Genomic DNA, 99,396 nt, shown 5'->3' with positions numbered 1-99,396 from the left:
GTCTCTGTTTATGATGCGATGCCATCTGTAGGCCGAAAATTTTTATTGGCTGGTGTCGGTGGAATGAATATCACCCACGCTGAGCCTGCGGAAGATTTCCGTGCACGTTATTCTGCAAATGCCAATTTTATGAATGCGCTTAAACAATTCGATGCAACAGCGTTGCGCAATTGGGTGCATGGCTTGGGTATTGATACCTTTGTAGGAACTTCTGGTCGCGTATTCCCCGCTGATATGAAAGCGGCTCCATTATTGCGTGCATGGTTGCATCGTTTGCGCGAGCTGGGTGTGAAAATTTATCCTCGCCACCGCTGGTTGGGGTGGGGAGAGAAATTCAAGGAAAATGAAAATAACCCATTAATTTTTTCTACCGCAGAAGATACCAAAACCATTACTAAAACTGTTTCTGCCGATGCGGTATTGCTGGCGCTCGGAGGAGCCAGTTGGCAGCGTTTGGGTTCAGATGGTGCATGGGCACCTTTGTTAAGCGAGCATCATGTGCAAGTAAATGAATTGGTGCCGAGTAATTGCGGATTTGATATTGCCTGGAGTGAACTATTGCGCGAACAATATGCCGGTGAACCTTTGCACGGTGTGGGCTTAAGTTGTGTTGACGCGGAAGGGCGTGTGCGTAGTGTTTTGTCGGAAGCTATTATCAGTGCTTATGGTATTGAAGGCACGGGGGTGTACGCATTATCAAAATATTTGCGGGAGCAATTGGCACAACAAGGTAATGCACTTTTGAATATTGATCTTTTACCGGATTTTCCTGCGGATAAAATTGTGCAGCGTTTGAGAAAGCCGCGCGAAAAAAATTCGCTCAGTAATTTTTTGCGCAAACAATTAAATTTATCGCCAGCTAAATTAGCGTTACTGCGCGAGTTCACCGCCAGGAGTACATTTGAAAACCCTGAACTGCTCGCCCTTGCCATTAAAAAATTGTCACTGACGTTAAGCGCGACTCGCCCTATTGATGAAGCGATTAGCAGCGCAGGCGGTATTGCCGCCAGGGAGCTCGATAATGCGTTTATGCTCACTAAAATTCCCGGTGTTTTTTGCGCCGGTGAAATGCTGGATTGGGATGCTCCTACCGGCGGTTATTTGCTCACTGGTTGTTTTGCTTCCGGGCGCGCGGCTGGGCATGGGCTAGTGAGTTGGCTGAAGAAATCGCGTTAAGCGTTGGTTTTGGTATGAAAAATCGCTAATTTTTTTAAGGCTTGCTGTTTTTGTGCTGCTGGCCTATGATCGGCTTTCACCTTGTTATTTCGAATATTGCCAGCAACTTTGTTGTTGGCATTTTGCTTTTGGGGGAATAAGTATGTTATCTGCAAGTACTAAGATGCTACCTGCAATCACCGTTTCTGCTCTGGACTTTAAGCGCATTGAATCTGTGCTGGATGCATTGCCGCCTGCGTATGATGATATGAGGGACCGTTTGTTTGCCGAGTTGGATCGTGCGGACGTCGTTGAGCCGACGGCAGTGCCGCCAACACTGGTAACAATGAATTCCCGCGTACGTTTTACCGTTCTCGCCACTGGTGCGGACATGGTGAAAACGCTGGTTTATCCCAAAGACCAGGCTGCGAATGAAAATAATATTTCTATCCTGACGCCCTTGGGCAGTGCATTACTGGGGCTTTCAATTGGCCAGGAAATTGAATGGCAAATTGATGCTCAAAAAACCATGCGTGTGCGCATTGATGCAATCGAATACCAGCCAGAGCGCGCAGGTGATTTTCATTTGTGATTCGCACGGTTCTTATTGTCGGCTATGTATGGCCGGAGCCTAAATCTTCTGCGGCTGGCACACGTATGCTGGAATTGGTGCGTCTGTTTTTGCAGATGCGCTGCGAAATTGTATTTGCATCTGCTGCGCTGCTTTCAGAGCATCGTTTTAATTTAACCGGGCTCGGTGTGGTTGAAAAATCAATCGCATTAAATTGCAGTAGCTTTGATGAATTTGTAAAAGGTTTGCAACCGGATCTCGTATTGTTTGATCGCTTCTTTACCGAGGAGCAATTTGGCTGGCGGGTTGCGCACGCTTGCCCGCACGCTTTGCGAGTTTTGGATACGGAAGACTTTCACAGCTTGCGCCATGCGCGGCAACAGCTACTCAAGGCGGCACAGAAAAAATGTGCAACGGAAAAGGAAAGGCAATCGGTTGGACCGGTGGTGGAAAATGCTGCCGGGTTATACCAGCATATGCACAATCAGGATATGACGTTGCGCGAAGTTGCATCTATTTTTCGCTGTGATTTGAGCCTGATGATTTCTGAATTTGAAATGCAACTACTGCAACAATATTTCTCGGTTCCCGCGCAGTTATTATTCTATGCCCCGTTTTTATCTCCTGTGGCATTGCAGGAAAATGTGCTGCCAGACTTTTCTAATCGCCAGCATTTTATTGCGATAGGCAATTTTCGCCATGAACCCAATTGGGACTCTGTGCTGTGGTTAAAGCATCAATTATGGCCTCTCATTCGTGCGCAGCTGCCGCACATAGAATTGCATATCTACGGCGCTTACCCGCCCCCTAAAGCGACCCAATTGCATAATGCAAAAGACGGTTTTTATGTAAAAGGTTGGGCTGATGATGCCAATACTGTAATGCAACAAGCGCGAGTGTGCCTGGCGCCATTGCGCTTTGGGGCGGGGATTAAAGGGAAACTAATGGATGCCATGCGCGCCGGTACTCCCAGCGTGACAACAACCATTGGCGCCGAATCCATGCACGGGAATTTGCAGTGGGGAGGCGCCATTGCGGATGATGCAGAAGTGATTGCCGCTGCTGCCGTGGCTTTGTATAACGATCAACACTTGTGGTGTGATGCGCAACAAGCAGGCTTTGATATTCTGCGAGCACACTTTGCGCACACTGACTTCAACAGGGTATTGCAGCAGCGCCTGGTGTTGCTGGCTGATAATGTTGCCCATGGACGCAGCAATAATTTTATTGGGCAGATGCTTCGTCACCACCATCACAAAAGTACCCAATACATGGGGCAGTGGATTGAAGCGAAAAATAAGTAATCCTTTTCTCTTTTTTTACCCTATTTACCTACCGATAGTCGTACTTCCTGTTCCCACTTTAAAACCATAAAAGTGCTACTCGCCAAATGAACGCTAATTTTTGACAACGTTGTCTGTTGGGCGTAGCCTGCTTTTTCGATAGGGGCAGCGTTATTGCGCAGCTGTTATCGAAAGGGATTCCATCACAAAGGAAATTATTTTCATCGTATCGCTCGACCCTCTGTACTCGTTCAAATAAATCAACTTTTTCCTCACCTAAGGGGAAAACAGGACAGGTGATAATGAAATGAATATCAAAAAACTCTTCGGTGTTGCTGCAACACTTTTGTTGTCGGCACAGGCTTACGCTTATAACTGTAATGGTGTCGCCCAATATGCGGATGGTCGCTCCTACACCAACAATGCGATTGTGCAAAATGCCGGTAGTGCGTTTAGTTGCAAAGTGGCTGGCTGGTGTTCCATTGGCGGCCCCTATGCGCCAGGTACTGGTTGGGCATCAGGTGAAGCCTGGACTAACCTCGGGTCGTGCGGCAGCACAGCGACCAGTTCAACGCCGGTTTCAAGCGCCAGATCCAGCGTCGCTTCAAGCACTACAAATACTGGCGGCAATTGCCCGAATTGGGCTGCGGGTACCAATTACACCGTTGGTGTTGTTGTGAAATACAACAGTTCTTTCTATCGCGCGAAGAATGAAAACCCTGGCTATGATCCGGTGATTAGCACCTGGTATTGGGAGCCGGTTGCATCCTGTCCGGGTGGCACTAATACCTCGAGCAGCTCCGGTAACAACGGTAGTTGTGCAGCCTGGGTTGCCGGAAGAATGTATTACGCAGGTAATACCGTGAGTTATAACGGCGGCACCTACCGCGCCAGGTATGACAACCCCGGTTATGATCCGCTGATCAGTACCTGGTTCTGGGAGCCAACCAGCGGTTGTAATGGCACGGGCACCAGTTCAAGTGTGTCCAATCCAGGAACCGGTTTTGCAGCAGTGGTAAGCGAGGCGCAATTCAACCAAATGTTCCCGGGACGCAACCCTTTCTACACCTACGCCGGCTTGGTTGAAGCTACAGCGACTTACCCCGCATTCGCAGGCACAGGTGATATCCAGCTGAAAAAACGTGAGGCCGCAGCGGCACTTGCCAATTTCTCCCATGAAACCGGTAGTTTTGTACACGTGACCGAGATTGCGCGAGGTTTGTATTGCAGTGATTGGGGGAATTTAGCGACTTGCCCTTGCGAACCAGGCAAACAATATTATGGACGTGGCCCTATCCAATTAAGTCACAACGGCAACTACTGCGCTGCGGGTGCTGCGTTAGGCTTGGATTTGCGTCGTAACCCTGATTTGGTTGAGCAAAGTTCGAAAGTGGCCTGGCAGACAGCACTGTGGTTCTGGATGACCCAAAGTGGTTCAGGTTATCGCCCTGCGCACGACAATATTGTGAACAACTATGGCTTTGGTGAGACCATTCGTACTATCAATGGTGCAATTGAGTGTAACGGTGGTAATCCTGCGCAAGTGCAAAGCCGTATTAATGAATACAACCGTATCCTCCAGATTATCGGTGGAACTGCGGGTAATAATTTAGGTTGTTAATTCATCCATGTTAATTAAGTAGATATAAAAACGCCGCAGCAATGCGGCGTTTTTTTAATAGCGGTTTTATTAATAGCCCTGCAACTTTATTTCGCCCAGCGTCGCCGCATTGTATTTTTTCACACGCAAGTAACGTGTTTGTACGCTGACGCTGTAACTGGTAAATGCCAGATAGCGAGTCAATCCATCTGAAACAATAACACCTTGTGAATGCGCAGGATCTGCGTCAGAAAACTCTACCAGCCCTGTTCCATTTGCATCATAAAGTGTGATTTCAGTAATCGTGTATTCACGTCCCAAATCAATAATGGCGCTCACTGGATAAATGCTGGTTGACCAACCGGCAAACCAATAATTTGTCGGCGCTGTCGATGTTTGCTCGTCCACCAGGGCATCCGGATTGCCTGGCGAGCCAGGCACAATCATCGCTGGCGTTAACAAAATAGTGGCAGGACTCCCGGTTGGTGTGGAACTGGACGATGAGGACTGTGTGCTGGAGTAAGAGCTTGGTGCCGAGCTTGCTACAAGCGAACTGCTGGTGCCAGGCGAACTGCTTGATGATTGGATAGAACTTGTTGTCGCAGAGGAAGAGCTACCGTTTGTTAAATATTGAATGGGGAACAGCGGTTTTCCCTGATCAGAATTTTTTTGTGCCAGTAACCAGTTGTAAATATTTTTTTCGGTAGTAGGTAATGCGTTGTGTGTGCCATTGTAAATTTCTCGCCAGCCGTTATGGCCATTGGCTGGCATAAACGTCGCACGCAAATTGTTCGGACGCGGTGCAGAAAAGCGCGTGCAACTTTTGGTGTTGTATACGCAAGTATAGGCGGGGTTAATGTATTCAATAACAGAATCGGGGCAGTTGCTGGTTCCATTAATAATATTCAGCAGCGTCCCTGCACCCATATTTCCCGACGCGCCGCCGGCAAATCCCCAAAACGAAATAGTGTGTGTGCGCAACCAGCAAGCATCAATTCCACCAGCTGCTTCAATAGGAATAGCGGCTGCAAAATGATTTGGGTTATTAGCCAGATATTGCATCAAGCTGCCACCACCCATACTTAAACCGGTGAGATAAATTCTATCCGCATCCAGTTCAATGCCTTTGCTGGCCATTTGGGTTGCGGTATCGGAAATTACGCGGCGAATAACGTCGGTGGAGAAACCGCCCCGTTGCATGGATTGCGGAATAATTACCACCATATTTTCGGCTGGATTAAAGTTTCCCGCGAGTATTGCCGCACCCGGCCCGCCTGCTTGGTTTTCAACTTTATTCAAGGTGCTGGCAATAGATGCGTAGTAAGTATCGTCGCGCGTGTAACACATATTTAACATAGAGGGGCCTTGCTCACCCATGCCATGTAAAAAAATCAGCGCTGGAAACTTTCCGGTTTTTACTTGCGTATTATTTATTGCGGGAGCGTAGACGTAGAAAGGTACACGCGAAATCAGTTTCGTCGTATTACCTGGAATACACTCAGTACCTTCGTGGGCCATATACTGGAAGCGAAGTATATTGGAATTACTTATAAACGTTGCGGACTCCGGAAAGCGCTCATCAATGGTTGCCAGCGCGGGAATACTTAGCAGTGCTATAAGCGCAATCATTATTTTCTGCATAGCAATCTCCTTGATAAAAGAAACGGTAGTGGTGAGTAGTGCAAGAGGTGCACCGGATGAAAGCCTAGATGGAGGAGTTGTTTTCGCGAGGAAATCCTGCGAGTGAATTTGCGATCTTGCGATAAGTGCCCGTATAAAAATTAAACGCTAACAGCCAAATCATCTAACGCAATTATTGGCGTGCCACGAGTTTTATGGGTGCGTTGTTAATTTTGCTGGCGATAATGTTCGGCTCTGCGGTTAACTGCGAAGATGATTAAGGTGAGAAGTGTTTCTCCCGGATAAATTGATAAAAGCATCCGTCTTTATATTTTTTCATTTTAAAACTTGAGATAACTTTGAAGTTATCCGATTGCCCTCAATCTTTCTAAACTGATTGCTTTGACTAACTCTATCTCCGACTCCGGTAACCAACCGGCAATGGATTTCCGGCTGGAGAGTTAGCCCATTGTTTGTTGCCTCCCTATAAACGATTTGCGGTAGTGTATCGATAGAAATAAAAACGCCCGCTGATGCGGGCGTTTTTATTTACATTTTTTCGCGGTTTTAGAATTTCACACTGCTGGAGTCTTCTCCAAACCAGTGCGGGCTTTCATCGCCACGGGCGTATTCTACGGTGAAGCCGGAATTACCGTAGCCCTGGAAGTAGGATACCTGTACCTGATGCTCCCCTTCAGCTAAATGCACAACGCAAGGTTGCACACTGAACGGTCTATCGCCCAAATGTTCGCACAGTAATTTGCCATCGACTTTTAGCGAGAATCCATCATCGCTACCCACCAGGAAACGATAGGTGTCTGTTTTTTTCACGGTAATTTTATGATCTACATCGACAAAGAAATCTTCTGCATAATCAGCAACATTACCTAACTTGGGGTGGCTAAAGCGGCTTTTATATTCCAGGTTCAATTTGTCAACCCAGACTTCCTTGGTGTTTTCAATGTCGCGTTGTTGATAGATATTGGAAATACTCACGCGGTTTTTACTGATTATCAATTTAACAACAGGGTCAACTGTGATTGGAATAATACGGTAGATAATCAACGCTGACACCAATGCCAGCGCTAATGAAAAAAACCAGTTTTTTGTTAAATAAGATTGGATGTTCATAGTTATCTCACCACCTGCAATTTCCAGAATTCAAACCAATTGCGCATTTCAAATTGGTCTTCAGTTAATCCGAAGCCATAAGTGAAGGGTGAGAAGAATGCAAAAATTGCGATCACCAGTGCGGCAAACAAGGCGGTGTTGATAATGGTGTGTTTATTGTTGGCAATAACTTCGTCGCGATAAATATAGGTATAAATTAGCGCTAGATTAACCGCACCGAAAATCAGAGCGATGAAGTAGTGGTAAAGGTACATGACCCGTTCGATTTGCAAAATGGTAATCATGTAGCAGAGGTATAAACCGGTAAACGCGCAGATCCAGTAGAAGAGCTTTTCATCTTTAACCGGATTATTGTAGACATAACGGCTGATGATCAATCCGGCTGACAAAATAATCCCGCCCAATACAGAAAACCAGACGATAGGGTTGCCGATCAGGTATTTGTATTTAACGATAACTTTTCCGTCTTCTACGTTGCGGTCCCAGCGGTAGCTAATGGTTTTTTTGCTCAGCGGCCAGCCTAATGCGTAACTGCCATTTTCATCTGGTTTGCACACGTCTAGGCGCGGTACACCGTCGGCGTATTCGCTCATGTATTTCCAGTTGTCACGCAAGCCTAATTGAAAAGTTTTTAGTGACCAGGTATCACCTAAGCGAATCTGGTTTAAATATTCAGGCGACGCTTTATAGGTTTTATTGGCCACAATTTTTGTACCCATGCCGATATGGATATAAAAAATGGCACAGATACATAAAACAACCGGGATAACTGCGGAGGGAACTGTAACTGCCAGGCGTTGAAGTAATTCTTGCCATTGCCAGGTTTTAATCTGTTGCCACTGCTCAACGATATAAAGTATGGCAAAAAGTAACATTAAAATTGCCGCAGTTACTTTTACCATTATGCCCAACCCGATCCAGACTCCGAGAATAGCGTAGTCTTTTAAGCGCACCGGCTTTTGATGATGGATGAATTGCGTTACTGTCCGTACGAAATAATACAGTGCGCCTAAAACGAAAAATAACTGGATTCCATCCAGATGGGCTGCGCGCGAATGAATAACCAGCGCATTATCAAAAATAACGAAGCTGGTAAATGCGGCTGCCAGCCAGGCGCGTTGGGTGATGCAATTGATAATGCCGAAAAAAAACACTGCGGAAAATGCCATCATCACCACGGACGGCCAGCGATAACCTTTGTAGGTCATGGTAGGTGGCGCTGCATCGCCCGTGAGATAGTCAGTTTCCAGCAATGCCTGTTTGTTGACCCCTTCATTCCCGCCAAAAAAAACTTCGCCCACCGCCATTAGCATTTTGCCTAGTGGTGGGTGCGGCTCCATGTACATCATGCCGTCGATATGTTTTTGCGCATTGGGAACGTGGTAGTTTTCGTCCCAGAACATTGCCTGGGGACTACCGTAGTACGGAAAGTAAACGCTGAATGAAACCAGCAAAATCACAGCAGGATAAATAAATCGTGCGTAGGTCTTAAAGAAAGTTTTCATAATCTTGTTATTAATAGTTGGATTGAGTCAGGAATTATTTTTTGCGCAAGCCTTTGCCGGTTGCTGCCCAATAAAGTCCACCATAAATATGTTCCAGAAAAAGCTTATCACTGTAGGTCGCTGGCAAATGGCCCAGTGCGGTATAAAACGCGCGGCCGCCATCGTAATCGTGATACCAGGCAATTGGATGGAATTTGCCCATGCCCTGGCTTTTTTTGCTGCCCCAATCAGCAGCCGGATTAAACGTTTGCTCATCGACCGCAAGGATGTAATTTAAACCTTTGATGCGCTCTGCGCCGAATTCATACCATTCATCAGTCCATAAAAAACGGTCTGGCATGCGTTCAACACCGGGGAATTTACGGCTGATAACTTCCAGCTCGGCGGTTTGTATTTCCGGATGGATGTGGAACGTACGGCCAACCATTTTGGTGTACCAATCCCAATCGTATTCCGTGTCCGATGCGCTGTGGATTCCCACATAGCCTTTGCCCGAGCGGATAAAACGTTCCATGGCTGCCTGTTGCTCATCGTTGAGAATATCGCCCGTGGTGAGCAGGAAGATGACAGCCTGGTATTTTTTTAATTTTTCATCGTTGAAGATACTTGCATCTTCATGCCAGTCCACCGCGAAATGATGGCGCACTGCCAGTTTGCGGACTGCATCAACACCTTCATTGATTGCTTCATGGTGCCAGCCATTGGTTTTGGTAAACAGTAAAACATTGAACTGTTGTGCATGTGCGCCAAGGCTGGACAGAAGGAAACTACAGGCAAGAACAAGGGGTAAGGCGATTTGTTTCAGCATAACTTTACCTCGCGAATGAATTGTTATTGTTGTCCTTGTTGATGTTTTTATTTTTATAAAACCGGCGCCATCATAAGCGATACAGATTTATAGGCAATAAAAAAGGGCACCCGAGGTGCCCTTTTTTATTTTGCTGTTATTGCGGTGTGAACTAGGCAGTGCGGCGACGCGCAATGCTCAGGCCCAGCAAGCTCAATCCCAGCAATAACAAAGCGCTTGGCTCAGGTACTTTCACTGATGGGCGTTCAACGGTTACGCCTTTGAGTTTGTAATAATCATCGCCGCTGGTTTTGTTAATGTTTGGACCGCTGAAGGTGTTACTAAAATTCAGGTTGTAGGCACCTACCAGCCAATATTGGGAGACAACACCGCCTTGATTAACTGCGCCGTTGTTGGGGCCAGTATCGACGTTGTAGTAATTGCCAACCAGTTCCCAGCCGTTGCCGATCAAGTCTTGCCATTTCTTGCCTAAAAGTGAGCTGGGAGTAAAGCTGGTGCCGTTGAAAGCGAGGATAGAAATGTCGCTATCGTTCTGATACCAGCCGATATCCAGGGTGGTCAGCTTTACCAGCTCGTCGAATGACAGGAGGTGCATGTCGTAATCGCCTGCTTCGTTGTCAACTGCGTGATTGGGGGTATCGACTTTCTCTACGCCCAAGCCATCCCATTTACCCACGTAATCTTGCTCGATGGCTTCGTTCAGACTGGTCGTGGTGGTAGTTTTCCACTGGGTACATTCACCTTTGCGATTGGTTTTTTTGCAGCTCTTGGTGGTGGTCGTTTTGATACCGTAAGACCAGCCGGTTACTGCCAGTCCAAGGTCTTCCTTTTCGTAATTGTATTGCATTGCATAAGTGCTATTGATGGCACCGTCGCGGGAATCAGGGGCAGTCAAGTTGAAGCTGATAGGGCTTGCAGCAGCTGCGTTAACGATACCGAATGTTATCGCGAACCCTGCGATGATGAGTTTGAGAGAGCGCATAGGGCAAATCCGGAAGTAAAGGTTGGGATGGTTTTCAATTGTTTGTATCCCAACAGCAATTCTCGCGCCATGTCGCGTAAGTCATTGATTGTTTGTGTGATGGAGTTCGCGTTTGTTTTGGGTGGTGATTAAAACGTAAGCTTTTTCGACGTTTTTTGGGCATAAAAAAGCCCGGATAAGTCCGGGCTAAAGGGTGGGCGAAATAAAATAGAGAGACGAAGTTATTACGCCATCACGTCGATTGGGCGGCGGCAGTTACGGGGGGCGCTTCCTTTTGCTGCTCGCCTACCGCCCCAAGTTCACCGGTTTCACGCGCGCGTTTACCGTAGACGATTTCAAATAAGGGTGATGCCATCAGCGTGGTGACAACGGCCATCAATACCATTATTGAGAACAACGCAGGGCCAATCACACCGGCTTGCAGGCCAATATTGATAATGATCAGTTCCATCAGGCCACGTGCATTCATCAGTGCGCCGATTCCCATTGCGGTACGGTTGTCTGCGCCACACAGGCGAGCCGCACCCCAGCAAGCGACACCTTTAGCCGCAATTGAGCCCACCAGGATTACCGCAGCAATTGCCAGTAATTCGACGTTGTTGACCATTGTTAACTGGGTATTCAGGCCGGAGTAGGTGAAGAAAATGGGAATCAATGCAATGACTACAAATGGCTCCAACTGGCGCTTGATTTCCTGGGTCAGCTTGCCGCGTGGCATAACCGCACCCAACAGGAATCCGCCAAATACGGCGTGCAGGCCAATAGCGTCTGCGGTAAATGCCGACAACATAAATGCCATTAATACGAGGGCAAAAATGGTTGGGCTGAGGGTTTCCTGTTTTTCTGCTGCACGGGCAAGTGGCGCAAGGAGCTTTGGTGCAACCAGAATCATAAAGGTGGCAAATGCTATACCGCCTACGATAGTTTTAATCGCCAATTCAGCGCCAGCGCCAAAGGTTGCCAGAACGACTGCCAGCACGCACCATGCGCCCGCATCATCAATAGCGCCGGCAGATAACGAAAGGGTTCCCAGCTTGGTCTGGCTCAAACCGCGCTCATGGATAATTCGCGCTAGCATCGGGAATGCGGTGATGGCAATACACGCACCCATGAAGAGCGTGGCGCTGAATACGGTCGCTTTTTCGGAGAACAGGCCGGGTACGGTGAGTAACCACGGAGTAATCAAAATGGCGACCAGGAACGGGGCCGCCATACCGGAAATAGATACAGCCGCCGCACTTTTAAAGTTCGATTTAAAGTGGTCGCCACGGAATCCCAATCCCACCAGGAACATGTACATCCCCACACCGAGTTGCGCGCCTACATAAAGCACACCTTTCATTTCAGTGGGGAACAAGGTCTTTTGCAGTTCAGGCAGCAAGAGGCCAAACAATGATGGGCCCAGGATAACCCCGGCAATCATTTCCCCTACTACTTGTGGCTGCTGAAAGTATTTTTGTCCGAGCCAGCCGACCAGGCGGCAAGCGGCGAGGATTACAAACATTTGCAAGAAAAATACCACGGAGAGTTGGGCAATTGGCATGGCGATGTCCGATTTTTTATTAATTGTTGATAGTTGTTATTGGCCCTTGTTTGAGGGCGGCTGTGACCGGGTTATTTAAGGGAGCTTTCCCAAAAAGGGCAATTTGAATGACATAGTTTTTGGCTATAGTATTTGCGGAAGGCTTTTATCCGGATTGGCTTTTGCCATATTCGCAATATCTGGGCACACTGGGGCACGATTTATTTTTGAGTTTATCTGGCTGTTATGACCCTTACCGAACTACGCTACATCGTAATTCTTTCTGAAGAGCAGCACTTCGGGCGCACGGCAGAGCGCTGCCATGTCAGCCAGCCGACCTTGAGTGTCGCCGTCAAAAAGTTGGAGGAAGAGCTGGGTGTGGAGTTATTTGAGCGCACCAAAACATCGGTGAAACCAACCGTAATGGGCGAGCGAATTATCCTTCAGGCCAAAGCGTTGCTCGCGAACACGGAAAGTATCAAGGCCATGGCCGAAGCGGGTAAAGACCAGCTTGGCAGCCCGCTGGCGCTGGGCACTATTTTCACGATGGGGCCATATTTACTGCCGCAACTTATTCCCCATCTCCAAAAACAGGCGCCGGCAATGCCGTTGCTGGTGCAGGAAGACTTCACCGAAAACTTGCGTAAAAAACTCCGCGACGGTGTGCTGGATGTAATTTTGGTGTCTTTGCCATTCAGTGAGTCGGATGTGGTGACCCAGGAGCTATTTGATGAGCCGCTGGTAGTGATCATGCCGAGAAACCATTTGCTGGCCCATAAAGCAGAAATTACGCTCGATGACCTTCAATCCCAATCCCTATTATTGATGGGGCAGGGACATTGTTTGCGTGAGCAAGTGCTGGCGTTATGTCCGGCGTTGCGTAATGAGGCTAATGCCAGTGTGGTTAATATTCCGCGCGCCGAAGGAAATAGTTTGGAAACCCTTCGATATATGGTTGCAGCGGGACTAGGCTTGAGTATATTGCCGCGCTCTGCAGCGGAGGCGAATTTGTGCCAGACGAACCGCTTGGTAGCACGACCTCTGGCAATTCCCGGAAGCCAGCGCCGTTTGGCGTTGGCGTGGCGCGCCAGCTTCCCGCGGCATAAGGCGATTGATGTTTTGCGTAAAGCAATACAAACCTGCAGTGGGGCTTATTGGAATTTCACCACCGAGCCGGATGAAAATGTACAGACTATGTTGTCGGTGCGTTAGCCAATTTTTGATTGCATCAGTTAGCGAATGTGCAATTGCGTTCGAGCCAAATAATCTATGACAGCAAGTATTAATCCCCTGAAAAAAATTGTCATCCTCGGTGGCGGTACCTCCGGCTGGATTGCTGCATCCATGCTGGCCGCACATTTGAGGCCCGGGTTTTGCGAAATTGAATTAGTAGAGTCGGAAGAAATTGGTTCTATCGGTGTGGGCGAATCCACGATCCCTCCTGTTGTCCGGTTGGTTACCAGCCTCGGCATTGATGAAGAAGAATTTATTCGCGAGACCCAGGCCTGCTACAAACTCGGTATTAAATTTGTCGATTGGCGAACCAAAAACCAATCCTATTTCCATCCTTACGGCACTTTGGGAAAGCGCATTGGCTCCCAGGATTTTTATCAGTGCTGGTTGAAAGCGACCAAAGAAGGCGAGGCCTATGATTTGCAGGATTTTTCTCCCTGCGCTGTGATGGCCGCGCAAGAAAAATTTTTCCTGCCGTCCCAGGCGATGAACACGCCGATTGGTGGGGCCGGGTACGCCGTTCATTTGGATGCAAAATTAGTCGCTGCTTATCTGCGCCGCTATGCTGAAGCACGCAACGTAAAGCGCAGTGAAGGCAACTGCGTAAATGTATTGCGTAAAGACAATGGTTTTATCGATGCATTAGAGCTATCGGATGGTCGCAAAATTCACGGTGATTTTTTTATCGATTGTTCCGGGTTCAAAGGGTTATTGATCGAAAAAGCCATGGGGGTGGAATTTGAGGATTGGTCGCACTATTTGCCGTGTGATCGCGCTTATGTGGTAAAAACAGAAAAGGCAGGTTCGCGCATGCCCTATACCACGGCAACTGCGCGCAAATCCGGTTGGGCGTGGCGAATTCCATTGCGCAATGGCACTGGTCACGGCTACGTATATTCCAGTCGTTTTTGCACTGATGCCGAAGCAAAAACCACACTACTGAAAAATCTGGATGCGCCGCGCATTAATGATCCGCGAGTGATTACATTTAATACCGGTCGCCGCAAAGCGTTCTGGAAAGACAATTGCCTTGCGCTGGGTTTGTCTGGCGGTTTTATTGAGCCGCTGGAATCAACCGCGATTCATTTGATTGCGCGAGGAATGGATTTCTTTTTACGCTTTTTTCCTGATGCCGATTGTGAGCCCAGTTTGCAGCGCGAATATAATCGGCGCATGACCGCAGATTATGAAGAAGTGCGCGATTTTATTGTGCTCCACTATTGCACCACCGAGCGCGATGACACGGAATTCTGGCGCTGGTGTAAAACGATGCAATTGCCGGATTCACTGCGCGAGCGAATTGAGTTATTTCGCGGCCATGGAATTTTACGCGAAGACAACGACCAATTATTTCGCGCTGCCAGTTGGCAATCGGTATTTGAAGGGATGGGAATTCGCCCGCAAAAATATAATCCACGTATTGATAACCTTGATTACCAGCAGATTAGTGAAACGTTAAAACTTGCGCGCTCGGCGATTTTTAATATGGTGAAAAGTTTGCCCAGCCATGATGAATACCTGGCCGAGCATTATGGTTTTGATCCTGGATCATCGAAAAATTAATTACTCACCAACGGCCAGGTAATGGCCGTTCAAATAACTCCCTCCCTCAACCTGCGCTACGCTGTGTGAAGGATAAACTTCACTGAGGTGCAAGCGCGTATCACGTTTTACCAGGCGTGTTTCATTGACCTGGTATTCGGTGTTTGAACCTACAACAACAACCTGGTACAGGCTGAGTGTATCCCCCGCATGTAAACCGTTATTGGCGCCACCGTGCAAAACAATTTGCGCTTGTCCCGGTTGTGAATCGATGCTGGCCATAAAGGGTTGGCAATGAACAACCTGTGCGACGTCTTTACTGATTTTTTCAGTGAGTGATTTTATTTGTTTGCCATAGTGTGTTTTATAAAACGCGGGTGAATCAAAACCGATTGGTTCGCGGGTATTCCAGATGCCTGATGTAGAAAATTGTTTATTGAATAACAACTCGCCGGTGAAACCATCGCGCAATTGCACAGAAAGATTCAGTATGCGTGTGCGCTTGTCAAATTTTTTAATGGTGGTGACATCATGAAAAAGATTGGCCGCCTGGCGATAAAGGTTAGGGTTGTAAGTGGCGTTGGGGGCGCTCATGCTCATGTCATCAATAGTGCCGCTCAATACAAATTGGGTGCGTGCCTGCCGTGCAATTTTTTGCGCTTGTTGCTTAAGCTGTGTTTCATTTGATCCTGCATCAGCAAAGCCAAATGCCAATACGTTTGGGCTGATGCTTTGGAAGTTTTCGTTCAGTTGTGTGCGAATTAGTGCGGGAATTTCGCTTTCGGCCGCAAATAAATTTCCTGCATTGGCGCTGTAGGGCGTGGCGCGCAGGAAACGTGTGATCGTCAGTGATTTTTGTAAATTGATGTGGGCGCCGCTATGGTCAGGGCAGAGGTTGTTGCCCATGTATTCTGTGGTTTGCGTTGTTGGTGGCTGGGCCGGTTGCGTCGTGGCTGTTGATGACGAAGGATTTCCAGGCAAGTCGGCTGTGCCAACTATGACATCCCCCATGTTTGTTTCTGCTGGTGCGGTTTTGGGTTTGTAAGCAATGTCATCGGGAACAATAGATGGGCCAGCAGAGCTGTTTACGCAAACGAGCGATGAACTGAATGCCACTAGCAAGGTCAACAGCAGGCGACCGGGGCGTGCTTTGGCAGCCAGGCAGTCAATGGTAGTCTTCAGCGGCAATTTATATGAACCCATGGCAGGCTCCGTTGGCGAGCAGGTATAGTGATTGGGGGATACACTTTTGTCGGCTGTAGTGCGTAATTCTTTAGCTCCCCAATGCGATCAGTCGCTGGTCGGCTTTATTCAAATAATGGAAGAACCTGCATGAAAAAAATCCTTGTGCCGCTATTGGTGGCGATGGCAGTGTTGGTTGGTTGCGGCACTGCGGGGCGAAGCTATGTCGACACTGAAATGGTGGAGACGCTGGAGGTAGAGATCCTGCCCAATGCCAGCAAAATGTTTACCTATCGCTTGCGCTGGCCGGAAGATCATATTCCCAGCCATATCCGTGTGGATCGCGGTGGCGGCGGTGATGCGCGGCGTGAGTTTCAGAAAGGGGGAGTGGATGTTGGTCGCGGCACTTATGAACGACTGGTGGAGAATACCGCTTACGTTGTTGAGCATTCCGGTTACTGTCGCGAAGGGTTTTTCGAGTTGGATCGCAGTATTTCCCGTTATCACCTGTGGGTGCGTGGTGAGTGTAAAGATGGTGCAACATCGGCGGATCAGAATACTTTTGGAGCAAAGCAGACCCTGGGGCCTGAGCGATGGGGGAAAAGCTAGGTCATGAATAACCTGGGGTTGCTTGTTTTTGCAGCCGTTTGACTCTTCAATCAACAACTAACACCCTTCCTCTTATCTTGCTAATGCCCCTTCAAGCGGGTAATATCCTGCGCCCATTTGCCTAGCCTCTGGATACCAGGGGCTTTTTTGTCTGGGATGTGATTTGGCGCAGCTTTCGCATGAGCAAACGTCAACATGCGAAAAACCTCGCCTTACTTGCAGCTCACATCCTGTGATAGTGATTTTTGTTGAGAATCAGCCTATGACCACTGGCCTCTACCAGATAGACGAGTTCAAAGATAACTGCGGTTTTGGTTTGATCGCCCATTTAAAGGGTGCAACCAGCCATCGTCTGCTCAAAACAGCAATTGAAGCCCTGACCTGCATGACCCACCGCGGTGGTATCAATGCGGACGGCAAAACCGGTGACGGTTGTGGCTTGTTGCTGCAAAAGCCGGACAGCTTCTTGCGCGCCGTGGCGAAAGAAGCCCTGGGTGCAGAACTGACCGCTATTTATGGTATAGGTTCGATTATGCTCAGCCGCGACGAAGCGGTTGCTGAGTCTCAACGCGCAATCCTGTCTGAAGAATTGACCAGACAAGGTTTGGTAGTGGCTGGCTGGCGTCATGTCCCTACTGACCCTGAGTGCCTGGGTCCCATCGCCCTGAAATCGCTGCCAACCTTTAACCATGTCTTTGTAAACAACACTGACCTGCCCATTGAGCAGGTTAATGCCAAGCTGTTTGTTGCGCGTCGTAAAGCGGAAATCCGTCTGGCGGGCGATAAAAGCTTTTACGTAGCGAGCCTGAGCACCAGTATCCTTTCTTATAAAGGGTTGATGATGCCGGTAGATCTGCCGCGTTTCTTTGCTGACCTGGCCGATGAACGCCTGGAAACGGCAATCTGCGTATTCCACCAGCGCTTTTCCACCAACACCATGCCGGTATGGCCATTGGCCCAACCGTTCCGCATGCTCGCGCACAACGGTGAAATCAACACCATCGTGGGTAACCGCAACTGGTCGGTGGCGCGTACGCCGAAATTCATCACGCCATTGCTGCCTGAGCTGCAAGAACTCAAGCCGCTGGTTAACCGCACCGGTTCTGACTCATCCAGCCTCGATAACATGCTGGAAATCCTGTCGTTGGGCGGGATGGAATTGCACCGTGCAATCCGTATGCTGGTGCCGCCAGCATGGCAGAACGTGGAGAACATGGACCCGGATCTGCGCGCCTTCTACGAATACAACTCCATGCATATCGAGCCGTGGGATGGCCCCGCTGGTCTGGTAATTACCGATGGTCGTTACGCCGTTTGTACCCTTGACCGCAATGGCCTGCGCCCATCCCGCTGGGTAATCACCAAAGACGATATGATCACCGTGGCGTCGGAAGTGGGCGTGTATGCCTATGATCCGGCTGACGTAGTTGCCAAAGGCCGTCTTGGCCCGGGCCAGATCATGTCGATCGATACCCTGACCGGTACCTTGCATAACACTCAGGATATCGACAACCAGCTCAAGTCGAGCAAGCCCTACAAGCAATGGCTGAAAGAGCGTGCGTTGCGCGTTGAATCGACTCTTAATACCGATGCCAAAGAAAACGGCCTGGAAGGTATTGAGCTGAAAGCCAATATGAAGATGTTTCAGGTCAGCTTTGAAGAGCGCGACCAGCTGTTGCGTCCATTGGCTGAAGGTGGTCAGGAAGCCGTCGGCTCCATGGGTGACGATACCCCAATGGCAGTTTTGTCGCGCCAGCAACGTTCGCTCTACGACTATTTCCGCCAGCAGTTCGCGCAGGTAACCAACCCGCCCATCGACCCGTTGCGCGAAGCGATTGTTATGTCGTTGGAGACTTGCCTTGGTCGCGAATTGTCGGTGTATGAAGAGCACGCTGATCACGCTGACCGCGTAATCCTCAGTTCGCCTGTGCTGTCACCGGAGAAATTCCGTGGCTTGATGGCGCTGGAGCGCCCGGGTTATGAGCAACAAAAATTCTCGCTCTACTACAACCCTGAAACTACCAACCTGAAAGCGGCGCTGGGCAAGTTATGTGATGACGTTGCTGCAACGGTTAAGTCAGGCAAAGTGTTAATGGTGCTGAGCGATGCTGGCTTCACTAAAGGCCAGTTGCCGATTCACGCCTTGTTGGCGGTGGGTGCGGTGCATCAGCATCTGACCAATGTTGGCTTGCGTTGCGATTCCAACCTGATTGTTGAAACCGCCACCGCGCGCGATCCACACCAGGTTGCTGCCTTGATCGCCTACGGTGCGACCGCCGTCTATCCCTACCTGAGCTACCACGTTCTCAATGATTTGATTGAGACCGGCGAACTGCTCAGCGATGTGGATTCCGCCTACAAAAACTACCGCAAAGGCATCGATAAGGGCTTGCTGAAAATCCTGTCGAAGATGGGTATTTCCACTATCACTTCCTATCGCGGTGCACAGCTGTTTGAAGCGATTGGTTTGTCCGAAGAAGTTGTCAATACCTGCTTTGAGAGCACGCCAAGCCGTATCGGCGGGGCGCGTTTTGAAGAGCTGGAAGCGGACCAGAAAATTATTGCCCAGACCGCCTGGCTGGATCGCAAGCCGATTATCCAGGGCGGTTTGCTCAAGTATGTGCACGGTTCTGAATACCACGCCTACAACCCTGACGTGGTACAAACCCTGCAAAAAGCAGTGCAAAGCGGTAACTACGCGTTGTGGCGCAACTATGCGGATATCGTGAACAAGCGTCCGGTCGCCATGTTGCGTGACTTGCTGGCGATTCGCGAAGATGTGTGCACACCGGTGCCGCTGTCAGAAGTGGAGCCTATCGAAAGCGTGATCAAGCGTTTTGACTCGGCGGGGATGTCGCTCGGTGCTTTGTCACCTGAAGCGCATGAAGCCCTGGCTGAAGCGATGAACCGTTTGGGCGGCCGCTCCAACTCCGGTGAAGGTGGTGAAGACCCGGCGCGTTACGGCACTATCAAAAGTTCCAAAATCAAACAGGTTGCGTCTGGCCGTTTCGGTGTAACACCGGCTTATCTGGTGAACGCGGAAGTGCTGCAAATTAAAGTCGCCCAGGGTGCAAAACCCGGTGAAGGCGGGCAGTTGCCCGGCGGTAAAGTGAACGCGTTGATTGCGCGCCTGCGTCACTCGGTTCCCGGTGTGACCCTGATTTCGCCACCGCCGCACCACGATATCTATTCGATTGAAGACCTGGCGCAGCTGATTTATGACTTGAAACAAGTTAACCCTGATGCGCTGGTATCGGTGAAACTGGTATCGCGTCCGGGTGTAGGTACCATCGCTGCCGGTGTGGCTAAAGCCTACGCTGACCTGATCACCATCTCCGGTTACGATGGCGGTACGGCGGCGAGCCCGTTGACCTCGATTAAATATGCCGGTTCGCCATGGGAACTGGGTTTGTCCGAGACTCACCAGACCCTGCGTGCCAACGACCTGCGCGATAAAGTCCGCGTACAAACCGACGGCGGTTTGAAAACCGGTCTGGACGTTGTGAAAGCGGCGATGCTCGGTGCAGAAAGCTTCGGCTTCGGTACTGGCCCGATGGTCGCGCTCGGCTGTAAATACCTGCGTATTTGCCACCTGAACAACTGTGCGACCGGTGTTGCTACCCAGCAGGACAAACTGCGTCAGGACCATTACATCGGCACCGTTGAAATGGCGATGAATTTCTTCAAGTTTGTTGCTGAGGAAACCCGCGAGTGGATGGCGCGTTTGGGCGTGCGCACTCTGGGCGAACTGGTCGGCCGTGTGGATCTGTTAACGATCCTTGAAGGCGAAACCACCAAGCAACAACAGCTCGATTTAAGCCCAATCATCTATACCGATGATTACCTGGCAACCAAGCCGCAACTATGTGCGGTAAGCAAGAATGAGCCGTTCGACAAAGGCGAAACTGCCGAGGCGATGGTCAAAGTATTGCTGCCGGCGATTGATGCGAAAACCGGTGGTGAATTTGAGTTCCATATCACCAACTGTGACCGTTCCATCGGGGCGCGTATCAGTGGTGAAATCGCCAAGCGTTACGGCAACCTGGGCATGAATGACAAGCCGATCAAATTGAAACTCACCGGTATCGCCGGCCAGAGCTTCGGGGTGTGGAACGCTGGCGGTCTGGATATGTACCTGGAAGGTGATGCCAACGATTACGTCGGCAAAGGCATGGCGGGCGGCAAACTGGTGTTGCGTCCACCGCGCACGTCTGAATTCAAGTCCAACAAAACCAGCATCATGGGTAACACCTGTTTGTACGGTGCGACTGGCGGTAAATTGTTCGCGGCGGGTACTGCCGGCGAGCGTTGCGGGGTGCGTAACTCCGGCGCCCATGTGGTAGTAGAAGGCGCGGGCGATCACTGCTGTGAATACATGACTGGCGGCGTGGTAACGGTATTGGGTCAAACCGGCGTTAACTTTGGCGCGGGCATGACCGGCGGTTTTGCTTATGTGCTCGACGAAGCCAATGATTTCGTGGACCGTTACAACCACGAGTTGGTGGACATCCACCGTATCAACACCGAGGCACTGGAAGCCCATCGCAACCACCTGCGCAGTGTGATTGAAGAATTCACGCAGGAAACCGAGAGTGCATGGGGCCAACACTTGTTGGACAACTTCGATGATTACATCGGCAAGTTCTGGCTGGTAAAACCCAAAGCAGCGTCTTTGGGCAGTTTGTTAGTCAGTTTCCGCAAGCGCGGCGAATAAGGCCGGGTGAGGAGAGATCTTATGTCAGCACGTTTAAACAATGACTTCCAATTTCTCGATGTGGGCCGTAAAGACCCCGCCAAGAAAGACATAGAGACCCGCAGACACAAGTTTGTGGAGATCTACCAGCCCTTCGCCAAAGAAGAGGTTGAGGGCCAATCGCATCGCTGTCTTGAGTGCGGTAATCCTTATTGCGAATGGAAATGCCCGGTGCACAACTTCATCCCCAACTGGTTGAAGCTGATTTCCGAAGGCAATATTTTTGAAGCGGCGGAGTTGAGCCATCAAACCAACTCCCTGCCGGAAGTGTGCGGCCGCGTGTGCCCGCAAGATCGCCTGTGTGAAGGTGCTTGTACGCTCAACGACGGTTTCGGCGCAGTGACTATCGGTAACGCCGAGAAATACATCACTGATACCGCTTTCGCCATGGGCTGGAAGCCGGATATGTCCAAAGTGGTCTGGACTAACAAGAAAGTCGCCATCATTGGTGCGGGCCCAGCCGGTATCGGTTGTGCAGACGTATTGGTTCGCAATGGCGTTAAGCCGGTGGTGTTTGACAAGTATCCGGAAATCGGTGGCCTGTTGACCTTCGGCATCCCGGAATTCAAACTCGAAAAGAGTGTGATGACCCGTCGCCGTAAAATCTTCGAGGAAATGGGCATTGAGTTCCGCCTGAATACCGAAGTGGGCAAAGACATTACCATGGAAGATTTGCTGCGCGATTACGATGCGGTATTTATGGGCATGGGTACTTACACCTATATGAAAGGCGGCTTCCCCGGCGAAGACCTGCCCGGTGTTTACGATGCACTGCCATTCCTGATTTCCAACGTAAATCGCAACCTGGGTTTTGAAAAAGATCCGGCGGAATTCATCAATGTTAAAGGTAAGAAAGTGGTTGTACTTGGCGGCGGCGATACCGCGATGGACTGTAACCGCACCTCGATTCGCCAGGGCGCCAGCAGCGTGAGCTGTGCTTATCGCCGTGACGAAGAAAACATGCCGGGCTCCAAACGCGAAGTAGCCAACGCCAAAGAAGAAGGCGTGCAATTCCTGTACAACCGTCAACCGGTAGAAGTCGTTGGTAACGGTAAAGTGGAAGGCGTGAAAGTGGTTACGACCCAACTGGGCGAGCCGGATGCCAAAGGCCGTCGCAGCCCGGTAGTGATTCCCGGTTCCGAGGAAATCCTGCCGGCGGATGTTGTATTGATCGCCTTTGGTTTCCGTACCAGCCCGCAACCCTGGTTTGAAACCAACGGTGTGAAAACCAACGATTGGGGCGGTGTAATCGCACCTGAGCATCAACAATTCAAATTCCAGACCAGCAACCCGAAAGTGTTTGCAGGCGGCGATATGGTGCGCGGTTCAGACCTGGTGGTTACCGCCATCTGGGAAGGCCGCGAAGCGGCGCAAGGCATTCTGGATTACCTGGAAGTTTGATCTGTTTGGCGCATTTTGCGTTGACCATATAGTGGGTATCGCTTAGGCTCCTTTCTATAGGCAATACCCGCTTCGCAAACCCCGCAACTGCGGGGTTTGTCTTATCTGCGTATACAAAATACATTTTATTAGTGATCAGGGCTGCAAGCCTGAGGATAACAACATGACCCAACTCAAAAACGACCGTTTTCTTCGCGCATTACTAAAACAACCGGTAGACGTTACCCCGGTGTGGATGATGCGCCAGGCGGGTCGTTATCTACCTGAATATCGCGCTTCGCGTGCGAAGGCGGGCGATTTTATGGGATTGTGTACAAACCCCGAGCTGGCTTGTGAAGTTACCTTGCAGCCACTGGATCGCTACCCGGGTCTGGATGCTGCCATCCTTTTCTCCGACATCCTGACCATTCCCGATGCGATGGGCCTGGGTCTCTATTTTGAGACGGGTGAAGGTCCAAAATTCCACAAAGCCGTGCGCACCGAAGCTGATGTGAACGCGCTGAAAGTCATCAACCCGGAGCAGGATCTGCCCTACGTTGTTAACGCGGTAAAAACCATTCGCCATGAACTTAATGGCCGGGTACCGTTGATTGGTTTCTCTGGCAGCCCCTGGACCCTGGCGACTTATATGATCGAAGGGGGTTCCAGCCGCGATTTCCGCCGTGCGAAAGAGATGCTCTATAACCAGCCACAAGTGATGCATCGCTTGCTGGATGTATTGGCTGATTCGGTGACGGTTTACCTGAATGCCCAGATCAAAGCGGGTGCCCAGGCGGTGCAAATTTTTGATACCTGGGGCGGCGCGTTGTCCCATGCGGCGTACCGGGAGTTTTCGCTCAACTACATGCAAAAAATTGTGTCTGGCCTGATTCGTGAAAACGAAGGCCGCGCCGTACCGGTAATCCTGTTTACCAAAGGTGGCGGGCAATGGCTTGAGGCGATGGCCGCAACCGGAGCAACTGCGTTGGGGCTTGATTGGACTACGGATATTGGCAATGCCCGTAGCCGTGTTGGCGACAAAGTTGCGTTGCAGGGCAATATGGATCCGGGAATTCTTTATGCATCACCCGAGCGTATTCGCGCTGAAGTTGGCAATATCCTTTCCTCCTATGGCAAAGGCTCTGGCCATATCTTTAACCTTGGGCATGGGATCACACCAGAAGTTGACCCTGAACACGCTGGCGCATTTATAAACGCCGTGCATGAGCTATCGGGCCAGTACCATCGGTAATATTTTTGTCACCATGCAGGCTTATTTAGCTACCTTTAATCTACCTGCTCTGGTGTGGCGCCCATATCTTGATTACACTCGCTGTCATATCCAATGCTTTTTTAGGAAGATTTAGAAGCTTGGTAGGCGACAAGTGCAGGATCTAACCGTGGTCCTGCCCGTTTCTGCCAATATCCCGATGAATAAGGCTAGATAATTAACACCTGAAGGTGATGTGGGGAATAAGGCGTGGCAATCAAACAGGTCAAAGTTGACGTTAATGAACTAACTATCGGCATGTTTGTGTCGGGGTTGGATCGCCCGTGGTCGCAGACTCCTTTTCCCTTACAGGGTTTTTACTTGCGCGACCTGGGTGAAATCAACCAGCTCAAAGCGCTCTGTAATTATGTTTATATCGATATTGAGAAAGGCCGTGGCCCGATAGCGGCCAATCTTAAAACTATTTCTCCCGCTACAAAAAAAGCCACCAATACACGCGAGCGTGTCAGTTCTTTCAATGAGCCGGTAGCCGCGTTGAAAATACAGCGTGGCCTTTATCGTGATATAGAGCCCTTACAGCGCGAAGTTAAAAAAGCCCGCCAGCTTCACCAAAAGGTCTACGGTGCGGTAGTTGAGGTGATGGATCAGCTGGAAAAAAACCAGTTTGATGGGATGTCCCTCGGTGAAACCAAACGCGTCGCCAGTGAAATGGTAGATAGTGTATTGCGCAACCCGGATGCTTTTACCTGGCTTTCGCGAGTTCAGGAAAAAGATGAATATACCTACAGCCATGCCGTCCGTTCATCCGTGTGGGCGATTTTGTTTGGCCGTCACATAGGTTTGCCCAAGCGCGATCTGGATGTACTGGCGATGGGCGTCTTGCTTAAAGATGTAGGTAAAGTGCAACTCGATACCGCTTTGCTATCGAATGCAGAGCGCAGTGCAGAAGACGAACGACTGTACGAAACATTCGTTGAACTAGGCTGCGAAATTCTGCGCAAAACCCCGGGTGTTGAACCGCGGGTTATCAGCGTCGTGAAAACGCATTGCGAACGCCTCAATGGCAGTGGTTTCCCCCAGGGATTATCGGGCGATAAAATTCCCTTGCTCGGTAAAATCGCCGGCATAGTGACTTATTACGATTACGTCACCAATCCGCGTGGATCGCGCCATCCGATCGCCCCCTCCAAAGCCGTTGGCAAATTATATGAATTGCGCAATATCCAGTTCCAGGAGGAGTTGGTGGTTGAGTTTATCCGCGCGATCGGACTGTACCCTACCGGAACTCTGGTGGAATTAAGCACTGGCGAAGTAGCGGTAGTCGTGGAACAAAACTTTGAGCGTCGTTTAAAGCCACGCGTTATTGTGGTGCTGGACGCATACAAACAACCATTGGATGAATATTTACTGCTGGATTTGTCGGAAGATGACAAGCGCAAGCAGGAGTTATTGGATTCGGGCAAGAAATCCCGCTATGAGATTGAAAAAATTGAAATTGCTCGTGATCTTGAGCCCGGTAGTTACGACGTAGATATTTCCGGTATTCGCGATCACTATTTGATGAAAAATGAGAAAAAAGGGCTGATGGCGCTATTAAGTCGCTTTACTACACGTAGTTGATGGTGTGAGTTAGGCTCGCCATCGTAACCTAATCCACATTACCTATTTAAAAAACCGCATGTCGCAATTGCATGCGGTTTTTTTATGGGCGCCATGGTTGGAATGGCAGGAATCTGCCCCAAGCTTTCATTCGATGGCTTTTTTCTACCGTTGTTTTGCGGGCATGCAAAGTTATTGCCTACCGCTGTGGTGGTCAGGGTACAATCGCCGTCCTCCTCCTGGCCCACCATGCCAGGTTGCTTATATGTGCAATGTCCATCACCGGTCCTCCGGTTATGGGAATTGTGTGCTATTAATCAATGAGATTTGAATAATGTTTGAATGGTTATCAAGCCCGGAAGCATGGGTTGCGCTGGCAACGCTGACGGCGTTGGAAATTGTATTAGGGATCGATAATATTATTTTTATATCGATCCTGGTGGGCCGCTTGCCTGCGCATCAACGTAAGTTTGCTCGCAATGTTGGCCTGGGTTTAGCGATGATTACCCGCCTCGCATTGCTCTTCTCTCTCGCATGGATTATGGGATTGGTCGAGCCGTTTTTTACTATCTTTGGCGAAGAAATTTCCGGGCGCGATATTATTTTGATTGGTGGTGGCCTGTTCCTGCTTGCCAAGGCGACGCATGAAATTCACAGCAGCCTTGAAGGTGCTGTCGAGACCGAACGTAATGTCGCAGCTCATGGATTGATGATTGTGCTGGTACAAATTGCGGTGCTGGATATCGTGTTCTCACTCGATTCCGTAATTACTGCTGTGGGCTTGGTTAGCCAGGTTCCGATTATGGCGTTGGCCATTGTTATTGCTGTCGGTGTGATGTTATTTGCAGCCAAGCCGATAGGTGATTTTGTCGATTCCCATCCAACAATTAAAATTCTTGCCCTGTCATTCCTGGTGATTGTTGGCTTCACCTTGTTGGTTGAAGGCTTTGATGTCCATGTGCCAAAAGGTTACATCTATTTCGCCATGGCATTCTCGCTGGGTGTGGAAATGATTAACATCAAGTTGCGCAAAAATATGGATAAACCGGTTGAACTCCGCAAGGATTATCCGGACGAGCAAAAGCCACAGGAATAAGATTTATAAAAAAGCCGATCAAATGATCGGCTTTTTTATAGGCGTCAAATGGTGAATCCCATTTTTTCACCCATTTTGGTGGGGGTTCCGGCGATAAATTTTTCATCCCATTGCATTTTGTTGTTAGCAAATAAAATGATCGCGGTAGAGCCGAGTTTGAAACGGCCCATCTCATCACCTTTATTGAGCTGAATATTTTGATAGGGATAATTGGATACTGCAATTTCGCGGCTGGCGAAAGGGGCGATCTGGCCGTCCCATACAGTTTCAATGCCTGCCACAATCATTGCGCCGACAAGTACCACGGCCATAGGGCCGATTTCGGTATCAAAAATAGCAACGGCACGTTCATTGCGCGCGAACAAACGAGGCACATTTTCGGCAGTGACAGTGTTAACGGAAAATAACTCGCCGGGAACGCTGATCATGCTGCGCAACTTGCCACCGAGAGGCATGTGCACACGATGGTAATCGCGCGGCGATAAATACACCGTCGCGAAATTACCCCCATTAAATTCCGCAGCGAGTGCTTCGTCGCCACCGAGTAATTCGAGTGCTGTGTAATCCTGGCCTTTGGCTTGAAAAATTTTGCCGTCGACAATTTTACCTAGTTGGCTGATAGCCCCGTCAGCGGGGCAAACAATAGAATTGGTTTCGCTATCGATTGTACGGGCGCCTGGCTTTAGCGCGCGCGTAAAAAAATCATTGAAACAGGCATAGGCTACAGGGTTTTCCTCAATAGCCAGGCTCATATCTACCTGGTAGCGTTTAACAAACCATGTGATAAACGTGTTTTTGATAAATGCTGTTTGGGTACTGGCGAGCCAACCTGCTGCACGGGACAGCGCGTGTTGGGGAACCAGATGTTGCAAACCAATAAAGATACGTGGATTCATGCGTTAAAAAATTTCCTATGGCTGCCCCATTCAGGCGACCGTTATTAATTAGAAACTGCAAAGCGGGCCGCAGTGTAACAAACTCTATAGCTCGCGCGTCAAACTTGCGAAATCAATCCTGTTCAAACCGATATATCTTTGCTCGAATATGCTGCGTACAAACACATGGGGTATCTGCAGGATAAAAATAACGGGGAAATACCAATGAAATATTTTTTACGTATCACGATGATTTGTATTTGCAGTTTGTTGGGGTTGGCGGTGTATGGGCATGAAGGCCATGAACATGGTCCTGTATCGATAAAGTCCGCGCTGGAAATTAGTATCAAAACGGCTGGACGCTACGCTGGCAAACTATCGCCTTATGAGGCAGGCAAACTAGCGAATAGCTGGGCAAATCTTTCCCGGGATGATGCAAAAATCCATGAAAACAAATTGGGTTATTACGTGGTCAGCCTCAATAATCCACAGGAAAATAAAATCCTGTACATAAAAATATTGTTGGATGGTTCGATTGCAGGCGCAAATTATTCGGGTAATTTTCAGGCTGTGTCGGCTCCTTCATCATCTTTGCCAGTATCTGGCGGTTAAATCTTTTTTAATGCTTGTTTTTAGTGCGTGAATTCATTTTATCGATCAAGTGTATTGTTTTTAACAATTTGACAGCGCTGTCCATAGGGGGCAAAACTCCCTGAACTCAGTTGTCTACTTGTCCACCGGAATGTGGATGGACATAAAAAAATAACAATAGTTGTGCTTTCTCTCTAATGATTTTGCAGTTCATAAGCACACCAGGACTACTGATGAAGCAAGTCTTCCCGGCAAATCTGTAGCGGTTGTGTCATATCGTGGATAAGCAATTCCGGCTAGCGCCAATTCGGCTTCACAGCGAGTTCACCATCGTTGAATTGCTTGCAGTTTCCCAAGGCAGGTTTTCCGGGGTTTCGATTCCTGTACGGAGTCTTTCTCTATCCGGTTAAGTGAAGGAGTGTGAATAATGAATAAGAATCTCATCCAAAAAAGCGGGCTTGGCGCGATGCTGCTAATGTTTTCCGCTGTAACTTTCAGCCATGGTTTTGTTGATAGCCCGGGTGCGCGCAATTATTTTTGCGGCAAAGTGACCAAGCCTGATGAAGTGGCCAACGGAGTTGCCAAATATCCGGTATGTGGCGATGCTTTTGCCACCGATCCGAATGGCGGATATTCCTACATGAGTGTGCTTACCCACCATCAGGGCCGCAAAGTGTTGGGTCCGGTCGCTAAAAATGTGTGTAGCTTTGATAGCGAAACCTGGGGTGGCGCCAAGACCCCGTGGGATAACTCAATCAACTGGCCCGTCAACAATATCAACTCAGGAAGCCTGACTTTTTCCTGGGATATCAGCAACGGCCCCCATTTTGACGATACGTCGGATTTCCGGTATTGGATTACCAAACCAGGATTTGTGTATCAGGTGGGCAAAGAGCTGACCTGGGCGGATTTTGAGGACCAGCCATTCTGTGATTTGCCCTACAACGATGATAATCCGGGCGCCTACCCGAATGTGCGTGCCGATAAGGGCAATGCCCATATCCACACCACGTGTACTGTGCCATCGCGCAGTGGCCGCCATGTGATTTATGCCGAATGGGGCCGTGAGCCGCCAACCTATGAGCGTTTCCATGGCTGTATCGATGTGCAAATTGGTGGTGGTACCACAAGCTCTACCCCGGCAACATCATCGAGCCGTTCAAGCCTTGCACCGAGTACATCCAGTCGTTCAAGCGCGATAGTGAGTTCATCAAGCCGCACCAGTGTTGCACCGGGCACATCCAGTCGCTCCAGCGCACTGCCAGCTTCCTCCAGTCGTTCGAGTGTTGCGCCGATTGCATCGAGTAGCTCGTCCTCGTCTGCCGGTGGTTCCGGCGCTGCTTATTGCAACTGGTATGGCTGGCAAGTGGCTATCTGTAAAAACCAAACCACAGGCTGGGGTAATGAAAATAACCAGACTTGTGTTGGTCAGGTGACTTGTAACGCCCCACGTTAATGGCAATTGACCTCTGGCGGTGTGCCGCCAGAGGTTTTCTTCATCAATACCAAATGAGGTGGCTCTGTGAATTTGCAGGCTGTTAAGACCCGGTTACCGCTGTGGGGAGGAATTGTATTACTGCCGATTCTGGCTTTGGGCCTTTACCACGATAAGCAACGCCATACACCCACAACCCCGATTCATCCCGTTGCCCCGGCAGTAGCGGCGCCAGTTATTAAACCCCCCTTAATTCGCAATCAACTCCCTCCGGCTGTGTCGCACAATGCCAGTCCTGAGCCAACTAATAGAGTGACCGGGCTGGAACCCGAAGCCGCGCGCGAGGCGGTTTTCCGCAAGGAGAATAATGTCTATGAAAAAGCGACCGGCTTGTTCGAGGCGGAGCCCATTGATGTCGAGTGGGCCAGTGGTTATGAGCAATCCTTGCGCGAGATGTTCGCTTCCCACACGGGATTGACGCGCGTTAGCGTTAACACCATCAGTTGTCGTACCAGCATGTGCCGTATTGAAGTATTTACGCCGCGCGATATTGATGCCGATTATTTCACCGCGATGTTTTACAACGCACTGGATAACTTTCGTGAGGGAACCCTCAAAGCCGAAGCATCGATTGCGCGGCGGATGCAGCAGGGCGTGACCTCAGTGTATATCGCCCGCAAGGGGCACACTCTGGGTTTCTATTAATCGTGCCGGTATAAATCGCCCGGCAAACCTGTGGTATCTTGGCGGCCTTGAAACGCGCGAGGTTCCGCAGTGCTGCACTACCAGATTATCCCTGTCACCCACTACCAACAAAATTGCACCTTGCTGTGGTGCGATGAAACCCGTGATGCAGCGGTCGTTGATCCTGGCGGCGACATAGAGCGAATTCTCTCGGCAGTAAAATCCCTGGGTGTGAAGCTTACGCAAATCCTGCTAACCCATGGACATCTGGACCATGTCGGCGGTACGGCTGCATTGGTAAAACTTTTGGGTTTGCCCGTAATCGGCCCTCATGCCGACGATTTGTTCTGGATTAATTTGCTACCGCAACAGACCCAAATGATGGGGTTTGCTCCTGTTGAAAGTTTCCAGCCTACACAATTATTAAATCATGGCGATACCGTTAATGTCGGCACTGCTCAACTTGAGGTGTTGCATTGCCCGGGGCATACGCCCGGCCATGTGATTTTTTTCCAGCGCGAATTGCGCCTGGCATTGGTTGGCGATGTGCTGTTTAAAGGTTCGATCGGCCGCACGGATTTCCCGCGCGGAAATCACACCGATCTGATCAACGCGATACGCACTCGCGTATTCCCGCTGGGTGATGACGTTCGTTTTATTCCCGGTCATGGCCCCATGTCTACTCTCGGTCAAGAGCGTGCAACCAATCCTTTTGTTGCCGATAAAAACGTTGGCTGATTTGCGCATGGATGAAGTTATCGGCTTGAAAAAAACAACATCACCCGAGACCGACCTGGGTTTCGAGTTTACGATTGCCCGCTCCGCGCGGCGGCGTACTGTCAGCATCGAAATCCGTGCAGCCAACGTAGTGATCCGCGCACCGCTCAATACTGCCAAATCTTTTTTGATGGCTTTCCTGCAACAAAAAGCGGCGTGGGTAAGGGAAAAAATTATCGAACAGCAGGCACTGATCAGTGCGCAACCGGCAGCACCAACCTATGTCCAAGGTTCCGGTATTGCCTTTATGGACGAAACCCTGCACCTGGTGATTGGCCGCGGCCCGCGTGCCGCGATTGCACGGGTAGGGCAAGAGCTGCATCTCATTTTATCAACGCGCGTGCGCGCTACCGAACAGGAACAAATCCGCGCATTGCTGGCGCGATGGTATCAACAGCAGGCGTTGCAACTTCTCACACGTAAAACGACCGAATGCTGCGCGCGTGCAGGATTACGATTTAGCTCGGTAACTGTCAAGGCAACACGCTCCAAATGGGGCCATTGCACCAGCAAGGGCGCAATCCAATATAACTGGCAGATACTGCTGGCCCCGGAAGCTATAGTCGATTATCTTGTCGCCCACGAAGTCAGCCACCTGCGCCACCAGAATCACAGTGCCGATTTCTGGGCGCTTGTTGCCAGTCTCTGCCCCGGCTGTAAAACGGATCGGGCCTGGCTAAAAGCCAACGGCGCCCGGCTGCACCTGTAATTCAAAAGCTAAAGCAAAACTCCAAGGGTAATCAGCATGAATGACACTACTGCAATTGAACCACTGAGCGATGATCCCGCTGAAAATCTCGACCGTTTTATCGTGGAGGCTATGGAGCTGGGCTGCGTGTGGGGCTTGCAAGGGCCGGATGGTTGGGCGCTGAGCGCCTCGGAAGACCATGATGAAGTTGATGTAATGCCATTCTGGTCGCAGGAATCGTTTGCGCGCGGACATTGTGTTGATGATTGGAAAGACTATCACCCGGTGCCTGTGGATCTGGAAGAGTTTCTGGAAGATTGGTTGCCAGGTATGCATGAAGATGTACTGCTGGTGGGTATTAACTGGAATGAAGAGCTGGACGGTGAGGAAATGGAACCGCTGGACTTGCTGGAAGAATTTGAAGCGGAGATGGGCGAATAGTTTTCTCCGGGTGCAATGAGTCTGTTAATAAAAGGACTCATTGTGCAACGCCTGATCGTCGACGTCATCACCAATTAAATGCATGTGCAACAGGTCGATTTCGTAGGTTTTGCAATAATCATTGAGCAGTCCAAGGCTTTCAACACCCGGCGACAGGCTGTACCAGTATTCACTGGTTTCATCGCGCAACGCCAAAACAAATTCCAATGGGCCCGGTACCAGTTTGCGCGATAAATGGCTAAAAATTTTGCGCTGTAACTGCAATACAGAAAAATTAAAATCTGTGCACAAGCGCATTAATTGCGGGTAATGGGATTCGCGCCGATCCTGAAAGCGAATTTCGCGGCTACCCAATAAATCATCCGGGTTTATTAATTGTTTTTGTGGTGAGTTAAACATATTGCGTCAGTCAGAGTCATAACACTGATAAGCTGACCATCACTGGCAAAATTGTGCAGTGCAAATCCGGCAACTGCCCCGTTAATATGGCCAACCCAATTAATTGCAGCGGCCTTAACTTCCCCATTAAAAAATCCGGTGTGAAGTTAAATCATTATTTCAGGGTGTTTGTCTGGCTCGCCCAAAGCTAGATAGCCAGTTAAAAGCGAGCGGATTAGATCACAGAGTTGTTACAGCGGGGGTGCAGCTAATTCACAGTTTCATGTTTCTGTGGTTATCATCAAACCCGAATTTTTCAGGAAGTGCATAAAAATGGTTAAAATTTCTTCGAATTTATCATTAGTATGGAATAAGGTTTTTTTTATAACCGTTTGTTTGCTGCTGGCAAGTTGCTCCAGTTTGCAGCCGAAAATTGAGCAACCCACGGTTAAGGTTGCCGGATTGCAGCTGCTTCCTGCCCAAGGTTTTAACCAGCCCATTGAAGTCAGTTTGCTGATCTCTAATCCAAATGACCGCGATTTATCGCTGCGTGGAATTTCCTACAATATCGGCATTGAAAATTTTGATGTACTTAGTGGTGTGAGTAATGAATTACCTACCTTAACCGCCTATAAAGAAACTCCGGTTAAAGTTGTGGTGAGTGCTAACGTAATACAACTGGTGCGTTTGCTGGAACATTTTAGTCGCACCGGTGTACGTGAAGAGGTGAATTATAATTTTTCGGCCAAGCTGGATTTCAGTGCATGGTTACCCACATTGCGTGTGAACGAAAAAGGCGCGATTCCTTTAGCGCAAAAGCGCAATTAAAAACCAGTTGAAAATATGCACGTGTAACATCACAAAAATTCTTGTTGATTATTTTTTTAAGCTCTGCTGTTCAGGATGTTAAATGAGTGACGATATAACCCTGCCCGAGGCCGACGAGCGTATAGCGCTCAAGGACTACACCGAGAAAGCCTATCTCGATTATTCCATGTATGTAATTCTGGACCGCGCCTTGCCGCATATCGGTGACGGCCTTAAACCGGTTCAACGTCGTATTGTGTATGCGATGAGTGAGCTAGGGTTGAAAGCCAGTGCAAAATATAAAAAATCTGCGCGTACCGTGGGTGACGTAATTGGTAAGTTCCATCCCCATGGTGACTCGGCATCATACGAAGCGATGGTGTTAATGGCGCAACCCTTTTCCTATCGCTACACGTTGGTTGATGGCCAGGGTAACTGGGGTTCCCCTGATGATCCCAAATCTTTTGCTGCGATGCGTTATACCGAGTCGCGCCTCACCAAATACAGCGAAGTTTTGCTGGAAGAATTGGGGCAAGGCACAGTCGATTGGCAACCCAATTTCGATGGTACGCTTGAGGAACCGATGGTGTTGCCGGCGCGCGTTCCCAATGTTTTATTGAATGGCACGACGGGCATTGCGGTCGGTATGGCTACTGATATTCCGCCGCACAATTTGCGCGAAGTGGTCAATGCCTGTGTGCACTTGCTGGATAATCCCAATGCAACCGTAACCGAACTTTGCCAGCATATCCTCGGCCCGGATATGCCCACCGAAGCGGAAATTATTTCCTCGCGCGATGACATCATCAAAATGTACGAAACCGGGCGTGGCAGTATTCGCATGCGTGCGGTATGGCAAAAGGATGAAGAGGGCGGCGATATTATTATCACTGCACTGCCGCATCAGGTGAGCGGTGCAAAAATCCTCGAGCAAATTGCCGCGCAAATGCAGGCGAAGAAATTGCCGATGGTAGCGGATTTGCGCGATGAATCCGATCATGAAAACCCGACGCGCCTGGTTATTGTTCCGCGTTCCAATCGCGTCGACCTTGAACAAATCATGCAGCATTTGTTCGCGACGACCGAGCTTGAACGCACCTATCGTGTCAACATGAATATGATCGGTATTGATGGGCGTCCGGCAGTCAAGCCGCTGAATAAAATTCTTGCCGAATGGTTGAGTTTCCGCACAGTAACAACGCGCCGCCGCCTGCAATACCGTTTGGAAAAAGTGGAAGAGCGTTTGCTGCGCTTGGCAGCATTGATGATTGTATTCCTCAATGTGGATGAAGTTATCCGTATTATCCGCGAGGAAGAAAATCCCAAACCGGTGTTGATGAAGCGTTTTAATTTAATTGAGATGCAAGCGGAATATATTCTTGAAACCAAATTGCGCCAACTGGCGCGTTTGGAAGAAATGAAAATTCGCGAAGAACAAAATGATTTAATGAAAGAGCGCGATGGCCTGCAAAAGATTCTCGACTCTGCCGTGAAATTAAAAAATCTGGTGCGTAAAGAATTGCTACAAGTCGCTGATCAATTTGGCGATGAGCGCCGCTCGCCGATTGTCGAGCGTGCAGAAGCACAAGCATTGAGCGAAACCGAATTGGTTAGCGCCGAAGCCATCACCGTGGTTATTTCAGATAAAGGCTGGATTCGCGCTGCCAAGGGCCATGAAGTGGATGCGGCGGGTTTGAGTTATAAAGCCGGTGACAGCTTCAAATTTGCGGTCCAGGGCAAGAGTAACCAAAGTGTGATATTGCTGGATTCAACCGGACGCAGTTACGCAGTGCCCGCCCATAATTTGCCATCGGCGCGCGGGCAAGGAGAGCCATTAAGTGGCCGGATCAGCCCACCCAGCGGTGCAACATTTGAAGGTGCATTAATGGGCGCTGACAGCCAGCGCGTGCTGATTGCATCCGATGCCGGCTATGGCTTTGTGGCGAAACTGGAAGATCTCGCCAGCAAGAACAAAGCAGGTAAAGCGTTGCTAACACTACCCGAGGGTGCATTTGTCATGCCTCCGCAATTGATTAACAGCCCTGAACAGGCGCTGCTGGCAGCGGTGAGTAATGATGGGCGCTTACTGGTATTCCCGGTGACCGAATTGCCGGAATTGGCCAAAGGTAAGGGCAACAAAATCATGAATATCCCCGGGGCCAAAGTTGTTAGCCGCGAGGAATTTGTGGTCGCCCTGAATGTAATTCATCCCGGCCAGCAATTAACGTTGCATTCGGGGAAGCGACATATCACCCTCAAGGCATCGGATTTGGAGCACTACAAAGGTGAGCGCGGACGTCGTGGTAACAAATTGCCGCGTGGATTCCAGAAAGTGGATAAGGCGGAAGTGAGCGACAAGTGATAATCTGTGCGCATTCTGCCCTGCTTGTTTTGTTTATGCAGACATGGGCTGGGCAGAAGCGACTGGATTTCAATAGTAAAAAAATAACCAGGTTGACACATGTCTAAAGAAAAACGCAGACACATCCGCACCCCTTTTGCTTGCCGCATTAAAATAGTTCACGATAGTATTGGCGAGTTGCTGGTCAAAACCCGCGACATTTCCGATGGTGGAGTATTCGTCGTCCTGGAACCGGAGCAGATCCCTCCAATCGGATCTGTGGTAGCCGGCCAGGTCCAGGGCCTGATGGATGATGCGCCCATATTGCAAATGGAAGTGGTACGCGTGGAGCCTGTTGGTGTCGGCCTGCGGTTTTTGCACAATGATTGATACCATCAACCCCCGACATATAATTTTCCGATAATAACGCTGCAAAGCGCTTCCGTTTGGTGCTTTCAGATCTGCCCGTTGTATAACCTGAATAATATCGGGGCAGCTCACTGAAATCTGCAGGAGTTCTTGTGTACAAACTCACCTATAAGGGCCAATTTGTCGATGGATTCGATGCGGATCAGGTAGTTGGCAACCTGGCCCAGCTATTGAACCTCAAGCCCAAAGCTGTGCGACTGGCATTTTTGTCAGAGCGCCCCAGCGTCATAAAAATACTTGATTCTGCCAGCGAGGTGGAACGATGGTGCGCGGCCTTCCAGGAAGCAGGTGTCTATCTGGATGTGATAGGTGTGGATTCACCGGATGCAGCTAGCATTTCTGACCAGATTGAACTGGAGCTGGAATTGCACCAGCTCGATGCGGAGGATGACGAGCCCGATGAGCGTCTTTACCTTATTCGCAAAACGCCGCAAGAATCTTCAACGCAACCGGAAACCTTTGCCAATGAGCCGCTGGCAACTCGTCCGGTGTCTGCATACCCGATTAACCCGGAGCTCATCAAGCCGAAAGTTGCAGTCAAACCTGCCGTTAATGGTAAAGCCGTCAACGGAGCTGCTGTAAATGGGCACTCAGTGGCGGGTACGCAACCCAATGTCAATCAGGTGAATGGGCATCCAGTCAATGGTTCCCACCCTCATGGTAAAACCAATGGTTCACATGCATCGATTGTTACTGCGCAAGAACCTATTGATATTTCGACCTCAGTGGCACCAACCAAAAAACCATCGGTTGCCAAACCGCAACCGGTAGCAAAAGAAATACCCGAAACAGCGGTGCACGAATTGTCAGTAGCGCAAATCGACGCGCTGGCTGCCCGCCAATTGCTGGATGAGTCGGAAGATGGTTCTACCCAAACTGGAGATGCTGTCGCGGCCCCGGCAGAACCTAAAAATCCGGCACCGGATGCGCCAATCGAAAAGCTCGACCATGTTAAAAAACCGGACGTAAAAAAAGCAGCAGCTGCAACAAAAACGGTTGCTGGTCAATCGCAACCGGAATCGCTGGATGCACGCCAGGATCGATTTAATGAAGAGGATTTCGATGTTCCGTTGCTGGACAACGAGTCGTCATTACGCGAGTGGCCGGACGAGGAATTACTCACCGATGAAGAGCTTTCATCGCGCGAAGCGCAATTAGCGCAAGAGCACGATGAAGAACTGCATGAGGATGTGAATTTCCATAAGTCGCATTTTGTGTGGGGCATGTTGGTTATCCTGCTGGCAATTATCGCCACCGCAGGCACAATCCTCTGGTTAAAGCGTTCTACCTGGACACCGGTTACCGTTGCACCGCAGGAAATAAAAGTCACTGAAGCAATTGCATCATCATCACTATTTGGTTTGCTGCATGCCGATGTGGATCGTTTGCAAATGCTTTCACCCGGCACTGATTTGTTTGCGTACGTCGCCGAACCTAAATCCGGTTTTTGGGATGGCCTCGCTAAAGCGGGCATTAATGTCCAGCAACAAGCTGATGATGTCTGGATGGGGGTGTACGGACAAAACGGGCAGAGTAAGACGCTGTGGGTCCTAAGTGGAAATTTTCCGGCGGATACCTGGCGTGAATGGCTAAAAAAAAACTACATCATTGATAACGAGAGCCCCGACGGCATTATTTTTTCCACGGTAGATGACAATACCTGTGAAAAATCCCCGGTGCTATCGGCCAGTATTAGCAATAACCAAATCGTAGTTGGCGCACCTGAATTGGTGGCCGCCTTTAATGGTCGTTTGCAGGCGGGTGCGGCAGCGGAAAAAAACCTTGAAACATGGGCGAAAGGATACAACACCCAAATGGTGTCCGCCGTGCTGTTTCACCCGGGGCAATTGCCGGAGGGTTCGGCCGCAATGGCGCTGGGAAAGTTGTCGTTACCGGCAGAGCCTATTCAGGGAATATATCTCGGGCTTGAGCCAAAATCGTTTCCGCCTGCGCTGGAATTTAATGCGGTGGTAGCGAGCAATGACCAGCAATTTATCGTTGATGCTGCCAACAAATTAACCGCCGCCGCCGCCTCGGCCAAAACAACCATCGCCACTGATTGGCCAGAAACCCTGCCTTTTTATGAGCGCATGAAAATCAAGCATGATGCGAATCAGGTGCGTGCAACATTAAACCTGGATGAGCAAGCGCCGCAGCAAATTCATTTATGGTTTTCATCACTATTGAGTCGCGCATTTGGTGTAGAGAATGTAGCGCCCGTTGTCGAGGGTGAGCGGCTGGAGTCTAACCCGGCACAGTTCATCACGCTACCATCGGCAGAGTTGCCAGCTTTCGCTACCGTTAAACATTTTAATGAAGCATTTATTGCACAAACCTCTTCCGGCCCATTTGGAATCGGTATTCGCACAGTAGAGCGAACGGAACAGGGCGATGAAATCAATCTGGATGTAAATGCATTTAACTTACCTAATCTGGGCAAGGAAAATGACAGTGTGGTATTGCGTATTACCGATATCGTGGATCACCAGGATAAATCCCTGATTGCTGCTGGCAGTTGTGGCGGTGGTTTAAAACAGCCGGGTAATATCAACCTGGTTTATCAGGGTAATGCCATGGAAAATGGCCAGCCGATTAGCTTCACCGGTTTGCAAGGTACAAAAAAAATTATATTGCCGGTTGGGGTTAGCTTGACCAGTGTTGGTGCAGTAAAAGGTGTCATCACCCAGCAATTACCATTGGATGTTGAACGTGTAAACCTGAATGGCCCGCTGGCTGGAAAAACCCTGGATGTCCAAGGTGTGCAAATTCGTTTTCTCTCGGCTGGACCCAGCCGTTTATATTTTCAGGTGAGCGGCAACACTACTGCGTTATTACAAGTGAATGCATTGAATGAAGATGGCAAACAACTCGCTAGTATCAACACGATGCGCGGCGAGAATTTTTACGATTCCGGTAAAACCATCAGCATCGATTACCAAGGGAAAATTGCTGCTGCTGAAGTGGTTGTGGCCAGTAAGCTGGAACAAAAAAATTATGAGTTCAGTATCGCGCGAATTTTTCCACCGGCAAAACCTTTCCTCACGGAAAAGTTTGAGCCTGCAACGCTGAAAGCCAACGGCTTGCCCGCATTGGAAAAAGACACGCCCCCGAATGATGTTGTTTACCCTTACCAGTCACCAAAGCAGACGATTGCCGCAGGGCCAGCATTAATTGCGCTCAATGAATTAAATGTTAGCGGGCAACAATTATCGCTACTGGCCGATGTGTATACACGCAACACGCATCCGCTAACCGGGCAATTGAGTGCAGTGCGTTTCGTCATTAGCGAAATAGAGGATTCATCGGGAAATTTACACTCAGTCAATTACCAGGTTCCCATTGCGATGGAGCATATGGGAGGCGGTTGGATGAATGGAAAATACGAGCCGGATCCAGGTCGCCCGTGGTTGCGCGGGCAACTGGAAATTCGCGATCGCCCATTAGCGCAAGGTGATGCTGTTGCGCTCTGGGGTAAAATGGTTTTTCTCGCCATGGAAGATCCACTTTCAGTCAAAGCGCCGTTTATGTTTGGTATGGAGTGGAGCAACAATGGCAGCACATTAAAATTGCGTCGCTGGGAAGCGGGCCGTTTGATTTTCGATGTGGAGGGAAATTTGCCCGACTTTATGGCAGTGAAGGCATTGGATGAGTCCGGGGCGGTGATTAGCCAGCCGGCAGAGTTACGCAATAATTTGGGTAAAATCACCATTGAGTTGGATGTTAAACAAATTCCGGAAACTATCGAATTTAATCTTGCGCGCACACAAAAATTGAAAGAGTTTCCATTGGAAATTCGTGTGCTGCAATAATGTTTGGTGATGTGATTGAGTATAAAAATAGTTCGTTGGTATTTGCTGCTGCTAACAATATTTTCTTTTTCTAGCAACGCCGCTGTGGTATTACTCTATCACCATGTGAGCAATACCACGCCTGAATCCACCAGCATTAGTCCGGATGCATTTGAAGCGCAGATGGATTATCTGGAAAAAAATCATTTTAATGTCGTGCCCTTGCCTGAGCTGGTGGAAATCTTGCGCAAGGGCGGCACGCTTCCTGACAAAACCGTCGCCATCAGTTTTGATGATTCCTATGCGAGTGTTTATGACTCTGCCTATCCGCGGCTAAAAAAACGTGGTTGGCCATTTACCTTTTTTGTGAACACCGATTCGGTTGGTACATCCAGATTATTTGTCAGTTGGGACCAATTGCGAGAGATGGCAAAAAACGGCGTTACTATTGCCAACCATTCCAGCACCCATACGCATTTGCCGCGCAAAAATACCGGCGAAAGTGCGAGTGAGTATCGCGAGCGTATCCATAGCGACATTGAAAAAGCCCAGCAAAAAATCAAACATGAAATTGGCGAGGCACACATGATGCTGGCCTATCCATTTGGTGAATACGATATTGAGGTGCAACGGATTGCCAGGAAGTCGGGCTACATCGCGTTTGGCCAACAATCCGGTGCGCTCTATGAAAAAGGTGATTTGCAGGCTGTGCCGCGTTTTCCTTTTGGAGGTGGTTTTACAGGGCTCGACGATTTCATTATGAAAGTTAACACCAGGCCCATGCCTGCCAGTTCGATAAAATTTTATGCGAATAAAAACGATGAACTTGAAAATGTGATTGCGCGTGAGGGCGATAAGCCCTGGCTGGTATTGCAGTTAGCAGATGTCGGGCTGCTAAAAAAAATAAATTGTTTCGCTACCGGACAGGGGCCTATTACGGTGGAAGTTATTGATCAGCAACTATGGGTTCAAGCAAAGCAACCGTTAAAGCCCGGGCGTACCCGCTATAATTGCACCGCCTACGCCGGAGAAAAAGATCGGTTCTATTGGTACACCCAACAATGGTTAATAACCGATAAACACGGTAAATGGACTTATAAAGATTGAGGGCTTAATCAATCATTGACGAAATCAGCTATAACTCTCCAATAAAAAGGGCGACTGCATAGTCGCCCTTTTTATTGGATAGCGATCAATGTATTAATTGGGATTAATCGTGATGTTGATGTCATCCTTCATTTCTGTGCCGCTGGAATTTTTCAGCACATTACCCGAGCTGTCCCGCACTTCTGCAATCACATAAATAACTGCGCTTATGCCCAGGTTCAGATCGCTGGCAACACTCAGAACTCCTGAGGACGTAATAGTAATTTTGCTTTCACTGTCAGCAGGAATATTATTGTTGCGATCATCGATTTTCCAAAAAACGTTGCTGGTGTAATCATCATTGGTGGCATCATCGATATAGGTTGCCCGCACATTCAGGTCAATGTTGCTGCCTTCCGCCACTGTCAAATTTGATGATGCGCCGCCGTTGCTATTTCTGATTTCTATCGATTTCAGTTCACGATCTTTAATGGTCAACTCGTGTATGCCTTCCGCTCCGCCACAGCTTCCTTTGAGGGTAACTTTTGAACCATTGGCGGTGCCATTTTGCGCGGTAATTTTAGTGCCTTCAATTTTTAACAAACTATCGGGCGATGCAGTGAGCGTTGCATTACCGGTAATGTCGACCGGGTTATTTTGGTCTCCATAAATTCCTTGCACAATAACTGTTGCTGTATCGCCATTGCGTAGTTCCGTGGTTCTGCTTGGTGTAACGGTAATGCTGGTTAGTGCTTCGTTGATCGCAAAATTATAGGCCGCAGAAAGAATCTCTTTACCACTATTATCTACACCGCTGGCAACAACTTTAATGGCACCACTGTTAGTGGTATTGAGCGTTCCTTTGGTGGCATCTTTAAAGACAGCGTTGGTGCCGCCTTCAGCAACTTTCCAGGTCAATGGATAAGGCAGGATCCTGCCGTTATCAAATTCGGCTTGTGCAGTGAAAGTAGTGTTTTTACATTCATCCACCGATGCAGCGGTATTTTGCACTGTCACTTTCACCAGGTTTGCATCGGAAACATTAATCTCCTGGGGGAGGGCGACGATGCCTGCATATTCTGCCGTCAGTGTGAAATTTCCGGCGGTGCCCGAAGCAGTGAAATAGCCATCTTTAATTTTGCCCAGTTTGGCGTCGCTAATTTTCCATGTGGCTTTTTTAGTTAAATTAACTTCATTGCCTTGCGCATCACTGCCGATTAGTTCGAACTGGTAAAAACTTTTAAAATGGACATATTGGTCGTTAGCCGCAATAGCCACTTTGGTAACGGTATTTTTTGAGGCATCAACGGTTTGTGCTACTCGCTCGCTATTGTTGTCGCCACCGCCACAACTAACCAGTGATACCGCTCCCAAACTGGCGATAAGCGCCAATGACAAATGAATTCCTTTAGAACGCATAGGTAACTCCCAGGCCGCAGCCATCTACTCGTAAATCATCATCGTTATAGGAGCGCACGCAATCCAGGCTCCAATAAAATGGTTTATTTTCCAAAATAGGATCTTGCAATGAGAAGCCGTAGCTAAAGCCCGAGAAGGTATCTTTGAAGGGCGCGCCCAGGCGTGGTAGATGGGTTTCAAGTTCGGTGGAGGCATAGCCCAGCAGCACGCTGATTTTCAAATCGCCCTCTTGGTATTCGGGGTTGGTGAGAGTGATGTAGGCAGCAGTTTGCTCGGTGATTTCCATGGTCACACCATGCTTGTCATCATTGCTCATGGGAACACCCACAACCCCTTGGAGGCCTATGCCATCAAGCAATCCTTCATCAAATTCCAGGCCACCTTTGAAGAGGAATAGGGTAGGCGAAAATCGTTCACCACCAGCTTTGATCAGGGTGTAAGTAGCTTGGCCGGAGACGTTGAAATCCAGCGGGATTTCCGCCTTCACGCTGATGCTGGCGAAGGCGCCGATGAGCAGCGCGCCGAGCGGTTTAACCAGTTGTTTACACATAAGGTTTCCTTGCTGTGTGATCAATGTTATTAGTCAGAAATTATTGCTGTCCGGTTATCCAAATCAATTCGTTAACACTTGTTATTCAAGATTATTGCCACGAATAACAGTGCGTAATTCGTGGATATAGGCACTCCCGCGCCCTGAATACTTACCTAATTCCGCCACCATGGCAACACCGGTAAACGCTTGCGGTTGGTCGCGTAGCTGGGCGCGTAACTGCCGCCAGGCGCGATAGGCGTTATGGGTATTAATGTTGTTGAAGTATGCCGTAAGTGATTCTTCAACATTGTTAAACTTTTTAACTTCGTGTTTGGCGCGAGCCGAACGCTTGCCCGGCACTATGCCGCAGCCGGGTTTATAACACCAATGGCCAAATAAATTGTGGGCTTCCTCCGCAAAACGCGAGGTCCCCCAACCGGATTCCACGGCGGCTTGTGCTAATACCATTGATGAAGGGATGCTATCGACGCGCAACAATAAAATATCTACAGCCTTATCATCTTCGGGATAAGTTTCATAAGTCACATGAAATTTCTCGCGCAGCTTTTCCAGGTTGCGCTTGTTTACACCACTAATGGTGTGTGAGCGTTCCCATTCGTCTTTGATTTTCAATAAACGTTCACGGGATTTTAAAAGTTTGGTATTTTTTTCATCGACCAGGGGGCGCAACATCGCAAGGAATTGTTCCTTGCGTTCGGGAGTTTGGTTGATCGCTGCAAAATCCGGTAGCAGGGTGCTGCTGGTGAGTTCATCGTCATCCATAAAAATGTGGTGAATCGGAATGCTCATTAACCCTAATACCATCACCAGGGTGGCAATAGGGAAGGCCAGCAGTAAAAGGCCGAGGAACCACTGTGAAGCTTGCTTGTTCATAACACGGTTTACCGAAACGATTAATGATGAAAACGAAAATAAAAAATTAAATATCCAGTTGTTTGCGCAATTCTTCCATGCGTTTTAGATTTTCTTCGCGGCTGAGCGGGGTTTCTATTGTTTGGGGCAGTGCCGGTGCGTTGGGTGCGGGCAATTGCTCGCCATTGATTACACGCTCACATATTTTTAAATAGTGGCGCTCGAAAATTGGAAAAGCGATTTTTTCCGGATTGCTCGCCAGAAAATACCAATCGCTCGCGCAGCCTGCGTGGTACACCGCCGCATGGCTCCAATGGTAAGCCGCTTTCGGGCTGGATGCGCGACAGGCTTCAACATATGCGGCGTGTGCATCAATCAAACCGAATTTTTCCGGCTCGCCCTGGCAGGCGCGAATCATACGGTGCAATGTGGGCAAATACTCTGACTCTTCTATCACTTTGCGAGCGCCGCGCAGAATGGTTTCCGGCGCAAAATGCGCGAGTGAATTCAGCCATAAGCGGCGCGCTTGATTAAGCAGCTCGTTATCTTTAAATGCACTGTAGTACTGGTTGTGATAGTTAATGCGGAACAACGCAAATACCTGATTGATCGCATCTACATGTGCGTCTGTCGGCGCGCTGCGCTGTGCCTGCGCAGAATCAGCTGGCCCAGCTGCGGTCGTTGAGTTGTTCTGCGAGGCTGCTATCTCTTGTGCGACCTGATTGATGAGCGTTTTGCTGTCCTGCATGGTTAACCTGCTGCGAGTTGACGGTGGTTAATGCGTGTTGTTTGGCCCAGTGATATTTCACGTGCTGCAAAAATTTAGTGTTCCAGCTGGCGTAAACCTGATTGCTGTCGCGCCAGAAAAGGACAAATTCCGCAACCTGTTGTTGCGCAAATTTCAAATCGATATTGGCCAGTTTCAAAACGTCGTAGACATCTTTACCGGGTTGCCAATTCTCCGGAATGCGTTTGGGTTCGGTATCGTGTTCCAGCGCCGAACTGTAGCGCAACCACTGGCGTTTTACGTGCTGGATAAATTTGCTGTTCCAGGTGCGGCCTACTTCGCCGCGCTCCTGCCAATACACCACAAATTCCGGGATCGAATCTTCGACAAACGCGAGACTGATACCAGCGTGTTTTACTAATACTTCCAATGCATCGCGGCTTGGGCGCCATTGGCTGTGCATTGCAATTTCCTGGTCGCGCTTTAAAAAATCTGCTTCGCGTTCGCGCACCTGGCGCTCGTTATCTTCGCGCTGCTGGCGAGCATTTAATGTTTCGTGATTACGCCATTTATGCAGCACATCCTTTAAAAATTTCGCGCCCCAGCTATGGCTGGTTTCACCGCGCTCGCGCCAATAAGTCACGAATTCGGGCAGTTGCTGCCACACAAACTCCTGCGGGATATTGTACTGGGCGATTTGCCGCAATAATTCCTGGTCCGGTTGCCAATGCGGCGGAATCAAGTTCGCACCCTGGCTAATGTTCGGAGCCATGGCAGTTGCAACCATTGGAATCGATGGTGTCGCTGGCGTTTGGGACGTAGTGCTATCAAACGATAGGGTCAGGCGACGGCTTTCCACAAACGGCGCGGAAACCAATTGGATGACGCCTTTTTCATGCAGGCTGCGGCTAATGCGCTGGATATCGTAATCGGTCCAGAAGGGCATCATACGTTCAGCCCGGTTACTGTCCACATCCAGCCACTGGCGTCCGTTCGCTGGCGTCAAGGGCAGGAAATTGGCCAGCTCCGCTAAAATTCCCAGCATGCACGCCTCTTCCAGGCCGATGGTGGCGGCAAGAGAGGGCGAAATCAGCAATGGGCGCTCGGGAATCAAGGGTGATGTCATAACGTTTGGACGCTAACAGCCAGTTTAAACAAAGGACGGGAATTGTAGGCTTATGGAGTAATGGATGCCAGTGCAACAGGCTTAACCAGTAGGTTGTAAATTCGGCCCGTTGGTATATGACGATGGTGGATACCAAGTGGTGGCATATCACCAAGGGCGATAGAAACCTTCCGGGTGGTCGCAACCATCCCAATGTCCGTAGGGGCCTTTTCAGGATCAAGGAATAACTGGCAATAACTGCACGGCATTTGCAGTGAATTGTTACAGTCTGATACAGATCCATGCGCCTTGTTACAGCCAAGCCGGGTGTGAGTGAGTAGGCTGCGAGCCCTCACTTTGTCAAAAGGAAACTGCCATGCCCAAGCCTTATGTTCGCTTCCATTCCTTTGGTTCATTACTCCCGTTCTTGCCGCTTTTGTTGGCAGGTACCAATACCCTTGCCCAGCAGGCTACTTCATATCCGGAACGAACCGGCACGGCGGAGTCCGCCGTTGAAGAAGTTGTTGTGCGTGGCCGTCAAAGTGATTACTCGGTGATTACCGAAAATGCGCAAAAAATTGTCGATGTCCCGGGCTCGCTGGGCGATCCGTTGATGGCTGTATTCAGCCTGCCGGGTGTGCTCAGCGAAGGCGATGGCGGTGGTGCTCCGGCGGTGCGCGGCTCATCGCCCAGCGATAACCGTTATTTAGTGGATGGCGCCCCCGCCGGTTATGTATTCCATGCGTTTTCCACGTCGATTTTTAATGAAAATATTATCCAGGATTTCCAATTATTTTCCGCTGGCTTTGGGCCGCAATATAACAACGCCATTGGTGGTATTTTTGATATCAAATTGCGCGACCCCCGCCAGCAGGATTTTGCCACCAAGGTTGATCTTTCTATTTTGCGCGCAGGTGTATTTACCGAAGGGCAGGTCACTGAAAACTCGGCCTTGTATTTATCGGCGCGCGCCAGTTTGTTGCAATATTTTTTTGATAAGGATGAAGCGGATAAGGAAGATGGTATCCGTGTGCAGGACGCACCGGAAGATACGGATTACCAATTCAAATACCAATACCGTTTGGGGGAAAACCACAAATTCACTTTAAGTGCTAATGGTGCAAGCGATTTGGCCGCAGCTGAATTTACCGAGCGCTCGACCGAAGTAATGGAAGAACCGGATTTTGCTGGCAGCGCAAAAATCGAAAACACGTTTAATAACCAAAGTTTGCGCTGGCAATTTGATGGTTTCCTCGGCCAGGCGCTGGATGTACAAATTGGCCACTATGAAAATACCCAGGATACCTTTTGGGGCGGCGATAAATATTTTTTCGACATGACCACGGAAGATAGTTACGCCCTGCTTAATTACTCATTTGTATTGGGTGACAGCCATAACATTTCGGTGGGTGGTGAATATCACGCTACGGATTACAGTTACGATGCGCGCTTTATTAATTATGTGTGTACCGAATTTGATCCGGATTGCGAATTGCGACGCGGTGAGTTAATTGATTCGAAAGATGTGGTGCGCATTAAAGAATCATCTGTTTATCTGAATGATCACTGGGAAGTCGCGGAAAACCTTGCGCTTGATGTGGGCGTGCAAAGCCATTACAACGATTACACTGACGAAACCTTCACGCATCCACGCCTGGCGTTGAGCTGGGAATTTATCGATAAATGGACATTGACTTCATCTGCCGGTTCTTACAATCGTTTGCCGGATATCGACAAAACATTTCCACAAATTGGTAACACGGAACTGGATTCACCAACATCAGATCATTTCACCCTTGGCATCAAACAGGAGTTAGCGAATGAATGGAGCTGGTCGGTCACTACCTATTACAAGACCATGGATAATTTGCCGCTGGCGAGCGATGTTGGCGACACCAGTAAACCTTTGTACACCAACAATGTAGAAGGTGAGGCTTATGGTGTGGATTTATTTATCAGTAAAGAGCGTACTGATCGCTGGTACGGCTGGTTGGCAATTAGCGCTTCACACAGTAATCGCACTAACAAATTAACCGGTGTCGAGCGTGATTATTACCTGGACACCCCCCTGGTTCTTAATTGGGTAATGAATTACCAGTTAAATGACTTGTGGACCATGGGCGCGCGTTTTACTGCACAGTCTGGCCGCGCCTATACACCAATTGTGGGGATACAAAAAAATCCCTGGTTTGAAAACCGGATTTTGCCGGTCTATGGCGAACCTTATTCAGATCGCCTGCCGGTGTATTCGCGCCTGGATTTGCGTTTCCAGCGTGAAATGACATTGTGGGGTTATCCCGGCACTTACAATATTGATATTCTTAACGCCCTTAACCGGCGCAACGTCACCGATCGCAATCTGGATTACAAACGCACCACATCACCGCAAAATTTCAAGCTGGAAGATGAAGTGGGGTTGGGCATAATTCCGGCGGTGGGAATGTCGCTGACTTTTTAATACAGGTTACGGTTTTTATGTGGATTAAGCGCTTGCGTACAGGATTATTACCGGCTTGCCTGGTGCACACAGGGATTTTATTGTGTGGATTATTGATGGGTATTGGCTTGCCTTCATACGCGGGCGACTTGTCGACCGAAGTGCGCAAAGGTACCTCCGGCCCCGACAACCGCAATGGCGGCTATTTTGAGGTCGGTGCTGGTATTGCAACCTCCACTAACCCTATCGTGGGAATCCCGGAAGGCAATGAAAAAGGTGAGGTACACACGGAAGTTTTCCTGGATATCAATGCGCGCTACCAATACGGCTGCCTGTTCGGGGAACTATTTTCCCAAAGCCTCGAACAATTCACCCTGGGCTGCAATTTTTATAACGGTGAAAATTGGTCTCTCGATTGGGTTGGCCTTACGCAACATGATGAGATGAGTGAAGAGGTAAGCGATGATTATCGCGGCCTGAAGCGTCGCCGCGATGATTTTATGTCGGGGCCGCGCGCGACCGCGTATTTTGGTAATTACATCGTACAACTCCATGCACTCACCGACATCAGCGATACCCATCACGGTGAATTATATTCCTTGCGTCTGGCGCGCCATTGGCAATATCGCAACTGGACATTGCACGGCATTGTAGGAGCCACATATCGATCGCAACAAATCATGGATTATTATTTTTCCATTGATGAGTCAGAAGCCTCGGAAAAATATCCGCAAAGCGAAGTGCCCGCCGGCATGGCGTATGTGGTGGAATTAGGGGTTACTTATCCGCTCAGTGAAAAATGGGTGTTTCGCAGTTTTATCCGGCGTATGGATCTTGAATCCTCGGCTATGAGAAGTCCACTTATCATGGACAATCACGGCGAAGCCATCGCGACCTCTGTCAGTTACGTGTTTTAGTGGCGATGATTATGTCCAGGCTTATTCAGGGAATCAGGATTGCGCTTCTGCTGCCAATAGCAACAAGCGTTTTCGCCGCTGATGAGGCTGCCACATCGGCAGTACCGGAACCAGCGAGTTTGTTATTAACCCCATCGCGTTGCGTTGCCTTGCACCAGGGGCAAGTGTGTTATCAGCGTGTGCAAATTTCGTGGAGTAGTTTTGCGGCGGGAAATTATTGCGTATACCAGGAAGCAACGCCACAACCACTACATTGCTGGCAGGAACAAACGCAGGGAACATTTGTGTATGAATTTGCCAGCGATTCATCGCTTTTGTTGCAATTAAAAAATGCGCAGCAACAAGTTGTTGCCGAATCGACTATGGAGGTAGCCTGGGTTTACAAAGCCAACACCCGCCGTAAAACCCATTGGCGATTATTTTAATGACGACAATCAATGAATTTACCGACGCGCTGAATAGTAAATCTTCTGCGGCCAGTATTTTACTGGTAGAAGACGATGCCTCACTCGCCGAATGGATCCAGCAATATTTGCAAGGGCATGAATACCAGCTGCGCCACCTTACGCGCGGCGATCTGGTTATCGCCGAAGTACAACAGCACAAGCCGGATTTAATTATTCTTGATGTGATGTTGCCGGGTAAAAATGGTTTTGATATTTGTCGCGAGCTGCGCGCATTCTACAACGGCCCGATTTTGATGCTGACTGCACTCAACGAAGAAACCGATGAGGTATTGGGTTTGGAACTGGGGGCAAATGATTATTTAAACAAACCGGTGCGGCCGCGCGTATTACTTGCACGTATTAAAGCCCTGCTGCGGCGCGAGCCGCAAGAGCAACAGCAGGAACAGCCGGAAGGGCATTTGCAGTTCGGCCAATTAAAAATACTGCGCGATGCCAAAACAGTTTTTTATCGCGAGCAATTAATTCCGCTCACGGCAAATGAGTTTGATGTGCTCTGGTTACTGGCAAGCAGCGCAGGCCAAGTAATCAGTCGCGATCAATTGGTGATCCAGTTGCGCGGTTTTGAATACGATGGTTTTGATCGTTCGATTGATATTCGCGTGTCGCGCTTGCGTAAAAAATTACTGGATAATGCCGAACAGCCTTATCGTATAAAAACCGTGTGGGCGCGCGGTTATTTATTTTCTCCTGAAGCCTGGGATTAATTCGTGAAGCGTTTGACTCTCTCGCTTCTTATTGTTGTTGTGTCCGCGGTAATTGGTTTGGGCTGGGGTATAGACCAATGGTATAACGACCAGGAACCTTCCACGGAAGATGCGTCGTTGATCGCCTATAAAACTGTGGGACGCGAGCTGGCCATTTTATTGGACCAGCAAGGTGTGCAAATCGAATGGGATAATTGGCTCGCATTTTCCACCATGCATCCGCAGATCATTCCTTATGGCGAATTTCCACTGCCACAAAATCTGCAAAAAAATTTCGAAAAAGGCGAGGCGTTGCTATTGGAATCCGGTGATCAACTCAGCCTGAATTATTACCTCGCCAGCCAGGATCAAGTCCTTTCCCTCACTTTGCCCGATGAGTTGCGCCAGGATTCACCCGGTTGGTTAAATTGGTTATTAACATTTTTATTTTATGGTGGCGTGATTTTAGTTGTGCTTATTTGGCTCTATCCGTTATTGCGCCGTTTATCACTGTTGCGTCGCACCGCCCAGGAATTCGGTGCGGGAAATTTGCAAGCGCGTATCGCCAGCGATAAAAACTCCTATATCAGCAGTATTGAGTTGGAATTTAATCGAATGGCGCAACGCATCGAGCAATTAATTGCCGATAATAAATTGCTGTCACGCGGTCTCTCCCACGATTTACGCACACCATTGGCGCGCTTGCGCTTTGGCCTGGATGTGCTGGGGGAAGCGGAGTTGCCGTCCATGCAACAGCAACAACTCGCGCATTTGAATCGCGATTTGGCGGCGATGGAATCGCTGGTGGAAGCATTGCTTAATTATGCGCGTATGGACCAGGCGCAAATTGCTTTCTCTCCGCGCGAATTAATTCTCAGTGATTTTGTACGGCGATTGCAGCAGGAGTTTTATATTGATCAGGTTGAACTTGGGATCGACGATGTCGCTGAAAAAATATCTGTGAGTGTTGATCCCGATTATCTTGCCATGCTAATCCACAACCTCGTGCAAAATGCGTTGCACTACGGCAAGGGGGTAGTGCGTGTATCAATTGCACTTGCGGTGAATTCGTTGATTCTCAAGGTAGAGGATAATGGCTCCGGTATACCTGAAAGTGAGCGCCAGAAAGTATTGCAGCCGTTTTATCGCAGTAGCCAGCTCCAGAGTACAGAAGACCGCCGGGGTTACGGTTTGGGCCTGGCGGTGGTTGAGCGTATTGTCCAATGGCATTCGGCCCAATTGACACTGGGCCAATCACCTTCGCTCGGCGGGCTTGAGGTTTCCGTTACTTTTCCCGTTCCATCTGCGCGCTAATTTTTCGATAGACAACGTTGTCGGTTGTTTTTACAGTTTTCCTTCCTTTCATTATGCGTGTGTGATGCAAATCACTGTTTTTATTGCATCTTCCCAAAATGGTGCAGAAATTGCTGATTTACGCGCAACCGTAATGACCACAACTTTCTAAAAACTTCTCTTACATACAAATACGATAAATACGGTGTGAGACTAGCCAATCAACCAAGAAGGGTATTTCTGTGATTAAACAATTAATGAAAATGGCAGTAATGGTTTTGGCCATGGCTTCCAGCAGTGCTTTTGCATTGCCTGTGGATTTGGGCAATGCCGGCAATTACACCTTATTGTCGCACGGCACCAATATCTGGCATGGACAACCGCTTTACGGCAACCTTGAGCTGGGTTCCGAAGCGGAAATTTACGGCAATGTCGGTGTACGCAATACACTGAATATGGCACATGGTTCGGTAATTCATGGTGATGCCGATTTTGGTTCTCTGACCCAAAATCCCGGCGCAAGTATTGACGGTGCGGCCACTGTCCAGAACGCTGCATTTTGGGATGCGCTGTATGCCGATCTTAAAGGTGCATCGCAATCTGCAAAAGCATTAACGGGGGTGAACGCCGGTTATATCACTACCACGCAAACATTTAATCGCCAGGGCGATGTATCGGTATTCAATATCCTCGGTTTGAATTTGGGTGCGGGTAAAAGCCTGACATTAAAAGGCAACGCTGATGATGTGTTTATCGTAAATGTCGATTATTTTGGTTTTATGTTGGGCGGTGGTGCTTCCATTGTTCTCGACGGTGTTGCTGCTGAAAACGTATTATTTAATGTATTCGGTGAATTGAACAAAGGGCACGTTAACGTCGCTGCGGGAAGTATGCAGGGCACTTACATCGCACCGGATGGTTACTTCCAGTTGGGTGATGGTTTGAACCTGAACGGCGTACGTTTTTTAGGTGCGGGTATTTCCGGTAATTTACAAACTGTGCATGGCATTACAACGCCACCTGCTGAAGTACCGGAACCTTCTGCATTATTGCTGTTGGGTTTGGGATTGTTGAGCCTGAGCGTGGTTCGTCGTCGCGTTTAATTTGCCCGGCAAATAAATCGTGCATGAAAAAAAGCGAAGCCTGATTTGATCAGGCTTCGCTTTTTTTTCCAATAATTTTTTATTGGATGGTAATTATAATGATTAAATTATTGTTCAACCGGTGTGCCAGGATGATTGCCCCATTCTGCCCAGGAGCCATGGTAACCACGAATATTTAACCCCACAGCTTTGCCCACTAAATACGTGAAGCCGGAGCGATGGTGGCCCTGGCAATGGGTAACAATACGTTTGTTTGCGGTCAAGCCCAATGCCGCTAAATATTCGCGTGCATCACTGCGAATACGCAACGCATTATTCGGATCCATTAAATTCGTCCACTCGCAATTGATTGCTCCGGGGATGTGGCCATTTTTTTGTGCAGTCACCCGTTCGCCGGAATATTCTTGCGGGCTGCGCGCGTCCCATACTACAAAGTCTGCGCGATCCAATTCGCCGATAATATCGGGAATTTCAATAACTACTTTTGGATCAATTTTTACATTAACGGTGCTTGGCGTTACCACTGGAATTTCTTGTGTCAGCGATTGCCCGGACGCGATCCACGCATGCAAGCCGCCATTTAAATATGAATAATGTTTGTGGCCAATCGCATCCAGCGTCCAGATCATTCGTCCGGCCCAGCCACCGCCTTCATCGTCGTACACAACAACGTGCGTATCGGGCGTTAAACCCAAAAATGAAAACACGCGATTTAATTTTTCTACCGGCGCAATTTTGCCCGGCACAGGCTGTTCAGCCATGAGGATTTTGTGTGGCGGTACATGGATTGCACCATCGATATGGCCGCGCAAATAAGTAGGTTCGGCACACATATCAATAATCAATAATTTGCTCGTTGGTTGTGCAAGTAATGCCGCGAGCTGTGTAGGTTCAATCACAAAGGGTAGGGCCATGGGTTGCTCCTTATGAAATTAAAATCGGTGCGCTTTTTTAACTATTTTCATTCAGGGTACGCAAAATATAACGGTAGGAACTCATTCTTGTTTCGCTAATCTCGCCATTTTCAAGTGCTTTTAAAATTGCACAACCGGGCTCGTGGCGATGTGAGCAATCGCGGAATTTACAGTGACCAATAAAGGGTTTGAATTCGATAAAGCCTTCCAGCACTTCATCTTCTTCCATATGCCACAAACCAAATTCACGAATACCGGGTGAATCAATTAAATGGCCTCCTGCCGGAAAATGTAACAGCATGGCGCTGGTAGTCGTGTGCGTGCCTTGCTGGCGCTCGGATAGGTCACCTACGCGCAAATTGGATTCCGGCAACAGTGCATTGATCAGCGATGATTTCCCCACGCCCGACTGGCCGACAAATACGCTGGTGTAATCTTTTAAATATTCGCGCAACTCATCCAGCCCGTGGTCAGTTTTGGTTGAAACCATAAGCACCTTGTAACCCAATTCGCGATAGGTATTTTCCAGGTAAGAAATTTTTTCGCGCGTTGTCTCATCGATGCGGTCGATTTTATTAATCACTAAAACCGGTTCTATTTCAATTGCGTTAGCGGCGACCAAATAGCGATCAATCAAATTGGCGTGGGGTTCAGGATAGGGCGCGACCACAATCATAATGCGATCAATATTTGCCGCTACCGTTTTCATGTCACCGTGCGGGTCAGGGCGTTGCAATGCTGAATCGCGCGGCATTACCGCAACTACAACCCCGGTCGGATTCCCCGCGCGCCAGGCTACCCTATCGCCTGTTACCAATGAGCCCAGGTTGCTGCGAAAGTGGCAACGCTGGTGCTGACCGGCATTTTCGCCTTCGGTGGATTCCACTACGACCTGGGTGCCAAAGTGCGTAATGATCAGCCCGTGCTGCTCAGGGCCCAATTCGGTGTCATTTAAGTGTTCGTCAGCCAATTGATCGCGTTTTGCCGCGCGGGCACTGCGTTCTTCCTGGATTTTGTCGATGCGCCATTGCTGGCGGCGAGTGAGTTTACGTTTGGACATGCGTGGTTTTTCAGGTCTCGATTGGCTAGCGGGCGATTTATGGTTTAGTCTGGCAAACATTGTGCCTGATTTGTGAGGAATAACCTATGACAACCCCTGTCCTGAATGAAAACAACCTGATCTGGATCGACCTGGAAATGACCGGCCTTGATCCCGATACTGACGTAATCATCGAAATCGCCACCATCGTCACTGATGCCGATCTCAATATCCTCGCTGAAGGTCCGGTATTCGCCGTCCACCAGCCTGACAGTATCATGCTCAATATGGACGAATGGAACACCAACCAGCACGGCAAATCCGGCCTCACCCAGCGTGTGCGTGAAAGTAAAATCAGTGTTGAGCAAGCAGAAGCCGAAACCATTAAATTCCTTGAGCAATGGGTTCCCAAAGGCAAATCACCGATCAGTGGAAATTCCATCTGCCAGGATCGCCGCTTTTTAGTGCGCGGCATGCCAAAGCTGGAAGCCTATTTCCACTATCGCAACCTTGATGTCAGCACCGTAAAAGAATTGGCCCGCCGCTGGCGCCCTGATGTTATCGCCGGCGTAAAAAAATCCGGTGCGCATTTAGCGTTGGATGACATTAAGGATTCCATTGCGGAATTGCAGCATTATCGTGCAACGTTTTTTAAGATGGATTAATACTTTCTAGCGTAATGTAAAGGCGACTTTTGAGTCGCCTTTGTTGTTTTATTAATTCGCTATTTCCGGGCACCAATTTCCGGAGCGCTCTTGCAACGTTAAGTGATGGTGCTTTTGCAGGCTGCATATTTTATTTAATATTTCGTAAACGAACTAATTTGTTAGTGAAAGGATTAAGTGGACTTTTCAAATTGTTGCGTTTTATTTGCCAGAATTTTTTCACGGTTTAATTTTTGCTATTGCCACATTCTTCCACCAACAAATCAATAAACGCCCGCGTTTTCGGCGCGAGTATTCTGGTGTGCGGATACAACACTGAAAAACTGCGCGAAGCGCCGCGATAGGGCTTCAATACTTCAACCAAATTACCGTACTGTTTTTGCGCTGCGATAAAATCGTAAGTTTGTACAAGCCCACCGCCGGCAGCGGCGTAGGTGATGCAGCCGAGGACATCGCCGGTAATGTGGATGCTGCTGTGAATATCGAGTGTTACTTCATTGCCATCGCGATGGAACGTCCAGGGCATAGGTTTGCCGGTAGCGGGCATTATGAAATGGATGCAGTCGTGTTGTGGTAAATCGTCCAATGTTTGCGGTGTACCGCGGTGCATTAAATATTCCGGTGCAGCGTAAATACCAAGTTGCGCATCTTCCAGCTTGCGTGCGATTAAGCGTGAGTCTTTCGGTTGGCCTAAGCGAATGGCAAGGTCGTAACCTTCTTCAATGAAATCAATATTGCGATTGGAGATATTTATTTCCAATGCAACCTCCGGATAACGTCGGCGATATTTGTGGATCACTGGCATCACCCGGCAATGCCCATACGTGGTGGGCACGCTGATGCGCAATGTGCCGCGCGGTGTATCCAGGCCGCCGGTCAATAATCTCTCGGCAGCTTCCAGCTGCTGCAGGGCACGAATACATTCGTCGTAATAAAGCTTGCCTTCATCGGTGAGACGGATGTGACGAGTGGAGCGCGCAAATAACCGCACACCCATACGACTTTCAATACGCGCTATTGAACGGCTCACGGCGGCGGGGGTGATACCCAGCGCTACAGCGGCGGCAGAAAAGCTTTCCAGTTCGGCGGATTTGCAGAAAATCTGGATACTGCCCAGATTATTGCTGTAGAACTTTCGATCCATTTATTACACCAGGTTAATAATGAAGTGATCCGCTGAATCTACAACATATAAATCCACATCGCTAGAGTAGCAACCAGAGGCAGTAAATTCAGTGTGTAGTAGGGAATTTCTGGATATGAACTCGGGTAGTGTACCGTTGTCGATTAATTACATCGGGTGACGGAATAACAGGTTTATTTATGTGGAGGTTGTTATGGCAAATTCATGGTTATCAACGATACGGCAATTATTAGCGGCGGCCCTGGTGGTGGTTATAGCGAGCGTTACAGCAGTTAATTCGTTCGCGGCAGAAAGCAAAGGTAAAGTGTTAGTGGTGGTGTCGAGTGTAAGCGAGATTCCATTGCAAGATGGAAAAACTTATTCGACCGGATATTTCCTTAATGAATTGACTGTGCCGGTAAAAGCGTTAATCGCCGCCGGTTACGAGCCGGTATTTGCAAACCCGAAAGGCAATGCCGCGAATTGGGATGTGCATTCGCTGGATGCAAAATTCTTTGGTGGTAATAAACAAACGCTGGAGCAAATGAAAAGTTTTGCACAAAGTTTGCCGGGTTTGAAACAGCCGCTCAGTTTTGCGCAAGTATTGAAGCAAGGTACTGCCGGCTATAGTGGTGTTTTTGTTCCGGGTGGCCACGCGCCGCTTGGCGATTTAACAACGAATGCAGAGCTGGGCAAGTTATTACGTGAATTTCATGTGGCGAATAAGCCAACTGCCCTGATTTGCCATGGCCCGGTTGCATTGCTCTCGGCGCTGCCGGATGCCGCAACGTTCGCTACCGCTGCTGCAAGCGGTGATAGCGCAGGGCTTGAACGCGCCAGCAAAAATTGGCCTTATGCGGGCTATCGCATGACTGTATTCAGCACAGTAGAAGAGCGTATGGCAGAGCAGTCCCAGCTCAACGGAAAAGTGCTTTTCTACCCGGCGGAAGCCTTGGCGGAAGCGGGCGCGATTGTTGAATCCGGAAAAGCCTGGCAGAACCATGTGGTGCAAGATCGCGAGTTGATTACCGGCCGCCAGCCTTTTTCGGATGAAGAGTTTACAGCGGTGTTTATCAAGGCATTGAACGCTGGAAAGGCCCCTTAATTATTCTTTACCCTTTATTTATATAAACGCCGGGCTCGCTGACCCCGGTGTTTTTTCTTTTACATCCTTGTCCGTGAACTGTTCAGGTGCAGGATATTGACCTGTCGCCCCATTCTTTCTTTCGTGCTTTCCGGATTGGTTATATAAAAAACGTATAAACCCCATCTTATGGTCAGATTGACAATACTTAGGTGCCAACATAGCATGCAACATGTACATTAGGTTACTAGTGTACAAGTTGAGCGTAATCCAGTGCGTATCCTGGTATATCAACCGGCTTCCGGTGCGCCTGGCACTGGTCACATCTACAACACCTAATCATAAATTTAAGAAGGGGTTAGTTCATGAGTTATCAAAGCAACAATAAAACTGCGCGACTACACGAGGGAATCCAGTTTAAAAAATCCATGTTGGCATTGTGTGTAATTGCACTGGGCTCGCCATCATTTGCACAAACCGCTACCGAAACAGAAAGCGTTGAGGAGATTGTTGTTAGCGGTATGCGTCAGAGCTTGCAAAATGCCCAGGATGTAAAACGTAATGCATCGACCTTCGTCGATTCTGTTTCTGCATCGGATATCGGCGCATTGCCGGACCGTTCTGTACTTGAAGCTATGCAGCGCATTCCCGGTATTTCAATCGAGCGTTTTGCCGCAGTCGATGATCCGGATCATATGTCGGCAGAAGGTTCAGGTGCGGTAATTCGCGGTATGACCGCAACCCGTTCCGAGTTTAATGGCCGTGATTCATTCACTGCTAACTCCGGCCGTGGTCTGTCATTCCAGGACGTTTCGCCGGAAATGATGGCCGGTGTTGATGTATATAAAAACCAGCAAGCGGACATGGTAGAAGGTGGTATCGGTGGTACCGTCAGTTTGCGTACCCGTAAACCCTTTGACCAAAGCGGTATGATGACCGCCTTCAGTGCAGAAGCCACTTATGGCGATTTGTCAGAAGAAACCAAGCCAACTATTTCCGGTTTATTCAGCAATCGCTGGGAAACTAATGCGGGTGAGTTCGGATTTTTGATCAACGCGGTTAAATCCGAAATGATCACCGAAAACCACAACATCCAATCGGATGCCTACAAACGTTACATTCCTTGCTGGTTGCCGGGCGCAGAAGCCTTTGACAAGCGTGCAAGCGGTGTTGCTTGTCCGGGAATGGCTACTACCGATTACGCTACTTACGGTGAAGTGTGGATGCCATCGGGTGCTAACTTCCTGGTAAAAGAAGATGAGCGTACCCGGGAGGGCATCAATACCTCTTTCCAGTGGAAAGATCTCGATGACAAATTCCTGGTAACCACTGAATATATCCGTTCCAATTCACAACTGGATTGGTGGGAAGACGCCATGAAATACCAGGGCGGCTATAAAGATGGTGACCGCCGTATTCGTCCTGTTACTGGAAGCGAGTTCATATTCGACGACCAGGGCCGTTTCCAGTACGGTCAAATGTCGGATGGCAGCGGTGACTGGCGTGCGAGCGGCCAGGCAGGCCATCAAGTTAATGGTGTATGGGAAGAGCCAGTCAATATTCGCTATCCAAACTCCTGGAGTGGTATCCCGACACCACGCCAGCAATTTGGTCAAAAATTCCAGGTGGATACTCGCGGTGTAACCGGTGAGACCCTGGTTGAAGATTTCAGTGCAAACCTGAAGTGGACTCCGGATGACCTTTGGACTGTCGAGCTGGATGTCCAGCACGTGCAAGCTGAAACCTCTAACGATGATCTGGTGTTGCACCTGGCTGTTGCCGGTTTGCAAGAAGTTGATTTGCGTGGCAGTACGCCGACGATGAAATTAACTGAACCATGGGGCGGTGCGCGCGATGCTAACCGCGACAAATGGTTAGCCGCTTATGCAAACGTCCCCGGCTTTAGTAACGACCCGGCAGGTGATGCTAACTATTTCACTGATCCTACGAGCTACTGGTGGCGTTCTGGTATGAGCCATTATGAGCGTTCCGAAGGTGATGCCGATGCTGTGCGCCTGGATATCACTCGTCAATTTGATGATGCGGGTCCACTCAAGGGGATAAAGGCCGGTGTTCGCTGGGCGGATCGTGAACAAACCGTACGCTCAACCAGTTGGGGGTGGGGCTCAGTTGCGCCGGAATTCTCCGCAGGTGCACTGTATATCGACCACACTCCGGACCAGGCTGATTGGGTACAGGTTAACGACTGGAGCAACTTCCATCGCGGTGGCGTCATTGATATCGCAGGCGGCAATCAAATGCTGGGTATCAAGCGTGAAGTCGTTGCCAATATTCGCGATAACCGCTTGTGTCCGGGCGATGCGGGCTTCCCTGAGCGCTCAGCGTCAGGTAGCTACAATCCTTACCACTGCCTGGCTGGCAACGATGCACAATACGGTTTGTTCCAACCGAGCGATATCGCCATCACTGGTGAAACCAACAAAGCTGCGTACGTGCGGTTTGATTTTGGCTTTGATGACTTGACTTACCCAATCGCCGGTAACCTTGGTTTCCGTTACGTTGAGCTGGATCGTGAATCGCGCGGCTACGTTAAAACGGCTGAAATCGATAAAAACTACGTTCCGGATACTGACGCTCCGCCAGCCGGTTTGAGCACGCCATTGACTGGCGCATCCGTAAAAGCCTACATGGAAGGCAAAATTGCTGACGGTACTTATGCTGATGTCAGGGCTTTCATGGAAGACACAACGAACTCCTGGGTAAGCAAAGGCTACAACTGGCTGAACGAAGCGGATCGCCGCTATGGTGATACTGCTGCCGGTTTTAGTGATGCCGAGTCCAGTTACGACACTTTGTTGCCAAGCCTGAACGTGAAAATGGAGCTGTCGAGCGATTTGTTAGCGCGTTTTGCTTATGCAAAAGCGGTTGCTTATCCTGACATGGGCGATGTGCGTAACAATATCACCATGAGCACTGATCAATACGAAGCAACTTACGACACTTACACAGTTACGGGCAGTGATGGCACACCAACAGCTGTGCGTGTTCCTAACAAAATGTGGGTTGATGAGTGGCGCGGTTCGGGCGGCAATACCAAGTTGATGCCAATGGAATCCGATCAGTATGACGTTTCTCTGGAGTGGTATTTCGCACCGACCGGCTCTTTGACCGGAACCGTGTTCTATAAAGATCTTTCCAACTTCTTTGTGCAAGGTGCAGTGGTTGAAGAAATTGCCAACCCGATTTATCCGGACGAAGTTCGTGAAGTAGAACTGACCACTACGCGTAATGGTGGTGAGGGCAAAATGTACGGATACGAATTGGCTTACCAGCAATTCTTCGACTTCCTTCCCTCTCCATGGGATGGCCTGGGTGTGCAAGGTACTTTCACCAAAATCAAATCTTCCGGTGTTCCACACAACGAAGTAGATTATGAAAATGCTGATTGGGCTAATGGTGGTGAGAATGACACCGGTGCACGTGTAAACCTGAACAACGTACCACTGCAAGGTCAATCAGAAGAAACTGTTAACTTCACCTTGATGTACGAAAAATATGATTGGCAAGTGCGTGCGGCTTACAACTGGCGTTCAAAATATTTGCTGACTACACGTGACGTAATTTCCAAATACCCGCTGTGGTCTGACGATATTGGTATGCTGGATGCGTCGATCATGTACAACATCAACGACAATATCACTGTCGGTCTGCAAGGCACCAACCTGACCAATGAGCAAACCAAAACATTGGCAATCCTCAATGATGATGGTATGACCGCTGGCCGCAGCTGGTTCGTTATGGATCGTCGCTACACTCTGTCATTGCGCGCGAAGTTCTAATCGTTCGTAATGAATCTGAAAAAAGCGCACAGTGAAAACTGTGCGCTTTTTTTATTTGAATTAATGATTGTATAAATACAAAAAATCGGCCTGGTTTGCACAAGGGCGCGCTGATTAAAATAAAAGTCAGTAGATTGCGGCGGCCGCGCAGGCTGAGCTGTGAACTGCAGCATTCGTAATTGCAAATGGCACATTGTTTTGTAAGTGCAAAAAAACCAATTAACGGCGCACGGATTTTGGTTTTTGTAATTGCGGATATATGGTCATGTTGCGGTTCGCAAGCTCACCACAACCTACGAAAAAAAAGCCCGAATAGCAAAAACTATTCGGGCTTTTTTATTTTACGGAAAAACGAATTAATCCAAATATGCATCAATCGTTTGGATGGTGCCGTCATCCAGGTGGGTTAGCTCGGTAACTTTGATGTTGCGCAAATGGGTTTTGCCACCGGAAAGTTGTGAATCGTGGTAAAACAAAAACCATTTGCCTTCGTGTTGTACGATGGAATGGTGATTGGTCCAGCCGAATACGGGGGTCAGCACGATACCTTTATGGGTGAATGGACCGTACGGGGTATCACCAATTGCGTAGGCGATGTAGTGGGTGTCGCCAGTGGAGTAAGACAAATAATATTTGCCGTTGAATTTATGCACCCAGGCACCTTCAAAGAAACGACGATTGGTATCGGTGCCGAGCAAAGGTACGCCGGAACCATCCAGAATTTGTACATCTTTCGGTGCTTCGGCAAATTGCAATAAATCATCACTCAATTTGGCAATTTTCGGGCTGAGTGCGGGTTCATTACTTGCAGGGTATTTATCTTCAGTGACGTAACTGCCGCTGGTCCAGCGTTGCAGTTGCCCGCCCCAAATGCCACCGAAATACATGTAGTAAGCGCCGTCGTCATCTTTAAATACGGCGGGATCAATACTGAAACTGCCTTTGATCGGTTCCGGTTCGGCTTTGAATGGGCCGGTTGGTGAATCACTGGTGGCGACGCCGATCTGGAAAATATTTTCTTTATTTTTTGCCGGGAAGAATAAATAGTATTTTCCATTTTTCTCTGCAGCATCGGGGGCCCAGAGTTGGCGGCTGGCCCAGGGAACATCTTTTAGCGTAAGCGCTTCACCGTGATCGGTGACCGCATTGGTTGCGGTATCCAGCGAGAACACGCGGTAATCCTTCATATCAAACTTATCGCCTTCGCCATCGGTGGTGATGCCGGAATCGATATCGTGTGAAGGATAAATATATAACTTGCCATTAAAAACGTGGGCCGATGGATCAGCGGTGTAAATATCCCTCACCAACGGTTGGTTCAGAAATTTAGCGGGGTCCACGGATGGATCTGCAACTAATGGTGCAGTGGCAGGAGCTGCTGCGGATTCAGTTTTTTCCGGGGCGGATTTGTCTTGACAGCCGATCATAAAAGCGGCGCTGCTGATGATGCTGGCAGCAAGGAGTTTTTTTTGTAATGTCATGCGCTTGCTCTCTCTTGCGGGGTTGTGTGATTGCCGTTGTGTCAGGCGTTGGTTTTTGGTATTGCGGCAGGCACTGGGTCTACCAGTGCCATAGGGTACCATCTTCCAGGCGGTTCACGGGCAAACAAGCGCGTTTGTAGGGATATTTTGCGGCAAGCTTCTCATCGATATCCACACCATGGCCAGGTGCTTCGCCGGGGGTGAAATAACCGTTATCAAATTGATAGGCATGGGGGAATACTTCTTCCATTTGCGCGCTGTGCGCCATATGTTCCTGAATACCGAAGTTAGGTACCCAATAATCAAAATGCAGCGCGGCACCCATGCACACGGGCGATAAATCCGTTGCGCCGTGGAAGCCGGTGCGCACATTGAACAGGCTGGCGAAATCCGCAATACGACGCACGTGGGTGATACCGCCGGCATGCACAATGGTTGAGCGAATGTAATCGATCAGTTGATTCTGGATCAGCTCACGGCAATCGTGGATTGAATTAAATACTTCGCCGACTGCCAAGGGTGTTGTCGTGTGATGGCGAATTAATTTAAAGGCTTCCTGATTTTCAGCAGGTACTGCATCTTCCATCCAGAACAAATGGAATGGCTCCAGTTCTTTACCAAGGCGCGCCGCTTCAATCGGTGTTAAACGGTGGTGCACATCGTGTAATAAATGGATATCGCGACCAAATTCTTTGCGCACTTCAGCAAATACTTCAGGAATAAAATTCAAATATTTTTCGGTGGACCAAACTTCGGTTGAAGGTAAATCGGCATCTGCCGGCTCGTAGTTTTTTTCGCTTTTGGAAACACCGTAGGTTTTTTCGATGCCGGGAATACCGCATTGGATGCGGATTGCCTGATAGCCTTTTTCGCGTGCTTTGCGCACTGCTTCCAGTGTGGAATCCAGATCTTTACCGTTTGCATGGGTGTAAGTCAGGATGCGCTCGCGGCTTTTTCCGCCGAGCAATTGGTACAGCGGCATATTGGCAAGTTTGGCTTTGATATCCCACAGCGCTACATCAATCGCGGCCAGGGCAGTCATGCCAATCGGCCCGCGACGCCAATAGGCGCCGCGGTAAAAAAACTGCCAGATATCTTCAATTTGTTGCGGGTCGCGGCCAATTAATGCGGGAATTAAATAATCCTCAAGATAAGAAACCACGCTTTTTTCGCGGCCATTGAGTGTTGCATCGCCGATGCCATAAATGCCCTGGTCAGTGGTTATTTTGAGCGTTACAAAATTCCTGCCGGGGCAGGTGACAATTACTTTTGCATCAACAATTTTCATTCAACAGCTTCTCTACAACGTCAGGTTTTGGATTGTGTTCACTCTGTTTTTTTATTAATACCGACGGCTTTCTTCCGGACCCAAATAACTGGGTAAAAGGCCGCCGGTATCGATCACTATTTTTTGCAGGGTTACGCCCGGATCGAGGCCGTAAATACGCACTTTATGCGCGCCTGCGGTGTTGATCTTGTGACTGGTTCTCGCCGTGCGCACATCGGTGCGCGCAGTTTCTTCCCAGGTGGCATTGCTCATATCAGCGGTGAGGTCTACCACTTGAGGTAATTCGTTGTCGATCGCAATGGCGTAACGTAAACCGTGTCCGGGAATCACTGGCCAGCTCGGGGCAAAAAATCCTTGCACGTTAAATTCACCACTGCCCAGGGTAAAAATATCGTATTCCACATAAGGCGCATCATCGGCTTTCGTAAAGTGCTGGTCGGTGACGGGATACACCGAAATGGATGAGAGGGTTCGCCCATGCTCCGGAATTTTCTCCCAGCGCAGCTTATTGCCGCTCGCCAGTGCAACAGTGTTTTGCCGTTGGAAATGTTCTGCTTCTATGGCGATAAATCCGTCAGCCTCAACAAAGCCTTTACCTTTTAGCGCAGAGGTTTTAATACCAGGATTAAATGCCTTGACGCCAATGCTTGCTCCGCCCCAGCCGGTACCCGTGATCTGGATGCGACCTGTGTGTTCGCCTTTGGGCACCTTATTCCAGTTAATACTCACCTTGAGTTCAGTTTCGGCGTTAACTTGTATACTAGTATGATTTAGTATAATCCAAGGCACGCTGCTTTGGGCAGTAGCTGTGAAAGATTTTTTGCCTTTATTGAAGATAGTTAACGTTCTTTCCTGTTTGCCGAAGGGGTCAAAACGACCTAATTGATAAGTGCCGGCACCAGGCCAGGCTGATGCAATCCCTTCCACCGCGATGCCCATTTCATCTGCTCCGTGCGGTTCGTAAATCTGGACCACTGGCAGGGTATCTTCGGGCGGATTATTCCAGTTGCTGTAACCAATATGCGGCTGCGACATAAAGTGGTTCCACTTGCCGCCATTTAACTGATGGTATTCCTGTTCGAGCGCTGCATCCGCCGCAAATAACTCGCGCACCTTATTGGCGTAGTCATTGGCAGTTGCGCGCGCTTGTTGTGCATATAAATGGTTTTTGGCTTGTGCATCATAAAGTCCGGTAATAATTGCGCTGGCCTTTGCCGGGAATAACACCAGTTGATAAAACGCATCGCGTTGTTCCACCGGGATTTTTTTATACAAGGCTTCCGCGCGCGCCGCGTACGATTCTATCTCCGCCGTCACGCGATCTGCTTCGGCGTAATTCAATTGGCTATAAATTGTTGCATCTTGCAGTTCCGGTTTGCGCCGCAAATTGTGCCGCGTGTAGCCGGTCATAATCGCGGCAATTTCTTTTGCATGTTCTTTGCCAAATTCGCGTTCCGCCCAGAGTGTTGCAAATTCCGGAATACGCTCTTTGGGCCAGGCTTCCGGATTCCACGCCATATTCAGGAAAAATTCGATGGGGTACTCCATCGGTTTTAAATCGCCCACGTTGACGATCCAGATTTTATTGGCTTCATATTCGTAAGCCAGATTCATCTGTTCCCAGATTTTTGCGATGGATACCGTATTAATCCAGCGATAGGAACGCGGGCCGCCAACGTAATCAAAATGATAATAGACGCCGGCACCACCGACGCGTTTGCGTTCTTCGGGTGTTGGCAAGCGGCGGATGTTGCCCCAGTTGTCATCGCACCACAGCAAAATAACATCGTCCGGTACGCGCATGCCGCGCTCGTAGAATCCCTGGACTTCTTTATAAAGCGCCCACACCTGCGGTACTTCAGTGAGTTTTTCTTTACCGAATTGATCGGTGAGGATTTCGCGCTGGTCATGCACAATTTTTTCCAGCAGTTGGATATTATCGCCTTCACTCATCGGCTCATCTTGCTGGCCGCGCATGCCGAGTGTGTAAATACTTTCGTAAGGTTTATTGCGCTTAACACCGTCCACCCAGAAGTTGTAAAGGTTCTGCGGGTTTTTGGAATATTCCCATGGACCTTTGCCGTGACGATTCCATTCTTTATCGGCGCGCATCATGGGTTCATGGTGGGATGTGCTCATCACTATGCCGTATTCATCGGCCAGGACCATGTTTTGCGGGTCGTCATCCGCGAATGCATTATTCCACATGGCAGGCCACAGGAAGTTGGCTTTCAGGCGCAATAATAATTCAAATACTTTTTCGTAAAATAGGTGATTGTAATTGCCGTATTGTTCGGTGACCCAGCCGGTTAATGCAGGTGCTTCATCATTCAAGAAAATGCCGCGATATTTCACTTTTGGAATTTCTGTGACTTGAATTTTTTTGTTGATAAAAATTGTATTTTTCTTTTTTACCGGGACATCGGCCCACCAATACCAGGGGGAGACACCAATTTGTTCGCTCAAGCTGTAAATGCCGTACGTGGTTCCGCGCTTATCCGCACCGGCGATTACCAATGCCCGTTTTACATTCGGCAATGGCTGCTCGACGACCTGCACCAAAAATCCATCCCATTGGCCGCGAATTTTGCTCACATCCAGTTTTTTATTGGCAATCATTTGTTCGATTAACCGGCTTTTGCCTATAGAACCAATGATGACTAGCTGGTGATTATTTTCATTGATGGTATTAACCAGCGCGGGTTTCTTGCCGGTAACTTTTTCAATATCGCTTTGCAGGTTTTTGGTGGCGCGTTGTACGCCGGGGAAATCATTATCATCAATGATTAAAGCGGTAGCCGATGTTTTATCAACCAGTGTGAATTGGTTGGAGCCTGAATTAGCCAACCATGAACTTTCGCCCAACGCAAATGAGGCTGGTGTAATTATTAATAAAAGCCAGAAAATTAAAATCTGTTTCCCGATACGAAAAAATGATATGCGGTTGATAGGCATGGAAATCCCCTCGGAGTGATTCGCTTTTTTAGGTGGGGTTGTATTAATGTGCTACGAAAATGAGCTCCGGAGGGAATGCCGAAGCTCATTAATATTGTGTTTTCTGATGTTTTAAACGTTATTGTTCAGACCTTGCATGTATGCCAAGAAGCGTCCCCACAAACCCGCCTGCTATTTCAGTGCTAAGAATTTTTGCATCGGCATTTTCCAAAACTACTTTACGTTCACCTTTTTTATTGGTGTAGTAAAAACTGATTTTCCCGGCCTTGCCTTCAATATCCAATTGGATAGGTTTACGTAAATCAGTTACCAACTGTTGATAAATAATTTTTGGTGCGGATTTATTGGCTTGTTCGATAAATAATTCCATTCCTTTTTTCTGCTGGCGAGCACCAAAATAGTAATGTGCTGTTTCGCCCTGAAACGCCACGATACCGGCAGATGTTTTCCTTTTTGGCACTTCAAATTCGACACTGGCACTGAAATGTGTATGTTGTTGGCGACGCCCTAAAAATGCGGGTTGTTCCAGGCTGTCAAGTTTCACGTTCAATGCTTGCAATTCAATCCCGGATTTTGTGAGTCGGTAAAATGGGGAATCACCGGTGCGTAAACTTACCCATTCAAACCCCAGGGGTTTCGTTGAAAAATTATCTGTGCGAATAAAATTTCCCGTCAGTTGATCGGGATTCGCCGTTACTGCTTTAATTGCAGGTTTTTTATGGTGATAAGGAATTTCCTTGCCTTGTTCAAGAATTACCGGCCAGCCATCCTTCCAGGTCACCGGTAATAAAAACGTTTCGCGACCGGTGTTGTAGAGCGTTTTATCGTAAGCGCGTGTGGCGAGAAATACGGCCCACCAATCGCCTTCTTTGGTTTGTACAAAATCGGCATGGCCGGCAGTCGTAATCGGGTTGGCTCGATCTTTATTTAAATCGCGTTGGGTCAGGATCGGGTTTTTTTCATAAGGTACAAAAGGTTCATGCAAATTTTTGCTGCGGAAAATAACTGCTGAGTGATCGTAAGCGGTACCGCCTTCTGCGCACAGCAAATAATACCAGCCGTTAATCTTGTAAATATGTGGACCTTCAATCCAGATAGGTTTTTTGGAAATGTCTGTTCCGCCATTTACGATCACGCGCCCGGAATCTTTCACCACCTTTTTGTTTTTAAGGTCAAATTCCCACAGCCAGATTGCTCGATGTCCGTTATAAAGTGGTTCACCTATCGGACCATCATTGTGGGCAATATACGTTTTACCGTCATCATCAAAGAAAATATCCGGATCTATACCGCCAATTTCCGGCAACAAAATTGGTTCTGACCATGGGCCCGCAGGGTCGTTTGCAGTTACCAGGAAATTTCCGCGCACATCCACCAGCGTGGTGATCATGTAAAAAACACCATTGTGATGGCGAATGGTTGGTGCGTAAATTCCGCGAGAAGTTTGTTGCTGTTGTAACGGTAATTGTGTTGGTGTGGTCAAGACATTCCCGAGGGATTTCCAATTCACTAAATCCTTGCTGTGAAATATGGGCACGCCGGGTGAATACGAGAAGGAGGAATTCACTAAATAGTAATCGTCTCCGGCGCGGGTAATACTGGGATCGGGATAAAAGCCGGCAAGAATGGGATTGCGATATTCATCGGCGTTTAACGGCGTTGTAAAAACAGTATCTTTTCCCTCATACCTGAATTGTTTGAATTCAACACTTGCAGCTTGCGATAAGCCTGCTGTAGTGATTGCTGTGGTAAATAATAAATTGTGAATGACCTTCATTTTTTTTACCCTTCTTAAAAAAACGGGCAGCGATTTGCACGGCTGCCCGAGGGAAGATTTTTAACTGTATAAATTCATTTTACAGGTTGGTACAGGCAACGCCTTGTAATGCATCAGCAAAGCCGCGCAGTGCAGGTTTGTCGTTGTAGTTGCTATCAAACAACAATGGCCAGGAAATTTTTTCATTGTTGAATTCAGTTCTGTATAAATCATTTAACCATGTGTTGGCGTCAGTGGTGCCCCAGACGCTAATACCACCACGCAATGCAGCGGGTACTGTATCTATATAGGCTTTGATAATTTCACAGTAACGTTTTTTCTGCGCTAATGCGATGCTTTGGGTAAAGGTGCTTACTTTATTGGCGGGATAGCTGTCGCAATAGGGTTGGTTGATCGCAACATCCAATTCGGTAATTTTCACTTTCAAACCTTTGTCGACAACACGTTTCATCGCTGCCGCAATTGAACTTGCGCTCGGATAATTCTGGCAAACGTGCATCTGGAAGCCGACACCATCAATGGGAATGTTGCGCGCTTTAAAATCGGTGAGCATCTCTTCCAGTTTGGTCATCTTGGCACCGTTTTGTTCGATGTTGTAATCATTGTAATACAGCGTTGCTTCCGGTGCGGCAGCGCGTGCAGCGAGGAATGCTTTTTCAATATAGATAGCACTGTTGCCGCTTTTTATATAAAACGTTGAATCAACGGCGCGGAAGGTAGATGGATTGCCATCGGTCAGTGCTTCGTTCACAACATCCCAACTATGCAGGTTGCCTTTTGCTTCAAAGTGATCCACCACTGTGGTGATATGTGTTTCCAGCGCGGTAATAAAATCTGCTGCGGACCCTGACCAGCTTTTCATAAAGGCGGGCACCTGGTACTCCGCATGCCAAACCAATGCGTGTCCGTGTACGGTCATGTTTTTACTTTTGGCGTAATCGACAAATGCATCCGCATTGGCAAAGGTGAAATTACCTTGCGTGTTTTGCAGGTAACTCATTTTCATAATATTGCCGGCGGTCATTTGTTCGAAATGTTTTTCCACAAGGGCCTTTTCGGATGCGTTGGTTAAAATGTTGTAAGTTGGCGAATCATTATTGGATACCGCAACACCGATGGTGAAATCTGCAAGCTCGCGCAAACTATTTACGTTGGCGGAGTAAACGCTTCCAGTACTGGAGCTTGAACTTGCGGTTTGTTTGAGTGTGACTTTACCGCTTTTAATGGTAACGGTTCCGGTTGGTGTACCTTTGGCTTGCACGCCGATTTGCACATCGCTATCAAGCTGGTTGAATTTTTTATCGCCTTCACTGATGGTACAGGTAATTGCCGTGTCGGTTCCGGCGGTGAGTAATTCATTGCCTGACCAGCAATTCCATTCGCCCGCCCAATCGCCGCCTTTGATTTGCGCAAATATTTGCAAACTTGTACCGGACGCTTTGAATTCAGGGCTGACATTTACCACCATATCGATAATGGCATCTTCCAGTTGTATGGGTTTGGCCAAGTCGGTTACTGCACCTATTCCGTCCCCGCTTGCAGTAAAGCTCACGCCATCGCTATTCATATTAATACCGGAGTTGCCGGTGCCATTGCCGCGCCAGCCGCTGGTCATGTTCAAGGTAATTATTGTCGTTGCTGCTGCACTGGAGCTACTCGCCGGCACAGATGACGAACTGCTGCTTGGTGCTACTGAACTCACTGCTGATGAGCTTGATGGCACCACACTGGCTTCCGATGAGTTGCTCAATGAGGAAGAGCTAACCAGTGCAACGCTGGAGCTGCTTGAAGTAACTGCGGTACTTGAGCTACTGGCAGGTTTTGACCCGCCGCCACCGCTACCGCCGCAGGCCATCAGGCTAAGGGATAAAAACGTTAAGCATAAAAGCTGGTGATTGGATTTCATTGTTATAGTCTCTTGTCTTATGGTTTATTGTTGTAGTCAATTACACCATAAGAAAAAAGCCTTGTATACCAGTATGGCAGGGGGAACTGTAAGGATTTATTTAGTGGCGGGTTGGTTTGTCAATGGCCAAAAAAAAAGCCACCCGAAGGTGGCTTTTGCAATGCGCGAGCGCATTTTTTTGAAGTGATGATGCAGGGTTTAGCCTTGCATTTGCTCCAGCGTGACACCTTTGGTTTCGCGTACCCACCAGATCACAAAGAATACTGAAAAGAGCGAGCAGAGCATGTAAATGCCGTAAGCACCGGACAAACCGAGAGCCGATCCAAGCAACATCGGGAAGGTCCAGGTGATCAGGAAGTTGGCCAGCCATTGCGCCAGGCCTGCTACCGCCAAACCACTGCCGCGGATCTGGTTGGGGAACATCTCGCCCAGCATGATCCACACAATCGGGCCCCATGACATATTGAAGAAAATTACATAAAGGTTGGCGGCAACAAGGGCCAGTATGGCGAGGTTACCTTCCAGCATCAGTTTGCCGTTTTCATCTACCGGTGCGTCGGCAAACGCATAGGCTACCAATGCCAATGTAATCGTCATACCAACAGAGCCGATCAGCAATAATGGTTTACGGCCCACTTTATCCACCAGGAAGAAGGTAATAAAGCACGCGCCGATAGAAACAACGCCTGACACAATGTTAATCATCAATGAGTCATTTTCAGAGAAGCCGGCCGCTTGCCAGAGTACCGCGCCGTAATAGAAAACTACGTTGATGCCTACGAATTGCTGCAATATTGCCAACCCGATACCAACCCAGATAATCGGGCGGATGCCGCCTTTGGTTTTGTCGATTAAATCCGAAAAACTGGGTTTGTGATCGTGGGCGATAGAGTTGTAAATGTCCGCTACGGTTTGCTTGGCGGTGGTGGCACCATAGAGCTTGGTCAATACCGCCAGTGCCTGTTCGTTTTTACCGCGAGTCACCAAATAACGGGGGCTTTCGGGAATTGCCAGCAATGAGAACAGGAATATTGCAGCTGGAACGACGCCTACCCAGAACATCCAGCGCCAGGCTTCGTATTCCAGCCAGAACGGATGGATAGAACCGCCTGCTGCATGAGCCAGTGCGTAGTTGCTGAGGAATGCAGCGGTTAAACCGGAAATGATCGCAATTTGTTGGATGGAGCTAAGCTTGCCGCGAAACTCGGCGGGAACCAGCTCACTGATGTAGGCGGGACAAATAATACTGGCCGCACCAATCGCCAAACCGCCGATAAGGCGATAAATCACAAATTCGGTAGAAGAGGTGGCGATACCTGCGCCCCATGAGGACAAAATAAACAATACGGCCGCAATAATTAACACACTGCGACGACCATAGCGATCAGATAATGGGCCCGCGAAAAAAGCGCCGGTAGCGCAACCCAATAAAATACTTGCCACATGAAAGCCGGTACCGGCTGCTTCTGAATTAAAGGCTAACTTGAGGCCGTCAAAGGTGCCGTTGACTACACCGCTATCAAACCCGAACAAGAATCCACCGAGGGTGGCGATAATACTAATGATGACGATGGAGGTCATGTTGCGCTCTTCCGCAACGACAGAAACCCCCGCCGATCCAGAATCTATTGGTGCATGGCTCATGTTTGATACCTGTTATTGAATTATCTTTACTGTTGTTTTATGCCGCCAGGACGGCGGGTGGTCGCGGATCTTAACTCATTATAGTTTTTGTGACTATATGTCATTGTCAGGTTATTTTTGGAGCTTTTTTGTTGTTGTTCGAAGCCCCTTGTGGTGAGGGGGCCCGTATATTTCACGTTCTGTATTTCAGGTTTTTTTATATCTCAAATGCAAATCCGGATTCGCTCAGGTGCTTGTATGCATCTGCATCAAACCGGTAAAGGCTGGCGGCGCGATGGGGAACACCCTGCTGCTTTTCGTTGCATGGCGTGAGCAAATTCATCTTCATAATCTTGCGGCGGAAATTGGGTTTATCCAATTTGGTATTCAGGATGGCTTCGTAAAGTGCCTGTAATTGCAGCAAGGTAAATTTCTCTGGCAGCAGGTTGAAGCCAATCGGTTGATGGCAAACCTGGTGGCGCAATACTTTTAAGCCATGGGCGACGATTTCGGCGTGGTCATACACCAGGTCCGGTAAGTTGTTCACGCTTTGCCAATTCACATCCGCCGCGCTCTGGCCGGCGACCAGTGAAAACTTATCGGCACTCACCAGCGCGTAATAGGCAATGGTCACCACACGCTCGGACGGAAAGCGATCGACGCGCCCAAAGGTTTTCAGTTGCTCCAGATAGAGATCGCGTATACCTGTCAATTCTTCCAGTAACCGGTACGCCGCGTCGCGCAAGTTTTCGTCGTAACGAATCCAGCCGCCGGGTAGTGCCCATTTGCCCTCATGCAGCGGATCGGTTTGCTTAACCAGCAGGATTTTCAGTTCATCATTATCCAAACCGAAAATCAGGTTATCGATGGAGAGCGCTTTTATCACATCGCCAGAAAGGTTCAGTGGATTGATGTTGGTCTGGCTACCGGGAATATGGGTATTGGGCACTGCAATCTCCCTGGAGGCTTGCGTTAGTTAATTGTTATGGGCATCTGGTTTTCAGTTGCTTGATAGGTCAGGTCAATGGCGCATTGTATAAGCCGATTTGGTAATGGTCGAGGCCTGTTCAGCGGATTGTCATGCCATCGGTTCTGGCTATTTATAGCTTGTCAGATGTAACCGGTGCCATTTTTTCGTGCAGGTGCAGCCTGCGCCACAAAATTAATCTTTTTTAACAGAGTTTTTGTCATTGCATATCTTGTTGTCAGATAGACAATAAGCTATGCTTGTTAGCAAGCCAAATCCTGCTGCGGCGTTGTTAACGATAAAAATGCAGCGAGCTGATCAAACTTGCCGGTGTTTTGGATCCGGCCAACAGGTTTTGAAAACATTCTTCAACTATTTGTGAGCCTTTATGCTGTTTCTCGGTATTGATGTTGGTAGTTCCTCGGTCAAGTTATCGGTGCTGGATGGCCAAACCGGCAAGAGCCTTGGGGCTTTGTCCCATCCTGATTCCGAATTGGCCATCGACAGCCCGCAACCCGGTTTTGCCGAGCAAAACCCGGATACCTGGTGGGATTGTGTGCGCCAGGGTTTTGCGCGTTTGGTAGCGCGCGGCAGTTTTAACCCACAACAAATTGATGCGATTGGAATCTCTTACCAAATGCATGGTTTGGTGGTGGTCGATAAAAACCAGCAAGTACTGCGCCCTTCTATTATCTGGTGTGATAGCCGTGCCGTTCCTTTCGGCACCAAGGCGTTGACCGATCTCGGACACGATTATTGCTTCGGTCATTTATTAAATTCACCCGGTAATTTCACTGCGGCAAAATTGCGTTGGGTGCAAGAAAACCAACCGGAAATTTTTTCCCGTATTCATAAAATTATGCTGCCCGGTGATTTTATTGCGATGAAATTATCCGGCGTCATTAACACCACCGCTTCAGGTTTGTCTGAAGGCACTTTGTGGGACTTCAAAGAAAATCGCGTTGCCACTGAGTTGCTCGCGCATTGGGGAATTGATGCTGCATTGATTCCGGATATCGCGCCGAGCTTTGGTGTTCAATCGGTTGTAAGCGACTCAATCGCTGCCGAGTTAGGTTTGCGCTCCGGTGTGAAAATTTGTTACCGCGCCGGCGATCAACCGAACAACGCCTTCAGTTTAAATGTATTGGAGCCGGGTGAAGTTGCTGCAACAGCGGGAACCTCCGGGGTGATTTACGGTGTGACTGATCAACCGGCAGCCGATACCGAATCGCGCGTAAATACTTTTTTGCATGTAACCAGCACAGAAGAGAAAAAACGCAATGGCGTCCTTGTGTGTGTGAATGGTTGTGGCCGCTTGTATTCCTGGTTGCGCCAAACCATTAGTGCTGCCGGCGCAACGCCGTCATATCCACAATTAAATGAATTGGCGCAAGCAGTGCCAGTGGGTAGCGAAGGTTTGTTATTCCATCCATTTGGAAATGGTGCAGAGCGAATTTTCCAAAATAAAAATCTGGGCGCGCAGTTGCGTAACCTTGATTTCAATCGCCATGGTTTGGGTCATATGGTGCGCGCCGCACAGGAAGGCATAGTGTTTTCGCTCAACCAGGGTTTCGATGTTTTGAAATCATTGGGGGGCAGTTGCGAGGTAGTTCGTGCCGGTAAAGGCAATATGTTTTTGAGCGATGTGTTTGCACAGACTTTTGCAAACACTACGCAAGCCGCAGTAGAAATGTTTGAAACCGATGGCGCTGAAGGTGCAGCACGCGCAGCGGCATTGGGTAGTGGTTATTACGTTTCCGCAAATGAAGCGTTTACCGGACTGACGCGTTTGAGTGTGGTAGAGCCACAGGCGGCGCAGTTTGCCCGGTATCAGGATGCTTATCAAAATTGGGTTGCATTGTTACCAAAATAATCCGGTTAGCGATAAACAGTTTTTTGAATTGTGTTAGTAAAAATTCCTCAAGGTGAAAATTATGAGTATTGTTCTCGGTAGCAAAGAATACTTCCCCGGTATTGGCAAGATTGGTTACGAAGGTCCGGATTCTGACAATCCATTAGCATTTAAATACTACGATGAAAACCGCGTAGTTGCCGGCAAAACCTTGAAAGAACATTTCAAATTTGCCACCTGCTACTGGCACAGCTTCTGCGGCGCAGGCCACGATCCTTTCGGTCCAGGTACAAAGATTTTTCCATGGGCCGCAACGCAAGATCCAATTGCGCGCGCGCATGAAAAAATGGACGCAGCGTTTGAATTCATCACCAAGCTGGGCACTCCTTACTACTGCTTCCACGATGTGGATCTGGTAGATGAAGGTGCATCGCGCGCAGAAACATCCAAGCGTTTGCAAACCATTGTTGAGTACGCTAAACAAAAACAAGCAGCTTCCGGCGTAAAATTGTTGTGGGGCACTGCAAACCTGTTCTCCAACCCACGCTACATGAACGGCGCATCTACCAACCCGGATTTCAATGTAGTGGCATATGCTGGTGCGCAATTGAAAGACGCACTGGATGCAACCATTGCACTGGGTGGTGAGAACTATGTGTTCTGGGGTGGCCGCGAAGGTTACATGAGCTTGTTAAACACCGACATGAAACGCGAACAAGAGCATCTGGCGCGCTTCCTGACCATCGCTCGCGATTACGCACGTGGACAAGGTTTCAAAGGCTATTTCTTTATTGAGCCAAAACCAATGGAGCCTTCAAAGCACCAATACGATTTCGATGCTGAAACGGTTATTGGTTTCTTGCGTCACCACGGCCTGGATAAAGATTTCAAATTGAATCTGGAAACCAACCACGCCACTCTCGCTGGTCACACCATGTGTCACGATATGCAAGCTGCTGCTAACGCTGGCATGCTGGGTTCACTCGATGCCAACCGTGGCGATTACCAAAACGCATGGGACACAGACCAATTCCCTTACAACATCAATGAAACTGTTGAGATGATGTTGGTGTTCCTGCGCGCGGGTGGTTTGCAAGGTGGCGGTGTGAACTTCGATGCGAAAGTGCGTCGTAACTCTCCGGATCCGGTTGATATGTTCTACGGCCATATTGGTGGTATGGATACATTTGCGCGCTCATTAATTATTGCCGACAGCCTGATCCAGCAATCTCCGCTGGAAAGCCTGCGTAAAGAGCGTTACAGCAGCTTCGATTCAGGTAACGGTGCCGCATACGAACAAGGCAAGCTGACCCTGCAACAACTGGCCGATATCGGTAATAAAGGTGGCGAACTTACTCTGCAAAGCGGACGCCAGGAGTTGTACGAAAACATTATTAATCGTTACATTCGTTAATAGCTGCGTATTGCGCTAACGATTTTTCTAGCAAAGCCTCTGGCCGCTAATTATTGTCCCAGCAATGGGGCAATAATTAGCGGCTTTTTTGTAGGTGTTATTTGTTCCTTTCCCACAAAAAATGCGATAAAAAATGTAAAACCAGGAACGTAAAATTGCACTTGCGCTAGAGTTACGCGCACAGGCGATTTCATTCATCTCAAGAAGTTTTCTCAAAAAAAACAATAATATTGTTAACTCAAAAACACACCGACCCCTGGAGGATAACGGCATGCGGCCCTCATGTTTTCATCGGCTAAAAATATTTTTCGCAAGTGCAATTTTTTTTGCCATTCCTGCGAGCTCAATGGCGGCAGAGCCTATCTATAAAAACCCGGATAAACCTATTGATGCGCGCGTGAAAGATCTGCTCAAGCGCATGACCCTGGAAGAAAAAGTCGCGCAATTGCAAACCGTGTGGGTTGCACGGCAAAAGCTTGAAACAGACAGCGGCGAATTTACAGCGGAACACGCAAAAGAAATTCTGGGTGGCGGTATAGGGCAGGTTGCGCGCCCGGCAGAAAACAAAGCCACGCTCACGCCCAATAAAACCCCGGCGCAAACATTGGCATTTACCAATGCCGTGCAAAAATATTTGCTCGAAAACACTCGCCTGGGAATTCCCGCAATTTTTCATGAAGAAGCGCTACATGGTCACGCTGGCCGTAATGCTACCAGCTTTCCGCAAGCGATAGGTTTGGCGAGCACCTGGGATCCCGCCACTATCGAACAGGTTTACACCATCGCGGCGCAGGAAATGCGTGCGATAGGTACACATCAGGCGCTGGCTCCGGTACTTGATGTTGCGCGCGATCCGCGCTGGGGGCGTATCGAAGAAACCCTCGGTGAGGACCCATATCTGGTTTCGGAATTGGGTGTAGCCAGTGTGAAAGGTTTTCAAGGTGCCGGTGACGGGATTGGTAAGGACAGGGTGATTGCAACACTAAAACACCTCGCCGGTCATGGTGAACCTACCGGTGGGCTAAATACCGCGCCCGCGCCTATTGGTGAACGCAGTTTGCGTGAAAATTTTTTGCCACCATTTGAAGCGGCCGTAAAAATCGCGCATGCACGCAGTGTGATGGCCTCCTACAACGAAATTGATGGTATTCCCTCCCATTCCAATGTGGATTTGCTGCAAAATATTTTGCGCGGTGAATGGAATTTTAATGGCGTCGTGGTAAGCGATTATTTTGCGATTGCGGAATTAATCAGTCGCCATCACCTGGCTGCCGATAAATCAGGAGCTGCTTTAATGGCGATGACTGCAGGTGTTGATGTTGAAACGCCTGATGGTGATGCCTATAAAAATCTTATCCAGTTGGTGAAAGATAAAAAAATCACTATTAAACAAATTGATCAATCAGTTGCACGGGTGCTGCACGAAAAATTTGCACTGGGATTATTTGATAGCCCCTACACTAATACCACGAATGTGGATGACTTTGTCGGTAATGCCAAACACGCCGCGTTCGCACAGCAAGTTGCAGAAAAATCGATAATCCTGTTAAGGAACGAAAAAAATATTTTACCGCTTAATAAATCCACACTTAAATCTATCGCATTAATTGGTCCGCATGTTGATGAAACCTTAATTGGTGGTTACAGCGATGTGCCGAAAAAGACGGTGAGCATTTTGCAGGGCTTGCAAGAATATCTTGGTGGTGGTGTAACAATACACCATGAAAAAGGTACATTACTCACCATTGAAAAATGGCCATCCGATCCTGATTCAGCGTCCGCAAATTCTCGCTCCAAACAGCGCTGGCATACCGATGAAGTGGTATTGGCAACAAAAGCAGATACGAAAGGCATGATCGAAAAAGCCGTTGCAGCAGCCAGGAAAAGTGATGTGGCAATTGTCGTTATCGGTGATAACGAAGCAACGTCCCGTGAAGCCTGGAGTGATAATCACTTGGGGGATCGCACCAGCCTGGAATTATTGGGCGAGCAACAGGAATTGGTCGATGCAGTATTGGCAACGGGTAAACCCGTCGTAGTGTTATTAATTGGCGGTCGTCCGCTGGCGATTAGCAAACTCGCACAAACTGCGCCGGCTATTTTGCAAGGCTGGTATTTGGGGCAGGAAACGGGCCGTGCCGTGGCTCGCGTTTTATTCGGCGATGTAAACCCTGGCGGAAAATTGCCGGTCAGTGTTCCGCGTTCGGTGGGTCACTTGCCGGTTTATTATAATTATAAACCCGCTGCAAAACGTGGCTATGCGTTTGATAAAACAGATGCGCTCTATCCTTTCGGTTACGGTCTGAGTTATACGCAATTCAATTATTCGGAGATGAGCTGGAATAAATCACAACTCAACGCAGGCGAGACGGTAGATATTAGCGTTTCTATTACGAATGCCGGCACGCGCGCAGGCGATGAAGTAGTGCAGCTATATATTAATGATCCGGTAGCCAGTGTAACCCAGCCAGTAAAATTACTGCGTGGCTTCAAGCGTATTCATCTTGAGCCAAAGCAAATTGCGCGTGTGACTTTTACACTGGCTGCCAATCAACTGGGATTTTATGATCGCAATATGAATTTTGTGCTGGAGCCGGGAAAAATTAATTTGATGATTGGTTCCTCATCGGCGGATATTCGTTTGAAAGGTGAGCTTGAGGTTGTTGGTAAAGTGGCCGATATCAGCAAATCCAAGGTATATCTCACTCCGGTTAATGTCGCTTTCCATTAATGGCATTGTGAATAAAAACCGCGATGGCTGTTATAGCTATCGTGGTTTTTCAAAAGGATTTCTTTTATTCTTGTGCTCCCCAACGGCATATCGCTGCGGGTAACAGGATATTTAAGGGAATCTTTTGTGAACGAATCATCGCTTCTGGCCAAACGGGCCAACTATCTTCCTTCCTCTATCAAACCAACATTAAGCTTGCTTTCAGCAGGTGTACTGGCGCTCACTCTTGCTGCTTGTGGTGGTGGCGGAGGTGACAGCAGGTCAATTGGCAATAACCCAACCCCTTCCAGTTCATCGACAAGTTCGACGGCAAATTCCGGTTGGGTTGCCGGGGCTTATAAAAGCGCTTCGACATTCGACAACCTCTGCGCTGTGCCGCGTACCGGTTTCAGTAAATTTACCGGTATTGCTTTTCCCGATAAAAAAGGCACCAGCCTGGATGAGAAAAACTTCCTGCGTTCCTGGAGCCATGAAACTTACTTATGGTTTGAAGAATTGCCCGATTTGAATCCGGGCAATAGCGATACCCCGCAAACCTATTTCAGTAAATTAAAAACCAATAAAACAACCAGCTCCGGAACGGCTAAAGATGCATTCCATTTTTATGAGCCCACCGAGGATGCCGAATCATGGGAGTCAGGTATCACTTACGGTTATGGTATTCACCTGAAGGTGTACTCCACCACTCCGCCGCGCGGCTATTTTGTGGCATATGTGGAGCCCGGTTCGCCGGCTGCCAATGCTGGTATTGCGCGCGGAGCAAAAATTTTAAAAATTGATTCGTATGATTTGGTAAATGAAAACAGTGAAGCAGGATTAAATGCGCTTTCGGAAGGTTTATTTCCCTCCCTGCTTGGGGCGGCACATAATTTTGAAATTCAGGACGCCGGTACAGTTACATCGCGCACCGTGACAATACAATCCGCTGAGGTCAACACTTCGCCAGTATTGCTTACCAAAATATTGGAAACTGCCACGGGTAAAGTAGGGTACGTGGTATTTAATTCGCACGTTGAAAAAGCGGAAGACCAATGGGTAAAAGCCATCCAGCAGTTAAAACAATCTGCGGTGAGTGATGTGATTCTGGATTTGCGTTACAACGGTGGTGGTTTGTTATCGATTGCGAGCGAGGTCAGTTACATGCTGGCAGGTGCTAATGTGCAGGGAAAAGTATTTTATGAGCAAATTCAAAACAGCAAGCAACCAAAATTGGAGCCAATGCCTTTTTGGGATGTCGGGTATTACGGCAACTACAAAAACCTGGATCTGCCGACGTTGGATTTGAAACGTGTTTACATACTGTCTTCCGGTGATACCTGCTCTGCAAGCGAGGCGATCATTAATGGTTTGCGCGGTGCCAATATACCAGTGTATTTAATTGGCGATACGACCTGTGGAAAACCTTACGGATTTTATCCGGAAGAAAATTGCGGTACTACCTATTACACCATCCAATTGAAAGGCGCTAATGCAAAAGGTTTTGGTGAATACAGTGATGGATTTGTACCTTCGTCATTAGCGAACAGTGAAACCCTTGTGCAAGGGTGTCGTGTGCAAGATGATATTGCCCGTCAATTAGGTGATACCAGTGAAGCACTCCTGGCAACTGCGTTAAATTTCCGTGCAAATGGCAGTTGTTCAATTCGTACAAGTGGCAAGCTGCAAAAACAATCAGCAGAATTTGTTGATGGTGAGTTGGTTGGGTCGGAAATAAGAAAGTTATTAATCCTTAAGTAACAGAAATTTAAATACCCCACTGGATGAACTGCACCCCAAAAGTTGGACACCCCGTCCAACTGAGTAAGGTGCAGTTCATCCAGTGGGATATTTTTTCACAAACCGGATTATGTTTTTTTGGGGTCCAGGTGCCTGCCACTGGGCCTCCAGCCGCTGGAAATAACCACACCCGCTAATACGAGCAACATTCCCAGTAGCTGTATGGGATTTGGATAACTTCCTAGTATCACACTAACAATTAACGTCGATACTGGCACCAGGTTAAAAGCGATTGCCGATTTATCCGGCCCTAAAAAATGCACGCCTTTTAACCAAAAAATATACGCGAATACGGTTCCGAATGACGCCATGTAAAACAAGATGCCGTGGGTTTGCCATGATAGCGCCGGAACATCAATCAATGGTTGTTCTTGTAAGAGCGCAACTACTGTCAATGCCACTGCGCCTATGCTGACTGTCCAGCGCGCGAGTTGTAGCGATGGAATATGCCCGGCATATTTTTTTGATCCAACGGTATATAAGCTCCACACAATGCACGCACCAATCATCCATGCATCGCCCGGCGCAATGTGTATCAAGCTAAAATTTCCACCGGTAATGACCAGCGTAACGCCAATAAATGCAATAAGAATTCCTATGCATTGAAACAATTGAATACGCGATTTAAGTAACCACACTGAAAATAATAAAGACAGCATCGGTGATAGCGCCATGATTAATGCCGCGTTTAATGCTGAGGTAGTGTGCAGGGCGGTGAAAAAAGCATAATTAAACCCGAAGACACCGATAATCCCCAATGGAATCAATACCAATCCGTCGCGCCAGTGCAATTGCGATTCTGCTTTGCGTTGTGCTGCGCGCAATAATAAAAACAGAATAACCGCAATCAGAAAGCGTTCAGTTGCAGCGGTAAGTGGTGTAACATCGCCCGCAATCGCGTGGCCTGCATTAAAATTACTGCCCCAAAAAAAGGTGCTGGCTATTACCATCAGCCAAATACATAACGGTGAATTCATAGGCGGGGCTCGCTTCATTTCCCAAAATAACATCTTAGATGCTCTGGCGAAGGGATGTAAGTGACAGGTGTGATAAAAAAACACCGGTACAGATTTTAACAGTTACATGATTATTTTATGGTTAGCTAACAATGGGCGAGGCTATGCAAGCAGAAAATTTTGTATTGGATGATTACCTGAAGCGTATCCGGTATGCCGGAAGTGCTGAGCCAACAATAGAAACACTGACCGGTATCATGCGTGCGCAATTGCAATCAATTCCGTTTGAGAACCTGGATGTGCAAGCCGGCAAGATTGTGTCGATGGTGCCGGAGGATATTGTAAAAAAAATTATTTATTCCGGCCGTGGCGGTTACTGCTATGAGGTTAATGGTTTATTCACTATGGCCCTCGCTGGATTGGGTTTTAGTTTCGATCTGATCGGTGCTCGCCCGATGTTCTATCCTCAGCGACGCCCTAAAACCCACGTAGTGCTCGTCGTCAATATTGATAATCAACGTTGGTTGTGCGATACCGGTTTTGGCAGTTTTGGTTTGCGTGCACCTATTGGCTTGCATCAGCTCGGCCAGGTGATCCGGCAAGATAATGAAACCTTTGCATTGGATAAAAACGAGCGCGATGAGTTTGTGCTTAAAGCGTTGGTAAAAGGTGAATGGGCCAATCAATTTGGTTTTGATTTGCAGCCGATGGAATGGATAGATTTTTCATTGGCCAATTACTATAACTCTACCCACCCTGATGCGATTTTTGTGAAACAGTATTTGGTGATGAAACAACATGCGCAAGGGCGTACGTTATTATCAGGGAGCCAATTGAAGAAATTTACTGGAGACCAGGAAAATATTACGGAAGTATCATCTGAACAATTAGATGATGTGTTGTGGAAAGAATTTTCATTGCGTCGCTAATAAAGGAAGCTCTTGCTTGTTCAGCTATCTAAAACAAGCAAGAGTTTCTGTCCGTTACATTACGTGTTCTTTTTAATTAAACTTATCTATTTTAAAGTTCTTCACAATCAGTTCTGCATATCCATCTGTTGGATTATTGCTAAGCAATGCAAAATTAAATTTTGCCACTTTAGTTAAATCCAATGGAGTAAGGCCACCTTTGAAATCAGCGAATGGCACTTTCACCGTTGTAAATGCTGATGCAGCAGGTAATGTGATTTGGTTGTGAGTTCCGCCGTGAATAGCGTATTGACGCAATTGTAAATTCACACTCTGGTTGGATTTGTAAGTAATTTCAATAAAGCTTGAGCCGCTAAGGTTAATCGTTTCTGCTTCACCGGTTTGATCGAAGCCGGCAATTGGAAATGACATTTCTCCCCAAGGCGAAACCGTCATGCGCACGCGCGCAACAGGGTTGCCATCCAACACTACTAGTGGGTCTGTTCCTGACGCGGGAATCAATTGCTTGCTAGCGCTATCGCCACCAATTTTCCAGCTATGGAAACCATTAATTGTTAGCGGTGCCGGATTTAGCTGGCAACCACCGCCAGTGAAAGTGCCTGATGTTCCTTTGACACTATCACTCCAGGTACCGGTTAAGGTTCCGACTTCAACGTTTAACAAACCTTGCAATTTATTATTTCCAGCAGTGACGTTCAGGTTTGGTCCTTTCACATTACCGCTAAGGGATTGTGTTTCATTGGTAGTGAAGTTGTAAATTGAACCAGTCACTTTATTGGTAGCGTCAATGTTGAGCGCTACCAGGCCAGACTCACTGCCGTTGAAACTAGCACTGAATTGATAGAGCGCGGTGGTGGATCCACCTACACGGCTGGCAGAAAATGTTCCGCTGGTGTTTTCTTTTTTCCAGGTGCCATTGATTGCTGACACAGTAGTGAAACTACCTGCGTAGGAACTCTTGTCACCATTACTACCTGTTTCGAATGAAGCTGCTTGATTGTAAGCAAGCGCTTTTACCCCGCTTAATTCAACTAGCGCACCGCCATTTTCCAGTTGGGAAAATCCGCTTACGTCACCGGTGACAGGATTGGTGATCAGCGCGATTTTGCCTTTATTGTCGCCGGCAATATCACCGTTAAAAACACCCGAGTAATTGCATGAGTGTGTACCTTCGATGTGTTTTTTTGCAAGGTCCGCCGTAGGAAGTTGATGCGCTCCACCATCTGCTGCTGATGCGGCAGACAAAATTGTTGCCAGGTTTTGCGCAAAATCCGCAGCTGTAAAATCAATTTGTGTCCAATTGGCCGAGGCTGCTTGCACCGCACTGGAAATTTGCAGGCCATTGCCGGCATAGCCATCGGCATCAAGCATTAATAAAAAGCGCACCATATTTTGTACTGCAACGCTATCGGTGCTGCCATTTTCTATCAAATGAATAGGCGTGATGAGCGCTTTGCCCAAGGTAGTTCCCAGCGTTATCCCACCAATAGAAAAGGTGATGTTTTTTCCTTCTTCATAACTGAATGTGCCGGTGCTATTGGTATTTCCGGATTGGCCACCGGAAACAAAATGCACGCCGGAGATACTGGTATCTTTAAATTGCCCCTGCAAAACTTTAGCAGCAGCGGAACTGGAGCTTGAACTGCTGCTTGTGCTCAAACTTGAACTCGAAATCGAACTTGAAGCCGGTGAGGATGTGGTATTGGTTATCGGTGGTTTATCACCGCCACCCCCGCCTCCACCACAAGCAACGAGAACGCTGGATAAAAACAGGATAGCTGTAACTTTATTAAACATATTTCCCTCATGGATAATGAGAAAGGCTGAGAAAACGGATTGCCGTATGGGTGTAATCGATTTGGAAAACCGGAGCCAATAGCAAGCCAGCAATTTTTAAGTTGCCTAGAGGGAAATCTGCGTAGGAGGGTAAGCTGAAATGTGTCGTATGAGCCCGTTGAAGGCTTACTTGTTATTGGGGGCGAATCTTGCGCGAGAATGGTCGAGGAGTCAATAAGACCCTAAAACGAATGAGGGGAGGGTGAATCAATTGTACCGGGAATACCGGAGGTTTCAGGCAGAAACCAGGGAGGCTAAAAAGCCACCCCGGTTTTATGGTTAATTAAAAACTCATTTTCAAATTCAGCTTCGCACTGCTTCCTGCTGACGGAAAACCAATATCGGTGTAATAGTTTTCATCGGTCAGGTTTTCCAGTGCCAGACCCAATTGCGTGAGCTTATTGATTTGCCATTGAATGCTCGCATCAAAACGGTCATACGCTGCCAAGGTTTGTTCTGCATCGGCGCCGGTATAACGGCTGACTGCAAAGCGTTCGTTGACGCGCAAATAATTTACATTGAATTGCCATGCATCATTCAATTCATAATGAACGGATGCTCCGTAAGTAACGCCGGGGCGGCCCAGCAAATGATTGTCTGACGACAGCATATCGATATCGGTATAACTGGCATGCGCACGCAGGGTTACATTTTGTTGTGCCTGCCAATTTATTTCCGATTCCACCCCGCTGGTGTCTACACGCGAACGGTTAACATTTTTGAATGTTTCGGAATCAAAATCGATCAGGTTTTTGTAGCGGTGATCAAAGTAACTGATGCGGGCGTTGACCGTGTCTTTGGTAAATTCAAAACCGGCATCGCGTGTGGTGACTGTTTCCGGTTTCAAATCTTCATTGCCAACCAATACATGGCCCAATGCAAAGAAGCTCGGCAATTTAAATCCTTCGCCCCAGTTGGCGAACAACGTCCAATTGTCGTTTACGGTAAATTTGGTTCCTGCCTGGGCACTGTCATTTGCATCGAAACCTTCCGCGTCATCGCGACGAATACTCGCCTGTAATAACCATGCTTCAGTGGCGTAGGTATTCAGGTTGATGAAGGCGCTGTCGATGCGACGTTCCAGCGCAAAATTATTGGGATACACATCCGGCGAAACCAAATAGCCCTGGCTTTCGCCATCTTCATTTTTAGTTTCCACACCGATATTCGCCCATAATTTTTGCTGGTCACCGAGCGTGTTGATCCAGCTGAATTGTGTGCGATTAAAATCGATAATTGAACTGTTCACCGGGACTTCATAGAAGGGCGATATTCCGGGAGACCAATAATCTTCATCCCGTTGATACCAGCTTGCATTCACTTTGCTTTGCCAACCGGCATTCACTTGTGTAATCCAGCTTAATGCCGCACTTTGGTCTTTATAGTCGCTGCGATCCAATTCGCGACCAACCGCAAATTCCGGTCCGCCACTTTGCTCGGGGAAGCTGGTGCGTTCGCCATCCAGGTAGCGGTAATTAAAATTCAGCGCATGATTTTCCTGTTGCCAACTCAAGCGGCTGGTGAATTCTGTATTTTTGGCGGTGCTACCGGGAATCGGTTCGCCCGCATCTTTGGTTTGCACTGCAATGGCATAACCGAGATTATTTATTTTTCCCGCCGTGCTAATACCCGTACTTGCGTAATCATCGCTACCGATGCTTGCGTTCAGCGTTGTTGTCGCCTCACCCGGTGTTTGGGTGATGATGTGGATAACACCGGCGAGCGCATCAGAACCGTATACTGCAGATTGTGCGCCGCGAATAATTTCAATGCGTTCGATGGATTCGATATTAATACTGTTTAAATCAAATGCACCGCCGCGTGTGTTGGTTGGATCATTCAGTTGTACACCGTCGAGTAATACCAATGTGTGGTTGGCTTCTGCGCCACGCAATGCGATGGAAGTAACCCCGCCGGGGCCACCCTGTTCTTCAACCCACAAGCTGGGGATTTGACGCAGTGCATCAACCACGTTGTTGCTGCTTAATTGCAATAGTTGTTCTTTGTTGATCACTGACACCGACGAAGACAATTGTTCGTTGGTGACCGGGTTGTAGCTGCCGGTGACGATTAATTCTTCAGTAGTGGCAAGACCAGGTGTTGCGAGTAACGCGAGGAATAACGGGGTGAATCGAAAATTTTTCATTGCGAGCCTTAAAAATACCAAGTTACCAAATACGATTAAGCTGGGTTCCGGCATTGACTTCGGGACCGTGCGCAGCATGGATGCTGCGCCCGAGCCTACAGGGATGTCTTCACGGCGTGTCCCGAAGTCAATGCCGGAGCGCAGCGCCTCTCTTACGAAGTCAATTAACTATTGTTGTGGAAATTTATAGAGCGTGTAATACGCATCCATTTTTTCCGCTGCATTTTTTTCAAACAACGATTTTGTTTTCAATTGCGCATGATAAACACGCGCCGTCTGTTGTGGATGAACCTGTTTCTGTGCAAGTGATGATAAATCGATGCTCACAGTCTTGCGATCATTGCTGAGCGACACAGACTTGATGGCTTCCCTGGTTAAATCCAATTCATCCGAACCATAATCCGGTGCGTCACGGTACACCCAGGACTCCAATAGCAACAGGGATTTTAGTTCCTCAGTCGATATTTTGTCGCTGATTGCCTGAGTGAATTCGATTGCAAAACCGGTTGGTGTCGCCAGCATTTGGGTGATGGCGGGTGAAACGGTTTTTCCATCCCAGGTGATGCGTTGCAAACTCGCGACATGGCCGCCTTTAGCCTGCCATCCGCGCCCGGTTTGGCCAAGCAATAAACTGCCATCTTTCAAAAACAGCGGGCGCATTACACCGGATTCCAAGCCATCGATAAATGGCATCACACTGCCTTGCTCAATGCCGTCGACCATTTGCGTTGCAATACGCAATAAATTGGATTGGGTTTGGTCACCCATCAACATTTGTTGCTGGAATGGACCAAATTTTTTGTGCGTAATCCACGCTGGATTACCGGGCGAGTTGGCAACACGATTGTGCGGCAACAAAATAATGGCGTTAGCGCGCCGGTTTTGTACGTTGTCCCAGGCAATGTCCGGCGAGTCCGGTGTCATGCCTGGCAAATCCACCAACGCTGATGGATGACCATAAAATTTATTCTGTTCAATCACAAAAACTTTTGAGGTGCCCATGTATTCGCCCTGGTTATCGGAATACCACAAGCTGCCATCCGGCGCTGTGCCCAAACCGGCGGGGCTGCGCAAACCATTTGCCCAGGGAGTGAAATTGCCTTTTGCGTCTACGCGAATATTCCAGCCTGCCAAACCACCCGCGCTTCCCATATATTGACCGCCGGCTTTATAAGTCGAACCATCACCACCATCGGCGAGGTTAATGCTGATGTAATAAGCTCCGTCGCTTCCGCGCACCGGTCCGTGCATATACGAGTGGTAGTTACCGTGGTAGGAGTGTGCATCAAATAAGGTTTCGTAACTGTCTGCAATACCATCGCCGTTAGTATCTTTAATGCGCGTCAGTTCGGCTTTTTGTCCGGCGATAACGTGCAACCCTTTTTTATCTTCGACAATTACACCAAGGCTATCAAACGTACCTTCGGCAAATAATTGCCATTCACCTTTTACCATGCGCCAGATCCCGGCGGTACGCGTGGCTACTACAACGGTGTTGTTTTTGGTGAGTGCTAATCCGAGTGCTTCAAATAATTGTTCGCGACCATAATTATCTTTTGGCGGATAATAATTTTCGATGCTGTAACCCGCAGGTAAATCCGCAGTAGATCCCGTAATTTTTATCGGCTGTTTGCGATAATTAAATTCGGATTTGGTTGCGTGCCACACATTGGCTGAAACTTGCATTTTTGCCGTGAGTGTTGCTTGCCTGGTCCCTGCGGGTAACGTCAATTTGCCATTGGCAATTTCGCCGTTATCTACGCTGGCATTTTGCAATAGCTGCGTATTGAGTGAAAATTGCTGCGCGGTTTTAATATCGCCATCCACAGTAATTTTCACATCGCCAGTCGCAGTGATGAGTGTTTGAATTTTCACTGTATTATTGCCAACGCGATAATTAAAGGTCGGCACTTCTTCTTTTTTCCTGGAATTGCGTGTGTAACCTAAAAACTGTGCATTCATTGCTGCCACACGGGGCAGGTGATCTTCTTTGCTATTGAGCGAGGCTTTAATGGTTTCTACATCGCCAAATTTTGCATCTTTGAATGAGAAGTCAATGATGTTGCCTTGCGCGTTTAATGGTGCAAATAAAAACTCCTGTGCGCCAAAATTAATTTCGCGACTTTCGTAACCCATCTTTAAACCTTTGCCACCGCGATTGGTAAACTCGCCGGTCATATCCAGAAATCCGCCCTGCCAGATTTTGGTAATGGCAAGCAAACGCGGATCAAACGAATAGTTAACGCCCCAGGGTGTGCCCACGTGAATCGCACGGCCGGAAACACCGACCATCGGGCCGCGTTGAATGCGCACTTCATCGTCCACTAATAATTGCAAGCGGTCTGCAATCGGGTCATATTCAGCGGCGCCTGTTTTTGCGAGTAATTTAATGGTTGGCCCCTGATCGCGTAGATCGTTTAGCGTTGCGAGGTAATCGCCAATTGCATCGATTTGTACATCACTTAATATTTGCGCTGAAAATGCAGGCATGATTGGCAAGTAAGCTTCACCTTTTTTAGCGCCGGTCTCGATAACTGCTAATTGATCCGTAGATGCGCGAATACTGCGGTGTAAATATTGGCGATCTGCTTTGATGGTAAAGCGATGGCCTTCTCCGCCTTCGACAATTTCACGGTCGCGCGGTTCGCGTTTGAACAAACCGTACAGGTTTGGCCCAGTGCTTACGCCCGCATCATTTTTAGTCGTGAGATGGCAAGCATTGCAACCGATGGATTCAAATGTTTCTTTGCCGAGTGCGACAAAATCGACCAATTCTTTTTCGTTAGTGGCGTCACCGGAATTCTTGGGCATGGCGATTTGTGAAAAATCTGCTGGCGCTATAGAAAATTTGCGCAACGCAAGTTGACCTTTTTTCACCAGGAAACTGGTTGTGCCTGCCGGGCCTTCCCACGCAATACTGGCATCTTTACTCATTTCCGGGCGGATATCATTCACCAACACCGGCTCGCCATTGATGCGCACTTCGATAATCAATGCCGATTCGATTTTTGTGCTTGCATCATTGTAACGGGGTGCACGAAATTTTGCGGTCAAATGTTGCCACTCGTTATTCACATTTTTTAAATCAACCGCGTAGCGCCCTTGCAAAAATAATTTTGCATCGCTGCCTTCCGGCACCAGGAATTCCATATCCAGAACCGTATCACCCAAACCAACGGTGGTTATTAAGTGTTTGCTACTGCCTTGGGAGCCGAGTGCAAGAATTTCACCTTCTTTGGCAGCAGACAATTGCAATTTGTTGCCCACTGCACTGGCTGCGTTAACGGTTTTCCACTCGGCATTTTCTTTAAACGCGAGTGCGGGATTGGATGCTGGATTGGTTGTGGAATTGGCTGCGATAAGCGGCGTAGACGCACATGCGAACGCAAGCAGCAGTACTCGCAGCTGATTGATAAACGGCATGGTTGATTACCTGTTATTTCTTAACGGAAAAAAGCGCCGCCACTGCGAGGGCAGGGCGGCGCGAAACATTGACAGTTCACTCAAGCCAAACCGTCAGCGGACAGATACGGGAATTACAATTTGCGCACCCAGATATTGCGGAAGCTCACCAGGTTGCCGTGATCTTGCAGGCGCAATGGCGCACAGCCATGCGCTTTGTAGACAGGTTTACCAATCCATTCAGTCGCGCCCTGGATTTCAAAATGGTTTTGTACCAATACGCCGTTGTGCAACACAGTGACGTAACCCGGTGTAGTCAGTTTTTGTGCGCTATCGAATTTTGGGGCATTAAAAATAATGTCGTAGGTTTGCCATTCGCCCGGTGCGCGAGCGGCGTTTACCAGCGGGATGGATTGTTTGTAAACCGATCCAACCTGGCCATTGGGATAAGTTTTATTGTTGTAAGAATCCAGAACTTGTATTTCATAGCGCTCCTGGAAAAACACGCCGCTGTTACTGCGGCCCTGGCTCTCTTGCGGCTTGCCATCATCGCCGATGAAGTTGGTTGGTGTTTTCCACTCAATATGCAGTTGTACATCGCAGAATGATTCTTTTGTTTTGATATCCCCTTTCTTGGGGGTAACGGTAACGGCGCCATCAGCTACTTTCCATCCGGCTGCACCACCACCTTCAACGGCTTGCCATTGGTCCAGGTTTTTTCCGTCAAATAAAACGATAGCGTCGGAAGGTGCTGCATTTGCCGGTGCCTGGATAACAGGTGGAACGGGCTCCCAAACTTCAGTTTCCTGGGCGAGTTGCCAGGGTTCTTTCCTGGATGCGTCCGCTGCCTGGGTGTTGGTGACGCAAATTGCCGATAAAAGGCTGAGGCACACGGGCAAGGTGCCGCGTTTAAAAGCGCTTGTGTTCATGGAGTGTGTTTTCCCGGGGTTTTGTAGTTGCTGTGGTCTTATGGTTGTAGTTTTACGTTTTAGTTATAGCGACTATTTGGATGCCCGGCGAATGCTTTTACATTGCTTGATACAGGGAGTGTGAGGGATTGCCAATCTTTAACATTGCTTTACATTTGCTTGGTGTAGGTTGCTGGTGAGCTTGCGAACCGCAACATTCGTAATCGCAAACCGCACAATATTTTGCGAACACGAGAAATCGATGAGCGGCGTATGCATTTTGGTTTGGTGATTATGGATGCATGGTCATGTGGTAGATACATGGTCATGTTGTAGGTGCATAGTCATGTTGTAGGTGCATGGTCATGTTGCGGTTCGCAAGCTCACCAGCAACCTACGGGTGCTAATTAGAAGACGGGAGTTGGAAGCGGGGTGGGAGCTGAAAGATCAGCCTCAAGTGGAATTACTGTTTGACGCTGTTTTGTGCGAAGCGTTGGTTGCTTGGGCAGTTCAGGAATTTTGACGCATTTAGCCAGCGCTTGTCCGGATAGTAAGAGAAGAGGAATTGTTCACCTTTGATGGTATCAATCACCTTTTGCGCGATGCCGCGGCGTACTGCCGGGCAGCCCCAGCTGCGCCCCAGCCGGCCCTGCTTTTTCGCCAGTTTTGGGTCTACGTAATCTGCACCATGGAATACGATGGCGCGCTCCATCGCCTTGTCATTGAATCCGCTCTCCAAACCTTGCATGCGCAACGAGTAACCATTGGAACCGACATAAGTATCCTTAGTGCGGAACAGTCCAAGGCTGGTCTGCAGGCTACCGTAAGTATTGGAAAACTTTTGTGCAAAATTTTCACCGGTATTCTTGCCGTGGGCGACTAATTCATTAAATAAGAGCTTGCCGGTGATCAAATCAAATACCCACAGGCGTGGCACTGTAGAGGCCAGCGAGTAATCGATCACGGTTAAATTACGCGCGGGGGACATGCCCTGGCTCAGCGCGCAATCCAGTGCAGACAGCGCCAGGCCAATAACTTTGGGGTTTGCAGCGGGAGCTGCTTTACTTAAGGATTTCAACAATTGCAAATGCGTTTGGTCACCGGCAAAGGGGGACGGTAGTGCGAAAGGGTTATTGGTATCCGCTTGTCCAGCTGTGGCATGAAAAGTGAATAAAAGACTTAGGCAGGCCGAAAAAGATAAGGCCTTAATCGTGTTATACAACATGAATATTTCCCGGAATTCTGGGTAGATTAAGTTGCAGCGGCCTTGCTGTGACAGGGTTTATTATTGCCTGTAAATATCAATAGTGAACGAATGCTAGCATCTGAAAACTGATGCGGCAAACATTAAATGATCAAAAATACAGCAAGTATTGAATCTTCTTTGCTACCTTAGATAATAAGCACGTTTTTGATAGGGTGTGCAGGAGCATGCGTTTATGCAGTTGTTTCGGGTATTGAGGTCCATGGCGATAAAACAAGAATTATATCAATGGTTGTTGGGGACGGTGGTATTGATGGCTTTTGGTGCCGCACGCGCATTCGCAGTTCCTGCCCCACCAGCGCTTTCACCGCAAGAGTTATTGGTTAAAGAAATTGAGGCGCGGGTCGCGGTCATGCAATTAGCGGAGGAATCTGCACGTAATAATTCCCGTGATTTAACCCAGGCGGTGAGCACCTTCTATACCCAGCGCCAGTTCCGCCCGGTGTGGAACCAGGCGGGCAGGCTTGATGAATTGATTGCCGCATTGGACGCGTTGTCAGAAGATGGCCTGAGCCCCGAGGATTACCAGGTATCACAATTACGCCAGGTGCCACCATTAGCTGCCGATAGTTCTCCCGAATCGATTGCTCGCCAGGCCGATGATGACATTCGCGCAACAAACGCATACCTGCGTGCGCTCTATCATCTCTTTAACGGCAAGGTGGACCCTGCTGGGCTTGATCCCCAGTGGAATTTTGAACTGGAGGATTTGACCCTCACCAGTGCCGGTATCTTCGTGGCGGGCGGAGTAGATATCACGCCGGTTGCCGAGATCTTTGCAAAAACGCGCCCACAGCATCCTCTTTATAATTACATGCGTGAAGGGCTCAAGCGTTATCGGGTGATAGCGGCCCAGGGCGGGTGGCCATCCCTGCCGGTTGGTCCTTCACTCAAACCCTGTATGGTCGATCCACAAGTTGCCATCTTACGCAAACGCCTCAGCGTTACCGGGGAATATGTTGCACCCGTTTTGCCTGTTGCTGAAGGCCAGCAAAACACCTTGCCTGCACAAAAATGCCTGGGCCCGGATACCAAATTCATCGCCACTGCCAGTGCCAGTTCTGCACCGGCGGGCGCGGATTCAGCAACTGATATTTATGTCGGTGATGTTATGTCCATCGGCAGTAGCAGTTCTTCGAGTGCCGCAACGCCTGCGGGCATTAATCCAGATGAGGTTTTTGATGAATATCTGGTCGAGGCCGTAAAAAAATTCCAGCGCGATCAATACCTGGATGTGGACGGCGCGATTGGCCCGGCTACCCGCGCTGCATTGAATGTGTCTGTGCAATCGCGCATCGACCAGATTCGCGTCAATCTGGATCGCGCCCGTTGGCTGTTGCATAACATTCCGGCAGATATGGTGTTGGTTGATGTCGCCGGTTTTAAAATTACCTATTTCAAAGCCCATCAACCGATCTGGCGCTCGCGGGTGCAAGTAGGCATGGCTTATCGCACCAGCCCGATCTTTAAATCCGAGGTGAATTACATCACCCTCAATCCAACCTGGACTGTTCCGCCGACCATTTTGCGCAAGGATATTTTGCCAAAAGTACGCAAGGACATTAATTATTTGCGCGAGCACAACATCCGTGTATTGAACAACGAAGGTAAGGAACTTGACCCCCATAGCGTGGATTGGGCGCGCCCTGGCAATGTAATCCTGCGTCAGGATGCAGGTGCAGATGCAGCCTTGGGTAAAGCGGTAATTCGCTTCCCGAATTCCTATTCGGTTTACCTGCATGATACGCCCCATCAAAAATTATTTGATAAAAGCCAGCGTGCTTTCAGCTCGGGTTGTATCCGTGTAGAGCGCGCATTGGAGTTGGTGGAATTGTTGTTGGCCGAAACACCGGGTTGGGACCAGGCAGCTATCAACCAGGCACTGGATACCGGCAAAACCCGTAACGTCACCTTGGCCAAACGCGTTCCCATTTTGCTGGCGTACTGGACGGTCGACGCTATCGATGAGCACCACATTGCGTTCAAACCGGATATCTACGCACGCGATGCAAAAGTGTTAGTGGCGTTGAATCGTATTAATTAATAAAAAACTCCGTCCATGAACTGAAATTCCAGACGATTTTGGTGACTTTTTGAATCGGCGCGGCATGCAAATTTGTATTTATTGCAAGTCGCGTCTAGCGTTAATAGGTGTTAAGACCATAAGCCGTATCTGGCCTTCCCCCTAATTAATAGCTAACTGTTCATCAAGGACAAACATTCATCATGGCCACCAAAAAATCCTCGCGCTCCACCGGGATTCTGGAACAAGACGACCTTGCAACGCTGGAACCTGTTTCAGGCGCGCAATCTGAACTTGTGGAAGAATCCATCTCCGGTTCCAGCAGTGGTTATATGTATTTCACCGAGCGGGACCTGAACAAGATCCTCTACAATCTGGATACCCTCCGCTCCAGTGTTTATCCGCGACTTAGCAACGAACAGGATCAGGATTCGCGCAAGCAGCCGCAATTTCCGTCGGTATGTTTGATTGGCTTGGGCCGTTGCGGCTCCAACATTGCGTTGGATGTAGCCTCACTGGTTTACAACGCGCGCAACTTTTACCTGAATGAATTTGCTACTGAAGAAAAAGAAGTGCGCGAACAAGACCAGCGCCCCATTCGCTGGATCAAGCGCAGCCTGCATTTAAAAGGCGGCCATCAACTCAAACCGGTATTTTTAATAGAACCCCTGGTGATGCTGGGCGATCTCGACAAAGATATCGAGGGGCGTATCCGCTTTTCGCACAAGGGCGAACGTTCCGGTTTCCTCAAGGATTACACCAAAATGAAAATCATGGACTTGTCCGAAGTCCATGCCGGCGGTTCAGGTAACGCGCCGATTCTCGGCCAATACCTTGCCAAAATTATTTTGAATAAAGATACCCAACGATTTTCCAATCCTGATTGGAAACATGTGCATTCTTATCTAATCGATTCCTGTGGCATTAAGGCCAACCAATCGCGGTTGTATTTTTATATTTTCAGCGCGGGTGGCGGTACCGGTTCCGGTATGGCGAGCGAGTTTGGTCTCGCCCAACAATACGCCTACATGAGTAAAACCTTTGATGTGCGCGCTCCGGCAGATGATGCGGAAAACCGTGGCCATTCATTTGTCTTCGAACCTATCTTCACCAGCGGTATTTGCATACTGCCGAATATTTCCGATCACGGTGTGGAAATGTCCGAAGCCCTGCATATCAACGCGGGCCGTTTGTTGTGTAAGTATTTATCGGAGGAGTGGGATTTTTCTTACAACTTCGATAACGAAGATTCCAGCGAAGCCAGCGTGATGCATCGCATTCGCCCCTGGAATGCAATGATGCTGATATCCAATGACATCATGCGCTACGCGGAAGAAACTGACGAAGGCGCCATCCAGCATATCGATGTGAATGCAATGGAGAAATATGCAAACCAATATATTTCCCAGCAAATTTTTAACATCCTGACTGCGCAAGCTGTTACGACGGATTACGATGAAAACTATTTCCGTCGCGCGGGAATTGATATTGGCGAAACCATTCGCCTGGATGCTAACGATTTATTTATGAGTCTCGCGGGGCCAGTGGCCGTTGCTTATGCTGAATCCGTTATTCCCGCTGCAATGGCGCCACAAGGCGTCGATAAATTGCGCGGGATTGAAACAAAAAAATCCAGCGAATTGAATATCGATGATTTATTTTATCGCTCCATCGATTTGCCGCATTTCAATAAAGTCACCCAGGCAATCGAAGGCATCAGCTTGCTGCCGATTGAATCCGGCCGCTACCGCGATGCGCTGGCAAAATATTTGCAAAAAGGTTATGACCCGGAAGAATTGAAGAATTTGCACTTTTTCAAAAACTGTTCATCCATTGTGTCGATTATTTCATTGCCAAAAGACTACAAACTTTCCTATATGGATTTGAACAAACTAAAATCCCATTTGAATGGTTTGTTCCCCAATACTACATTGAAGCGCTACGCATTGGTGATTGGTGCGTCGGCAAATATTTCGTTAACCACGTTGATCGTAAAAAGCCCGTGTTTAAGCGATGATTTCCTGACCCTTATCGTTGCCTTTATCAAACGTTGCTTCGCTAAAGATCCTTATCGTTTTGATGAGCAGCTGGATACCGCGATGCTCGATTTTATTCGCGCAGAGGATTTTGATGAAAAGCTGGTAGATAAAATGCTCAATGAATATGAAAATCCGGCGAAAATCCTGGACACTAACTGGTACGCGATCAAACCTATGTATGAGAAAAAATATCGTGAGTTGATTAATGATTCGGAAAAATTCTGCTCTATCAACGATATTCGCCTGTCGCGCGACAGTGTGAAAAAAGCGATTAAATATTTGCGCGAAATTTATCGCCATAAAATCAGCAAAACCCGTATTGTTTCACTTAACTCTACATCGCTATCGCTTGATAAACCCCAACCATAATGGTGAACGGATAGTATTGGTGGGTAAAAAACGGAGAGCTATGCCTCTCCGTTTTTATTGTACATTTGAAATCACTACCTATGATTATGCAGGGCCTATGGCTATGGCTATGGCTATGGCTATGGCTATGGGGAGTGGGATGCCTGGGGGTGAAAAACTGGCAGCCAGATTTCGATATCACCTTCACCGGTGTGCGGATTAAATTGTTCTCCATAGCGTTCAAAAAAATGCAACGCGTTTTCCTCTGCGGTGGCGTGTTTGTATCCTGACGACGGCAGCCATTTATCAAACGCAAAATCAATGGTGGCGCGTATGCTATCCACAGATCCTGAATGTTTGAATATCGCATAGGTTTGCGAAGGAATAATAAATGGGCTGAATGTTTCTGGCAGCCCTGTGAAATCCCATACCGCACAACCCACCATGTAATAATATTCCCGGTTATGTACATGAATGCAAAGGCCAAACCCGGTGACACCGACTCGCTGTGGAATCTGGTCCCAACTGCCTGTTAATTGTTGCCAGAGCTGCGGGATTTTTTGTGCCGCATGTTGATCCATTGGTTCGCGCAGACCGGCAATTAGCAATGGGCCTGCGTGTTCAAACCGTGGTTGTGCCAACACAATTTTTTTATTAACCGAAGTGTTGTTGGATTCGTTCATCTTTTGTTGAGTCCAGTTCGCGGATCGGGCGAATTTCAATAGTACCAATACGTGCCGGTGGGATTTTGCTGGCGAGTTGTATGGCTTCATTTAAATCGCGCGCATCCAGTAAATAAAAACCGGCCAGTTGCTCTTTGGTTTCAGCAAATGGGCCATCGGTAATTAATGGCTTTCCATCGCGAATGCGTAAACTGGTTGCTGTGGTCGATGGGTGCAGCGCATTGCCACCAATCATTTTTCCGCTCTCACGCAAGTTTTGGCCACAGGCTTCACATTCGCTATTTAATGCTTTCCATTCATTAGATGTCATGTTGTTGATGATATTTTCATCGTAGTAAACCATGCATAAATATTTCATCGCTTTCCTCATCATTGTTAGTAATAACGCCAGTTGTCACGCTGGCGTTGATCATAGGGGCTATAAAGATTGATTATTCAAAAGTTACATCAATCCTATTACTGATAAAAGCTGTTATGGCACAGGATCTGTTCGGGAATAGGTAAAAATTATTCCTGAACATGTGATGGCTCCATGAACATAATTTCCCAGTGGTGACCATCCAGGTCTGTAAAACCGTGATAATACATAAAACCATGGTCAAGTGGCTCTACAGGCCAGGCCTTGCCTCCGGCGGCTACAGCTTTACTAATCGTTTCATCCACTTTTGCGCGGCTCTCGCAGGACAGGCACACAATAACTTCTTTAGTACTATGACCATCTGCAATTGTTTTGGGAGTGAATGTTTTAAACATCGCCTCGGTAACCAGCATGGAATAGATCGTATCACTAATGACCATGCATGCCGCTTTTTCGTCGGTAAATTGTGGGTTAAAGGTATAGCCAAGATGTGAAAAAAATGCTTTGGATTTTTCCAGGTCTTTCACCGGAAAGTTAACGAATACTTGCGTTGGCATAATCGAATCCCTTTAGCGTTTAATCAAAAAATAAAATTTATTCGTGACGCACAATGGATTTGAATCCACCATAAGCCATGCGTTTAAAATCAAACGGCGGATTTTCTTTATCGCACATATCATTCAGGCGTGGATCTGCCATGACTATTGCATTGATGCGGTCGCGCTCTTCGCGCGATGAGAAAATAATCCAGGCGATAATTACCGTTTCATTATCTTTACAACCCGCTGCGGTGCGGAAGCTGGTCATATCCTGAATATCCAGGTCATCACCAACACATTCCCAGTAAGCAATCGCACCGTGCTCTTTCCACACCGCACCTGCTTTGTTAGCCATTTGTTGATACTCCGGAATTTTTTCCGGGGCGATTGGAAGTAAAAAACCGTCTACATAATGAGTCATGGTATATCTCCTTCAGTAATTAAAAACAATAAACAACATTGGATGTTCCTGGCTGGGCGCCATACTTTATTTGTCCATTAGCCCGTTACATCGTTCCTTGTAAACGCCGCAGTGCACATGTCTGGTAACCGATACGGAGGATCAGTGGCGATAAGGATCATCCTCACTATTCTTCAGTTTCAGATGTTAGTCGTAGTGGCTGGATCAAAATCGACAGGGAAATAAAAATTTTTTCTTTTTTGAGCATTGCTATAGATAACAACCATAAAGCCGCAGATCTCCGCAATATAGGCTGATTTTTATTGTTACAAATGTTTTTGATGCCAGTCGATTTCCTACTAGAATAAATTTCCCGGTATTTAACTGGTTACCTGACGGCACCTGTTGGTGCCGGGGACAACAAGGGGCCGCCAGAGGATGATCGGGATTATCGGTGTGCCCATCAGTAATTATTTGGATAATTAATCAGGA

74 protein-coding genes are annotated in these 99,396 nt (G+C 48.4%); 40 read left to right on the top strand and 34 right to left on the bottom strand.

The annotated features are described in order from the left end of the window. From A596_RS12790 to A596_RS12775, 4 genes are all read left to right on the top strand, one after another. On the top strand, positions 1-1,176 hold a 1,176-nt coding region (locus A596_RS12790), incomplete at its 5' end, for a TIGR03862 family flavoprotein (protein WP_235425715.1). Positions 1,177-1,318: 142 nt separating this feature from the next. Then, positions 1,319-1,747, top strand: coding sequence for a nucleoside diphosphate kinase regulator (gene rnk, locus A596_RS12785; RefSeq protein ID WP_200882917.1), 429 nt, complete (start codon positions 1,319-1,321; stop codon positions 1,745-1,747). Continuing rightward, on the top strand, positions 1,744-3,030 hold the full coding sequence (locus tag A596_RS12780) for a glycosyltransferase (RefSeq protein WP_235425714.1): 1,287 nt from the start codon (positions 1,744-1,746) through the stop codon (positions 3,028-3,030). Before rnk ends, A596_RS12780 begins: the two co-directional genes overlap by 4 nt. Positions 3,031-3,316: 286 nt before the next feature. Beyond that, positions 3,317-4,630 carry a glycoside hydrolase family 19 protein gene (locus A596_RS12775; RefSeq protein ID WP_039915247.1) on the top strand — a complete coding sequence of 438 codons (1,314 nt, stop codon included), beginning with the start codon at positions 3,317-3,319 and terminating at the stop codon, positions 4,628-4,630. A 69-nt stretch (positions 4,631-4,699) separates the two neighbouring features. On the opposite strand, the gene A596_RS12770 is transcribed toward A596_RS12775, so the two are convergent. From A596_RS12770 to A596_RS12745, 6 genes are all read right to left on the bottom strand, one after another. Then, complete coding sequence (locus tag A596_RS12770; protein WP_039915245.1) at positions 4,700-6,250, bottom strand: hypothetical protein; 1,551 nt, start codon at positions 6,248-6,250, stop codon at positions 4,700-4,702. 546 nt (positions 6,251-6,796) lie between these two features. After that, complete coding sequence (locus tag A596_RS12765; RefSeq protein WP_039915244.1) at positions 6,797-7,360, bottom strand: PA14 domain-containing protein; 564 nt, start codon at positions 7,358-7,360, stop codon at positions 6,797-6,799. Between the two features lie 2 nt (positions 7,361-7,362). Beyond that, a complete protein-coding gene (locus A596_RS12760) occupies positions 7,363-8,865 on the bottom strand; it encodes a phospholipid carrier-dependent glycosyltransferase (RefSeq protein ID WP_039915242.1) in 1,503 nt (500 codons plus the stop codon). 34 nt (positions 8,866-8,899) lie between these two features. Then, entirely contained in the window at positions 8,900-9,673 is a 774-nt protein-coding gene (locus tag A596_RS12755; RefSeq protein WP_200882916.1) for a ThuA domain-containing protein, read from the bottom strand. Between the two features lie 151 nt (positions 9,674-9,824). Continuing rightward, entirely contained in the window at positions 9,825-10,655 is an 831-nt protein-coding gene (gene xdp1, locus A596_RS12750; protein ID WP_052417475.1) for an exosortase-dependent surface protein XDP1, read from the bottom strand. A gap of 232 nt (positions 10,656-10,887) precedes the next feature. Then, positions 10,888-12,198, bottom strand: coding sequence for a cation:proton antiporter (locus A596_RS12745; RefSeq protein WP_039915238.1), 1,311 nt, complete (start codon positions 12,196-12,198; stop codon positions 10,888-10,890). Positions 12,199-12,423: 225 nt separating this feature from the next. Between A596_RS12745 and A596_RS12740 the strand changes: the two genes are divergently transcribed. Continuing rightward, positions 12,424-13,389 carry a hydrogen peroxide-inducible genes activator gene (locus A596_RS12740; RefSeq protein WP_039915236.1) on the top strand — a complete coding sequence of 322 codons (966 nt, stop codon included), beginning with the start codon at positions 12,424-12,426 and terminating at the stop codon, positions 13,387-13,389. A gap of 57 nt (positions 13,390-13,446) precedes the next feature. Further along, entirely contained in the window at positions 13,447-14,973 is a 1,527-nt protein-coding gene (locus A596_RS12735) for a tryptophan halogenase family protein (RefSeq protein ID WP_039915235.1), read from the top strand. Here A596_RS12735 and A596_RS12730 read toward each other — a convergent pair whose 3' ends face one another. Further along, positions 14,974-16,155: a flagella assembly protein FlgT middle domain-containing protein gene (locus A596_RS12730; RefSeq protein WP_039915233.1), complete on the bottom strand. Its 1,182-nt coding sequence runs from the start codon at positions 16,153-16,155 to the stop codon at positions 14,974-14,976. Between the two features lie 129 nt (positions 16,156-16,284). On the opposite strand from A596_RS12730, the gene A596_RS12725 reads away from it, so the two are divergent. From A596_RS12725 to A596_RS12695, 6 genes are all read left to right on the top strand, one after another. Continuing rightward, positions 16,285-16,743, top strand: a complete 459-nt coding sequence (locus A596_RS12725; RefSeq protein ID WP_039915230.1) for a hypothetical protein — start codon at positions 16,285-16,287, stop codon at positions 16,741-16,743. A 262-nt stretch (positions 16,744-17,005) separates the two neighbouring features. Beyond that, positions 17,006-21,457, top strand: coding sequence for a glutamate synthase large subunit (gltB, locus tag A596_RS12720; RefSeq protein ID WP_039915227.1), 4,452 nt, complete (start codon positions 17,006-17,008; stop codon positions 21,455-21,457). 21 nt (positions 21,458-21,478) lie between these two features. Next, a complete protein-coding gene (locus A596_RS12715) occupies positions 21,479-22,897 on the top strand; it encodes an FAD-dependent oxidoreductase (protein ID WP_039915225.1) in 1,419 nt (472 codons plus the stop codon). Positions 22,898-23,060: 163 nt separating this feature from the next. Next, positions 23,061-24,128 (top strand): uroporphyrinogen decarboxylase, encoded by a 1,068-nt coding sequence (gene hemE / locus A596_RS12710; RefSeq protein WP_039915223.1) that lies wholly within the window; start codon positions 23,061-23,063, stop codon positions 24,126-24,128. A gap of 228 nt (positions 24,129-24,356) precedes the next feature. Continuing rightward, complete coding sequence (locus tag A596_RS12705; protein WP_039915222.1) at positions 24,357-25,727, top strand: cyclic di-GMP phosphodiesterase; 1,371 nt, start codon at positions 24,357-24,359, stop codon at positions 25,725-25,727. Positions 25,728-26,040: 313 nt separating this feature from the next. Then, a complete protein-coding gene (locus tag A596_RS12695; protein WP_039915220.1) occupies positions 26,041-26,802 on the top strand; it encodes a TerC family protein in 762 nt (253 codons plus the stop codon). 44 nt (positions 26,803-26,846) lie between these two features. Here A596_RS12695 and asd read toward each other — a convergent pair whose 3' ends face one another. After that, on the bottom strand, positions 26,847-27,698 hold the full coding sequence (gene asd / locus A596_RS12690; protein WP_039915218.1) for an archaetidylserine decarboxylase: 852 nt from the start codon (positions 27,696-27,698) through the stop codon (positions 26,847-26,849). Between the two features lie 204 nt (positions 27,699-27,902). On the opposite strand from asd, the gene A596_RS12685 reads away from it, so the two are divergent. From A596_RS12685 to A596_RS12660, 6 genes are all read left to right on the top strand, one after another. Continuing rightward, complete coding sequence (locus A596_RS12685; protein WP_039915216.1) at positions 27,903-28,289, top strand: DUF6488 family protein; 387 nt, start codon at positions 27,903-27,905, stop codon at positions 28,287-28,289. 406 nt (positions 28,290-28,695) lie between these two features. Then, positions 28,696-29,724, top strand: a complete 1,029-nt coding sequence (locus tag A596_RS12680) for a lytic polysaccharide monooxygenase (RefSeq protein WP_039915213.1) — start codon at positions 28,696-28,698, stop codon at positions 29,722-29,724. 66 nt (positions 29,725-29,790) lie between these two features. Further along, complete coding sequence (locus A596_RS12675) at positions 29,791-30,408, top strand: hypothetical protein (RefSeq protein WP_039915210.1); 618 nt, start codon at positions 29,791-29,793, stop codon at positions 30,406-30,408. Positions 30,409-30,477: 69 nt separating this feature from the next. Beyond that, positions 30,478-31,125, top strand: a complete 648-nt coding sequence (locus tag A596_RS12670) for an MBL fold metallo-hydrolase (RefSeq protein ID WP_039915207.1) — start codon at positions 30,478-30,480, stop codon at positions 31,123-31,125. After that, entirely contained in the window at positions 31,085-31,873 is a 789-nt protein-coding gene (locus A596_RS12665; protein WP_235425713.1) for a M48 family metallopeptidase, read from the top strand. Before A596_RS12670 ends, A596_RS12665 begins: the two co-directional genes overlap by 41 nt. Before the next feature lie 36 nt (positions 31,874-31,909). After that, on the top strand, positions 31,910-32,293 hold the full coding sequence (locus A596_RS12660) for a DUF2750 domain-containing protein (RefSeq protein ID WP_039915204.1): 384 nt from the start codon (positions 31,910-31,912) through the stop codon (positions 32,291-32,293). A 24-nt stretch (positions 32,294-32,317) separates the two neighbouring features. On the opposite strand, the gene A596_RS12655 is transcribed toward A596_RS12660, so the two are convergent. Beyond that, positions 32,318-32,692: a hypothetical protein gene (locus A596_RS12655; RefSeq protein WP_039915201.1), complete on the bottom strand. Its 375-nt coding sequence runs from the start codon at positions 32,690-32,692 to the stop codon at positions 32,318-32,320. Between the two features lie 312 nt (positions 32,693-33,004). Between A596_RS12655 and A596_RS12650 the strand changes: the two genes are divergently transcribed. The 5 genes from A596_RS12650 to A596_RS12630 all read left to right on the top strand — a co-directional run bounded on the left by A596_RS12650 (position 33,005) and on the right by A596_RS12630 (position 41,143). Beyond that, positions 33,005-33,499, top strand: coding sequence for an LEA/WHy family protein (locus A596_RS12650; protein ID WP_039915198.1), 495 nt, complete (start codon positions 33,005-33,007; stop codon positions 33,497-33,499). 82 nt (positions 33,500-33,581) lie between these two features. After that, on the top strand, positions 33,582-35,840 hold the full coding sequence (gene parC, locus A596_RS12645) for a DNA topoisomerase IV subunit A (RefSeq protein ID WP_039915196.1): 2,259 nt from the start codon (positions 33,582-33,584) through the stop codon (positions 35,838-35,840). A gap of 99 nt (positions 35,841-35,939) precedes the next feature. Beyond that, positions 35,940-36,209 (top strand): PilZ domain-containing protein, encoded by a 270-nt coding sequence (locus A596_RS12640; RefSeq protein WP_039915193.1) that lies wholly within the window; start codon positions 35,940-35,942, stop codon positions 36,207-36,209. 131 nt (positions 36,210-36,340) lie between these two features. Continuing rightward, complete coding sequence (locus A596_RS12635; protein WP_039915190.1) at positions 36,341-40,057, top strand: hypothetical protein; 3,717 nt, start codon at positions 36,341-36,343, stop codon at positions 40,055-40,057. 15 nt (positions 40,058-40,072) lie between these two features. After that, complete coding sequence (locus A596_RS12630; RefSeq protein ID WP_039915186.1) at positions 40,073-41,143, top strand: polysaccharide deacetylase family protein; 1,071 nt, start codon at positions 40,073-40,075, stop codon at positions 41,141-41,143. 93 nt (positions 41,144-41,236) lie between these two features. Here the strand turns inward: A596_RS12630 and A596_RS12625 are convergent, their stop codons facing one another. The 5 genes from A596_RS12625 to A596_RS12605 form a co-directional block, all read right to left on the bottom strand. Next, entirely contained in the window at positions 41,237-42,541 is a 1,305-nt protein-coding gene (locus A596_RS12625; RefSeq protein WP_039915185.1) for a hypothetical protein, read from the bottom strand. Further along, the gene (locus A596_RS12620) at positions 42,531-43,091 is read right to left on the bottom strand and encodes a hypothetical protein (RefSeq protein ID WP_039915183.1); all 561 of its coding nucleotides are present in this window, start codon (positions 43,089-43,091) and stop codon (positions 42,531-42,533) included. The genes A596_RS12625 and A596_RS12620 overlap by 11 nt, the downstream gene beginning before the upstream one ends. Positions 43,092-43,172: 81 nt before the next feature. After that, positions 43,173-43,967, bottom strand: a complete 795-nt coding sequence (locus A596_RS12615) for a glucosaminidase domain-containing protein (RefSeq protein ID WP_039915182.1) — start codon at positions 43,965-43,967, stop codon at positions 43,173-43,175. A 46-nt stretch (positions 43,968-44,013) separates the two neighbouring features. Further along, positions 44,014-44,694: a replication protein P gene (locus tag A596_RS12610; RefSeq protein WP_052417474.1), complete on the bottom strand. Its 681-nt coding sequence runs from the start codon at positions 44,692-44,694 to the stop codon at positions 44,014-44,016. Beyond that, positions 44,606-45,799, bottom strand: a complete 1,194-nt coding sequence (locus A596_RS12605) for a DnaT-like ssDNA-binding domain-containing protein (protein ID WP_039915179.1) — start codon at positions 45,797-45,799, stop codon at positions 44,606-44,608. Before A596_RS12605 ends, A596_RS12610 begins: the two co-directional genes overlap by 89 nt. Before the next feature lie 355 nt (positions 45,800-46,154). On the opposite strand from A596_RS12605, the gene A596_RS12600 reads away from it, so the two are divergent. From A596_RS12600 to A596_RS12575, 6 genes are all read left to right on the top strand, one after another. Continuing rightward, positions 46,155-48,236: a TonB-dependent receptor plug domain-containing protein gene (locus A596_RS12600; protein ID WP_052417473.1), complete on the top strand. Its 2,082-nt coding sequence runs from the start codon at positions 46,155-46,157 to the stop codon at positions 48,234-48,236. Between the two features lie 17 nt (positions 48,237-48,253). Then, the gene (locus tag A596_RS12595) at positions 48,254-49,132 is read left to right on the top strand and encodes a MipA/OmpV family protein (protein ID WP_039915177.1); all 879 of its coding nucleotides are present in this window, start codon (positions 48,254-48,256) and stop codon (positions 49,130-49,132) included. Between the two features lie 11 nt (positions 49,133-49,143). Next, positions 49,144-49,557, top strand: coding sequence for a DUF3019 domain-containing protein (locus tag A596_RS12590; protein ID WP_052417472.1), 414 nt, complete (start codon positions 49,144-49,146; stop codon positions 49,555-49,557). Further along, complete coding sequence (locus tag A596_RS12585; protein WP_052417471.1) at positions 49,557-50,303, top strand: response regulator; 747 nt, start codon at positions 49,557-49,559, stop codon at positions 50,301-50,303. The genes A596_RS12590 and A596_RS12585 overlap by 1 nt, the downstream gene beginning before the upstream one ends. A gap of 3 nt (positions 50,304-50,306) precedes the next feature. Further along, a complete protein-coding gene (locus A596_RS12580) occupies positions 50,307-51,596 on the top strand; it encodes an ATP-binding protein (protein ID WP_039915175.1) in 1,290 nt (429 codons plus the stop codon). A gap of 221 nt (positions 51,597-51,817) precedes the next feature. Further along, complete coding sequence (locus tag A596_RS12575; protein ID WP_039915174.1) at positions 51,818-52,678, top strand: PEP-CTERM sorting domain-containing protein; 861 nt, start codon at positions 51,818-51,820, stop codon at positions 52,676-52,678. Positions 52,679-52,785: 107 nt separating this feature from the next. Here A596_RS12575 and A596_RS12570 read toward each other — a convergent pair whose 3' ends face one another. Both A596_RS12570 and rsgA read right to left on the bottom strand, forming a co-directional pair. Then, entirely contained in the window at positions 52,786-53,592 is an 807-nt protein-coding gene (locus A596_RS12570; protein WP_039915172.1) for a sulfurtransferase, read from the bottom strand. A 37-nt stretch (positions 53,593-53,629) separates the two neighbouring features. Beyond that, complete coding sequence (rsgA, locus tag A596_RS12565; RefSeq protein WP_039915171.1) at positions 53,630-54,652, bottom strand: small ribosomal subunit biogenesis GTPase RsgA; 1,023 nt, start codon at positions 54,650-54,652, stop codon at positions 53,630-53,632. An 86-nt stretch (positions 54,653-54,738) separates the two neighbouring features. On the opposite strand from rsgA, the gene orn reads away from it, so the two are divergent. Then, complete coding sequence (gene orn, locus A596_RS12560) at positions 54,739-55,296, top strand: oligoribonuclease (RefSeq protein ID WP_039915169.1); 558 nt, start codon at positions 54,739-54,741, stop codon at positions 55,294-55,296. Between the two features lie 226 nt (positions 55,297-55,522). On the opposite strand, the gene A596_RS12555 is transcribed toward orn, so the two are convergent. Then, positions 55,523-56,440: a LysR family transcriptional regulator gene (locus tag A596_RS12555; protein ID WP_039915166.1), complete on the bottom strand. Its 918-nt coding sequence runs from the start codon at positions 56,438-56,440 to the stop codon at positions 55,523-55,525. A 193-nt stretch (positions 56,441-56,633) separates the two neighbouring features. Between A596_RS12555 and A596_RS12550 the strand changes: the two genes are divergently transcribed. Both A596_RS12550 and A596_RS12540 read left to right on the top strand, forming a co-directional pair. After that, positions 56,634-57,524: a type 1 glutamine amidotransferase domain-containing protein gene (locus A596_RS12550; RefSeq protein ID WP_039915164.1), complete on the top strand. Its 891-nt coding sequence runs from the start codon at positions 56,634-56,636 to the stop codon at positions 57,522-57,524. Between the two features lie 344 nt (positions 57,525-57,868). Then, the gene (locus tag A596_RS12540) at positions 57,869-61,303 is read left to right on the top strand and encodes a TonB-dependent receptor (RefSeq protein WP_052417470.1); all 3,435 of its coding nucleotides are present in this window, start codon (positions 57,869-57,871) and stop codon (positions 61,301-61,303) included. 356 nt (positions 61,304-61,659) lie between these two features. On the opposite strand, the gene A596_RS12535 is transcribed toward A596_RS12540, so the two are convergent. The 5 genes from A596_RS12535 to A596_RS12515 form a co-directional block, all read right to left on the bottom strand. Beyond that, positions 61,660-62,784, bottom strand: coding sequence for a glycoside hydrolase family 43 protein (locus tag A596_RS12535; RefSeq protein ID WP_039915160.1), 1,125 nt, complete (start codon positions 62,782-62,784; stop codon positions 61,660-61,662). A gap of 79 nt (positions 62,785-62,863) precedes the next feature. Then, positions 62,864-64,072, bottom strand: coding sequence for a D-mannonate dehydratase ManD (gene manD / locus A596_RS12530; RefSeq protein ID WP_039915158.1), 1,209 nt, complete (start codon positions 64,070-64,072; stop codon positions 62,864-62,866). 54 nt (positions 64,073-64,126) lie between these two features. Continuing rightward, complete coding sequence (locus A596_RS12525) at positions 64,127-67,027, bottom strand: glycosyl hydrolase 115 family protein (RefSeq protein WP_052417469.1); 2,901 nt, start codon at positions 67,025-67,027, stop codon at positions 64,127-64,129. 118 nt (positions 67,028-67,145) lie between these two features. After that, a complete protein-coding gene (locus A596_RS12520) occupies positions 67,146-68,804 on the bottom strand; it encodes a glycoside hydrolase family 43 protein (protein ID WP_039915156.1) in 1,659 nt (552 codons plus the stop codon). 79 nt (positions 68,805-68,883) lie between these two features. Next, positions 68,884-70,419, bottom strand: coding sequence for an endo-1,4-beta-xylanase (locus A596_RS12515; protein WP_235425730.1), 1,536 nt, complete (start codon positions 70,417-70,419; stop codon positions 68,884-68,886). Between A596_RS12515 and A596_RS23550 the strand changes: the two genes are divergently transcribed. Next, entirely contained in the window at positions 70,418-70,699 is a 282-nt protein-coding gene (locus A596_RS23550; protein WP_235425712.1) for a hypothetical protein, read from the top strand. The two genes, A596_RS12515 and A596_RS23550, sit on opposite strands and share 2 nt — an antisense overlap. Positions 70,700-70,908: 209 nt before the next feature. On the opposite strand, the gene A596_RS12510 is transcribed toward A596_RS23550, so the two are convergent. Together A596_RS12510 and A596_RS12505 are read right to left on the bottom strand one after the other, a co-directional pair. Next, the gene (locus A596_RS12510; RefSeq protein ID WP_052417468.1) at positions 70,909-72,354 is read right to left on the bottom strand and encodes a sugar porter family MFS transporter; all 1,446 of its coding nucleotides are present in this window, start codon (positions 72,352-72,354) and stop codon (positions 70,909-70,911) included. A gap of 196 nt (positions 72,355-72,550) precedes the next feature. After that, positions 72,551-73,267, bottom strand: a complete 717-nt coding sequence (locus A596_RS12505) for an NUDIX hydrolase (protein WP_235425729.1) — start codon at positions 73,265-73,267, stop codon at positions 72,551-72,553. 421 nt (positions 73,268-73,688) lie between these two features. On the opposite strand from A596_RS12505, the gene A596_RS12500 reads away from it, so the two are divergent. From A596_RS12500 to A596_RS12485, 4 genes are all read left to right on the top strand, one after another. Next, a complete protein-coding gene (locus A596_RS12500) occupies positions 73,689-75,173 on the top strand; it encodes a xylulokinase (protein WP_039915152.1) in 1,485 nt (494 codons plus the stop codon). A 61-nt stretch (positions 75,174-75,234) separates the two neighbouring features. After that, a complete protein-coding gene (gene xylA / locus A596_RS12495) occupies positions 75,235-76,566 on the top strand; it encodes a xylose isomerase (protein ID WP_039915150.1) in 1,332 nt (443 codons plus the stop codon). 271 nt (positions 76,567-76,837) lie between these two features. Beyond that, positions 76,838-79,297 (top strand): glycoside hydrolase family 3 N-terminal domain-containing protein, encoded by a 2,460-nt coding sequence (locus A596_RS12490; protein WP_052417467.1) that lies wholly within the window; start codon positions 76,838-76,840, stop codon positions 79,295-79,297. Between the two features lie 126 nt (positions 79,298-79,423). After that, complete coding sequence (locus A596_RS12485) at positions 79,424-81,034, top strand: S41 family peptidase (protein ID WP_052417466.1); 1,611 nt, start codon at positions 79,424-79,426, stop codon at positions 81,032-81,034. A gap of 107 nt (positions 81,035-81,141) precedes the next feature. On the opposite strand, the gene A596_RS12480 is transcribed toward A596_RS12485, so the two are convergent. After that, positions 81,142-82,050, bottom strand: coding sequence for a DMT family transporter (locus A596_RS12480; protein WP_052417495.1), 909 nt, complete (start codon positions 82,048-82,050; stop codon positions 81,142-81,144). A 143-nt stretch (positions 82,051-82,193) separates the two neighbouring features. On the opposite strand from A596_RS12480, the gene A596_RS12475 reads away from it, so the two are divergent. Continuing rightward, positions 82,194-82,958, top strand: coding sequence for an arylamine N-acetyltransferase family protein (locus A596_RS12475; protein WP_039915613.1), 765 nt, complete (start codon positions 82,194-82,196; stop codon positions 82,956-82,958). Between the two features lie 72 nt (positions 82,959-83,030). On the opposite strand, the gene A596_RS12470 is transcribed toward A596_RS12475, so the two are convergent. From A596_RS12470 to A596_RS12450, 5 genes are all read right to left on the bottom strand, one after another. Then, positions 83,031-84,755: a hypothetical protein gene (locus A596_RS12470; RefSeq protein WP_039915147.1), complete on the bottom strand. Its 1,725-nt coding sequence runs from the start codon at positions 84,753-84,755 to the stop codon at positions 83,031-83,033. A gap of 322 nt (positions 84,756-85,077) precedes the next feature. Further along, the gene (locus A596_RS12465; RefSeq protein ID WP_039915610.1) at positions 85,078-86,940 is read right to left on the bottom strand and encodes a TonB-dependent receptor plug domain-containing protein; all 1,863 of its coding nucleotides are present in this window, start codon (positions 86,938-86,940) and stop codon (positions 85,078-85,080) included. A gap of 168 nt (positions 86,941-87,108) precedes the next feature. Continuing rightward, positions 87,109-90,363: a hypothetical protein gene (locus tag A596_RS12460; protein ID WP_039915145.1), complete on the bottom strand. Its 3,255-nt coding sequence runs from the start codon at positions 90,361-90,363 to the stop codon at positions 87,109-87,111. Positions 90,364-90,476: 113 nt separating this feature from the next. Then, positions 90,477-91,271 carry a 3-keto-disaccharide hydrolase gene (locus A596_RS12455; protein WP_052417465.1) on the bottom strand — a complete coding sequence of 265 codons (795 nt, stop codon included), beginning with the start codon at positions 91,269-91,271 and terminating at the stop codon, positions 90,477-90,479. A 442-nt stretch (positions 91,272-91,713) separates the two neighbouring features. After that, positions 91,714-92,475, bottom strand: coding sequence for a murein L,D-transpeptidase catalytic domain family protein (locus A596_RS12450; RefSeq protein ID WP_084128283.1), 762 nt, complete (start codon positions 92,473-92,475; stop codon positions 91,714-91,716). Between the two features lie 214 nt (positions 92,476-92,689). Here A596_RS12450 and A596_RS12445 point away from each other — a divergent pair, with 214 nt between their 5' ends. Continuing rightward, on the top strand, positions 92,690-94,558 hold the full coding sequence (locus A596_RS12445) for a L,D-transpeptidase family protein (protein WP_052417464.1): 1,869 nt from the start codon (positions 92,690-92,692) through the stop codon (positions 94,556-94,558). Between the two features lie 182 nt (positions 94,559-94,740). Further along, positions 94,741-96,945: a hypothetical protein gene (locus A596_RS12440; protein ID WP_039915141.1), complete on the top strand. Its 2,205-nt coding sequence runs from the start codon at positions 94,741-94,743 to the stop codon at positions 96,943-96,945. 125 nt (positions 96,946-97,070) lie between these two features. On the opposite strand, the gene A596_RS12435 is transcribed toward A596_RS12440, so the two are convergent. The 4 genes from A596_RS12435 to A596_RS12420 form a co-directional block, all read right to left on the bottom strand. Continuing rightward, positions 97,071-97,607, bottom strand: coding sequence for a GyrI-like domain-containing protein (locus A596_RS12435; protein WP_052417463.1), 537 nt, complete (start codon positions 97,605-97,607; stop codon positions 97,071-97,073). Continuing rightward, positions 97,579-97,965 (bottom strand): YciI family protein, encoded by a 387-nt coding sequence (locus A596_RS12430; RefSeq protein WP_039915140.1) that lies wholly within the window; start codon positions 97,963-97,965, stop codon positions 97,579-97,581. Before A596_RS12430 ends, A596_RS12435 begins: the two co-directional genes overlap by 29 nt. A gap of 149 nt (positions 97,966-98,114) precedes the next feature. Beyond that, the gene (locus A596_RS12425) at positions 98,115-98,522 is read right to left on the bottom strand and encodes a VOC family protein (RefSeq protein ID WP_039915138.1); all 408 of its coding nucleotides are present in this window, start codon (positions 98,520-98,522) and stop codon (positions 98,115-98,117) included. Positions 98,523-98,559: 37 nt separating this feature from the next. Further along, positions 98,560-98,925: a DUF1428 domain-containing protein gene (locus A596_RS12420; protein WP_039915137.1), complete on the bottom strand. Its 366-nt coding sequence runs from the start codon at positions 98,923-98,925 to the stop codon at positions 98,560-98,562. Positions 98,926-99,396 lie beyond the last annotated feature (471 nt).

The organism is Cellvibrio mixtus subsp. mixtus J3-8, from assembly GCF_000766945.1.
GTDB classification, from domain to species: Bacteria; Pseudomonadota; Gammaproteobacteria; order Pseudomonadales; family Cellvibrionaceae; genus Cellvibrio; species Cellvibrio mixtus_A.
This window is presented reverse-complemented; position numbering and strand designations above follow the sequence as displayed.

Excerpts from the sequence above, each read along its gene's own strand:
- A596_RS12770 (WP_039915245.1), bottom strand. The coding sequence starts at position 6,250 with ATGCAGAAAATAATGATTGCGCTTATAGCACTGCTAAGTATTCCCGCG.
- A596_RS12460 (WP_039915145.1), bottom strand. The coding sequence starts at position 90,363 with ATGCCGTTTATCAATCAGCTGCGAGTACTGCTGCTTGCGTTCGCATGT.
- A596_RS12600 (WP_052417473.1), top strand. The coding sequence starts at position 46,155 with ATGCCCAAGCCTTATGTTCGCTTCCATTCCTTTGGTTCATTACTCCCG.
- A596_RS12425 (WP_039915138.1), bottom strand. The coding sequence starts at position 98,522 with ATGCCAACGCAAGTATTCGTTAACTTTCCGGTGAAAGACCTGGAAAAA.
- xylA (WP_039915150.1), top strand. The coding sequence starts at position 75,235 with ATGAGTATTGTTCTCGGTAGCAAAGAATACTTCCCCGGTATTGGCAAG.
- rsgA (WP_039915171.1), bottom strand. The coding sequence starts at position 54,652 with ATGTCCAAACGTAAACTCACTCGCCGCCAGCAATGGCGCATCGACAAA.
- A596_RS12515 (WP_235425730.1), bottom strand. The coding sequence starts at position 70,419 with ATGACCAGCGGCTGGCGCGGCAATGGCACCGGCAACTCCGGTATTAAT.
- A596_RS12730 (WP_039915233.1), bottom strand. The coding sequence starts at position 16,155 with ATGGGTTCATATAAATTGCCGCTGAAGACTACCATTGACTGCCTGGCT.
- A596_RS12475 (WP_039915613.1), top strand. The coding sequence starts at position 82,194 with ATGCAAGCAGAAAATTTTGTATTGGATGATTACCTGAAGCGTATCCGG.
- A596_RS12435 (WP_052417463.1), bottom strand. The coding sequence starts at position 97,607 with ATGAACGAATCCAACAACACTTCGGTTAATAAAAAAATTGTGTTGGCA.
- A596_RS12465 (WP_039915610.1), bottom strand. The coding sequence starts at position 86,940 with ATGAAAAATTTTCGATTCACCCCGTTATTCCTCGCGTTACTCGCAACA.
- A596_RS12660 (WP_039915204.1), top strand. The coding sequence starts at position 31,910 with ATGAATGACACTACTGCAATTGAACCACTGAGCGATGATCCCGCTGAA.
- A596_RS12605 (WP_039915179.1), bottom strand. The coding sequence starts at position 45,799 with ATGACATCACCCTTGATTCCCGAGCGCCCATTGCTGATTTCGCCCTCT.
- A596_RS12535 (WP_039915160.1), bottom strand. The coding sequence starts at position 62,784 with ATGACATTACAAAAAAAACTCCTTGCTGCCAGCATCATCAGCAGCGCC.
- A596_RS12540 (WP_052417470.1), top strand. The coding sequence starts at position 57,869 with ATGAGTTATCAAAGCAACAATAAAACTGCGCGACTACACGAGGGAATC.
- A596_RS12470 (WP_039915147.1), bottom strand. The coding sequence starts at position 84,755 with ATGTTTAATAAAGTTACAGCTATCCTGTTTTTATCCAGCGTTCTCGTT.
- A596_RS12480 (WP_052417495.1), bottom strand. The coding sequence starts at position 82,050 with ATGAATTCACCGTTATGTATTTGGCTGATGGTAATAGCCAGCACCTTT.
- A596_RS12765 (WP_039915244.1), bottom strand. The coding sequence starts at position 7,360 with ATGAACATCCAATCTTATTTAACAAAAAACTGGTTTTTTTCATTAGCG.
- A596_RS12595 (WP_039915177.1), top strand. The coding sequence starts at position 48,254 with ATGTGGATTAAGCGCTTGCGTACAGGATTATTACCGGCTTGCCTGGTG.
- A596_RS12455 (WP_052417465.1), bottom strand. The coding sequence starts at position 91,271 with ATGAACACAAGCGCTTTTAAACGCGGCACCTTGCCCGTGTGCCTCAGC.
- A596_RS12440 (WP_039915141.1), top strand. The coding sequence starts at position 94,741 with ATGGCCACCAAAAAATCCTCGCGCTCCACCGGGATTCTGGAACAAGAC.
- A596_RS12525 (WP_052417469.1), bottom strand. The coding sequence starts at position 67,027 with ATGCCTATCAACCGCATATCATTTTTTCGTATCGGGAAACAGATTTTA.
- gltB (WP_039915227.1), top strand. The coding sequence starts at position 17,006 with ATGACCACTGGCCTCTACCAGATAGACGAGTTCAAAGATAACTGCGGT.
- A596_RS12680 (WP_039915213.1), top strand. The coding sequence starts at position 28,696 with ATGAATAAGAATCTCATCCAAAAAAGCGGGCTTGGCGCGATGCTGCTA.
- A596_RS12510 (WP_052417468.1), bottom strand. The coding sequence starts at position 72,354 with ATGAGCCATGCACCAATAGATTCTGGATCGGCGGGGGTTTCTGTCGTT.
- A596_RS12555 (WP_039915166.1), bottom strand. The coding sequence starts at position 56,440 with ATGGATCGAAAGTTCTACAGCAATAATCTGGGCAGTATCCAGATTTTC.
- A596_RS12490 (WP_052417467.1), top strand. The coding sequence starts at position 76,838 with ATGCGGCCCTCATGTTTTCATCGGCTAAAAATATTTTTCGCAAGTGCA.
- A596_RS12740 (WP_039915236.1), top strand. The coding sequence starts at position 12,424 with ATGACCCTTACCGAACTACGCTACATCGTAATTCTTTCTGAAGAGCAG.
- A596_RS12570 (WP_039915172.1), bottom strand. The coding sequence starts at position 53,592 with ATGGCCCTACCCTTTGTGATTGAACCTACACAGCTCGCGGCATTACTT.
- A596_RS12760 (WP_039915242.1), bottom strand. The coding sequence starts at position 8,865 with ATGAAAACTTTCTTTAAGACCTACGCACGATTTATTTATCCTGCTGTG.
- A596_RS12685 (WP_039915216.1), top strand. The coding sequence starts at position 27,903 with ATGAAATATTTTTTACGTATCACGATGATTTGTATTTGCAGTTTGTTG.
- A596_RS12650 (WP_039915198.1), top strand. The coding sequence starts at position 33,005 with ATGGTTAAAATTTCTTCGAATTTATCATTAGTATGGAATAAGGTTTTT.
- A596_RS12625 (WP_039915185.1), bottom strand. The coding sequence starts at position 42,541 with ATGCGTTCTAAAGGAATTCATTTGTCATTGGCGCTTATCGCCAGTTTG.
- A596_RS12450 (WP_084128283.1), bottom strand. The coding sequence starts at position 92,475 with ATGTTGTATAACACGATTAAGGCCTTATCTTTTTCGGCCTGCCTAAGT.
- A596_RS12655 (WP_039915201.1), bottom strand. The coding sequence starts at position 32,692 with ATGTTTAACTCACCACAAAAACAATTAATAAACCCGGATGATTTATTG.
- xdp1 (WP_052417475.1), bottom strand. The coding sequence starts at position 10,655 with ATGCGCTCTCTCAAACTCATCATCGCAGGGTTCGCGATAACATTCGGT.
- A596_RS12500 (WP_039915152.1), top strand. The coding sequence starts at position 73,689 with ATGCTGTTTCTCGGTATTGATGTTGGTAGTTCCTCGGTCAAGTTATCG.
- manD (WP_039915158.1), bottom strand. The coding sequence starts at position 64,072 with ATGAAAATTGTTGATGCAAAAGTAATTGTCACCTGCCCCGGCAGGAAT.
- A596_RS12550 (WP_039915164.1), top strand. The coding sequence starts at position 56,634 with ATGGCAAATTCATGGTTATCAACGATACGGCAATTATTAGCGGCGGCC.
- A596_RS12430 (WP_039915140.1), bottom strand. The coding sequence starts at position 97,965 with ATGAAATATTTATGCATGGTTTACTACGATGAAAATATCATCAACAAC.
- A596_RS12610 (WP_052417474.1), bottom strand. The coding sequence starts at position 44,694 with ATGCAGGACAGCAAAACGCTCATCAATCAGGTCGCACAAGAGATAGCA.
- A596_RS12420 (WP_039915137.1), bottom strand. The coding sequence starts at position 98,925 with ATGACTCATTATGTAGACGGTTTTTTACTTCCAATCGCCCCGGAAAAA.
- A596_RS23550 (WP_235425712.1), top strand. The coding sequence starts at position 70,418 with ATGTTCAAGGTAATTATTGTCGTTGCTGCTGCACTGGAGCTACTCGCC.
- rnk (WP_200882917.1), top strand. The coding sequence starts at position 1,319 with ATGTTATCTGCAAGTACTAAGATGCTACCTGCAATCACCGTTTCTGCT.
- A596_RS12620 (WP_039915183.1), bottom strand. The coding sequence starts at position 43,091 with ATGTGTAAACAACTGGTTAAACCGCTCGGCGCGCTGCTCATCGGCGCC.
- A596_RS12735 (WP_039915235.1), top strand. The coding sequence starts at position 13,447 with ATGACAGCAAGTATTAATCCCCTGAAAAAAATTGTCATCCTCGGTGGC.
- A596_RS12725 (WP_039915230.1), top strand. The coding sequence starts at position 16,285 with ATGAAAAAAATCCTTGTGCCGCTATTGGTGGCGATGGCAGTGTTGGTT.
- A596_RS12775 (WP_039915247.1), top strand. The coding sequence starts at position 3,317 with ATGAATATCAAAAAACTCTTCGGTGTTGCTGCAACACTTTTGTTGTCG.
- A596_RS12640 (WP_039915193.1), top strand. The coding sequence starts at position 35,940 with ATGTCTAAAGAAAAACGCAGACACATCCGCACCCCTTTTGCTTGCCGC.
- A596_RS12590 (WP_052417472.1), top strand. The coding sequence starts at position 49,144 with ATGTCCAGGCTTATTCAGGGAATCAGGATTGCGCTTCTGCTGCCAATA.
- A596_RS12615 (WP_039915182.1), bottom strand. The coding sequence starts at position 43,967 with ATGAACAAGCAAGCTTCACAGTGGTTCCTCGGCCTTTTACTGCTGGCC.
- A596_RS12715 (WP_039915225.1), top strand. The coding sequence starts at position 21,479 with ATGTCAGCACGTTTAAACAATGACTTCCAATTTCTCGATGTGGGCCGT.
- asd (WP_039915218.1), bottom strand. The coding sequence starts at position 27,698 with ATGAATCCACGTATCTTTATTGGTTTGCAACATCTGGTTCCCCAACAC.
- A596_RS12445 (WP_052417464.1), top strand. The coding sequence starts at position 92,690 with ATGCAGTTGTTTCGGGTATTGAGGTCCATGGCGATAAAACAAGAATTA.
- parC (WP_039915196.1), top strand. The coding sequence starts at position 33,582 with ATGAGTGACGATATAACCCTGCCCGAGGCCGACGAGCGTATAGCGCTC.
- hemE (WP_039915223.1), top strand. The coding sequence starts at position 23,061 with ATGACCCAACTCAAAAACGACCGTTTTCTTCGCGCATTACTAAAACAA.
- A596_RS12695 (WP_039915220.1), top strand. The coding sequence starts at position 26,041 with ATGTTTGAATGGTTATCAAGCCCGGAAGCATGGGTTGCGCTGGCAACG.
- A596_RS12755 (WP_200882916.1), bottom strand. The coding sequence starts at position 9,673 with ATGCTGAAACAAATCGCCTTACCCCTTGTTCTTGCCTGTAGTTTCCTT.
- orn (WP_039915169.1), top strand. The coding sequence starts at position 54,739 with ATGACAACCCCTGTCCTGAATGAAAACAACCTGATCTGGATCGACCTG.
- A596_RS12745 (WP_039915238.1), bottom strand. The coding sequence starts at position 12,198 with ATGCCAATTGCCCAACTCTCCGTGGTATTTTTCTTGCAAATGTTTGTA.
- A596_RS12585 (WP_052417471.1), top strand. The coding sequence starts at position 49,557 with ATGACGACAATCAATGAATTTACCGACGCGCTGAATAGTAAATCTTCT.
- A596_RS12520 (WP_039915156.1), bottom strand. The coding sequence starts at position 68,804 with ATGAAGGTCATTCACAATTTATTATTTACCACAGCAATCACTACAGCA.